Origin of the sequence: Desulfogranum marinum, from assembly GCF_016918565.1 — a bacterium.
Lineage (GTDB): Bacteria > Desulfobacterota > Desulfobulbia > Desulfobulbales > Desulfobulbaceae > Desulfogranum > Desulfogranum marinum.
In genome coordinates, this window is sequence record NZ_JAFFQD010000024.1 from 1 (window position 1) to 84,781 (window position 84,781).

General features: G+C 46.2%; 73 protein-coding genes, 4 tRNA genes, 1 other RNA gene and 3 pseudogenes. 49 read left to right on the forward strand and 32 right to left on the reverse strand.

Going from position 1 to position 84,781, the window contains the following annotated elements:
• Nucleotides 1–379: 379 nt before the first annotated feature.
• The 3 genes from JWH17_RS13620 to malQ form a co-directional block, all read right to left on the reverse strand.
• A tRNA-Glu gene (locus JWH17_RS13620) sits at nt 380–455 on the reverse strand.
• Between the two features lie 73 nt (nt 456–528).
• Complete coding sequence (locus JWH17_RS13625; RefSeq protein ID WP_205223179.1) at nt 529–1,098, reverse strand: flavodoxin family protein; 570 nt, start codon at nt 1,096–1,098, stop codon at nt 529–531.
• Nucleotides 1,095–2,660, reverse strand: coding sequence for a 4-alpha-glucanotransferase (gene malQ, locus JWH17_RS13630; protein ID WP_205223180.1), 1,566 nt, complete (start codon nt 2,658–2,660; stop codon nt 1,095–1,097). Before malQ ends, JWH17_RS13625 begins: the two co-directional genes overlap by 4 nt.
• 282 nt (nt 2,661–2,942) lie before the next feature.
• Here malQ and JWH17_RS24380 point away from each other — a divergent pair, with 282 nt between their 5' ends.
• The 9 genes from JWH17_RS24380 to JWH17_RS13675 all read left to right on the forward strand — a co-directional run bounded on the left by JWH17_RS24380 (nt 2,943) and on the right by JWH17_RS13675 (nt 11,602).
• The gene (locus JWH17_RS24380; protein ID WP_205223181.1) at nt 2,943–4,262 is read left to right on the forward strand and encodes a sigma-70 family RNA polymerase sigma factor; all 1,320 of its coding nucleotides are present in this window, start codon (nt 2,943–2,945) and stop codon (nt 4,260–4,262) included.
• A gap of 96 nt (nt 4,263–4,358) precedes the next feature.
• Entirely contained in the window at nt 4,359–5,453 is a 1,095-nt protein-coding gene (gene mqnE / locus JWH17_RS13640) for an aminofutalosine synthase MqnE (RefSeq protein WP_205223182.1), read from the forward strand.
• A 12-nt stretch (nt 5,454–5,465) separates the two neighbouring features.
• Nucleotides 5,466–6,527: a cyclic dehypoxanthinyl futalosine synthase gene (gene mqnC / locus JWH17_RS13645; RefSeq protein ID WP_205223183.1), complete on the forward strand. Its 1,062-nt coding sequence runs from the start codon at nt 5,466–5,468 to the stop codon at nt 6,525–6,527.
• A gap of 6 nt (nt 6,528–6,533) precedes the next feature.
• Complete coding sequence (locus JWH17_RS13650) at nt 6,534–7,775, forward strand: amidohydrolase family protein (protein WP_205223184.1); 1,242 nt, start codon at nt 6,534–6,536, stop codon at nt 7,773–7,775.
• Nucleotides 7,775–8,599: a menaquinone biosynthetic enzyme MqnA/MqnD family protein gene (locus JWH17_RS13655; protein ID WP_205223185.1), complete on the forward strand. Its 825-nt coding sequence runs from the start codon at nt 7,775–7,777 to the stop codon at nt 8,597–8,599. The genes JWH17_RS13650 and JWH17_RS13655 overlap by 1 nt, the downstream gene beginning before the upstream one ends.
• A gap of 25 nt (nt 8,600–8,624) precedes the next feature.
• The gene (gene ubiE / locus JWH17_RS13660; protein WP_205223186.1) at nt 8,625–9,344 is read left to right on the forward strand and encodes a bifunctional demethylmenaquinone methyltransferase/2-methoxy-6-polyprenyl-1,4-benzoquinol methylase UbiE; all 720 of its coding nucleotides are present in this window, start codon (nt 8,625–8,627) and stop codon (nt 9,342–9,344) included.
• Between the two features lies 1 nt (nt 9,345).
• Nucleotides 9,346–9,912 (forward strand): UbiX family flavin prenyltransferase, encoded by a 567-nt coding sequence (locus JWH17_RS13665; protein ID WP_205223187.1) that lies wholly within the window; start codon nt 9,346–9,348, stop codon nt 9,910–9,912.
• A complete protein-coding gene (locus JWH17_RS13670; protein WP_205223188.1) occupies nt 9,912–10,769 on the forward strand; it encodes a UbiA-like polyprenyltransferase in 858 nt (285 codons plus the stop codon). Before JWH17_RS13665 ends, JWH17_RS13670 begins: the two co-directional genes overlap by 1 nt.
• A complete protein-coding gene (locus tag JWH17_RS13675; protein ID WP_205223189.1) occupies nt 10,742–11,602 on the forward strand; it encodes a DUF3108 domain-containing protein in 861 nt (286 codons plus the stop codon). The genes JWH17_RS13670 and JWH17_RS13675 overlap by 28 nt, the downstream gene beginning before the upstream one ends.
• Nucleotides 11,603–11,632: 30 nt before the next feature.
• Here the strand turns inward: JWH17_RS13675 and JWH17_RS13680 are convergent, their stop codons facing one another.
• Both JWH17_RS13680 and JWH17_RS13685 read right to left on the reverse strand, forming a co-directional pair.
• Complete coding sequence (locus JWH17_RS13680) at nt 11,633–12,034, reverse strand: Hsp20/alpha crystallin family protein (RefSeq protein ID WP_205223190.1); 402 nt, start codon at nt 12,032–12,034, stop codon at nt 11,633–11,635.
• A gap of 10 nt (nt 12,035–12,044) precedes the next feature.
• Nucleotides 12,045–12,506: an Hsp20/alpha crystallin family protein gene (locus JWH17_RS13685; protein ID WP_205223191.1), complete on the reverse strand. Its 462-nt coding sequence runs from the start codon at nt 12,504–12,506 to the stop codon at nt 12,045–12,047.
• Nucleotides 12,507–12,938: 432 nt separating this feature from the next.
• Between JWH17_RS13685 and JWH17_RS13690 the strand changes: the two genes are divergently transcribed.
• Nucleotides 12,939–13,829, forward strand: a complete 891-nt coding sequence (locus JWH17_RS13690) for a phosphoribosylaminoimidazolesuccinocarboxamide synthase (protein WP_205223192.1) — start codon at nt 12,939–12,941, stop codon at nt 13,827–13,829.
• Nucleotides 13,830–13,873: 44 nt separating this feature from the next.
• Here the strand turns inward: JWH17_RS13690 and JWH17_RS13695 are convergent, their stop codons facing one another.
• The 8 genes from JWH17_RS13695 to JWH17_RS13730 all read right to left on the reverse strand — a co-directional run bounded on the left by JWH17_RS13695 (nt 13,874) and on the right by JWH17_RS13730 (nt 19,448).
• Nucleotides 13,874–14,098 (reverse strand): RNA-binding S4 domain-containing protein, encoded by a 225-nt coding sequence (locus JWH17_RS13695; RefSeq protein ID WP_205223193.1) that lies wholly within the window; start codon nt 14,096–14,098, stop codon nt 13,874–13,876.
• 76 nt (nt 14,099–14,174) lie between these two features.
• Nucleotides 14,175–14,672 (reverse strand): deoxycytidylate deaminase, encoded by a 498-nt coding sequence (locus tag JWH17_RS13700; RefSeq protein WP_205223194.1) that lies wholly within the window; start codon nt 14,670–14,672, stop codon nt 14,175–14,177.
• Nucleotides 14,665–15,528 (reverse strand): alpha/beta hydrolase, encoded by an 864-nt coding sequence (locus tag JWH17_RS13705; protein WP_332468415.1) that lies wholly within the window; start codon nt 15,526–15,528, stop codon nt 14,665–14,667. Before JWH17_RS13705 ends, JWH17_RS13700 begins: the two co-directional genes overlap by 8 nt.
• A 207-nt stretch (nt 15,529–15,735) precedes the next feature.
• Nucleotides 15,736–16,479: a TerC family protein gene (locus tag JWH17_RS13710; RefSeq protein ID WP_205223195.1), complete on the reverse strand. Its 744-nt coding sequence runs from the start codon at nt 16,477–16,479 to the stop codon at nt 15,736–15,738.
• A gap of 254 nt (nt 16,480–16,733) precedes the next feature.
• Entirely contained in the window at nt 16,734–16,967 is a 234-nt protein-coding gene (locus JWH17_RS13715; RefSeq protein WP_205223196.1) for an RND transporter, read from the reverse strand.
• An 8-nt stretch (nt 16,968–16,975) separates the two neighbouring features.
• Nucleotides 16,976–17,815, reverse strand: coding sequence for a pyruvate, phosphate dikinase/phosphoenolpyruvate synthase regulator (ppsR, locus tag JWH17_RS13720; RefSeq protein WP_205223197.1), 840 nt, complete (start codon nt 17,813–17,815; stop codon nt 16,976–16,978).
• A gap of 16 nt (nt 17,816–17,831) precedes the next feature.
• Entirely contained in the window at nt 17,832–18,098 is a 267-nt protein-coding gene (locus tag JWH17_RS13725; protein ID WP_205223198.1) for a hypothetical protein, read from the reverse strand.
• Nucleotides 18,099–18,332: 234 nt separating this feature from the next.
• Nucleotides 18,333–19,448: an NAD(P)/FAD-dependent oxidoreductase gene (locus tag JWH17_RS13730; RefSeq protein WP_205223199.1), complete on the reverse strand. Its 1,116-nt coding sequence runs from the start codon at nt 19,446–19,448 to the stop codon at nt 18,333–18,335.
• A gap of 179 nt (nt 19,449–19,627) precedes the next feature.
• Between JWH17_RS13730 and pepN the strand changes: the two genes are divergently transcribed.
• From pepN to JWH17_RS13745, 3 genes are read left to right on the forward strand one after another with little or no spacing between them, the layout of a single operon-like run.
• Nucleotides 19,628–22,270 (forward strand): aminopeptidase N, encoded by a 2,643-nt coding sequence (gene pepN, locus JWH17_RS13735; protein WP_205223200.1) that lies wholly within the window; start codon nt 19,628–19,630, stop codon nt 22,268–22,270.
• Between the two features lie 18 nt (nt 22,271–22,288).
• Nucleotides 22,289–22,834, forward strand: a complete 546-nt coding sequence (locus JWH17_RS13740) for an acyltransferase (RefSeq protein WP_205223201.1) — start codon at nt 22,289–22,291, stop codon at nt 22,832–22,834.
• 46 nt (nt 22,835–22,880) lie between these two features.
• Entirely contained in the window at nt 22,881–23,540 is a 660-nt protein-coding gene (locus tag JWH17_RS13745) for an alpha/beta hydrolase (protein WP_205223202.1), read from the forward strand.
• An 84-nt stretch (nt 23,541–23,624) separates the two neighbouring features.
• On the opposite strand, the gene JWH17_RS13750 is transcribed toward JWH17_RS13745, so the two are convergent.
• The 7 genes from JWH17_RS13750 to JWH17_RS13780 form a co-directional block, all read right to left on the reverse strand.
• On the reverse strand, nt 23,625–24,074 hold the full coding sequence (locus JWH17_RS13750) for a phosphate-starvation-inducible PsiE family protein (RefSeq protein ID WP_205223203.1): 450 nt from the start codon (nt 24,072–24,074) through the stop codon (nt 23,625–23,627).
• A gap of 4 nt (nt 24,075–24,078) precedes the next feature.
• On the reverse strand, nt 24,079–25,017 hold the full coding sequence (locus tag JWH17_RS13755; RefSeq protein WP_205223204.1) for a universal stress protein: 939 nt from the start codon (nt 25,015–25,017) through the stop codon (nt 24,079–24,081).
• 725 nt (nt 25,018–25,742) lie between these two features.
• A complete protein-coding gene (locus tag JWH17_RS13760; protein WP_205223205.1) occupies nt 25,743–27,242 on the reverse strand; it encodes a tripartite tricarboxylate transporter permease in 1,500 nt (499 codons plus the stop codon).
• 96 nt (nt 27,243–27,338) lie between these two features.
• Nucleotides 27,339–27,752, reverse strand: coding sequence for a tripartite tricarboxylate transporter TctB family protein (locus tag JWH17_RS13765; RefSeq protein WP_205223206.1), 414 nt, complete (start codon nt 27,750–27,752; stop codon nt 27,339–27,341).
• A 23-nt stretch (nt 27,753–27,775) separates the two neighbouring features.
• Nucleotides 27,776–28,732, reverse strand: a complete 957-nt coding sequence (locus JWH17_RS13770; protein ID WP_205223207.1) for a tripartite tricarboxylate transporter substrate binding protein — start codon at nt 28,730–28,732, stop codon at nt 27,776–27,778.
• Between the two features lie 55 nt (nt 28,733–28,787).
• The gene (locus JWH17_RS13775; RefSeq protein WP_205223208.1) at nt 28,788–30,227 is read right to left on the reverse strand and encodes an aryl-sulfate sulfotransferase; all 1,440 of its coding nucleotides are present in this window, start codon (nt 30,225–30,227) and stop codon (nt 28,788–28,790) included.
• 30 nt (nt 30,228–30,257) lie between these two features.
• Entirely contained in the window at nt 30,258–30,986 is a 729-nt protein-coding gene (locus tag JWH17_RS13780) for a FadR/GntR family transcriptional regulator (protein WP_205223209.1), read from the reverse strand.
• Between the two features lie 295 nt (nt 30,987–31,281).
• Between JWH17_RS13780 and JWH17_RS13785 the strand changes: the two genes are divergently transcribed.
• The 3 genes from JWH17_RS13785 (at nt 31,282) to JWH17_RS13795 (ending at nt 35,073) form a co-directional block, all read left to right on the forward strand.
• The gene (locus tag JWH17_RS13785) at nt 31,282–32,070 is read left to right on the forward strand and encodes a TIGR00266 family protein (RefSeq protein ID WP_205223210.1); all 789 of its coding nucleotides are present in this window, start codon (nt 31,282–31,284) and stop codon (nt 32,068–32,070) included.
• A 391-nt stretch (nt 32,071–32,461) separates the two neighbouring features.
• Entirely contained in the window at nt 32,462–32,929 is a 468-nt protein-coding gene (locus JWH17_RS13790) for a (2Fe-2S)-binding protein (RefSeq protein WP_205223211.1), read from the forward strand.
• Nucleotides 32,926–35,073: a xanthine dehydrogenase family protein molybdopterin-binding subunit gene (locus JWH17_RS13795; protein ID WP_205223212.1), complete on the forward strand. Its 2,148-nt coding sequence runs from the start codon at nt 32,926–32,928 to the stop codon at nt 35,071–35,073. Before JWH17_RS13790 ends, JWH17_RS13795 begins: the two co-directional genes overlap by 4 nt.
• A 4-nt stretch (nt 35,074–35,077) precedes the next feature.
• Here the strand turns inward: JWH17_RS13795 and JWH17_RS24650 are convergent.
• Nucleotides 35,078–35,457, reverse strand: a pseudogene (locus tag JWH17_RS24650) (ATP-binding cassette domain-containing protein); the annotation flags it as partial.
• Nucleotides 35,458–35,603: 146 nt separating this feature from the next.
• On the opposite strand from JWH17_RS24650, the gene JWH17_RS13805 reads away from it, so the two are divergent.
• The 3 genes from JWH17_RS13805 to ptsG all read left to right on the forward strand — a co-directional run bounded on the left by JWH17_RS13805 (nt 35,604) and on the right by ptsG (nt 41,479).
• Entirely contained in the window at nt 35,604–36,884 is a 1,281-nt protein-coding gene (locus tag JWH17_RS13805) for a carbohydrate porin (protein ID WP_205223213.1), read from the forward strand.
• Between the two features lie 280 nt (nt 36,885–37,164).
• Nucleotides 37,165–39,690, forward strand: a complete 2,526-nt coding sequence (gene ptsP, locus JWH17_RS13810; protein WP_205223214.1) for a phosphoenolpyruvate--protein phosphotransferase — start codon at nt 37,165–37,167, stop codon at nt 39,688–39,690.
• Nucleotides 39,691–39,694: 4 nt separating this feature from the next.
• On the forward strand, nt 39,695–41,479 hold the full coding sequence (ptsG, locus tag JWH17_RS13815; RefSeq protein WP_205223215.1) for a PTS glucose transporter subunit IIBC: 1,785 nt from the start codon (nt 39,695–39,697) through the stop codon (nt 41,477–41,479).
• A 148-nt stretch (nt 41,480–41,627) separates the two neighbouring features.
• On the opposite strand, the pseudogene JWH17_RS13820 reads toward ptsG, so the two are convergent.
• Together JWH17_RS13820 and JWH17_RS24115 are read right to left on the reverse strand one after the other, a co-directional pair.
• Nucleotides 41,628–41,837 (reverse strand): annotated as a pseudogene (locus JWH17_RS13820) (putative transposase); the annotation flags it as partial.
• A gap of 34 nt (nt 41,838–41,871) precedes the next feature.
• Nucleotides 41,872–42,039 (reverse strand): annotated as a pseudogene (locus JWH17_RS24115) (putative transposase); the annotation flags it as partial.
• Nucleotides 42,040–42,717: 678 nt separating this feature from the next.
• Here JWH17_RS24115 and JWH17_RS13825 point away from each other — a divergent pair.
• Both JWH17_RS13825 and JWH17_RS13830 read left to right on the forward strand, forming a co-directional pair.
• A complete protein-coding gene (locus tag JWH17_RS13825; protein ID WP_232371095.1) occupies nt 42,718–43,680 on the forward strand; it encodes a TAXI family TRAP transporter solute-binding subunit in 963 nt (320 codons plus the stop codon).
• Between the two features lie 177 nt (nt 43,681–43,857).
• Nucleotides 43,858–45,582: a TRAP transporter permease gene (locus JWH17_RS13830; protein WP_205223218.1), complete on the forward strand. Its 1,725-nt coding sequence runs from the start codon at nt 43,858–43,860 to the stop codon at nt 45,580–45,582.
• A gap of 460 nt (nt 45,583–46,042) precedes the next feature.
• On the opposite strand, the gene JWH17_RS13835 is transcribed toward JWH17_RS13830, so the two are convergent.
• Nucleotides 46,043–46,312: a substrate-binding domain-containing protein gene (locus tag JWH17_RS13835; RefSeq protein ID WP_332468417.1), complete on the reverse strand. Its 270-nt coding sequence runs from the start codon at nt 46,310–46,312 to the stop codon at nt 46,043–46,045.
• Nucleotides 46,313–46,429: 117 nt separating this feature from the next.
• Here JWH17_RS13835 and JWH17_RS24655 point away from each other — a divergent pair, with 117 nt between their 5' ends.
• The 6 genes from JWH17_RS24655 to JWH17_RS13865 all read left to right on the forward strand — a co-directional run bounded on the left by JWH17_RS24655 (nt 46,430) and on the right by JWH17_RS13865 (nt 53,874).
• The gene (locus JWH17_RS24655; RefSeq protein ID WP_205223249.1) at nt 46,430–46,792 is read left to right on the forward strand and encodes a GNAT family N-acetyltransferase; all 363 of its coding nucleotides are present in this window, start codon (nt 46,430–46,432) and stop codon (nt 46,790–46,792) included.
• A 295-nt stretch (nt 46,793–47,087) separates the two neighbouring features.
• On the forward strand, nt 47,088–48,671 hold the full coding sequence (locus JWH17_RS13845) for an arylsulfatase (protein WP_205223220.1): 1,584 nt from the start codon (nt 47,088–47,090) through the stop codon (nt 48,669–48,671).
• Nucleotides 48,672–48,753: 82 nt separating this feature from the next.
• Nucleotides 48,754–49,737 carry an HAD family hydrolase gene (locus tag JWH17_RS13850; protein ID WP_205223221.1) on the forward strand — a complete coding sequence of 328 codons (984 nt, stop codon included), beginning with the start codon at nt 48,754–48,756 and terminating at the stop codon, nt 49,735–49,737.
• Nucleotides 49,738–49,739: 2 nt separating this feature from the next.
• The gene (locus JWH17_RS13855; RefSeq protein WP_205223222.1) at nt 49,740–51,023 is read left to right on the forward strand and encodes a cytochrome b N-terminal domain-containing protein; all 1,284 of its coding nucleotides are present in this window, start codon (nt 49,740–49,742) and stop codon (nt 51,021–51,023) included.
• Between the two features lie 21 nt (nt 51,024–51,044).
• A complete protein-coding gene (locus JWH17_RS13860; RefSeq protein WP_205223223.1) occupies nt 51,045–51,566 on the forward strand; it encodes a QcrA and Rieske domain-containing protein in 522 nt (173 codons plus the stop codon).
• A complete protein-coding gene (locus tag JWH17_RS13865; RefSeq protein ID WP_205223224.1) occupies nt 51,538–53,874 on the forward strand; it encodes a tetratricopeptide repeat protein in 2,337 nt (778 codons plus the stop codon). The genes JWH17_RS13860 and JWH17_RS13865 overlap by 29 nt, the downstream gene beginning before the upstream one ends.
• A gap of 186 nt (nt 53,875–54,060) precedes the next feature.
• Here the strand turns inward: JWH17_RS13865 and JWH17_RS13870 are convergent, their stop codons facing one another.
• From JWH17_RS13870 to JWH17_RS13890, 5 genes are read right to left on the reverse strand one after another with little or no spacing between them, the layout of a single operon-like run.
• On the reverse strand, nt 54,061–55,239 hold the full coding sequence (locus tag JWH17_RS13870; RefSeq protein ID WP_205223225.1) for a hypothetical protein: 1,179 nt from the start codon (nt 55,237–55,239) through the stop codon (nt 54,061–54,063).
• A complete protein-coding gene (locus tag JWH17_RS13875) occupies nt 55,220–55,444 on the reverse strand; it encodes a (2Fe-2S)-binding protein (protein WP_205223226.1) in 225 nt (74 codons plus the stop codon). The genes JWH17_RS13870 and JWH17_RS13875 overlap by 20 nt, the downstream gene beginning before the upstream one ends.
• Nucleotides 55,434–57,293: an excinuclease ABC subunit UvrC gene (gene uvrC, locus JWH17_RS13880; RefSeq protein ID WP_205223227.1), complete on the reverse strand. Its 1,860-nt coding sequence runs from the start codon at nt 57,291–57,293 to the stop codon at nt 55,434–55,436. The genes JWH17_RS13875 and uvrC overlap by 11 nt, the downstream gene beginning before the upstream one ends.
• A complete protein-coding gene (locus JWH17_RS13885) occupies nt 57,274–57,624 on the reverse strand; it encodes a DsrE family protein (protein ID WP_205223228.1) in 351 nt (116 codons plus the stop codon). Before JWH17_RS13885 ends, uvrC begins: the two co-directional genes overlap by 20 nt.
• Before the next feature lie 19 nt (nt 57,625–57,643).
• On the reverse strand, nt 57,644–59,263 hold the full coding sequence (locus JWH17_RS13890; RefSeq protein WP_205223229.1) for an ABC transporter ATP-binding protein: 1,620 nt from the start codon (nt 59,261–59,263) through the stop codon (nt 57,644–57,646).
• Between the two features lie 535 nt (nt 59,264–59,798).
• Here JWH17_RS13890 and JWH17_RS13895 point away from each other — a divergent pair.
• The 6 genes from JWH17_RS13895 (at nt 59,799) to nikR (ending at nt 65,231) form a co-directional block, all read left to right on the forward strand.
• On the forward strand, nt 59,799–60,590 hold the full coding sequence (locus JWH17_RS13895) for an amino acid ABC transporter permease (RefSeq protein ID WP_205223230.1): 792 nt from the start codon (nt 59,799–59,801) through the stop codon (nt 60,588–60,590).
• A 19-nt stretch (nt 60,591–60,609) separates the two neighbouring features.
• A complete protein-coding gene (locus JWH17_RS13900; protein WP_205223250.1) occupies nt 60,610–61,362 on the forward strand; it encodes an amino acid ABC transporter ATP-binding protein in 753 nt (250 codons plus the stop codon).
• 70 nt (nt 61,363–61,432) lie between these two features.
• Nucleotides 61,433–62,260 (forward strand): transporter substrate-binding domain-containing protein, encoded by an 828-nt coding sequence (locus tag JWH17_RS13905; protein WP_205223231.1) that lies wholly within the window; start codon nt 61,433–61,435, stop codon nt 62,258–62,260.
• Between the two features lie 33 nt (nt 62,261–62,293).
• Entirely contained in the window at nt 62,294–63,178 is an 885-nt protein-coding gene (locus JWH17_RS13910) for an amino acid ABC transporter permease (protein ID WP_205223232.1), read from the forward strand.
• Nucleotides 63,179–63,391: 213 nt separating this feature from the next.
• Entirely contained in the window at nt 63,392–64,810 is a 1,419-nt protein-coding gene (locus JWH17_RS13915; protein WP_205223233.1) for a beta-barrel assembly-enhancing protease, read from the forward strand.
• 10 nt (nt 64,811–64,820) lie between these two features.
• Entirely contained in the window at nt 64,821–65,231 is a 411-nt protein-coding gene (gene nikR, locus JWH17_RS13920; RefSeq protein ID WP_205223234.1) for a nickel-responsive transcriptional regulator NikR, read from the forward strand.
• A gap of 3 nt (nt 65,232–65,234) precedes the next feature.
• Here nikR and JWH17_RS13925 read toward each other — a convergent pair whose 3' ends face one another.
• On the reverse strand, nt 65,235–66,617 hold the full coding sequence (locus tag JWH17_RS13925; protein WP_205223235.1) for a sigma-54 interaction domain-containing protein: 1,383 nt from the start codon (nt 66,615–66,617) through the stop codon (nt 65,235–65,237).
• A gap of 90 nt (nt 66,618–66,707) precedes the next feature.
• On the opposite strand from JWH17_RS13925, the gene tadA reads away from it, so the two are divergent.
• From tadA to JWH17_RS13995, 14 genes are all read left to right on the forward strand, one after another.
• Nucleotides 66,708–67,211, forward strand: a complete 504-nt coding sequence (tadA, locus tag JWH17_RS13930) for a tRNA adenosine(34) deaminase TadA (RefSeq protein WP_232371096.1) — start codon at nt 66,708–66,710, stop codon at nt 67,209–67,211.
• Nucleotides 67,212–67,302: 91 nt separating this feature from the next.
• Nucleotides 67,303–67,388: transfer RNA gene (locus tag JWH17_RS13935), tRNA-Ser, on the forward strand.
• Nucleotides 67,389–67,638: 250 nt separating this feature from the next.
• Nucleotides 67,639–67,737: signal recognition particle sRNA small type (gene ffs, locus JWH17_RS13940), an RNA gene on the forward strand.
• A 48-nt stretch (nt 67,738–67,785) separates the two neighbouring features.
• Nucleotides 67,786–69,684 (forward strand): DNA polymerase III subunit gamma/tau, encoded by a 1,899-nt coding sequence (gene dnaX / locus JWH17_RS13945; protein ID WP_205223236.1) that lies wholly within the window; start codon nt 67,786–67,788, stop codon nt 69,682–69,684.
• 17 nt (nt 69,685–69,701) lie between these two features.
• A complete protein-coding gene (locus JWH17_RS13950) occupies nt 69,702–70,010 on the forward strand; it encodes a YbaB/EbfC family nucleoid-associated protein (RefSeq protein ID WP_205223237.1) in 309 nt (102 codons plus the stop codon).
• Nucleotides 70,011–70,020: 10 nt separating this feature from the next.
• Nucleotides 70,021–70,623 (forward strand): recombination mediator RecR, encoded by a 603-nt coding sequence (recR, locus tag JWH17_RS13955; RefSeq protein WP_205223238.1) that lies wholly within the window; start codon nt 70,021–70,023, stop codon nt 70,621–70,623.
• 204 nt (nt 70,624–70,827) lie between these two features.
• A tRNA-Val gene (locus JWH17_RS13960) sits at nt 70,828–70,902 on the forward strand.
• 72 nt (nt 70,903–70,974) lie between these two features.
• Nucleotides 70,975–72,900 (forward strand): threonine--tRNA ligase, encoded by a 1,926-nt coding sequence (gene thrS / locus JWH17_RS13965; protein ID WP_205223239.1) that lies wholly within the window; start codon nt 70,975–70,977, stop codon nt 72,898–72,900.
• A gap of 81 nt (nt 72,901–72,981) precedes the next feature.
• Complete coding sequence (gene infC / locus JWH17_RS13970) at nt 72,982–73,488, forward strand: translation initiation factor IF-3 (protein WP_319548317.1); 507 nt, start codon at nt 72,982–72,984, stop codon at nt 73,486–73,488.
• Between the two features lie 93 nt (nt 73,489–73,581).
• The gene (rpmI, locus tag JWH17_RS13975; protein WP_205223240.1) at nt 73,582–73,779 is read left to right on the forward strand and encodes a 50S ribosomal protein L35; all 198 of its coding nucleotides are present in this window, start codon (nt 73,582–73,584) and stop codon (nt 73,777–73,779) included.
• A gap of 73 nt (nt 73,780–73,852) precedes the next feature.
• Nucleotides 73,853–74,209, forward strand: coding sequence for a 50S ribosomal protein L20 (gene rplT, locus JWH17_RS13980; RefSeq protein WP_205223241.1), 357 nt, complete (start codon nt 73,853–73,855; stop codon nt 74,207–74,209).
• An 862-nt stretch (nt 74,210–75,071) separates the two neighbouring features.
• Nucleotides 75,072–75,362, forward strand: coding sequence for an integration host factor subunit alpha (locus tag JWH17_RS13985; protein WP_205223242.1), 291 nt, complete (start codon nt 75,072–75,074; stop codon nt 75,360–75,362).
• Nucleotides 75,363–75,501: 139 nt separating this feature from the next.
• On the forward strand, nt 75,502–75,891 hold the full coding sequence (locus tag JWH17_RS13990; RefSeq protein WP_205223243.1) for a MerR family transcriptional regulator: 390 nt from the start codon (nt 75,502–75,504) through the stop codon (nt 75,889–75,891).
• 62 nt (nt 75,892–75,953) lie between these two features.
• A tRNA-Pro gene (locus tag JWH17_RS13995) sits at nt 75,954–76,030 on the forward strand.
• A 127-nt stretch (nt 76,031–76,157) separates the two neighbouring features.
• On the opposite strand, the gene JWH17_RS14000 is transcribed toward JWH17_RS13995, so the two are convergent.
• Nucleotides 76,158–79,550 (reverse strand): FG-GAP-like repeat-containing protein, encoded by a 3,393-nt coding sequence (locus JWH17_RS14000; RefSeq protein ID WP_205223244.1) that lies wholly within the window; start codon nt 79,548–79,550, stop codon nt 76,158–76,160.
• Between the two features lie 250 nt (nt 79,551–79,800).
• Nucleotides 79,801–83,139 carry a PKD domain-containing protein gene (locus tag JWH17_RS14005; RefSeq protein ID WP_205223245.1) on the reverse strand — a complete coding sequence of 1,113 codons (3,339 nt, stop codon included), beginning with the start codon at nt 83,137–83,139 and terminating at the stop codon, nt 79,801–79,803.
• Between the two features lie 142 nt (nt 83,140–83,281).
• Between JWH17_RS14005 and JWH17_RS14010 the strand changes: the two genes are divergently transcribed.
• Nucleotides 83,282–83,419, forward strand: a complete 138-nt coding sequence (locus tag JWH17_RS14010; protein WP_205223246.1) for a hypothetical protein — start codon at nt 83,282–83,284, stop codon at nt 83,417–83,419.
• Nucleotides 83,420–84,027: 608 nt separating this feature from the next.
• Complete coding sequence (locus tag JWH17_RS14015) at nt 84,028–84,222, forward strand: hypothetical protein (protein ID WP_205223247.1); 195 nt, start codon at nt 84,028–84,030, stop codon at nt 84,220–84,222.
• Nucleotides 84,223–84,781 lie beyond the last annotated feature (559 nt).

Genomic DNA, 84,781 nt, shown 5'->3' on the forward strand with positions numbered 1-84,781 from the left:
AAAACCGGGTAACATTGGTGTTGGATTTACTTTATTCTTCATGGTTAAAAATAACATTTTTAACCAATAATATCAGTCCGGTTTGCACTAAAAAAACGCCTTAAACTAGCGCCATTCGGGACAGACCCCAATTTTTCCCTGGCATTATCGGTTTTGAGAAGCGACTATTTTTTTGTAATTCACTCGTTGTTCGATAGCAGGTAACCCACCATTACTCAACGATTTTTTTATTCTGTATCGTTCAGGTTGTATGTTGGGAAATAAGAATTATAAAAAAGCGGTTTGTGCTCAAGGGGTTCAAGAGCAGAGGGGTGTGATAGGGGAGGGAGATTGCAGCAATAAAAAAAGGAGAAAGCAAACTGCTTTCTCCTTTTATATATGGTGACCCCAAGGGGACTCGAACCCCTGTTGCCGGCGTGAGAGGCCGGAGTCCTAGGCCACTAGACGATGGGGCCGTCGTGGTCTGAGTTGCGGCTCTTTTATAGGACTTTCAGGTTTTTGTCAAGCTGATTTAAAGGAAAAGAAACTTTATTCTACGCAAAGTTGTCTGCCCAATTCTACCGCTTGCACCAGCTTTTCTTTTTGTTCGTTGATTGCACCTTCGTTGTCTGCACCTTTTACCAAGATGCCGCCGTTGTAGGTGAAGTCCATGGCATCATAGGCGTAGCGGATGGTGAGTTGGACGCCATCAAAGAGTTTGTAGCCGCCGGTCGCGCCCACGCTAACGAAATAGCCCTTTTTGTTGGTACGGTCATCGCTCGTTTGGCCGAGAAGGTATTTGCGGCTATAGAAGACCTGGCATCGATCTATAAAAGCCTTGGCCTGAGCGGTGATGGAATAAAAATAAATGGGCGAGCCGATAACTATTCGCTGGGCATTGGCAATTTTCAGGTAAAGCTCCTGCATGTCGTCGTCGAAGATGCATTCCCCAGTTTGTTCGCAATGACCGCACCCCGTACATGGGTGAATGTCGAGGAGGGGCAGGTCGATTCTCTCTGCTACCTGACCGCTTTGAACGATACCTTGGTGAACTGCATCGAGCAGAATGCTGGTATTGCCTTTTTCTCTAGGGCTGCCGTTTAGAAGAAGAATGTTCATGTTTGCTCCACTTTTTGTTCTGTAGCAACCATCCGGCCGAAAGTGATGGTATGTTCTTTTAACCAATCCGCAAGCTCCTGGGTGATAAACCTGGAAGCGCAGCGCCACTGCCAGTTGCCTTCGATGGTACCAGGAGTGTTTACCCGGCAGTCGTTACCAAATCCCAAAAGATCCTGCATGGGGACTATCGCAACATTGGCAACAGAAGAGTGGGCCATGTAAAGCAGGTCTTTATGGAATACGCCCGCCTCCATATCACTTTGGTTAGCATAGCGCTTGGCCCTTTGTTTGTCTTCAACAGGAACGGTTGGGTTCAGGTACCAGCCGACAGCCGTGTCATTATCGTGGGTCCCGGTGTAGACAACGGTGTTGTTGTCGTAGTTTTGTGGGAGGTAGGTGTTGTCGGTGTCACCGTCAAAGGCAAACATAAGTATGCGCATTCCGGGAAAACCGAGATCTGTTCGGAGTTTTTCCACGGCTGGGGTAATGATGCCAAGGTCTTCGGCGATGATGGGCAGTTTACCTATTTTTTTCTCCATATCTTTGAAAAAGGGGAGCCCTGGGCCTTTGATCCATTTTCCGTTGATGGCTGTTTCTTCTTCCGCAGGGATGGACCAGTACGATTCAAATCCTCGAAAGTGGTCAATTCGGAGCACATCCGTCAGTAAAAAATTGTGACGAAATCTGGCTGCCCACCAATCCCATAATGTGGATTTGGTTTTTTGGTTGGTTGTTTGCCATCGATATAATGGATTTCCCCAGTGCTGCCCTGTGTCGCTAAAATAATCCGGAGGTACTCCTGCTACGCTAGTCGGTTGAGAGGTGCGAGGGTCCAGCTGGAAGATGGTTTGGTTGGCCCATACGTCGGCACTGTCAGCAGCCACGTAAATAGGTAGGTCACCTATAAGACGAACGTCGCGTTGGCGTGCATATTTACGTAATTTTTCCCACTGACGAAAAAAAAGGTATTGTTCAAAGATATGGTAGGAGAGGGAAGAAGCGTATTCCCGGCGGATATTTCCCAGCGTTTCCGGGTCTCGTTTTTTTATGGTCTCCGGCCACTGGAACCATGGCGCATTGGCGTAGCGTTTTTTTAATACCTGGAAAAGGCTGTAATCTTTTACCCATGGATGACGGCTGGAAAAATCATCAAGTGTATCTTGCCGGTTATTAGTGATAAATCGTTGCCACGCCTTGTGCAGTAAAGATTGTTTGAGTTGTAATGCCTTGGGGTAGTCGACAATGTACTCCGAAGTGTCTATAGTCTCATTGTCGTGATTTTCCAGTAGTCCGTCGGCGAGCAGTGCATCAGTGCTGATAAAGAGCGGGTTGCCTGCAAAAGCTGAAGGGCTCATGTATGGTGAGTTGGCAAAGGCTGGTTCTGTAGGCCCGGAGGGGAGGATCTGCCAGTATCGCTGACCGGCCTGGTGGAGGAAATCGATAAAGTGCATTGCCGGCTTTCCAATATCGCCTATTGCGTGAGGGCCGGGAAGGGAAAAAATCGGCAGCAGAACGCCGCTTGATCGTTGTGTTAAAATATCAATGGTGTTTGTGTCGGCCATGTGTTTTTCCTGTGAAAGACTATTTGCTTAAAGTCCATACCATTAAAACCAATATAAGATAAAACTCTAGAAAATGAACAGAATGCTTATGAAAAATTAGATTGAGGTATGCAGAATAGTTTATCCTGTGGATTCTTCTTCTGCATCTATAAAAGTTGAAAAAATGCGGATCTGTGAACTCTGGACTTGAAATTTAAGCAGTAACGCATTAGATTGTCGTCTTCTTTGTGCTTTGTTTAAGCTAATCAATTTATATATATCCGTTGAGGGAGGAGAAGGCAGGTGCTTGCAGGTATCAAAAATGACCTTCTTGAAGCTGGTAAGGTTGAGGGCTGTATTACTTTTCAGCGGCTCAACAAATTACTTCCTGAAAAAATAAAAGATCCGGATGCCATTGAAGAGTTATTCGATTTTCTTGGGGAAAACAATATAGAAATTGTTACCCAGGAAGAATCCGGGAAAAGAAAAACCCTTTCCGGTGAAGAATGGACCGGTAAAAAAAATACAGATGAAGACTCATCCAGTGATTCTTTGCCGGACAGCGAAGAACATGAGTCTGAAGAAACAACCACAACTTACCTCCGGGAGATGGGACAGTTTGATTTACTGACCCCGGAAGAAGAAGCAAAATATTCCAAAACCATTCGCGAGGGGTTTGATGCAATTATTGCTGCTATTCGAGCCGATGAAACCGGCATCAAGGAGATTGAGATGCTGGTTGAGCGTATCGATCTCTGGCAGCGAAGGGATCCGACTTTAAAACCAAAAAAACAGCAGCTTAATTATATGCGGCACTGTGTAAACATGGCCAGTCGCAATAATCAGGATGTGCGCGATCTGTTTGACCTCAATACAAAACTTGAGGCATACAACCGGTCCATCGAAGTAGCCAAGGACTGCATGATTCGGGCAAACCTGCGGCTTGTTGTTTCCATTGCCAAACGGTATATGCACCAAGGACTCACCCTTGCTGATCTTATTCAGGAAGGGAACCTTGGCTTGATGCGGGCTGTGTTTCGCTTTGATTACAAGAAAGGGAACAAGTTTTCCACCTATGCCTCCTGGTGGATTCGGCAGGCGATTACCCGAGCAATATTGGACAAGACCCGTACTATTCGCCTCCCTGTTCACTTTCTTGAACTGCGAAGTCAGTTTTTTAAGGCGTTTTACTCGCTTTTAAAAGAGTTGGGACGAGAGCCTACTCCAGTTGAAATCTCCAAGATGACAGACTTGCCAATGGATAAAATCCTGGCAATTCTAGAGGCATCAAGGGAACCTATTTCGCTGGAGACACCTGTTGGAGACGATGATTCCACCTTAGGTGATTTTCTTGAAAATCAGGAGTCGGAATCACCTTATGATGCCGTTCAGAACAGAGAACTTGCGCATCGGGTTACCGAGGTGTTGTCAACCCTGACTGAGCGGGAAGAAAAAATTATAAGGCTTCGGTTCGGAATTGGTGAAAAAGCAGAATATACCCTGGAAGAGATTGGGAAACGTTTCAATGTCTCCAGGGAAAGAATTCGTCAGATTGAGAAAAAAGCGCTGAACAGGCTTCGACATTCCAGCCGGAGGGATAAGTTACGCTATTTCCTTGATTAAGCGAAAAAATATTATTTTTTTAATAGAGCCCCTTGCTATCAAGGGGCTTATTTTTTTGTGAACAATTTGGAGATGGTTTGCCATCGGGAAAAGCAAATGGACAACTATATTGAACAAGCGGGGTTTGGTAAAATTTTGGAGAAAGTCCGTAACCAGGAGCGTTTAACCCTGGAGGACGGGCAGCAACTTTATAACAGTTCGGATATCCTTGCTCTTGGCTACCTCGCAAATATTGTTCGAGAAAGAGTCAACAAAAACGACGCTTTTTTCATCTATAATCAGCATGTTAATTACTCAAATATCTGTACAAATCTGTGTAAGTTCTGCGCGTTTGGTCGAGAGAAAGGCCACGAGCTGGCCTATGAGATGACCGTTGCAGATGTGAAGGAAAAGGTCAGGGAACGGCTGGACGAGCCAATCACCGAAATTCATATGGTGGGTGGTATCCACCCTGAACTCCCTTTTTCTTATTATGTAGATAGTTTAAAGGCTATCAAGGAAGTCCGGCCGGACGTACATATTCAAGCCTTTACCTGTGTTGAAATCCATCATCTGGCAACCCTGGCTGGTAAATCAGTAGGTGATACGCTGGAGGTTTTGAAAGAAGCCGGACTTGGCTCCCTGCCCGGTGGTGGCGCTGAGGTTTTCAGCCCCAGAATTCGTAACTTGACCTGTGAGCGTAAACTGCCTGGAGATCAATGGTTGGAGGTTGCCCGTACTGCCCATCAACACGGCCTGCGTACTAATGCAACCATGCTTTACGGACATGTCGAGACCATAGAGGAACGTCTTGAACATCTCGATGCCTTACGCAAACTGCAGGATGAAACCGGCGGCTTTCTCGCATTTATCCCCCTTGCTTTTCATCCCAAAAATACCGCAATGTCAGATCTCAGTAATACCACGGGGATGAATGACCTGAAAAACATTGCTGTCAGCCGCCTGATGCTTGATAACTTTCCTCACATCAAGGCCTACTGGGTTATGATTGGACCCAAAACAGCCCAGGTTGCCCTTTCTTTTGGTGCCGATGATATGGACGGTACTGTCAAGGAAGAGGTGATTACACATATGGCAGGAGCTGAAACCGCACAGGCTCTTGGTCACAAGACCCTTATTCGTCTTATCAAAGAAGCTGGTCGCACTCCTATTGAACGGGATACGTTGTATAACGTATTGGCAACGTTTTAAGTGTGGTGTGCTATGTTACAAGAAATTATTTCAAAAGTAGAGCAGGGCGACCGAATCAGCGACGATGCGTATCGTTTTCTTGAACAAGAAGCTGATCTTCATCAGCTTGGCTTTCTGGCCAACAGTATCAGGAAAAGGCTGCATCCCGAACCGGTTGTCAGCTATGTAATTGATCGAAACATCAATTATACCGATATTTGTGTTTCCGCCTGCAAATTTTGCGCTTTTTTCAAAGCACCGGAAGAGGAGGGCGGCCAACTGCTCTCTTCTGATGAACTTATTGCCAAGATAAAGGAAACACAAGCTCTTGGGGGTACCCAGATTTTGCTCCAAGGGGGACTGCATCCCGACAAACCGCTTGAGTACTATGAGGACATGCTGCGCACCATGAAGCTGACCGGTATTCATATTCATGGTTTTTCGCCTCCGGAAATATATCATTTTGCCCAGCTTTCAGGGCTTTCCACCAAGCAGGTTCTCAGACGACTGATTGATGCCGGCCTTGATTCGATCCCTGGCGGCGGGGCGGAAATATTAACCAACAGGGTTCGTGAAGAACTTGCCCCTAAAAAGTGCAATGCAGATCAGTGGATCCAGGTGATGGAGGAGGCCCATTATCTTGGGCTGCGCACCACGGCGACCATGATGTTTGGTCATATTGAAACCGCTGATGAGCGCCTTGAGCACCTGCGGAGGCTTCGCACCCTGCAGGATAGCACTGGTGGATTTACAGCTTTTATTCCCTGGTCTTTTCAGCCTGATAACACCGCACTTGCCGCAGCCAGAAAAATTGAAAAGGTATCTTCCTTTACCTATCTGCGAATGCTTGCCTTGAGCCGCATTTACCTGGATAATTTTGCTAATGTGCAGGCATCATGGGTTACCCAGGGACCAAAAATAGCTCAACTGTCTCTCTTTTTTGGTGCCAACGACTTCGGTTCAACCATGATAGAGGAAAACGTGGTCGCGGCAGCAGGAGTGAAGTTCAGGCTGTCTGAGAAGGAGATCAGGCATCTGGTTACTGATGCCGGGTTTACGCCGCAACAGCGTTTGATGGATTATACTTTTGTCTGATTTTTCGTGAACGATTCCGTCCACATTCACGCAGCCCCCTGGGTGGTGCCGGTTGATCAGCCTCCAATTGCCGGAGGAGGCGTAGCTCTACACCACAACCGAATTGTCGCGGTTAATACCGTGGCTCACCTGGTGGCTGCCTATCCTGATGCTGTTCTTGTCGAACATCCCGATGCAGTTCTGACCCCGCCACTGGTTAATGCGCATATCCATCTTGAGTTGTCCCATCTTGAACAGCTTGGTAAAGGAGATCCGCCGGACCAGTTCACCGGTTGGATTCTGGCTCTGCTCGCACTAAGGGATGCGCTCGGTGCGACCGGCGATGAGGTTGCAGATGCCGCCCGCAAGATTGTGGAGCAGCAGTATGCAGAAGGCGTCAGTGTTATTGCCGACATCGGCAACACCTCTGTCGGCCAGGAGCTGATGCCGCATTTTGCCGGGAACCTGCTCGCCTTTAAAGAATACCTAGGTTTCAGCAACCACAGACTAGGTGACAACCTGGCACGTTTAGGTGCTGAATCCCCAGATATCCTGTGCGCAGCCCATGCGATCTACTCCACGCATAAGCAGTTATTGCAGCAATTAAAACGCAGGGCTAATCAAAACAGAGCCGTTCTCCCTATCCACGTTGCCGAAACAATGGCAGAGATCCAGATGATAAACCAGGGCAGTGGAGAAATGGTTGATTTTCTGGTGAAGCGTGGTTTCTGGGAAAAAGATTTTTTAAACGAAGTCAATGCCTGCAGCGGGGGAACCATTACGTATCTTTCCCAGATAGGTTTGCTTGATGAGCGTACTCTTTGCGTGCATGCCGTGCATGCAAGTGATGAGGAAGTGACAATGCTTGCTAAGAGCGGGGCAAAGGTGTGCCTCTGTCCTGGAAGTAATCGGTTTCTCAAGGTCGGCAAGGCGCCGGTAAAACGTTACCTGGAGGCAGGGATATTGCCTGCTTTGGGCACCGACAGCCTGGCAAGCAACCCTGAAGTTTCTATCTGGAGGGAGATGCAGTTGCTGCATCTGGATTACCCGGAACTCAACGATGCCGAAATTTTTGCCATGGCAACAAAGGGTGGCGCAGAGGCGCTTGCAATCAGTGACCAGGGTACCTTGACTGCAGGCATGAAGGCGGATGTACTGGCAGTCGCCCTACCAGAGAACATGGTCGATGCTGCAGATGTCCTTCGCTATCTGGTAAGCGCTGGAAGCAGGGTGAAACCTGCACGAATACAACATACTTGGAGTTTATAATGGCCCTTATTGGCATGGTTAACTACATCAATACTGCTCCTATCTATGAAATATGGAAGGAAACCCCATATCCTGAGTCGTGGCAGATTGTTGAAGGCCAGCCCAGTGAACTGAATGCCCTGCTGGAAGCCGGTCAGATAGATATGGGGTTTGTCTCGTCGTATGAATATGCGGCACGTCCTGAAAATTATCAAATACTGGCTGACCTCTCCATCAGTGCCACCGGTCCTGTTGGCAGTGTCTATCTTTTTTCCTTGGTGCCTCCTGGCCAGCTGGCTGGAAAAAAAATCGTTATGACCGGTCAATCAGGAACTTCCGTTCGTCTCGCCAAGATTGTTCTTGAAGAATTTTACGAAGTACATCCAATCTATACAACCGGCAATGCCATCACCGTAACCAACAGTGAAGATGATATCTCTGCAGTGCTTGCCATTGGTGACGATGCTCTGCGTTTGCGTTTTGAAAACAGGTACCCTGTGCAACTGGACTTGTCTGATGAGTGGTTTCGGAAAACAGGGCTCCCTTTTGTCTTTTCGGTCTGTGCCATTCGACAGGAGTACCTGGACCGGGAACCTGAGGAGGCTCGGGCAATCAGAGAAACTTTTGTAGATTGCCGGATAAGGGGAGTAGAGAAAATGGCTGAAATTTGTGATAGGGTAGCCAGACGTATTCCCATGGATTGCGAAATGTGCTCAAGTTATCTCAATGGAATACAACACGACCTTTCTGTAACCAAAAGGCAAGGCTTGGAGTTGTTCTTCACCTATTTGATGAAAAGAAATGAGGCTTCGCCTGCTGCGCTGCCTCTCAAAATATTTCGCTGATACAATAGTTTGGTTCGATAATTTTATGCAGAATATAGAAGCCCCTGAGGCGAAGAAAAAATTTGTAAGGGAAAAATTTTCCTCCATCAGCAAAAAGTACGACTTGCTTAATTCCCTGCTGTCTTTTCAGATAGACAGGTATTGGCGATGGAAGACGACCAGGCTGCTTCGTGAATTTCCCGATGGCGCTGTGCTTGATCTCTGCGCCGGCACCCTGCCCTTGTCATTGGAACTGGCTCGACAGGCCTCTGCCAGACAGGTCGTTTCCATAGATTTCTGTGAGGATATGCTGAGTGCCGGGAAAAAAGCACTGCCGCGAGATCAGCGCAAAGATCGCATCACCCCGGTTTGTGGCGATGGCGAAGAAATACCTGCGGCAACTAATTCTTTTTGGGGCTGCACCGTAGCTTTTGGGGTGCGCAATCTTGCCCAGACCCTGAAAGGACTGAAAGAAATGCACCGGGTTCTTAAGCCTTCTGGAAAACTCCTTATCCTTGAGTTTTCCAGGCCCACCAATCCCATTGTAAAACCGGTGTATACCTTTTATCTCAATAAAGTTTTGCCTGCCGTAGCCGGGCTTGTTTCCGGCGACAAAGAAGCGTACGAATATCTAGCTTCATCCATTGCTGCTTTTTACGAGCCAGAGGAGCTTTTATCCATGATGCGTGAAGCAGGATTTACCGAGGTACAGCGCAAGCCACTTACTTTTGGCATCGTATCAATATATATCGGAATAAAGAGCTGATATGACTGTCAAACGTGTACTTTTAGGGGTGACCGGTGCGACAGGGATGTTGTATGTGCCGAGTCTGCTCGAACAACTGCACAGGCAGAAAATAGAGGTCCACAGTGTTATTTCTACTTCCGGGGCACAGGTGCTGCGCTATGAACTGGGTATTGACAAGATTGACTTGCCCTATGTGAGTCAATGGTTTGCTGAAGATAACTTTGCAGCTAAACCGGCTTCCGGATCCGCCCGTTATGATGCAATGGTCGTTTTGCCTTGTACCATGGGGACCCTTGCGGCCATTGCCAGCGGTTATTCCGGTAATCTTATTCACCGTGCTGCTGATGTGACGCTTAAGGAAAGACGTCCGCTTATTCTGGCTGTTCGAGAAACGCCGCTCAACCGAACCCACCTGAAAAATATGCTCACCGTCCACGATGCAGGTGCAGCGCTTTGTCCGCCTATGCCTGCTTTCTACAATAAGCCCCGTGACTTTGATGCAATGGCAAGAAATTACACAGGTCGGATATGTGACTTGCTTGGTCTCACCGATAATGCAGGTGAGAGGTGGAAAGGAGAAGAGTGATGCTGAAAAAGTTGCACACGTTGCTTGAAATGATCAAGTTCAAGTACACTGTTTTTGCCATGCCTTTTGCTCTGATTGGAGCCTTTTTGGCAGGGCGAGGGGTTCCAGGAGTATGGACTTTTTTCTGGATTATCATAGCAATGGTGGGAGCGCGAACCTGCGCCATGGGGTTTAACCGGATCGCTGACCGTAAGTTTGATGCTGCAAATCCACGAACAGCCTCTCGGGCGATACCTGCCGGCGAGGTGTCACTTTTTGAATCTTGGTTACTGGTGATTGTTTCTGGAGGCGTTTTCTTTTTTTCTTGTGCCATGCTCAATACAACCGCGCTGTTGATATCACCGGTTGCACTGGGACTGACTCTCTTTTATTCGCTGACCAAGCGTTTCACATGGCTTTGTCATGTTGTCCTTGGTGTGGCTCAGGCCTTTGCCCCTCTAGGGGGGTGGGTAGCTGTCTCTGGAACGCTTAGCGGATATCCTTGGGTGCTTTCGCTCGGGGTGCTGTTTTGGGTGGCCGGTTTTGACTGTATCTATGCCTGTCTTGATGCTGAATTCGATAAATCTGCAGGACTTCACTCCATGCCTTCTATCTTAGGCCGCGAAAGAAGTTTTCGTATAGCCGTTCTGTTTCATGCGCTGGCCTTTGTCCTCTTTACCTTGACAGGAGTGCTCACAGACCTCAACTTGTTCTATTACATAGGCATCATTATTACTGGGGGAGCTTTGTTTTATCAGCACTTGATAGTGACTCCTACTGATTTATCCCGTATTAAGATGTCGTTTTTTTCAATGAACGGATTTATTTCACTGACTCTCTTTGTGGCTACATGGCTTTCTCTCGCTACATCTGGTTAACAGGTTTTTATATCCATTTCTTCCTTTTCATCGCCTGTTTTGCCGGTTGGGCTGGAAAAGATGCGGCTGCGGAGAACAATATTGTTGAAACGCAAATGGAACACCTGCGACCTGATGTACTGGCAAACATGTTTGATGGGGAAGAGCAGATGCACTTCAGTATCTCCTGGAGTGGTGGCCCCAAGATAGGTGATCTTTACCTGTCAGTGAAAAAACAAGCAGAGACGGATGAGTATGTTATTCGTGTCCGGGTGACTGATTATGGCTTGTTTAAGCTGTTTTACCCGGTGGACGATACCTTTACGACCTATGTAAAGGGTGATTTGAAACTGCCGGTACGCTATGAGGTCCTCCAGAAAGAGGGCAGGGGAAGCGAAACCAAACGCTTGACTCACTATGATCAGCAAGCACTGCAGGTCACCTATCGTAAGAATCAACAACCAACAGAAGTGTTTCCCATCCTCGGCACCGTGTACAATGAGTTTTCCGCTTTCTTCATCACCCGAGCCCTCAGACTGATGAAAGGTACCGACAGAATCATCCCTGCCTTTGTTGATAAAAAAAGGCATGAGGTTGCAGTTCAGCTGCTGAGCAGGGAGCCTCGTAAATCAATTTTTGGCGAAGTGCCGACCCTCAAGGTCAAGCCGGTAATGAGTTTTAAAGGGTTATACGATAAAGATGGCGACACTGTCTTCTGGTTGACAGACGACGAGTGCCGCATACCGGTAGAGATAGAATCTAAAATACTGATAGGGTTTCTCAGTGCTGAACTGGTAGAGTACAGCAGTACTTCTTGCCCCGTTGGCTCAGCAAAAGAAGCCGCTACTAAGTAGCGGTCCTCAGTATTGCTTATAGAAAAAGAATTATCCCATTTTTACTTCTATTTTTTTGGGTTGCACAGGAACCTGTTTGGGTAACATTACTTTCAGTACCCCGCCTGCAAGGGAAGCTTCAATCTTTTCCCTGTCAATGGTTTCGGCAACGGTAAATTTTCGCATGTAGTGTCCACTCTCATATTCTTCAAGTATCACTCTGCCTACCGGCTGCTGATCAGTCATCTTTCCGTGGATGGTTAATATATTGTCGTCCAAGGAGATCTCGACATTTTCCTGGGATACTCCTGGAACATCGGCAATGACGATTACCGCCTCCGGCGTCTCGAATATATCTACTAACGGCGAGAAATAGTTCTCAGCTTTTGTTGCTTCTTCAGTGCTGGCAGCATGAGGGGTTTTGGGTTGTGCCTTGAGATCCTGATTGCTCATCTTGACCTCCTTATTCTGATAGAATCTGTATTTTTCTAGGGGTTGCCTTGGCCGCTTTAGGCAGGGTGATTGTCAATATGCCGTCAATCAAACGGGCAGAGAGGTTGTCCAGGTCTATTTTGACCGGTAGTGCTACCGCTCTGCTAAAGGTTCCTGATTCAATCTCCCTGCGGTGGTAGGAGACTGGTGTGTCTTTGGCGACAGCGTTTTCCCTTTTGCCTTTAAGCGTTAGTGTTTCGCCTTCCACTGAAATGTCGAGGTCTTGATTGGAAACGCCTGGTATTTCAGCAGTGACTATGAGTCTGTCATCCTGCTCATAGATATTTAAAGCCGGAAAAACATTTGATCTCTCCTGCTGCCGGCCACGGTCTCCGTAATTTTTTGACAATTCATCCAAACCTTGTCGGATACGTTCAAATTCAGCCCAGGGATTTCTGAATGGTGCCCTTTCGGCAAAGCGTATAATCGGCATTTGTGCCTCCTTTTAGTGGCATTGGTTTTTCTTTTAATGATTAAAATAAGTTGCTATGTTTCCTTGTCAAGCAGACTCTAAAAAAGGTGTAACTATTCAGCAGCACCCCACGGAGTCTGCGCTTACCTCTCTCCACGATCTGCCCGCCCAGCATACTGATGTATCGAAGTCGGAGCTTATCTGCTAATCGGTCAGCTTGTGAACATTTGGAGCACTGCTGAACAGTTACAGTTCGGGGTAGAGTTACAGTTTTTAGCTCTTCGCTGAATAGTTACAAAAAGGTTTTTTATAAAAAACGTCATTAGCTCGATATCTTACATGGCACCAAGTGCATCATTTTGCTTGTGGTTCCATTAATACTATTTCTTTTTTTCAAATCAGTATTATTAATTTCATTTCTTTCAAATTAAATACTATTGTAGGAGTATTTCCATGAGTAACGCTGTCATAACCACCGACTGTCCTGAATTGAAATTGCTTTCCCGAGGCAAAGTCAGGGATATGTACGAAATCCCTGGCCATCCTGATAAGCTGTTGATGGTCGCTACCGACAGAATTTCCGCCTATGATGTGATTATGGATGATCCCATTGCAGGCAAAGGCAAGGTGTTGACCCAGATATCTCTGTTCTGGTTCAACCTGCTCGGCGATATCGTCCCCAATCATCTGATTTCTGCAGATGTGGATCAGTTCCCCGCTGTTTGTCACCAATATCGCGATCAGTTAGAAGGACGTTCCATGCTGGTGAAGCGAAGCAAGGTGCTTCCCATTGAATGCATCGTTCGGGGATATCTCTCCGGCTCTTTTTGGAAGGCCTATCAGAAAGATACTACGGTCTGTGGCTTTGCTTTACCTGAGGGAATGGTTGAATCGGGTAAATTCCCTCAGCCGCTGTTTACACCCTCTACAAAGGCGGAGCAGGGATTACATGATGAGAACATATCTTTGGAAAAAATGGAGGAAATTGTCGGTAAGGATATCGCTGATAAAATGGCTGCTATCAGTACCCAGCTCTATGAGAAGGCTGCCGATTATGCCAAGACCAAGGGTATTATCATTGCTGATACAAAATTTGAACTGGGGATGGTTGGGGACGAGCTTATCTTAATTGATGAGGTGTTGACTCCGGATTCCTCACGTTTCTGGCCGCTTGACGAATACCAGGAAGGCAAGGCACAGCCAAGTTTTGATAAACAGTTTTTACGGGATTACCTCTCCAGCCTGGATTGGGATAAACAACCGCCTGCTCCTAAACTGCCGGCTGAAATCCTGCAGAAAACCGAGGCACGCTATTTGGAAGCCCAACGGAAACTCACTGCTTAAACAGGAGTATTCTTACATCCTCTGCCTTTCTCCGGCAGAGGATGTTACTCTGTTACTTCTAACGTTACGCCATTGAATGTAACTTTGTCGCCGACAACGATTTTGTTTCTTTTCCTTGTCTCTGTCGTACCGTTTACCTGGACCATTCCTTCACTGATTACAAATTTTGCCTCACCGCCGCTTGCGGTAAGATTTTCCCGTTTAAGCAGTTTGTAGAGTTCAATAAACGGGGTGGATATGGAGGTTTGGTAATATTCGATGTTAGTCATGCTATCCTTTTGGGGAAAGGAAAAGAAAAAGAGGGCATTGCCAGGATGAATCGGTCTTTTTTCAATGCCGAATACATTACTTTTGGTCCTGAAAGTTCAGAAGGATGGAATTTCGCTCAGGAACAAAAGGCCGGTAATGAGTGTTGGATTTCTCAAGCATTATTTTAGATGCCCTGACCGATTCGGTATCTTTGTACTTATCCGACATATATATGATTTCACGAATACCCGCTTGAATGATGACTTTTGTGCATTCATTGCAGGGAAACAGGGCAACATATATACGGCAATCACGCAGGTCGAAGGTGATGGAGTTGAGGACTGCATTAAGTTCAGCATGACAGACATAAGGGTATTTGGTATCGAGCAAATCACCCTCTCTGGCCCAGGGAAGATCATCATCCGAGCAACCCCAGGGAAATCCGTTATACCCCACACCGACAATTTTATTTTGCGGGTTGGCTACGCAGGCCCCAACCTGAGTGCTGGGATCTTTGGAGCGCAAACCTGATAACAGGGCTACTGCCATGAAATATTCATCCCACGACAGGTAGTCTTTTCTTTTTTCAGTCATTTTGTTGTGCTGCCTGCTGTGCTTTAAACGCTTTTCTTCTTTCCCGCCAATCAGGCACGGCATCAGTGACTTTATCGATAAATTTTTTGATTGTCTGGAAGTAGATTACACCACCGACGGCGATCAGGGAGTTATGGTCTGCACCAGGGACAACCTGAAGTTCTTTAGTTTTGGCGCCGCACATGGAATGTAGTTTTTCTGCTTGCCACATCGGGAGCAGTTGGTCAATCTGACCATGGAGCATGAAGGTTGGTTTTGTAAACTGTTCTATCTTGCCCGCATTGTCAAAAGTCTGTCCTTCATGGAGGCCAAATGCTTCAAGGTCGATGCCCAGTACTTTTGCCAACGGCAGCGTGAGGGCAAAACCAGAATCTATGATCAGGCCGGTAAGGTCGTCGGCTCGGTTAACTGCAATATCTATGGCGCAAGCACTACCCAGCGAGCGGCCCATGACAAATATATCACCGGTATACCCGTTATCAATAAACCAGGAACGGAGTTGGTCAAAGCACTGGTTGCTGTCTTCCAGGAAAGTGCTGAGCAATGGGGTGCCTTCGCTCCACCCGTATCCTCTATAGTCGGCAATAGCAAAGTTGATACCCTGTTGTTGGTACATAGGACCTATTTCATCATAGTCCGGAACGACTTCACCATTGCCATGAAAGAAAATAATGATGGGAGCCTCTTTAGAGACGGTAAAAATGCGGCATCCGATTCGCAGACCATCACCAACGGTTGCATCCATATCCACCGCATCTTTGGGCGGCGTGTTTTGTGGGGTAGTGCGTGGATGGAAGAGTAATTGTAAAATTTGTGGGGTATCCATCAGGGTTGCTATATCGGTTGTGTCTGGCACAGTTTTCTCCATTGTTGTATTCTGATTTTTCCATCCGGCAAGTAAAAAACTTGCAATAAGCAGCAAGCAGAGCATCGTTTTTCTGCCGGCAAGCAACGGGCAAGAAATTTTTGCCTCTGTCTTGGTACAAGTGGCACCTAGCATAATTGATCAAACGAAAATGGTCAATTTCGACCGCTATGATTCTAGACGATTTCCAGGCAGAATTTAGTCTAATGCCTGTTTGCGCAGTTTAATCGGTTTAATTTGTTTTTTTCGCATTCGCATGTTGAGCATTTCCACCCCCACTGAAAAGGCCATGGCAAAATAGATATACCCCTTGGGCACGTGGACATCAAAACCTTCTACAATCAGGGTAACGCCTACCAAAAGGAGAAAGGAAAGAGCCAGAATCTTTATGGTAGGGTGGGCGTCGACAAAGTCGCCTATGCTTTTGGCGGAAAACAGCATAACCCCCACCGCAACCACGATAGCAATAGCCATGATTGAAATATGATCTGCCAGGCCGACTGCAGTGATCACCGAATCGAGAGAAAAGACGATATCAAGCAGGGCAATCTGCACCAGCATGCTGCCTAGAGTGGCCTTGGCTGATACATGGCTGTGTTCTTCGCCTCCCTCAAGACTGGTGTGAATCTCATGGGTTGCTTTAAAGAGAAGAAACAGGCCACCACCCACCAAGATGATATCCCGACCGGAGATGGTTTGTTCAAAAATAGTGAACCATGGTGTGGTAAGGCCCATAACCCAAGCGATTGACAAAAGAAGTATCAGTCTGGTCAACATGGCAAGCAGGAGCCCTGTCTGCCGGGCAAATTTTCGCTGGTGTTCGGGCAGTTTGTTTACCAGAATGGTAATAAATATGATGTTATCAATACCCAGGACTATTTCCAATAATGTCAGGGTCGCCAATGCGACCCATGCTTCGGGGCTGGTTAACCATATAAACATTTATTATTCCGTACGTTAAAGAGGGTTGAGAGGTGCCTGACTTGTAACTACTCACCGGGTTGATAGCTCGTTGATCTGTTATACATTGATGGTGTCGTAAAAAGTCCGATCTACGGTGTTGCAGGTTTTGCTCGAGGCTTTGACATACCATATGTATAGCCAAAGCCTCGAGCGAAAAACTGCGCCTTGTATATCGGACTTTTGTACTTAGCCAACTTTAGTGAGTGATGGACTTTTTACGAGTCCATCACACCTTAGCTTTTGCGTTTTTTGGTTGCTATCATGGAATAGGTTTTCACGACAAGCAGCACCAGTGGGGCACTATGGAAAAACAGGTCAAAAATATCAATTGGTCTTTTCAGGGTACCCTGAATAAGCATCCGTATTTTTTCAACCAAATGCGGCTCAGGCGAAAAGGGTGCCAGGCCAATCATTATGCACAACAGCAGCAATACGGGAAAAGGCACCTTTTGTATCCATTGCCTCATTTGTCATTTTATCCCAGTGGTTTGAGCCGGGATCCTCGTTGGTGATTTTTTTTCATGCCTACATGCTGCACTGCCTGTACTGCGAGCTCTTCTATTGAACGACCTTCGACATTGACAACCTTAATGCCATGTCGCGTAAATAATTGACGCGCTTGTTGCAGTTCTTTAGTGCAGTTTTGCAGACTGGCGTAGGATGATCCAGGATATCTTTTCTCTCTTATATCATGAAGATACCTGGGCGAAGATGTTAACCCGATAACCCGTTTTCGATTTCGGACCAGATCCTTTGGCAATTCATGATCGTTCAGGTGATCTGCGGTCAGAGGAAAGTTTGCCGCTTTTAATTCCATGTGGGTGGCAATATAAATGCTCACTGGAGTTTTCCCTGTTCGGGAAACACCGACAAGGATAATTTCTGCCTTGTCATATTCTTTGGTTTTGGTGCCGTCGTCATGGTCCAGGGAGAAATGGATGGCATCTACCCTCTTATTCATCCTGGAAATGGTAAAATGCCTTGAATATCCAGGTTCTCTTCTTGCTTTGGTTTGGAGGATGTCTTCTAGTCGCTCCAGGGTCTGTAAAAAGATATCAAAGTAAATGAGCCGGTTATCATTAAACACGTCTCTTGTTGCCTGGTCCATGATGGTGCAGAAAACAAGTGGTTTCTCCCCTTTGGACTGGTCCAGGATTCTTTGCAGAATTTGTTTGGCCTGCTCGACAGTCTGGATGAAAGGGATACGCTCTTCGCGGAAGCGAATATCTCTAAATTGTGCCAGCAGGGCCCTGCCCATGTCTTCGGCAAGAATTGCTGTGGAACCGGATATGTAGAAGACGTTTCTTGTTTCCATATAGTTTACATATACCCTATTGCTGGGTTCGTTTATGACAAAATAAGCAGCGATATTTTGGTGGGTGATCGTCCGGTAGCGGTGCGACACCATCACTTGAGTGACATTGGTCGCACTGTTTTTCTGCTGCCTTCTTTTTCATGTGCATGAATTGTTGGTGATCATCATCATGAGGCAGAGGTGAGGTGGTTTCAGGAGGCGCAATATAGAGGAAGGTGAAAATGACCCCGCAAACCACGAGAAAGAGGATATTGTAAAAAATGTTTTTCTTTTTGGTGTTCATTACTTAGTGGGAAACTCCTTGACCGAGAAGGTCGCTGAGTGCGCATCCATAAATGATATTTAGGCCTGATAGCGGCGTTATGCGAGAAAATTTATCCTCGGAGGCAAGCGTAGACTCCGATATCAATCATATGCCTGTGGTAAATTTTTTCGCATGCCTCGGAGTCTGCCGCTTACCTGCTATTAAACCAAAATCCTCATTTATTGATAGACACTCGTTAATAGATTGCACACATCAGTCTGCCATTTCAAGCATGCGAAAATCAAGTATTTTTACCCGTAACAACAAAACCAGCAGGTTCATGAGCAGGCTGCATAATGCCGGGGCGCGCTGTGCATAGTGAATTATTTTATGATGTCTTTGTTGTTTTTTGACCATCCTGGCAAGTTCATGGGCCGGATAGTTGGGGTCAAGAATTTTTTGCGCGACAACCTGGCCGGAAACGATGGCAGGGTATATACCTTCTCCGGTGAGCCCTGAAGCTAATCCGGCCGCCTCGCCGACAAGCCAGCTGTTGCCGAAAGCATAACCCTGGTAATCGAAATTGACGATTCCGGCCCGTATTTGATCTGCAGGGACGGTTATTCCTCGTGACCGGGCCCAAATAATAAGGTTCTGCTTCAGCTGTTTTGTTGAAATTGCTGTTTTAGGGGCATAAGCGCCAATCGATATGTTTTCTTTGTGAGGAAATATCCACGCGTAACCATAATGAAAAAGATGGGGTAGCAAGTGCCACTCCATATTGTCTCGCTGAATAGGCAGGATACAGTTTAGCCCCACACCTGATAGGGTGTTTTTCAGATTCAGGTAACGGCGAACGAGAGAGTTGGCACCATCTGCTCCAACCAGTTGCTTATATTCAATGTTTTTTATCTCGGTGCCTTGGCGAACAACGACTTGTCTATTTTTAATTTTTAGGGCGTGGGTGTCTGTAAATATTTTTACACCTGCTTCCTGTGCTTTAGCTGCCATCCATTGGCCTGTTTTTTCTCTGTTAACAGTAGCTACCACCGGCTGCTTTTCCGCAACCAGTACATGCTGTTGTCTGGTGTAGATGTGCTGTACGGGAAAAGACTTTTCAATCAATGTGTCCGGTACATGCTGCAGAAGACCACTCCAGGTTATGCCGCCGGCGCATACTTTGGGACCAATAGCAGGCTTTCGTTCGATTAAAAGCACCTGTTTTCCGTTTTCTGCGAGCATGCGAGCACAAGCGAGTCCGCCGGGTCCGCCGCCTATGATAAGGATATCTGTTTGTTCTTCCTGGGTCAGTGCCATAAAATTATTGTCGAAGAGGGTGTTGGATGTAGCGATAAGAGATGAAGGTGATAATTTAAGCGTGAGGAACATACGCTCCATAACCCAACGGCAGCAGTTTTATTATGCTCAATTGATGATATGGTATTGATACCAGATAGTTCCCTACTAATCATTGCCTTTTTATGAAAAAGTGATCATCATCTATCGATAATAATTTATAATTTTGGCCGAATAGTTACGATACTTTTTTTAATATACAGGATGTTTTTATGACAATCGCTCAAAAAGAAATTTTTCTCAAAGATTACACCGTACCACCGCATCTGCTTGACGAGGTGCATCTCCGGTTCGAACTTGATCCTCAGCAGACCAGGGTACACTCCACGTTGATCTGCCGACCTAATTCTGATGCAAACCAGCCGTTGCGACTCAACGGCGAGCACTTGACACTTGAAAAAGTAGTGCTGGAAGGGAGTGCATTAAAGGAAGGGGAATATACCTTTAGCGACGGGATATTGGAGATTTGTGAGGTGCCGGACAAGGTCTTCACTATTGAAATTACCACCCTTATCAATCCTTCTGCCAACACCGCTCTTGAAGGGTTGTATCTTTCTTCCGGGAATTACTGTACCCAGTGCGAGGCAGAAGGATTTCGACGGATTACCTGTTTTCCCGATCGTCCCGACGTGATGAGCGTGTTTACCACAACCATTGTTGCAGATAAAACGACCTGCCCTGTGTTGCTGTCTAACGGGAACCTGATTGAATCGGGCACCCTTGAGGACGGCCGACATTTTGCTACCTGGAACGACCCTTTTAAAAAACCATCGTATCTTTTTGCTCTGGTAGCCGGCAACCTGGTCAGCATTGATGATGAATTTACAACTGTGAGCGGACGTACAATAGAATTACGTATTTTTGTTGAAGAGAAAAATAAGGAAAAATGCGCTCATGCAATGGCGTCGCTGAAAAAGTCCATGCAGTGGGATGAGCAGGTCTTTGGTCGAGAATACGATCTTGATACCTTCATGATTGTTGCGGTGGATGATTTCAATATGGGAGCCATGGAAAATAAAGGCTTGAACGTCTTTAACTCCAAGTATGTTTTGGCTACTCCCGAAACAGCGACCGATAATGACTTTGATGGTATTGAAGGGGTTATCGGCCACGAATATTTTCATAACTGGACCGGCAACAGAATTACCTGCAGGGACTGGTTTCAATTAAGCCTTAAGGAAGGGCTGACGGTTTTCAGGGATCAGGAGTTTTCTTCAGACATGGGTTCACGGGCAGTCAAGCGGATTCAGGATGTTAATATCATCCGTTCTCTCCAGTTCAGGGAAGATGGCGGCCCCATGGCTCATCCGGTGAGACCGGCTTCTTTTGTGGAGATTAATAATTTTTATACCCTCACTGTGTATAACAAAGGCGCAGAAGTTATCCGCATGATGCATACTTTACTCGGTGCCCAGGGGTTTAGAAAGGGTATGGATCTCTATTTTGAACGCCACGATGGACAAGCCGTAACCTGTGATGATTTTGTGCAGGCCATGGAAGATGCCAATAGCTTTGATCTCGGTCAGTTTAAAAACTGGTATAGCCAGGCTGGTACTCCCAAGCTGGAGGTTACCACTTCCTTTGATGACGCGAAAAAACAATTTACAGTCCATGTGGAACAGTCCTGTCCTCCTACTCCGGAAGCTACAGAGAAAAAACCTTTTTTCATGCCGCTATGTATCGGACTGCTTGATAAGCAGGGGAAGGTACTCACTCCGCAGGCAGCGTCCGGTGAATTGGCCGATGAAGCTGGAACCGTTGTGCTGCCGCTGTCCAAGGAAAAACAGGATTTAGTTTTTACTGGCCTGGAGCAGGAACCTGTGCTCTCTTTTTTACGGAATTTTTCAGCTCCGGTACTGGTTGATTTTCAACGCTCGCCCAAGGAGCTGGCCTTTCTCATGGCCCATGATCCTGATCCTTTTAATCGTTGGGATGCTGCCCAGGAACTCAGTCTTGCTTGTATTTTGGAGCAGATTGACGAGTATAGTCCGGAAAAAAAGGTAAGCGTCGCTCCGATACTTATCGAAGGGATAAAGGCACTCTTGGAAGATACCGTAAGTGATCCAGCCTTGCTTGCTATGGCCTTGATTTTGCCGTCAGAAAATTGGATCAGCCAGCAACTGGAGGTCGTTGATCCGGTGATTGTCTTTAGTGTGCGTAACCAATTTCGGGAGCAGGTTGCCAGGGAACTCGCGCCGCTGTTTGAAAAACGATATAAATCCTTGCAAACAGATAACCCGTATCAATATGAGACCCGGCAGGTTGGCGAAAGAGCCTTGAAAAATTGTTGTCTCGGTTATCTCCTGGCAAACAAGACGGATGGCACCATCAATACTGGGCTGGAGCAGTATAACACAAGTGATAATATGACCGATACCATGGCAGCCCTGCAAAGCGTGGTTAATGCTGACCGGGAGCAGGGAGATACGCTGTTGGCCGATTTTTATAACAAATGGCATCAGGATCCCCTGGTCATGGATAAGTGGCTCATCCTGCAGGCGACCTGCATTTTACCGGGAACACTGGAGCGTGTTCGTAACCTGATGGAACATGAAGTATTCAGCCTCAAGAATCCTAACAAGGTGCGCTCATTGATAGGAGCCTTTTGTAGTGCCAACCACGCCCAATTTCACGCTGCAGACGGCAAAGGTTATGCTTTTCTTGGTGATATAATCCTTACTCTCGACCCATTAAACCCGCAGATTGCCGCCCGGTTGGCGACTCCTTTGACCCAGTGGCGTCGATATGATGTGGCCAGGCAGGAGTTGATCAAACAACAACTCAAGCGCCTGCAGGATACACCGACCTTGTCAGGAGATGTGGGAGAGATTGTCAATCGTTCTCTGCAGCAATAATTGGGACACTCGTTCATAATGGAGTATCGTTCTACCACCCTTACCAAACAGCAATTGGACAAAGCTCTGCAGGTGGCTGTCAGGCTTCCTCACAAGCATATTCATGCCGGCAGATTGATTTTCACGCCCGAGGTCTTTCAATCTCCGGAAAGAGAGACCAATGTGATGATCAGCCGTTTTGCTCTGTTGGATTGTACCGGCTCCATCCAGATGGGGGCATGGTCCAATATCGGGGCCAGAGTAAGGGTGTACACGCATGACCACATCCATCTGGGTAAAAGACCTTTATTGGAATTAGAAGAGGAGCATGGCGTCATCTGGCAGGACAAGAAAATAGGCAGTGACGTCTGGATTCATGATGGGTCTATAATTCTCTACCAAGTGACCCATATACCAGATGGGGTGGTAGTAGGGGCTGGATCTGTTTTAACAAAAAATCCTCAGCCTTGGGAGATCTGGGCAGGTAATCCAGCTCGAAAAGTGGGCGAGCGGCGAGATGCAGCCGATATGGAACTGCAGCGCTTGCTTAATCAACGAAAATATCGCTTGGAAGACGATGCATAATCATCCACGTGACACCTTTAGATATATATTCAAGGAGAATTACACCATGTCCCTCTTACCAGCCATAGAGCAAACTACCGATCCTAACCCTGATGCAGCAATTATATGGCTGCACGGTCTTGGTGCTGATGGTAATGATTTCGCGCCAATTGTCCCGGAATTGCGTCTTCCTCCGGAATTGAAAATTAAATTTATTTTTCCCCATGCGCCAAAGATTCCAGTAACCGTCAATGGCGGATATGTGATGCCTGCCTGGTTTGACATTTTTGAGATGGATATCAACAGGAAAGTCGATACGACGCAGTTGATGGCCTCTGCCGAAAAGGTAAGAGGTTTTGTTGACGCCGAAATTGAGCGGGGAATTGCCAGTGAGCGGATTTTGTTGGCTGGGTTTTCCCAGGGGGGAGCGGTTGCTTATCAGTTGGCCTTGACCTACCCGGAACCACTGGGCGGTCTGTTGGCAATGTCCACCTATTTTGCCACCAGTGAGACTATTGAGCGAAATCAGGCAAACGCAAATATTCCCATCGAGATTCAGCATGGTACCCTGGATCCAGTGGTCCCTGAGCCTTTGGGCATAAAGGCGGCGGAAGAACTCACTGCTCTAGGCTACAAGGTCCAGTATAGAACCTACCCGATGGAGCATAATGTTTGTCCGCAGCAGATCGGTCATATCTCAGCCTGGCTGCAGGGGCGGCTGGGGTAATAAAAGCACTGCTTATGTGGCTGGTCAACTTCACCCCGGCAGAGGCCCGGTCCTGGTTGTCTTCGCTGTATAGTTACGTTTTTTTCACGATTCCTGGTGACTGGAATCAGGTATTTTATGGACAACGTAGTACGTTATTCCAGTTGCAAGCAATACCGCTGCCGTGCCCAATACATACATAGGTGACAACTCGTCAAAATCTAAAATAATGACTTTTCTGGCAATAGCCATGAGTGCGGTAGCAAGGACAATTTTTACATGTATAACGTTATCCCTTAGGTAGAGAATGATATTTTGGAAAATTTCTATGGCGATTAAGACGACCATGAATGCTCCGAAAGTTGCTAAAATGTCACTTATACTTAACACAAAGGCAGGGGGAGCAATGATTTTTTGATAAATCATCCATGCCACATCAATCACGCCTAAAAAGATGATAATTGTCATTAAAAAGCTGAGTGCTTTCAGGCATAAATGAATGATCTTTTTTAATGCCCAAAGGACACGGTCATCTTTTCTGTGGAGATCTTTCATGTTTTCACTCCGTGACAGGTGAGATGAAGCCGTCAGGTTTGACTGCTAAAACACTACATTTTGTTTCCGTCAATATCTTTTCCGCACTGTTTCCTATTAAGAGGCCGGGTATACCTGAGCGGGCGATACTCCCCATAATAAGTACATCTATCTCCAGTGAATCCATTACGTACTGGATCACCTTGCTGACTTCCCCTTCTTCCAGGTGCACATGACCGGGGGGGCCGGCTACGCCGGCTTCGGCTAAAGTTTTTTGAAACGTTTCTTCAAGAGTAGTAGCAAGGTCTTGTTTCATTTGCACAAGCTCTTGCTCCGCTACATTAAAACGGGGGCTCCTGAGCATCACCTCGTGTGGGAGTTCCCAGGCATGAAGGTAGTGAGCTTCTCCACTTTCACGTTGCGCAAGAGAGCTTGTCAGTTCAATGATTTTTTTATTAAGCTGTTTTGTTTCATTTTCATTGGAGTTTACATCGATCGCCCCGAGCACCTTCTTAAAATCAGTCGATTGACTGCCATCAATTATCCATACCGGGCAAGGGCATTTCCGAAAAAGGCGCATAGCCAAGGCATCTTCATCTTCAGCTGTGGTGCGTTTTTTTATGACCAGGTCATGCTTATCTTGTAAAACTTTTTGGATAATTGAAACAAAATCTTTACCGTGTAAAAAACAACTCTCCACTTCAAGACCTTTCCATCTATCGGTTGAGAGGAGCTCTTGAATTGCACTCATCTTTTGAGAGGTTAACTGGTCTTCAAGTTTTTCAAATTTTGCGGACAAAAGTTTATTGAATTGTTCAAGCAATGGATGCTCATCAGATATTCCAGCTAAGGTGACCCGGGCATTATTGAGTTTGGCTAAGTTTGCCACTTTATCCGAAACATTCGCTTCCTCGGGTGATGGTTCAGTGTCTACGACATAAAGAATATTTTTAAAACGTTTCATGCTCTCGCCTCGTCATGGTTCGGATGTTTGTGCAACGTGTCAAATTAATAATATTTATAATCTTTCTTCGGTTAATTTGCACTAAAAGCAGCGGCAAAATAAAAAGATACAGTAGGAGGGTACGGCTCTGAGTGCAGTAGATCCTTGTCGTATCATAGTGATAGCATTAAGACGGCTGGGTAGCCGTATCCTCCTCTGTGGCTTGTTTGCAGGTGTTTATAATTGCTCCAATCAATAAATGATTTTTTAAAAGTGTCTTGTAAAATGCGTTTTTTCAATCAAAATCAGGCCTGCTCCGGCGCCGATCGATATTAAGGATATTTTGAAAAGATGCTCTTGATTGGAGATAAACTACTGATACTGTTGTTCTTGTACAAAGACAAATGACTGGGGCAGGCCGCAGTCCCCGTGTTATTTTATGGTTTGTAGAAAGTGAATGCGAATACCCTGTGGCAAGTCACCCAATCAAATAGTGATGCTCAGCGGGATTTTCGAAGGGAGCAGGGAGCTGTGCTGTATAGATCTTGTTCGATTTGAAATGTTGGTTTTCGTTTCGATATTGGCCAGATTCTTTTCAAATTTTGCCACACGCCGCCTTTCAGATTGTTTCGTCCGTCGGGCAAAGGAAGAGTGGTGAAAATGTCTTGATAGGCTTCAATTTTCAGCTCATAAATCTGCAGAGATAATTTAAGGGACTCAGCTGCTTTCCCTCGGTGGGAGATAAGTTATTCCGGCTTACCCTTGGATTTTAACCCAAACCATATAGCAGAAACTATTGCTAAAATAAATAAAAGTAAGGCTACCGGGTGGGATAGGAGAATAGTCAGATCGCCATCTATGATATTAAGGGACTGTGATAGAGATAGCTCAAACCGCTCACCAAGAAAAAAAGCTATCACAAACACTATCACTGAGTACCCGAAGGAACTCATCAGGTACCCCAGGAGGGCAAAAACAAACATCACCGCAACTCCAAACAGGCCACCCGTTGCGAGGTAGACCCCGGTCATGCAGAGTAAAAGGGCCGCTGGAAATATTATAGACTCAGGCGCTTGAATAACGCGGGCCCAGAGACGAAGCCCCAGTAAGCCTGAAACCAGGTTGAGGACATTTGCCATGAGAAGCGTGCCGAACAACCCATAAATTAGCTGCCCCTGTTCCTGAAAAAGAAGTGGTCCCGGTTGAATACCGTGGATCATCAATGCACTGATAATAAGGGCTGCAGCAAGATTACCAGGTATTCCTAAGGTGAGCAGTGGGATCAAATTCGCACCGGCGACAGCTGAGTTTGCAGATTCTGTTGCTGCTACACCATGTATGTTTCCTTTGCCAAAGCTCTTGGGATCTGCTGAAGCCTGCTTTGCTGTTGCATAGCTCAAAAAAGAAGCTGCAGATGAATCAAGGCCGGGAATAGCTCCAAGTATGGTTCCTATAACCGACCCTCTGAGTATTGTATATTTACATGCCCAGAACTCTACAAAACTGACTCCTCGATCCGCTTTTTTTTGAGCTTTAGGAATAACAATGGCAGATTTGATCGTGCCCCGGATACGTGCCATTCTTCTCAGAATTTCGGCAACGGCCAACATGCCCAAAGCCATTGAGACCAAAGGAATGCCATCATATAATTCGAAATAACCAAAGATAAACCGTGGAGTACTGTTTTCCGGGTCAAGCCCCACCGTTGCGCAGAGCAGACCAAGCCCGGCAGATACTATTCCTTTGGCCATGGAATCACCCACCAGCCCGGCGATAATAGAAAAAGCGAAAACCATTAGGGCAAAAATTTCGATCGGTCCCATTTTCAAGGCAACCACAGCAATGAAGGGTGCCACGGTTATGAGAATAATATCACTAAAGGCATCACCGGTTACCGAAGAGTAAAGAGCTATTTTGGTCGCTTTTTCAGGTTTTCCTTTTTTAGTCATGGGATAGCCGTCTAACGTTGTGGCGGCTGCATCCGGTGTGCCTGGAGTATTCATGAGGATTGCTGGAATAGCACCGCCAACAAGCCCACCTTTACTGACCCCCATCAGAAAGCCGATAGCTGGTAATGGGTTCAACGTAAATGTGAACGGAATAGCAATGGCCATCGCCATCACTGGGCCAATTCCTGGTATGGCCCCAACGAGTTGGCCGACAATAATCCCGAACCAGACAAAAAACAGGTTATGCAGGGTGAGTGCGTCTGCAAAGCCTGTCAGAATAGTATGTGTATCAATCATCGAGCGTGTTCTTTGTCTTGGGTTAACCTAGCTGGTCAAGTTTGGACTACAAAATATTGCTTCTCTATTGTTTTTAACTGGTAAGTAGCGTGGAGGTCAGGGAAGAGGTCTTTTGAGCAGAAAGTCTATGCAGAACCAGATACATGCGGGCAACAGGGCGATTCCAGTAAAAAGCCATTTCCATCGTCGTTCTCCGATAACCCACATTAGCACCAGCATTAGTATAGGGGCGGCCATCATGTAATTAATTGTCATCATACATAGGCCGAGAATGCCGATACAAAAAAAGAGGAGGGCCCTGAGAGCTGAACTGAGCCTAAACTCTATCCTACCCCGCGGGCAAACAGCATGGAGGATACCCGAGAGGGTAATGATAACAGCAGCAATTGAGGGGAGGGTGGCAGGCTTTAACCACCCATAATCAACAGCTTCTGTCTGGTAGGGAATTACAAAAAAGAGCAAAGCAATTCCAAAAAGCGCAACAAAAATACCTGATATGCGATTGTGCATAAATACTACACCCTCTTGTGTTGCTACTGCGTCTTTGCCGCCTTAACAAGCGCTTTGATATCAACAGCTCCCTGGCTCATCATTGTGTATGTTCCTTCAGGACCAAGATTATACGCATTGGCCTGCATCGAATTCAAAAGGCTGTTCTTGACTGTTTCTGAATTAATCGCTTCATCGAACGCTTTTGCCAGGGTAGCTTTAACATTTTCAGGTAAGCCCTTTGGAGCTGCGATGTAGAAATAGGGCTCCAGGTACAGTTCAAAACCGTTTTCAATCAATGTTTTCGAATCAGGAGAGCAGGCTTGTCTGTCCTTACTCATTGAAGCGATCATTTTTAAATCACCGCTCTCAATATATTTAACATGTTCCCCGGCTGTGCAGGCAATATCGACATGACCGCCGAGAAGACTTTGCACCTGTTCCGCACCACTCTTATGCTTAACGAATTTGAATTTGACTCCTGCGTTTTTGGCGACAGGTTCCAGTACCAATTGCTGGGGTTTGGCATCAAATGCAACGGCAATCCCACCTTTTTGTTTTTTGCCGTAAGCAATGAGTTCTTCAAGGGTGTTGTACGGTGCATCAGCTTTTGCGACCATACCAATCTCTCCGCGCATGATGGTGGCGAGATAATCAAAGGTATCGATATTGAAAGGGATTTTATCGCCTCGGGAAGCCAGGTTAAGAAAAATAGGCATACTCACGCCAAGACCTAAGGTCTGGCCATCCGCCTTTTCTCGCATAAGTGAAGAGAACATGGCAATTCCTCCACCGCCAGGTTTGTTTTCTACCACTACATTCCATCCGGTATTCTCTTCAATTTTAGCGGCAACCAGCCGGCCCATGATATCTGTCGAGCCACCTGCACCAAAGCCGATCTGAAGCGTAATAGAACCCTTTGGGGACCACTCTTGACTGTGGCCCAGAGAGGGTAAAACCATAATGCACGCCAGCACAACAATAGAAAGTAACTGTTTCATCTATTTTCTCCTGAATTGTTCATTATCTGCAATTTGCCATAAGTAAGGCACAATACTAGTTGCCATCATCGGTGTCAGAGAGAACGCAGAGAGCCGAAGACGTCTGGTAGGGAACAACGCCTTCTACCACGCTCTCTGATCTAGCTCCTCTCGGGCTTGCCCCTTCTACCCTGAAGTCAACCACATCAATGGGCTTGATGTCGACTTGGAGGGGCACCTCAACCTGGGGGATATATCCGTAGGGGTAGCGATAGGCTCTATACACCATATTCATGTTGAAGTGCTTTCCCCAGTAGGGTGAGATATATTCCCATACAAGCTCATGGGTTGCCGTTATCTCGACAATTCGACCACCACTTCCTTCAGTGATAAGGGTGTTGCCATTGGGTAATCTTTGCGCAGCGCTTATAAAAGGACTATACAAGCGGTTGGAGTCGGTAGGATGTACCAGCCCAGCCTCATGTGGTGTGTATTGCCAAACAATTTTCAATGAAATTGGATCAAATTCAAGAACCCTGGAGTAATCTCGAAGAACATTCTTGGTGCCGGTGGGGCTAGCTGGATGACAGCCGCCATATCCGGCCCAGCCACCATTGTCATATACCAGAATATTGCCTTCCCCTGGAAGTCCTCTGGGAATCATATGAGCGTGATGCTGGCCGATTATCCACTCAAGTTCTTTTTCGGGAGTGTCGTCATAGTAGGGGCCGACCTTCCAGACAACGTCCCCTGTCTCCTTGCTGACAATGAAAATAATATTGGTTTCCCGGCCATCCACTATGATGTTGTCTGGATGAAAACGGGTGTCGCCGGCATCAAACCATTTATTAGGCCCCAGTAGCGACATGGAGTTGAGGTGCATCCAATCGCCCATGCCTCCCCCACACGGTCGCATATTCGGGTCTCGTGAAAGGGCATTGCGTGCATCTTCGCGAAAATCAAACTCATCGAAGTGATCACTACAGACCCATTCCCACAGGATTTCACCATCCCAGGAAACCTCATAGACAGTGTCATCAAGGAGATTTTTATCGCTGATAGCCTGGCACCTGGTATTTTTATGACCGAGCAACATGGTGTTGCCCTGCTCAGTCTGCGGTTCCATTCCCGGCACATAGTAGCCGACAGGGTTACCGTCGCGTTGGTAGTCATGGTGAACCCTGGCCATCCATTGCGGCTCCTCGCCGGGGTCCTCAATGAACTCATACTTGTTAAATTTCCAGACCACATTGCCATCCCAATCAACCTGGATGAGATCACGATAGTCCTGCATACCATAAAGGGTCGAACGTTCTCCGGTATGCCCCAGAACCTGTCCTCCGGGAAGGAGCTTGTTCGGAAATCCATGGAGACCACGCCATAATTTTACCTCACCCCCATTCATATCAACGACCAGAGCACCCAGCTCTTTGGCCTGAAATACTGTGTACCCATTATAGCACTTTGAAGAATTGTAAACAGTTGTTCCTGTTGGATATATGCTTGGATATGTCATTTCTGCCTGTTTCCTATGCCAGCCTGCTGATCAAGAGATCGTTTCACCATTTTTCCTTCTCTGCCTGATTATTTGCTCGAGCGCATCAAAGTGTTTTTTCATAACCAACTCTGCTTTTTCTCCATCGCGGGCCTTGATGTGCTCGTAGAATAATTCGTTAAATCGGATATCCTTCCTGGCTGTTTCCATGTCTGGTTCTTTGTCAAGAACCTGTTGAAAGACGTGGACAAGAGCGGCCATTAAGCTACTGATAAAGCGATTGTGGCAGGCATCGGCTATTAACTTATGAAAGCCTATAGCCTTTGTCTGGTTCGGTTCACCCTTTTCTATGGAGTGATGAATTGCCGCAATATACTCTTCCATGGCGACGAGATCATTTTCAGTCCTCCGTGCTGCAGCAAGCCTGGCAAGTCCTGGTTCAAGAATCTGTCTGAATTCGGCGAGATCAGTTACAGTCACTCCACCAAACAAAAAAGCGTTGGTGACAACGTTCACCATCTTCTCCACGCCAGGTTCAGCAATGAAGCTGCCGCCAAAAATCCCTCTTTTTTTGACAATCAGCCCTTCACTCTCCAGCTCATGTAAAGCCTCCCGGACTGATACCTTGCTTACCCTGTACTGCCTGGCAATTTCAACTTCAGGAGAGAGCTTGTCACCCGATTTATACACCCCGTCTAATACGGCCTGCTTTAAGTCACTTTTGATCCGGTCTGCAATTTTTTTCTTAGGCGACAACTTGGCCCTGGATGAAGAGGACACAACAAACTCCACAAAAATTAAAGTTAGTTCTTTAAAAGTTAGTTCTTTTACGCGGGTATACTTACAGACATTGTGTGTTTTGTCAAGAAAGCTGAGAGTAGGTGACATGCAGGGGGTGGCGGGATTACATGGATATGTATGAATTAACAGGAAGAGGCTAGCGGGCTTAATTGGCAAAACGGTTTCGGTTGCCGATAGTCCACTATATCACAGTGGATCAATTGACAAGTGTTACCCTCTTTTATATCATAGAAAGTACAAATAATTACTGCCTATTAAAGCAAGAGGAACAACCATGCGCAGTCATGAAATAGATTATGAAATCATTGGTAATGATATCCAGATAATTGAGGTGGAGCTTGATCCGGGGGAAACAGTCATCGCGGAAGCAGGCGCCATGAACTACATGGAAGACGGTATCGGTTTTGCAGCAAAAATGGGCGATGGGTCGGAGTCGGAAAGCGGGATTATGGGGCTGCTTAAAGGCGTCGGCAAACGAGTTCTCACCGGCGAATCCATTTTCATGACCCACTTTACAAATAATGGTGGTGGGAAGAAGCGGGTTGCTTTTGCAGCGCCTTACCCGGGGAAAATTATTCCCATTGATCTAGGCACCATTGAGGGTGGGGAACTCTTATGCCAGAAAGATGCGTTTTTGTGCGCTGCCCTTGGCACTGAGATCAGTATTGCGTTCAACCAGAAACTGGGGGCGGGGTTCTTTGGTGGTGAAGGCTTCATCCTTCAGAAGTTGGTAGGCGACGGTATGGCATTTATCCATGCCGGTGGCACCGTCGTGAAAAAAGAACTCCGAGGCGATAAATTACTAGTGGATACCGGTTGCCTGGTCGGTTTTTCAACCGGTATTGATTACAGTATTGAGCGAGCCGGCAACCTGAAATCAATGTTTTTCGGCGGTGAAGGGTTATTCCTTGCCACCTTACAGGGCCATGGAGCCGTGTGGTTACAAGGCCTGCCGTTTTCCAGAATGGCGGATCGTATCATCGCCAACGCACCATCGGCTGGTGGTGAAAGCAAGGGAGAAGGTTCAATGCTGGGCAACCTCGGCACGTTCTTTGAGAAATAAAGTACTGCTCTTGTCCGCCTTTGCCTGTTTTTGTCCTGTAGCAAGAGTACTTGATTTGGAAACCTCAAGTATCAGGTTAAGTTATCATCTGACAACTGACAGGTCAAACCTCTTATACTATCAGCTTTAGCCCGAATTTTTTATGAACATTATGAGGATCTGTACAATTGTAAACAATTTCAAAATGTTGAACATCAATAAATGAAGTTGTAAATTTTTACAATATTCACCAAAGGTGCCGGTAAACGGTATCAAAAATTTAGCAAGGAGTATGAGGGGGCAACTCTACCACGTCGGTTGGTCTGAATTACCATCTTGTTGAAATTATATTAACAGTGTTTCCAAGGTATAGCGATATAGATTGAAACTAAAATGCAGCTATGGAGGACATATGATTTCGTTACATGTAAATGGAGAGGTCAGTAAGGTTGATGTGGACCCCGATACCCCGTTGCTGTGGGTACTGCGTGATAACTTGGGGATTACAAGCGTCAAGTATACATGTGGGATTGCTGAGTGCGGTATCTGTACGGTGCTTTTAGATGGTGAGGCTGTCCGGTCCTGTTCAATCACTGTAGAGGAAGTCGTTGGGAGCAAAATTCTTACAATTGAAGGCATCGCTGATGATCATCCTGTCAAGATTGCATGGATTGAAAAGCAAGTGCCCCAATGTGGGTATTGTCAACCAGGTGTCATGCTGCAGACTGTTGACTTTCTCTCCAGGGTGCCTGATCCGTCTGGTGAGCAGATCAATGAAGCTCTAGATGATGTAATTTGCCGATGCGGCTCCCATCCGCGGATGAAGCAGGCAATAAAGCTTGCTGCAGGAATGACCTCAACTGCGGGTGTGAAATCATGACTATCGATATAACAAGAAGGACCTTTTTGCAGCAAAGCAGCCTTGTTATTGGTGTAACGTTACTCTCAAATTCTTTCGAGCTCTGCAATGTGTCTTTTGTTAGAGCAGGTTCAGAACTGACATTTAAACCTCATGCTTTTCTCGAAATCGCAAAAGATGACTCGATAATAATCTGGATGGGGCAGACCAATCTTGGTCAGGGGACGCATACCGGTATCCCTATGATTATCGCCGATGAACTGGATGCTGCATGGAAAAATATTGGAGTGAAAATGGCGCTTGCTGCAGAGCCGTTTAAAGACCCTCTGTGGCATGTCCAGTTAACCGGAGGTAGTACGAGCATTCGTCACCGCTGGGATATGCTACGCCAAGTAGGTGCAACAGCCCGTCAGATGCTTGTTGAGGCTGCAGCAGAGAAGTGGGGCGTTTCTGCGGAGAAATGCACGGCAAAAGAATCCAAAGTCTTTCACCCTGACGGACGCAGCTTCTCCTATGGAGAACTCGTAGAAACGGCAGGAAAAAGGAAAATTCCTGAAAATTCTCAGCTGAAAGATGCTGGAAAGTACAAAATAATAGGTACATCCAAGCAGCGACTAGATATACCGGATAAGGTAAAGGGGAAAACCGTTTACGGTATCGATTTTACCTTGCCTGAAATGTGCATAGCAGTGGTAGCTCGTCCTATTGCTTACGGTGCAAGCCCCCAATCCTACAATGAACAGGCTGCCATGGCTGTCAAGGGGGTGGTTAAGGTCGTCCCCATTGATGATAAGATTGCGGTATGCGCAGAAACGACCTATGCGGCTATGCAGGGGCGAGATGCTCTCAATATTAAGTGGTCGGAAGGCTCCCATCCAGATTTGAATGATGAATACCTGGATGCCTTGTTTGTAAAACATCTTGAGCAACCTGGTGCGGTTGGCAAAGAAAGCGGAGATGCTGAAGAAGCTTTTGCTCAAGCTCACAAAACTGTAGAAGAATCCTATAAGCTACCGTATATCTCACACGCTCAGGTTGAACCAATAAACTGCACAGCTCATGTGGAAAAAGAGCGTTGTCGGCTATGGGTGCCAACGCAAGGGCAAACAGTTGCCCAGATGACAGCCTCCAAGATTACCGGGCTGCCACCTGAAAAAGTAGAGGTGATGACCACTTTTGCTGGTGGTGGTTTTGGTTTGCGTGGGGAACCTGATCCGGTTGTTGATTCGGTAATACTTTCTCAGGCTTTAGGCAGGCCTGTGAAAGTAATCTGGAGTCGTGAAGACGACTTTGCCAATGACTATTTTCGCCCAGGCAGTCAATGTCGAATAAAAGCTGGGCTCGATAAAGAGGGCAGGGTAGTCGCATGGATACATAAAGTTGCCGCCCCTTCAGTTATGTCCAGGGTGATGCCCCAATACGTAGAGGATGGAATAGATCCTGATGCCATTAGTGGCATCAGGGATATGCCATATTCTATCCCTAATCAGCTTGTAAACTATGTCATGTTGCAAGGGGTGCCTATACCTGTCGGTTGGTGGAGGTCTGTAGGGTATTCTGTCAATGTATTCACAGTAGAATCTTTTATAGATGAGCTGGCCCATAAATCTGGAAAAGATCCGCTCCAATTTCGCCTGGAGCACATGGAGAAAGGTTCTCGCCCTTATAAGTTGTTGTCACTTCTCGCTGAAAAAGGTGCATGGAACAGTCCGGTTACCCAAGGAAGGGCAAGAGGTGTGGCCCTGACATTCTGTTTTGAGTCTATTGTTGCCCATATAGCTGAAGTTTCTGTGGACAATCGAGGAAAAATAGCGGTCCATAAAGTGATATGTGCTGTGGACTGTGGAACAGCCGTTTATCCTGATGCAATTAAAGCTCAGGCTGAAGCCGGAGTAGTTATGGGGTTAAGCCTGGCCTTTCATGAAGAGGTTCATTTTGATAATGGCGGGGTCAAGACAGCAAATTATGATGAATACCCTGTGCTGACCATGTCCGAGGTACCTGAAATTGAGGTACATATAGCAAGCAACAACCTGAAGGCAGGAGGCATTGGTGAACCAGTGCTACCCTCGGTAGCCCCGGCAGTTTCCAATGCTGTGTTTAAAGCAACCGGTGTGCGACTAAGAGAATTGCCGTTTAAGACTGAATTGTTGGTTAGTGGCTGATCGAACCGAGAGTCATGGCTTCGACTTGATCATGGGTGACATACAAGGTTGTTTTGCCCAGTTTTCTTTGTAACAGGGAGATTTCAGCCATGATCTGCGCACGCTGTTTCGCGTCAAGGTTTGACAAGGGTTCGTTCAAAAGAAAAACCGTTGGATTCCTTACAAGGGCCCGTCCCATGGCGACACGTTGCCGTTGATCAGGATTTTTCCATCGGTCACATTTTCAAGTCCGACCAGTAAGCGGAGTGCTGTTGACTTGCCGTACCCTGATGGTGCAATCAGGACGACAAGTTCTCCATCGCTTATTTTCAGTTCGAAATCTTTGAGCGCCAGGGTGTCGTCGGGATACCTCTTTGTTACCTTTTGAAAATCTAGCGTAGCCACAGTCAGCCTTTTATTTTTTACCTCAAAATGTTTTTGCGTTGAATATGTACCCTGCAGGCAATAATGATATTTAAAGGTAGATTCTAGAAAGGAACGATATTCGGCGACTCACATTTTTGGGACTTTTCATCCAAAGGGAGGTCAGAATGCGGAATCTTTGTTCGAGCTGCCAAATCTGTTTTGCTTTACTTTTCTTATTCGCACCCACTGTTCATGGTGGTGAACTTTATTCAACCCAACAATACCTGACTGGTGACTGGGGCGGGAAACGGACTAAACTCAATGAGGCAGGGGTCCATATCGGTCTCAGTTACACGGCTGAGCCTGCCGCTTCTGTTTCCGGAGGCTTTGAGCAGGAGAGCACCTACCTGCATAACATCAATGCCGAGCTCAAGCTGGATCTCACCAAATTAATCAGTCTGCCCAAGACCCGATTCCTGGCAAAATACTCAAGCAGGAGTGGGGATAACCTGTCTGAAGATTATGTAGTTCCGGCTGCAACTGAAGATGGGCGGTACATCTACGGCGAATATTACAACAAAAGCCAGGAGGCTTTTGGCGGTCAGACCACTAAGCTTGTCAATTTTCAATTCACAACCCAGTTTACCGAGGACCTGTCTCTGGATTACGGGCGACTGGTGATGAATGATCTTTTCCTCCGTTCGGATCTGTACTGCAATTTCATGAACAACGCGATATGCGGTAGCCCCAAAGGGGTCTTCACCCCGTATTCTCTCAACGCCTACCCAGATGCCACCGCAGGTGTTCATGCCGGTTATAAGATTGGAGAAAAGGTGCAGATAAAGGCCGGTGTGTTTGACGGAGGCTGGACTGAGCAGGACAAGAACGGCTGGGACTGGACCCTGGGCGAAAATGGGATGGCCATAGCTGCTGAACTCCAGTTTTATTTTCATCGAGATGCTCAAGCAGGGGTCGACGATGTCGTCAAGATAGGGTTGAATCATCATACCGGTGATTTTCAGGCCTTTGATTCCGATGAAATTTTTGAAGGACAGACATCTTTCTGGGTACTTAGCGACTGGATGCTCTACCGCGAGGAAAGTGCTGATGACCAGGGCCTTGCGGCTTTCGGGTCAATAGTTTTGAACACGGATGATGAAATATCAGCGCTTCCGATGAGTATTAGTGCCGGCTGTATCTATAGGGGGTTGATTCCGACCAGGGACAGGGACAAGCTAGGGTTAATGCTCACCTACGCTGAACACTCGGATTTCAATACCTATACACATGATTTCGTTGGTGAAAAGGAAAGAGGCAACGAGACCCTTGTGGAACTTACCTATAATATGGTTCTCGGGTATGGCCTGGAACTGATGCCTTCTATCCAATATATTTTGAATCCCAATGGTTCCAAAGATTTTTCCAATGTGACTGTGCTGGGCCTTAAACTCAATGTCAACCTCTAGCCCGGATTTCTCATCAGTGAAGTTTTTCGCAGATCGAGGCGCAGGACATGCAGCAGGTAAGCGTAGACTCCGATAGTAAGCTACCGCAAATGGCCTGCAACAAAGAGTCTGCGGAAAAATCCGCTGACCCGGAGGGTGAGTTTTTTGATTATCGACGAAAAAAACAGTCTGTTTATTTAGCGCTACCGTATTTTCTATAAATATCAAAAAGTTAAGTCGAAGATCAGAAAACTCATGAGAAATCCGGGCTGATATCCTCAACCTTTAAAGGAAGAGAAACATGGATAAAGTCATTGTAAAATCACCATTATCTGGAGTGATATACCCGATCGAGCAGGTTCCCGACCCGGTATTTTCGCAGAAAATGGTTGGAGACGGAATATCGATTGACCCTGTCAACAACGTCCTGGTCGCCCCCTTTGACGGCACGGTCACTCAAGTGCACAGTGCCTGTCATGCGGTCACTATAACCCACCAGACCGGCCTGGAGGTAATGATGCATATCGGTATCGATACCGTTGCCTTGAAGGGTAAGGGCTTTACTGCTCATGTCAAAGAGGGACAAGAGGTAAAGCAGGGGGATGAGTTGATCTCGATAGACATGGATCTTGTGGCGACCAGCGCCAAAAGCCTTCTTACCCAGGTTATTCTCACAAACGGTGAGCTTGTGGCCGATGTCGTTAAGGCAAATGGTCTGGCTGAGCATGCTGTTACCGATCTGATGACGGTGACCCTGAAGAGAGATACAGGCGATGGAGAAAAAGAGTCCGGCCTGGAGGTGCTGTCAGAGGCATTGGTTGTACCAAACCCAACCGGTCTCCATGCCCGGCCAGCAGCGGTGCTTGCCGCTCTGGCCAAAAAGTTTGATGCCAGAATCGAGTTGATAAAAGGAGAGGAGCGTGTCAATGCCAAGTCCGTAGTTGGCATCATGAAACTGAACGTCGCCCATCTCGACAAAATCCAGCTAAGAGCTATTGGCCCAGACTCGGAGTCTGCCGTGGCAGAGATATTGCCACAGATCGCAGGTGGCCTTGGCGATGAGGGGACAACTCCCGTCTCCGTACCTGCATCCACGGAACTATCTGAAGACCAGACCATGGTAACAGGGCCCAAAAGCGGTGATCCGAATCTCTTGCTCGGTGTTGCAGCAGCACCTGGGATTGCTGTGGGTAAAGCTGTCAGGGTGCGTGAAGAGGTCTTTGATTTTGAGGAAGAGGCCGATGATGCCCATCACGAAAATGTCCGTCTTGACAACGCAATAGAAGAGGCGAAAAACTATCTTGAGGCGCTACAAATAAACCTGCATAAGCAATCAGATGGGGCCAAGGCAGCAATCTTTGCTGCCCATCGGGAGATACTTGATGATCCGGACCTGCTGGATATCGCGAGGAGCCTGACAGCAAAGGGAAAAAGCGCGGAGTATGCCTGGCAGAATGCGTATACCACTCTTGCTGACCAGCTGGCCGTATTGCAAAACGAGATCCTTGCCGGCAGGGCGAATGATCTTCGTGATGTGGGAAAAAGGGTGTTGCGGATACTAACCGGTAAAGAGCCTGAAGAGTTGCAGCTGCCTGATGTGGCCATACTGGTAGCCGAAGAACTGACCCCATCGTTTACCGCTACCATAGACACAACAAAGGTCAAGGGGTTCTGCACGACCACTGGAGGTGCAACTTCGCATGTCGCCATCCTGGCCCGGTCCCTTGATATAGCAGCCGTGGCCGGGATCGAGGCCGAGGCACTTGAGATACAAGACGGGACCCCGCTCATTCTCAATGGCGGTAAAGGAACGCTGAGGATCAACCCTTCAGATGAGTTGATCCGGCAAACCCTTGAAGAACAGGCGGCTATGCAGGAGCAGAAGGAAAAGGATCTTGCGGCGGCAGGTGAAGCGGCAGTCACCACCGATGGGAAGAGGATGGAGGTTGTCGCCAATATCGGTGGGGTTGAAGAGGCGAGGGAATCGATAACCCTTGGCGGGGAAGGGGTCGGACTTCTCCGCTCGGAGTTTTTATTTCTTAAGAGAACCACTGCACCGACCGAGGACGAGCAGTATGAGGTGTATCGGGATGTCCTGCTTGCTCTTGAAGGTCGCCCCCTTATTGTTCGGACCCTGGATGTGGGCGGCGACAAGCCACTTCCATACCTGCCCATGCCGGTTGAGGAAAACCCTTTTCTCGGGCAACGAGGTATCCGTATCGGACTGGAGCGGCCTGAAATTTTCCGGGTCCAGGCCCGGGCAATCCTGCGAGCCGGAGCGTATGGCAAGATACGGATCATGTTTCCGATGATTGCAACCATACAAGAGTTTCGCGAAGCCAGGCAGATGTTGGAGGTAGAGCGGGAAAAACTCGGAGTCGCGCCAATCGAGGTCGGCATCATGGTCGAAGTTCCGTCCACCGCTGTGATGGCTGAACAGTTTGCAAAAGAGGTTGATTTCTTTTCGGTCGGTACCAATGACCTGACCCAGTACTGTCTGGCCATGGATCGGGGACATCCTAAACTTGCATCCAAGGTGGATGGTATGGACCCATCTGTCCTTAGAATGATCCGGCAGGCGGCAGAAGGGGCTCATAGTCAGGGGAAGTGGATTGGAGTCTGCGGTGGCCTGGCCTCTGATCCCGATGCCGTACCAATACTTATCGGACTGGGGGTTGATGAACTTTCAGTATCCGTACCCGCCCTGCCTTCAATCAAGGCGGAAGTTCGAAACTGGTCGGAGAGCGATTGTCGTAAGTTGGCTGAGGATGGTATTCACTGTGTTTCCAGTTCAGAGGTGCGCGAACTGGTAGGAAATGCGAGGTGATGGCATGATAAAGAGTATGTGGAATCAGGCGTTCGCTTTTCTGCAGAAAATAGGAAAATCACTTATGCTGCCGGTTGCCATTTTACCGGCAGCCGGTATCCTTCTTGGCGTGGGGAGCGCTGAATTTTCAATCTTTCCTGAAATTGTCAACTCCATGATGGCAGCCGCCGGGGGTGCAATTTTCGGCAACCTGGCCCTTTTGTTTGCTATTGGCGTTGCCCTGGGATTGACAAAGAATGATGGTGTGTCCGCATTATCGGCTGCGGTTGGGTATGCGGTGATGGTTGCGACAATGGGGGTAGCCGCAGGTCTACTTGGGTTGGAGACGCGATCCGTACTCGGTATGGACTCCATTGATACCGGTGTATTTGGTGGGATATTGGTTGGTGGCCTGGCTGCTTTTCTGTTCAATAAATACTATCGTATATCCCTCCCTTCATATCTTGGCTTTTTTGCCGGCAAACGATTTGTGCCGATTGCCACCTCCTTTGCAGCCATATTGCTTGGCGTTGTGCTCAGCTTTATCTGGCCCCCTGTTCAACATGGCATTGATGCGTTTTCCGAGTTTGCCTCGACCGGTAATACCACCCTGGCAGTTGGGATCTACGGGTTCGTGGAGCGGCTGCTGATTCCCTTTGGGTTACATCATATCTGGAATGTTCCTTTTTTCTTTGAACTGGGGAGTTTCACCACTCCGGACGGAGAGGTCGTACGGGGAGTTCTGAATCGATTTTTTGCAGGGGATCGTCAGGCAGGAATCTTGGCTGGTGGTTTTGTGTTCAAGATGTTTGGTCTGCCTGCTGCAGCACTTGCCATATATCACACGGCAAAATCTGAAAACAAGGTAAAGACAGGGAGTATTATGCTGTCAGCCGCTCTTACCTCCTTTCTCACGGGTATCACCGAGCCCCTTGAGTTTGCTTTCATGTTTCTTGCACCGCTGCTTTATCTGTTTCATGCGGTACTGGTCTCAGTTGCTTTTGTCGTGACCTACCTGCTGGATGTGCGCATGGGATATTCATTTTCCCATGGTCTGATTGACTATCTTTTGTTTTATGCCATCAATATAAAGCCCTGGATGATCCTTATCCTGGGACCGATTTTCGGCGGTATCTATTATGTGGTATTTAGGCTGGCCATCACCATGTTGGATCTGAAAACACCGGGAAGGGAAGACGCCGAGGCCGATGCGGATGAGGCGCGAAATGTAGCCGCAGATACTATGGCAAAGCAGCTGGTCCTCGCCTTTGGCGGTAAATCGAATATTGTTAGTCTTGATGCCTGTATCACCAGACTGCGGGTGGAAGTAAACGATATCACCAAGTCCAACCCGGATAAGTTAAAAGCACTTGGAGCAGCAGGGGTTGTCACTGTAGGAACAGGCCTCCAGGCTATTTTTGGGACCAGGTCGGAAAACCTGATGACCGATATGCTACTGTATCTTGAGACAGCAGGTGATGATGCCGAGCTGACAGACCAAGAAATGCCCTCTGAAATCTCCTACAAGGAGGATGCGGTCCGACCTAAACTGCGAGATCAAAATGCGCCGCAGAAAGTTGCCGAGTGGCTGAGTGCCCTCGGCGGAGTGGAAAATGTAGGAATGGTTGAAGCCTGTGCGCAGACAAGGCTGAGAATACGTATCAAGGATTTCACCAAAGTCAATCAACAAGCCCTGTTGCAAAAAGGGGTCGAGGCGATTGTTCCCATTGATGATACTCTCGTTCATCTGCTGACTGGGTTGAATGCAGACCAGTATGCAGCGGAGATGGGCGCTCAGGTAGCTGGGTAATAGGAATTTGTCATCAGTAGAGTCTTGCACAGGCGGGAGGTGAGCATGGAGGTTACCCCAAACCTGCCTGTGACAGGACGTTTGTTAATTTAATAGCAGGAATTCTTTTTCTGGTAGTTCAAATTGACCAGCCAAAGGCTTGGGCTGTTTACAGTTCTACTTTGTCCTGAACAATGCTTATTCGTACTGGTGAGTACTTGCCCACAAGATCACCACCGGGCATAGTTACGGTCTGTTCGGTGAAGCTTGCTTCCGGCCAATCAATGTCTGGATGTTTATGATATGTCATGCAGCCAATCCGGTGATTTTCCCACATCCTATAGAAAAAAGCAGGGCTGTATCCTTCCCGATCAAAAACTAAAAAAAAGACAGAGAAACGGTTTGTTGTCTAATTATTCTGCGGTTGGCTGGTTGGGGATATCTTTTAACAGGCGAGGTACAATGTCTTTTTCCAGGGTTTTTGTCAGGCCTGGATCTATGGCTTTTTCTACCATGAAAAATGAGCGTCCAGTGGCATCGTTCACCCAATAGTCACTGGTGCCGCACAGGCACAACCGTTCACGTGAGACATATCAACTTGCCGACAACTCCCTGCCAATACAAGTTGTGCACTATTAAAGCGAAACATTCGCTGATCATTGGCTGGGTGAGTGTAGATATGTACACCACCATGTAATAGGTCCAGCTGTCATCTTCGCTCACGACACTGATCAGATGATTAATTGCAGTTGCGCCGGGAGATATAAATGGTCATGTTTGCTGAGCAATGGGGTGAAAAAGAGCTATAGCGTCAAATCAAGAGGTCTAAACTTTCAATTGGGCTAAATGTGTAGAAAGAGCAAGAAACACATCTTTGCCGGACCAATAGATGCCACAAAGACTATTGACCTGAAATATTTTCGACTATTTTTTGTCCCCTCTTGAGACATTTCTTGGCTGCTACTCGTAATATATTTTCCACTTAGCAGCTTGTTCAAATCCTCCAAGCCTCTTTCCTGCTCACACTTCGCTAATTCCCAAGTACAAATTATCCCTTGTTGAGGATTGGTGGTAATCAAATATTTATTTGAAATAACAACTAAAAGAAGATAGATTGTAAAGAGTTGATGATTGATTGGAAGAAGAATTTGTAAGAGTTAGGATTTGTTTACAAAATAATGCCCTATCGCTTATTATCAGTGACAAATGTCACAGTTAAGCCTCACTCTCAACAACCCAAAGCTAGGAGGATGTCACAAATGAAACAGATCGTTAAAATTTCAACCCTGCTTATCGTAACAACCCTCGTCTTCACTATGCCCGCAATGGCCAAGCTTTACGTCTTTGGTGGCGGCCCAGCCGGTGGTACCTTTCAGACCGTCGCCAACGCTGTTCAGGTTTACGGGCCGATTAAAGATCTGGCCAAAGATGGAGTCACCATCAAAACCCAGTCGTCAGGTGGCTCGATCGCCAATTTGCGTAACGTCGACAAAGGCAAAGTTGCCTTCGGCACTGTCTACTCCGGCCATGTTTACCTTGGCGCTAACGGCCTGCTGAAGAACGACACGAAAAAATACCAAAATGTTCAGGCTGTTGCTTTCCTTTATGGTGCTCCGGCACAACTGGTGGTCAAAAAAGGATCCGGTATCAAGTCAACCAAGGATCTGGTCGGCAAAAAGGTCGGCGTCGGTAACGCTGGTTCTGGAGCCTTCGCCAACTGCGAGCTCTTCTTCACCCACATGGGCGTATGGGACAAGGTTGAGCGCAACGCCATGGGCTACAACGATGCTGCTGCCGCTTTCGGCAATAACCAACTTGATGCTTTCTGGCTGTTCACCGCTTTTCCATCCGGCGCTATCATTATGGCTGCCCAGACCAACGACATCGAGTTGATTGATCTTGGTGCCGATGCCACTGCTTCCGGTTTCTATGACAAGTATCCCTACTTCGGCAAAATTAAAGTGCCGGCTGGCACCTACAAAGGTATTGAAGCCGACGTACCATCCTTCCAGGACTCGGCTCTTTGGGTTGCCAACAAAGACGTTCCAGAAGACGTCGTTTACAACATGCTCAAAGCAATCTTCACCGACGAAGGCCTGGCACACATGGTCGCTCAGAAGAAAACCTTCAAGGCCATGGCCGTTAAAAAAGGTGCTGACGGCATCGTTACTCCGATGCATCCAGGTGCTACCAAGTTCTGGAAAGAAAAAGGCGTGCTCTAATATCGCTGTCTGAGAACAATGTACTCGGGGCAGGGGATCCCCCTCTGCCCCGAAGTTTGCAAACAGTGTAAATTGAGAATATTGGGAACAGGCAGCAGCGAATAATTCGCCCCGATTTTATCCCCGGCTTCGTGTTCCCCATAGTATCGTCAACCTTTAATGATCCAGAGGTGTTCTGTGTATCAAAAGCTAAAACGATTTGAACAAATTATATTTGATATCTGCGCCATGGGGCTGCTGCTGTTCTATTCATACGCCGCCATCATCACACCGGCAGCTACCCAGTATCACCGCGGCATCTATGTCATCATTACTTATATCTTGGTTTTTTTGAGCTACCGCTCGAAAAACATCTTACTGCGGGTGCTCGATTACATTTTGATGGTTGCCTCGATCATCTCGATAAGCTACTGGATCGCCAATTTTGAGGTTATCAATTACCGGACAGGCGCCGAAACCCAACTCGACACCATCATGGCGGTCATCGGCGTGGTTATCAGCGTTGAACTGGCCCGGCGGGTGGTCGGCAACGTCTTTGTCGTTATCGGCTCTTTGATGCTTGCCTACGGCGTCTACGGCGCCCATGTGCCGGACCTGTTTGCCCATGCCGGGGCAACATTCCCGGAACTTTGCATCGAAATTTTCTACCGCAGCGACGGCATCTTCGGCATCATGGCCAACGTTCTCGCAACTTACATTCTGCTGTTTGTACTTTTCGGCGCATTTCTGGAGAAGTGTGGCGCACAGAGATTTTTTATTGATTTTCCTCTAGCAGCAGTCGGTCACAAAATCGGCGGCCCAGGCAAGGTAGCAGTCATAGCTTCCGGCCTGTTCGGTTCGATCTCCGGTAGCGCCATCGCCAATACTGTCTCAACCGGAGCCTTCACCATCCCGATGATGAAAAAAGCAGGTTTCAAACCGCATATTGCCGGAGGTATCGAACCGGCAGCATCGATCGGCGGGATGTTCATGCCACCGATCATGGGTGCGGGCGGTTTCATCATGGCCGAATTGACCGGGGAGCCCTATTCGCGGATCATGCTGGTCGCTCTATTTCCTGCCATCATGTACTTTTTCAGCGTCTTCGTCATGGTCCATTACGAGGCCAAAAAGGACAACATCGTCGGTGAAAAGTCCGAACATAGCGCCATGGGAATCCTCAAGGCAGAGTGGTATTACACGTTGCCACTGGTCGTTATCACCATCTTCATGCTCTACGGCTATTCGCCAGGCTACTCTGCTATTATCGGTCTGATCACCTGCATCATCGTCTCCTGGTTCCGCACTGAAACACGCATCGGCCCGAAGCAATTTCTCGAAGCAGCACGTGAGGGTGCCGAAAGTAGTCTTAAGATCGGTGCAACTGTGGGTGTTATAGGAATTATTATCGGCGTTCTGACCTATAGCGGTCTGGTGCTGACCTTCGCTGATATCGTTATCGAAATGGCTGGCGGTTCGCTGGTCCTGACCATCCTGCTGATTGCCTTGGCTTCGCTGGTTCTGGGAATGGGTGTGCCGGTCACCGCCGCCTACCTGATTACGGCTGTGGTCGCGGTTCCGGCCCTTACTCACCTGGGTGTAAACGAACTAGCCGCGCACATGATCGTTTACTGGTTGTCTCAGGATTCCAATATTACACCGCCAGTCTGTATCGCCGCCTTTGCTGGCGCAACCATTGCCAAGGCAAATATGTGGAAGACAGCTTTTTCTGCCTTCAAGTTTGCCAAATTCCTCTACCTTGGTCCCTTTCTGTTTGGCTATGTCCCAGGGTTTTCCCTCAACGGCACGACAATGGATATCGTCAAGGCCTTCATCTTGATTATCATCGGAACCTACTTCTATTCCTGGTTCCTCAGTGGCATCTGGATCCGCTGGTTTATACCGAACAAAAAGGCGGCATAAACCAGCAGTTGAAAACATCTACGCCCCATTTTCGGTTAGATATTTGCCACGTAGCTCAGAGACCGGTAATTTTATCGAATGTGGTGGTTGAAAAGGAGGAAGTATGCTGGCAGAGGCATTAACCTTCGACTCCTTAAATAGATTAAACTTAGAAAGCGATAAGTATCTGTAATTAATTAAATAATATTTAAAATTGTAGTGTCGTGCGCATGACTTTATAGGGTAACCCCGAAAAAGGCGTACACATGATTCGATACAGGAGCAGCAAGCAGCTCACGCTCGACGGATTTCACCGTGCCATTTGGCGGCAAGCTGAATCCTGACAACAGGTGGGTGAAGGGGGGCGAAATTATTCCCTGGGATGACCTTGCCGTCGGTTATTATAAGACCATGGATGATTGATGTGGTAGGAATTTGTAAAATTGTACGTTTGCCAAAACCTGTTTCCTCGAATGCTAAGTTATTGTTGGGTGCTTTCTCCTTCAATAAGCCTAAAACCAAGATCAATTATATTTGACTCTAACTTTTCCCCGTTAATTCTTTTCAATGCAGATTCTGCTGCAATTTTCCCGATTTTTCTTCTTGGCGAGTGAGTGGTCGTCAGCCTGGGAGACGTTAACCGACCGGTGACGAGGTTGTTAAAACCGGTTACTGCTTTATCTTCAGGCACTTGCACTCCCAATCGATTGAAAGTTAAGAGCATTGCCGATGCAAAAGTATCATTATGAATATACCGTCATTGTCTGTCTCTGAAATCCCAGAATCCTCCTAAAAACCATCTAGTAGTTGAAGAACTACGCTTGAGTGGAGGACTTATACTGTCACTGGTGGCAAACCTTGGGACCAGATAGTTGGCCATATTGCTTTTTCACCGATAAAAATCAACAATCAAGATTCTAAATGGGTTGGATTAGCACCGATTAGCGTTGACCCAAAACATCAAAATAATGGCATTGGAAATAAACTCATAAACGAGGGGTTAGACCGGGTACGTATGTTAAACTATGCCGGGGTTGTTGTCTTGAGTGACATGGATTGTTTCGAGCGATTCGGTTTCAATAATAAACCAAATTTAGAAATTCACGAAGAGCCACATAAAGACACTTATGCCGTTTCACTCAATGCGATGCCACCAGAAGGAAAGATCTCTGTTCATTCGGCATTTTCACGCCGTGCATGGGGGTACTCTTTATCATCAACCTATAATTAGTTGAAATAGCTACTATTCCCTTAGGCCTCACATTATAGTGTGCCTAAAGGAGTGTGCATTTTGTAAACGAATTAGTGCCTTGAGAAATAGAGAGTTAGGTGTTGAGCAAAATGAAAACTCTCTTTTAATGGTGCCTGTTCCCTCTTTGCTTTTTCTCTGGCGTTAGTACACAATACGCTTTACCTTACTTACTAACGGTTTGTTGTTTTTTGGTAATTACTAAAAAAATGACAGAGCCAACCGCCAGTCATTTTTTAAGAGTTTACACCACTATTAAAGCTACACGGAGGGTTAGATGGAATCTAAAAAGAGAGTGTATTCTTTTTTTGCAGTAACCGCAGCCGTCGTCCTAGCTGTTGGTGTTGCACAGGCAGAGGCGTCCCCAAAACCTAATATTCTGGTCATCTGGGGAGATGACATCGGAATATCTAATGTTAGTGCGTATACAAAAGGTGTTATGGGATACCGCACCCCAAACATTGATCGAATTGCAGATGAAGGCATGATCTTTACTGACTATTATGGTGAGCAAAGTTGTACTGCAGGTCGCTCCTCCTTCATTATGGGGCAATCAGTTTTCAGGACCGGGCTCTCTAAGGTTGGACTGCCGGGTGCTGAAGAAGGAATGCAGGCAGAAGACCCCACCATTGCTACGGTGTTGAAGGCTCAAGGATATGCTACTGGTCAGTTCGGAAAAAACCATTTGGGTGACAGGGATGAGCATTTGCCTACCATGCATGGTTTTGATGAATTTTTTGGCAATCTGTATCACCTGAACGCCGAAGAAGAACCGGAAAATGAAGATTATCCACGTGATCTAAAGCTAGCAAGTGGCAAAACCTTTCTTGAGACTTTCGGGCCACGCGGTGTGATCCACTCCTGGGCTCAGCCGGATGGTACTCAGAAAATAGAAGACACTGGCCCGCTTACTAAAAAGAGAATGGAAACGGTGGATGATGAGACCTCTGAACGCGCTCTTGAATTTATGGAAGAGCAAGTTAAGGCCGGCAAGCCGTTTTTTGTCTGGTGGAACGGAACACGGATGCATTTCCGTACTCATGTTAAAGAGGAATTGCGCGGTATTTCCGGTCAGGATGAATATTCCGACGGCATGGTCGAACATGACATGCATGTCGGCAAATTCCTTGAAAAACTTGATCAGCTTGGTATTGCAGAAAATACCATTGTTTTCTACTCAACTGACAATGGCGTACACATGAATACCTGGCCGGATGCCGGCATGACCCCATTTCGAGGAGAGAAAAACACAAACTGGGAAGGTGCTTGGCGTGTTCCAGCAATGGTTCGCTGGCCTGGTAAAATTGAACCACTCAGTGTGAATAACGAGATCGTCCATCATATGGACTGGTTGCCAACTTTTGCTGCCATTGCCGGTGATAAGACGGTAAAAGAAGATTTAATACAAGGTACAAAGCTCGGTGACAAAGATTATAAAGTGCACCTAGATGGATACAACCTGCTACCAATGCTGACTGGTAAAACTGATGAAAGTCCCCGCAAAGAGGTTTTTTATTTTTCTGATGACGGTGACCTGACTGCTCTTCGCTATGATGATTGGAAGCTCCTCTTCATGGAACAAAAGGCAGTTGGCACTTTCCGTGTTTGGATGGAGCCATTTGTTCCTTTGCGTGTGCCGTTGATTTTCAACCTCCGCCGCGATCCTTACGAACGGGCTAGTTTAACCTCCAACACCTATTATGACTGGCTATTAGACCGGGCTTACCTGCTTGTCCCTGCCCAGACCTATGTTGGCCAATTCTTGAGTACATTTCAAGAATTTCCACCTCGTCAAGAGGCGGCAAGCTTCAGTCTGGATAAAGTAATGGAAAAGCTCACTGCAAATGGTGGGGCGCAATAAGAGATTTTATTGCGATCAAAAATAGTGGAAAACGGTAACTGACAGTTGTTAGTTGCCGTTTTTTTTTCTGCCTGGAGGACTTATGAAACCATTGATTACTATAGTACTTTATGCACTTATCACTGCCAATCTGGCGTATGGGAATGAAGCGCTTCGCTCCTGGAATGATACTCATTCCAAACAACAAATTATTTCATTTGTTGAAGCTGTAACCATTAAAGAAAGCAAAGATTTTGTTCCGATTCCAGAACGAATCGCTGTTTTTGATAATGATGGAACTCTCTGGGTTGAGCAGCCGGCGTACACTCAGCTTATTTTTGCGATGGATCGTGTAAAGGAAATGGCTGGTGAACATCCTCACTGGAAAAATACGCATCCCTTCAAGGCTGTTTTAGAAGATGACCATCAGGCCCTTGTAGATTCAGGCGCGAAGGGAATTATGCAACTGGTCATGGCAACCCACAGCGGGATGAATACTGAAGAATTCAGCAGCGCGGTCGAGACATGGGTTAAAAAAACAAAAGATTCACGCTTTGGTCAAAAGTACCCCGACCTGGTCTACCAACCCATGTTAGAACTCCTGGAGTATTTACGAGATAACGGATTTAAAATCTATATTGTTTCAGGCGGTGGTGTGGAGTTTATGCGTACTTTTGCTGAAAAGGTGTATGGAATCCCACCGGAACAGGTGATTGGTTCATCCGTGAAAACGCAATTTGAAATAGTGAATGGAGTACCACAACTAAAGAGGCTCCCGGAAATTTTCCATTTTGATGATAAGGAAGGTAAACCCATCGCAATTCAGACCTTTATTGGCCGTAGACCCATACTCGCCTTTGGCAACTCAGATGGTGATCTCCAGATGCTCCAATGGACCGCTGCAGGCAAACACAAAAGTTTTTGTGGTTTGGTACACCATACCGACGCAGAGCGTGAATACGCTTATGACCGCGAGAGTCATGTTGGCAAGCTCGATAAGGCATGGAAAGAAGCGGATGAAAAAGGTTGGGTTCTGGTGGATATGAAAAAAGAGTGGAAGCACGTTTTCTCATTTGATAAACAGTAAGAATGGCTAAGTCTACTGAAAATAGATCTTTAACGTTCTCTTCTTTCGTTTTTCATCTCCATCCTCCGAAGGTTCACGCTGAGACTCTACGCTTTACGCTGAGCTTCGGCCTCGGTGGTATGGCAGCTACTCTGGTAGTACTGCTTTTGGTCACAGGGTTACTGCAGTTGCTGAGTTACTCTCCCCAGATTGATCAAGCCTACTTGTCCATACAGCAAATGTATCAGCCAGGTGGGCTTGGCGGATTTATCCGTAATTGCCATTATTGGGCAGGGAACTTGCTCGTTGTCATAACCTTTTTCCACTTTCTACGAGTGTTTCTGACCACGGCTTTTACCGGGCCGCGTCGGTATAACTGGATAGTGGGGCTCGCGCTGTTTCTCCTGGTCGTGTTTGCTAACTTCACCGGCTACCTGATGCCGTGGGACCAGTTAGCCTATTGGGCGGTAACTATTTTCACCAGCATGCTTTCGTATATACCTGTGATTGGCAGTGAACTGATGACTTTACTTCGTGGAGGGCAAGAGGTTGGCTCTGAGACGCTGGCAACTTTTTATGCCATTCACACAGGAATTATTCCAGTGCTAATGGTTGTGTTGCTGCTATACCATTTCTGGATGGTCAGAAAAGCAGGTGGCCTTATTAAGCAGGAAAATACCAGAGGAGTAGCGCCCGCACGCATTGCCACCCATCCTCATTTGGTTGCCAGGGAAGTAGCTGTAGTGTGCCTCATCCTTTCAATAATTCTATTGTTTTCAGCCGTTATAGATGCCCCGCTTGGAGCGGAGGCAAACCCGGGGCAAAGCCCCAATCCTGCCAAGGCTGCCTGGTATTTCATGGGGCTTCAGGAACTTTTGCTTCATTTGTATCCATCCTTTGCTATTTGCGTGGTTCCATTACTTGTTTTGTTTTTCTTTATTCGTCTCCCTTTTGGGGTAAAGGAAACTCCTGCCAAAGGAGTATGGTTTGGAGGAAGAAAAGGAGCCTTAAACGCTGCAATAAGTGGCATTGCTGGTACTGGTCTGACATTTTTCACTGTGCTTATTGATGATACATTTCTGATTCGGAAAGGTAGTTCGCAACTCTCCTGGCTGTGGCGTGGACTTGTTCCCACCATTGGCTGCTGCCTTATCCTGGTACTCCTCTATTTCATTTTAGTTCGGATAAGGAAATGTTCTGCTGGAGAAGCACAGATTGGAGTTGTGAGTTGTTTTCTCTGTGGAGCAGCCTCCCTCACCGTGATCGGCATTTGGCTGCGAGGAGCTGAAATGGCGCTTGTCTGGTAATCAATACTCTGGCAAAACATTATGAAACTATCAAAAAAAACTACAGGTAGAAGCAAGAGTACTGGTACTGGTCGCAGAAACTTAATGGTTCGCTTTTGGCATGTTCTTGTTGCTTTAGCGAGTTTTGAGTTGCTATGGGTTGCAGGTTCCTTGCTAAAATCAAGGAGAGTTAACAGGGATAAGGCGCAAGGCAGCAGTCACCTCATTGCGGCAGGAAACGTTAACCAGTTTAAGCCTGGAGAAGTGAAAGGTATACCACAGGGCGGTTTTTATTTAGTTTGCCAAGAAGATGGGAGCTTTCTAGCTCTTTCAAAAACATGTACTCATCTTGGCTGTACCGTTCCCTGGAATAAGGAAAAACAGCAATTTACCTGCCCTTGCCACGGCTCGACCTTTGATTCCACAGGCCTGGTTATGGCAGCTCCGGCAACTCGTCCGCTTGACTACTATCCACTCAAGATTGAGAACGGTGAAATATGGGTTGATATTGCTGTGCCCGTAAAACGAGATGCCTTTGCATCTTTCCAGATTGGGCGTTCTTAAAATGGTTGCAGACAACCCCTCTCAAGCACCAGGGCAGCGGGAATCTCAAACAAGGATATGGCAAATCGTTGGCATGGTGGCTGCTCTGCTCTGCCTTATTTCCCCTTTTATCTACCTGCAGCGAAGTGAGTATTCAGTTAAACCTGTCATCAAGGGTGCCCCTTCATTTGTTGGGAGTGGGCAATGCAGGCCGTGTCATCAAGAGGCCTACGCAAAGTGGAAGGGCTCACACCACGACCTGGCCATGGATATTGCAAGCGAAGAGACGGTTCTTGGTGATTTTAACAATGTTCAGTTTGTTGATCCTTACTCAGGGGCTGCAAGCCGTTTTTTTCGCAAAAATGGTGACTTTTATGTGGAAACAGAAGGGCCGGGTGGAGCGGTAGGCGTTTTTAAGATAACTCATACCTTCGGTGTGTATCCGAATCAGCAATATCTTATCCCTTTTCCTGGTGGTCGGCTTCAATGTTTGAATGTTGGTTGGAATGCAAAGCAAAGCACATGGTACAGGCTTCCACCATACGAGGTTGATGGTCCTGATGACTGGCTGCACTGGACCAAAGGCGGACAAACCTGGAATGGAATGTGCGCGGAGTGTCATTCGACCAAACTTGAAAAAAGGTATGATAAAACCACAGACACTTATGATACCCGCTGGTTTGAAATTCATGTCGGGTGTGAAGCGTGCCATGGACCTGGGAGCAATCATGTAAGCTGGGCCAACAGGCCTGTATTGGCTCGTCCTCAGGTTGAAAATTATGATCTGCCTGTCAACACGGCCACCATAGATAATCAAAAACAAATCGCCATCTGCGCGCCCTGCCACTCCCGCAGGTATCAACTTGGAGACAACCTCCATGACGAGGGAGAAATACTGGATAAAATTGTACCCTCTTTGCTGATGGAAGGGCTGTATTATCCAGATGGCCAGATAAGCGAAGAAGTATATGTCTACGGTTCATTTGTTCAATCAAAAATGTACCAGCATGGTGTTCGCTGCAGTGATTGCCACGACATGCACAGCTTAAAGCTCCATAAAGAGGGAAATGATCTCTGCCTGCAATGCCACCGTGCCGGCAGCTACGATACCCCGTCCCATCATTTTCATAAACAAATCCATGAAGGAAAACCAAGCAAGGGCTATCTCTGCGTGAAGTGCCACATGCCGGGACGTGTTTATATGGGGGTTGATTACAGACCGGACCATAGCTTGAGAGTCCCCAGGCCCGATCTGAGTGAAAAAATCGATGTGCCTAACAGCTGTTCAACCTCTGACTGCCATCAGGATAAAGGGCTCGCCTGGGTGAACGACCAGTATACAAAGTGGTATGGTAAATCCAGGAAGCAACATTATGGTGAAATATTAGCTGCCGGTCGAAAACAGAACCCGGAGGCAATAGATGAACTTATTGGTGTGGCGGAAGATTCATTATTACCAGCAATTGTCAGGGCTACGGCTTTGGCTCTTTTAAGTCGTTATCCCCAGGAAAGAACGATTCCTGTTTATACCAGCGCACTGGAAGACGGTGATGCGTTGCTCAGGCACACAGCTCTTCGTAACGCGATCCACATTGATCCTGAGACCAGACTGCACTTGTTACAGGCAAAATTGTACGACCCTGTAAAGGCTGTCCGAATTGAAGCCGCAGCAGGCCTATCTGGTTTCCCGCTGGACGCAATCAATCCTCAACATCAAGAAAGGTTTCAGCAGATCCTGGCAGAGTATCGCACGGCAATGGAGTATAATAGTGATTTTGCACCACAACGGTATAATCTTGGCAATCTCGCTGCGGCCATTGGTAAGGGGGAGGAAGCAATCCAACTATACAGGGAGGCCCTGGCAATAGATGACCAGTTCTACCAAGCAAAAGTCAACTTGGCCATGCAGCTTAATCAACAAGGGGAAAACCTCAAGGCTGCCGATCTTTTTAAGCAGGTTCTTGAAGCGCAGCCTGATCTACACGAGATAGCCTACTCTTTAGGTTTACTCTTTGCAGAGATGGAGGAGTATGAGCAAGCAGCATATTGGCTTGGTCAAGCTGCCGATAACATGCCAAATCATAGCCGGGCCAGGTATAATCAAGCACTTGCATACTTGAAACTGGAGCAATGGGAGAATGGGGAAATGGCCTTGCTCAAAGCCCTTGAAAATAAGCCGGGGAACCGTGAGTATTTTTCCACGCTTGCTAACCTGTACTATAATTTTCGTCTCACAGATAAGGCCAGGATTCTTGCCGAAAAAACTTTGTTAACCCAGCCTGATCATGAGCTAGCGAAACAGCTACTAGAGGCCCTCTCCAGACAATAAATATTGTAAGTCTTGCGACCTTGGTTGACATGAAATGATAAATTCTTGGTCCAGGATCGCAGTTGACCATCTCTGTACTACTCTTAAAATGGAAAACCCTATCTCAAGTTAAAATTGCCAAGAGCAGTGTCGGATTTAATCACACAACCTTTTAACAACAGGCTGGTCAAGTGTGAATTAGTCCACCTAAAGTAATCCGGCAAGGTGGTTGGCAGCATTGTTCGCTCCGTTGAGATTAATCTGAAAAGAGGGCGAGTGTTGGTCCTGGCTCCGTTGCAGTTGTTGAATAAGGAGGGAATAGAGCTTGTCAGTCTGTAAATCGTTTTCTGACACAGAAGTCAGGAAGTCGTGAGTGAAGCGGGAAAGCTTGTAGAGGTGCTGCTGCTGTTCATCATCCTGCATGCCTCTTTCCAGAACGACCGTAGGTACCTTTGCATGCAGCACATCGGTGATGGAGTTGTAACCACCGTATATGAGTGCTACACGTGAACAGGCCAAAGCCTCATGGTAAGATGGGCCAAAGGGGTGAATGTTGCAGTTTGTAAGTTTGTTTATGTTTGATATGTAATTGTTTGTTTTGTCATTTATATATTCTTTTGGCAAGTAAAGCAGCCACTGGCCGTAGCTACTGTCTATTTGAGACAGCACCTCTCCCACCACTTTGAGCAATTGTTTTGAGCTTTCACCGAACCAGGGGATGGCAAGTGTTCCTGCATAGACGTTTGCCTTGATACCTGGAGCCGGTGCGCAAGCCTCCAGCTCTGCCATGCGCGATACATAGCCTGTCTCAAAAGGTCTGGTATCGAATATTGCTGCTAGTTTTTGGCAATGCTGAGGGCCAAGGACTTGGCTGTCTCCATACCACACAAGTGAATGGTAGTAGCGATTATACACTTCTGTAGCAAGCGGAGCCTGCACCTGGCGTACATTGCCGACCACACCTCGTACTCCAAGCACCCATCTGATATCATTAAGGGAAGAAGCCTTCAGTGCAGGCAGCAGCTCCTTGTGCTTGCCCAGTGGGGAATGATCCGCAACTACCAAACGGGGTTGATACAACGACAGCACCTGCTTGAGCATGGTTGCCCGCAGTTCACCGAGCTGATGGTCGGAAAAATTTGATTTACCGTTTATGCCTTTGGATTTACCGTCCTTTACCACGGTTTCGTACCCTGGTAGCTTGATCCAGTCTAGAGGTGCGTTGCCGCGGAGTTCCTGGGTATGAGGAGTGCCGGACACAAAAAGTACTTTCAGGTTGGGGTGTAGCCTTCGTAGAGCCATGCCAATGGCTATGCTTCTGCTGGCATGACCAATCCCTCTGCCGTCATGGCAGTATAAGAGTATGTCAAGGCGCGAGGAAGTCATCTGGCATGTCCTCACCCAAAAGTTCCGCTACTTTTCTTCCGCACCGTTTTCCACCGCAACTACCGTCACCTATGTTGGTGATGGCGGCGACCTCTGCAAAACTCGTAGCGCCGTTTTCTATAGCTTCAATCAGTGCAATCAGTTTGACGCCTTTGCAGATACAGCCGGGCTTAAGTCGGGCCATCATTTTTTCATCAGGTTTCATTTTCAGTCGCGTGGAGTTGGGTGAAAATGGCATGGGCTAGATCCGGACCAATGCCTGATACTGTTTCAAGCTCATTTTGATCAGCAGCCATAACACGTTTGACGCTGCCAAAATGTTTGATTAGATTTTTTCTCCGCTTTTCCCCGACACCTTGCAGGTCGTCGAGACGCGAACGGAGCGTTTCTTTATTGCGAAGTTTTCTGTGAAAAGTAATGCCAAAGCGATGCGATTCGTCACGGATGCGCATAAGATAGAGCAGGGCAGGATTGTTAGGGGGCAGTAAAATCGGGTTTTTACGGCCAGGGCGAAATAATTTTTCTCCCTCTTCTCCTTTTTCTTTGGCAATGGCCACCAGATCCACGGAATCAAGGAGGCCTTCCTGTCCCAGTACATCGCAGGCTTTTGCGAGTTGGCCTTTGCCGCCGTCTAAAAGCAGCATGTCCGGGAGTTTTCTTCTTTTGTCACTCGGTTCGAATCTTCGCTGCAGGACTTCTTCCATCATTGCGTAATCATCTGGCGTGTCCAGGTTGCGTATACGGTAGTGCCGAAAATTTTTGGTATCTTTTTCGCCGTCGGCAAAACAGACCAGGGATCCGACTGCCTGTTTTCCCTGGAGATTGGATATATCAAGGCACTCTATGGTTTGCGGTACATTTTTAAGATGCAGTTTCTTTTGCAGGTTTGCTGCAAGCGTATTCCAGGACTTTTCTTTTTGTGCCTGTTCGGAAAACAATTTTTCCGCATTGCTGGCCGCCATCTGCATGAGTTGCATTCGTTTGCCCCGCTGGGGAACATGTAGAGTAACCGCAGAACCGCGCAAATCAACAAGATGATCCTGGACCAGGTCTTTGTCTTCTATCTCAAAAGGAAGCAGTATTTCGCGCGGAGGTATTCTTTGCCGGGAGTAAAACTGGAGCATTGCCTCAGTCAAAATGCCTCTATCGTCACCAATAGGATCAGGGATGAAAAAAGTCTGTACTCCGGTAATGATGCCGGCGCGCACAAAAAGCAGAGCGAGTCCAACAGCAGCATTTTGTCTGTAAAAACCGTATATATCCTGGTCGATGTGATGGTCGGCAACAACTGCCTGGTGTTCAATAGTTCGTTGCAGGCCAAGGAGCTGATCCCGGAAAAAAGCCGCCTTTTCAAACTGCAGTTCCTTGGATGCCTCCTTCATTTGTTTTTGCAAATCTGCTGCAACATCATCAGCCTTGCCTTCGAGAATCTGCAATACCGCGGCCACAGACTGCATATATTGATCATGGGACACTTTGCCTGCACAGGGAGCCAGGCAACGGCCCATTTGAAAATTGAGACAGGCCCGTTCCCTTTCTCTGAACTTTTTACAGCGTCGTAAAGGAAAAAGGGTGTAGAGCAACTTTAAGGTGGATCGCATGGCCGAAGTTGCGGCATATGGCCCGAAATAGCGATTTCCGTCACGTAGTCTTTTACGGGTGATGTTGATCCGTGGCCAACGCTCACTCGTTGAGACCATGATTAGCGGATAGTTTTTGTCGTCGCGGAGGATGACATTATAGCGCGGCCGGTGCTTCTTTATCAGAGAAGCTTCCAGGATAAGTGCTTCTTTTTCGGTAGTGGTAAGTATGGTCTCTGCTCTTCGCACATGGGAGAGCATAACACCGGTTTTGGAATGGGGTGGGCCTGAAAAATGAGCATATTGTGAGAGCCTTTTACGTAGGTTTATAGCTTTGCCTACGTACAAGACCTCACTTTTACCAAGCATCTGGTACACGCCGGGTCCAGTGCTGACGGTTGCAAGAAAATCACTGGAAAGTGGTGCCTCTTTTTCCAGTGATTTTGTGGAATCATCAGGGTTTGATATAGGCATATCCTTCGTTCTGTAACTCAATAAGGGTAACAATGCCGGCAGGAACTATCTCGCAATCAGGGACCAGTTCTTCCGTCTGGATTTCAAAATTGGTCAGGGCAAGATTGCAGACTTTAAAGGCAACAGCCTTTTTTTGCAGTTCGATGATTTTGGTTGCATGGTTGACACAGTTTTTTTCTATAAGTGCATTTACCGCAGGCCCGTTAAATAGCATCACCAGATCGTGAGGCTGCCTCTGTATTGTTTTGAGCAGGTTTGTAACATTAATCAGTCCAATCTCGAGTGCTTTTTCATCATCCATGTCAATATGGAAAACAGCCTTATAAATCATGTTGCCTCCTTTGTGATTGTCAGTGAAATGCTGCTTTAAAAAGGGCTTGTGTATACGCATGTTGTGGCTTGGCAAAAACTGTCGCCGCACAACCGGCTTCAACGATTTTTCCGTTTTGCATGACTGCAATGTTATCTGCTATGGCGCGGATAGTCCGTAGGTCATGCGTTATAAAGACATAGGTCATACCGTACCGTGTCTGTAATTTTTGTAATAAATCTAAAATTTGATGCTGGATGGTCATATCCAGGGCGCTGGTCGGTTCGTCCAAAATAAGCAGCTTGGGGCGTAAAATCAATGCCCTGGCTATGGCTATTCTCTGTCGTTGGCCACCTGAGAACTCATGCGGGAAACGATCTGCCGCATCCGGATCAAGTTCCACATCGGTGAGGGCATCGTAGATCATCCGGCGGCGTTCTGCCCTGTTCTCGCCGATTTTGTGCACTCCTAGTCCTTCGCCGATGATCTGTTCAATTGACATACGAGGCGAGAGAGAGGAAAAAGGATCTTGAAAGACAATTTGCAAATCCTTACGATAAGGGCGGAAGCGGCGGTTGGAAAATGTAGCCAGATCAAGGATCCCGTTGCCCGTGTGATAGAGAACCTGACCGGAAAATTTATAGAGCCCGAGCAGGCACATGGCAAGGGTTGATTTTCCTGAACCGGATTCGCCGACAATGCCCAGTGTTTTTTTCTTTTCCAGGGAGATGTCCACATGGTCTACTGCTTTGACCACTGTTACTTTCGGTTTCATAAACCCAGCCCATCCTGATTTCATGGTAAAGGTGCAGGCAATGTCTTTGAGTTCCAACAGCGGGGGAGTTGCCGGTCGTTCTTTTGCGGTGGCGCTGGGGATGGAATTAAGCAGGTGGACGGTGTAGGGTTGCTTGGGATCCTTGAATATAGAGAGCGTTGTTCCCTGCTCAATAATTTTGCCTTGATGCATAATGGAAACAGTCTCTGCTCGTTGCTTAACCATGGTCAGGTCATGGGTGATAAGCAATACAGACATGCCATATTCCTGCTGGATATCTTGGATTAAATCGAGAATCTGTTCCTGAATGGTGATATCAAGGGCGGTGGTCGGTTCGTCTGCAATAAGCAGTTTCGGTCTGCATGCCAGTGCCATGGCAATCATCACCCTCTGTCGTTGACCGCCGGAGAGTTGGTGCGGATAAGAGGAAAAACGACTTTCAGGGTTTTTAATGCCGGTGCGGTCCAGCAAACTGATTGCATTTGCATAAGCCTGGGCTTTGGATTGCTTTTGGTGGAGCATCAACGGTTCGAGCAGCTGATTACCGATTGTGTAGACCGGGTTGAGAGAGGTCATTGGCTCCTGGAAGATCATGGCTATTTGGTTTCCGCGCAGGGTCCTGACTTCTTTTTTACTCAGAGCATCTATTCGTTTTCCATTAAAGGCAATACGGCCGCTGCCGGAAACATTGCTAACATCCTCAAGGAGACGGAGTACGGAAAGAGCGGTAACAGACTTACCTGAACCCGATTCGCCAACAAGGGCATGGATTTCCCCTTGAGCAATGTCAAACGAGACATTGCTCAGTGAAAATTGTTTCCCATGCATACCCGATGAGGCATCAAACTGAAGGGAGAGGTTCTGGATGGATAGCAGTGCTGTCATATAATAAAGAATTCGATATTGCTAACCCGGATTTCTCATTAGTTCAGGCGGCGTCAGGATCAAAGTTTTTGGCTGTGGATAGGTAAGCGAAGACTCTGATAGTTGACTATATTCATTGCCAAAACACTGAAGAACATGGCGCTGGATGGACTGACCTTTGGTGAACATTAAAAAAACAACGCTATGTGGGTTTGCATAACATACAGAAATTGTTGGTAATTTGAAAAAATTAAATAATGTTTATGAGAAATTCGGGCCAAAAGAAAGTTAGGTACTCTACATTAGAGCTAAGCAGAGGGCAACAGGAAGATACAGCTTTAATTTAACTCTTTTTTTGTTCAACGTCTTGAAAAGAACAAGAAAATTATTAGTATGCACACCAATGTGTCATTATCGGGTAGTCTTTAAAAAATTTTTACCGTGGTCGTAACTTTTCTCTTATCCCTCGGCATTTTTTGTATATTTCCGAAAATACGAATATGTACTAAATACATAATTTTGTTAAAAATAATTTGCGTATCTCTAACACATCTCTATGAAGCCTTCACGATCAAGAAAACAAATTTATCGTGACGTAATCGGCTTTCTTGCTATTGCCTGTTTGAGTGTATGGCTCGTCATGCGAGGCAGCGATAATATTGCTTATAGCTGGCATTGGAAACAGGTGCCCCGTTATCTCTTTCAAATTTATGATGGGGAATTTATAGCCGGTCCTCTTCTTCTGGGCCTGGGAGTAACCTTACAAATTACGGTGGTCAGCCTTTTTTTAGCAGGATTTTTCGGCCTTGTCACTGCACTGCTAAGGATGTCTGCCTCCCCTGTAGGGCGGCTGATAGCCTGGATATATTTGGAAGTTATCCGTAACACACCCCTGCTGGTGCAGATATTTTTTCTTTACTTTGTGATGGCACCGATCCTTGATATTGGCAGGTTTGCAACCGCGGTCCTTGCGTTGAGTCTTTTTGAAGGCGCGTACGCCTCGGAGATTATACGGGCAGGTATCACTTCTATTTCAAAGGGGCAGTGGGAAGCAGCCCATAGTCTGGGGTTGAGCCATTATGATACCTATCGCAGGGTCATCCTTCCCCAGGCAATAAGGAGAATCCTGCCCCCCTTGACCAGTCAGGCTATTTCGTTGATTAAGGATTCAGCATTGGTGAGTACCATAGCCGTATACGATCTGACCATGGAAGGGCGAACCATTATTGCCGAAACGTTTATGACCTTTGAAATCTGGTTTACAGTGGCGGCTATTTATCTGTTTATAACCTTGACACTCTCTGGTTTTGTATCATTTTTAGAAAAATATTTTCCGCAGCGTGCATAGGAGAGGGAACATGACACCCATGGTACATCCGGAAAGTGAACAATATATTATAATTGCCGAACATCTTAACAAAATTTATCCAGGTTCTATCAAGGCCCTTGATGACTTCACTGTCAAGGTAAAGAAGGGCGAAGTGGTAGTTGTCATAGGGCCGTCAGGTTCCGGGAAGTCGACCTTTTTGCGGTGTTTGAACGGGCTTGAAGAAGTCGATTCCGGTCAAATCATTGTTGATAATATTCCCTTGGATGATAATGAAAAACATCGTCTGGAGATCAGGAGGGAAGTGGGAATGGTGTTTCAAGCCTTTAACCTGTTCCCGCACATGACTGTCCTGGAAAACATAAACCTGGCACAGCAGCTGGTGCGCAAGGCGAGCAGGAAAGAAGCCACGGCCGTTACCCGCTCTTTGCTCGAAAAAGTAGGAGTGGCGAACAAGGCGGACAGTTATCCGGAAGCCCTTTCTGGTGGTCAGCAGCAAAGGGTTGCCATTGCCAGGGCACTGGCCTTGATGCCAAAAGTGATGCTTTTTGATGAGGCGACAAGTGCGTTGGACCCGGAAATGATCGGAGAGGTCCTGGATGTAATGCGTGATCTTGCTGCTGAGGGAATGACTATGGTGGTGGTGACTCATGAAATGGGTTTTGCCAGGGAAGTGAGCGACCGTGTAGTCTTCATGGAAGATGGGCGTATTGTTGAAGCAGGTGATACAGAGGCTTTTTTTTCTGCACCGCAACAGGAAAGAACCAATGATTTTTTGCGGCAAATTCTGTAAGCTGTTTTTGGACCAAGAGTAACTTGTTGGTAATACCACATTTTTTACTGCAATCTAAGGAGGCATAATTATGCAAAGCAAGGCTCGACTCGTCGTAATGGTTTTGTCCTTTTTCGTTATTGCTGCACTTGTCCAGCCGTGTATGGCAGGAGAACTGCACAATAAACTCGCTGCTGAAAGTACCATAGAGCAGATTGTCAAGCGTGGCACGATCAAGGTCGGTATGGATATTTTTGTTCCCTGGGCTATGAAAAATAAGAAAGGCGAACTCGTCGGTTTTGAAATAGATGTGGCTAAGCAACTCGCCGAAGACATGGGGATTAAGGTGGAATTTGTGCCCACAAAATGGTCAGGGATTATTCCTGCGCTGGCTGCTGGAAAATTTGATGTAATTATTGGCGGTATGACCGTGACCCCCAAACGGAACATGAAAATTAATTTCACCAGGCCTTATTATTATACCAGTCAGGGATTGCTGGCCAATCGTAAAATGACAGAGGGCTTTACCATTGAAGATTTCAATAGTCCTGAAGTCACTATTGCTGCCCGTCTTGGTTCCACCGGTGCTGTGGCTGCAAAAGCCAATTTCCCTAAGGCTAGATTGCGGCTGTTTGATGATGAACCAGCCGCTGTACAAGAAGTAAAAAATGGACGTGTTCACGCAATGGTAGGAGGACAACCACTACCTGCACACATCGCTTCTGAATCTCCAGATACTCTGAAAGCATTCGGCGAGCAACTGATGAAGGAGCCAATGTGCTTTGGTATTCGCAAAGGCGATGTGGACACCTTGAATTTTTTTAATAACTGGATCGAGATTGTCAGGGCGAAAGGCTGGATTGATGAGAAATACTCCTACTGGTTTGAGAGCACGCAGTGGAAAGATCAGCTGCAATAGCAGCATGATCGATTCTTTATATATTTTTTAAAAATGCTATCATCCCGTCATAAACTGAGTCTACTCGACTTTCTGCTCATTACCCTGCTGCTTGGTGCAGCAGGGTTTATTATTTTTAGGATAACTTTACGCCTTGATTATGATTGGAACTGGTCGATAATCCCCCAGTATCTCTTCCGGTATGATCAGGAACAGGGCCGGTGGGTAACCAATTATCTTGTCGAAGGTCTGCTGACAACGCTGCGACTCAGTCTTTGGAGCAGTGTGCTTGCATTTGCTCTTGGCTTGCTTATGGCACTTGCCCGTACCAGTTCAAGTCTTTTTTTACAGTTAATATCTCGCTGTTATATCGAACTGATGCGCAATTTACCGCCATTGGTTATTATATTTATTTTTTATTTTTTTCTTGCCGATCAATTTTTGCCCCTTTTGGGACTTGATGCTTTGCTCGCCAAAAGTTCACCTGGTTTGCAAAAGCTGGTCGCATTTTGTTTTTCGCCGGTGTCATCGTTGATCCCTTTTTTGTCGGCCCTTATAACGCTGGCTGTTTTTGAAAGCGCCTATGTGGCAGAAATTCTCAGGTCAGGGATAGAATCCATATCAAGGCATCAGTGGGAGGCAGCGCATGCACTGGGCCTGAAACGATGGCAGACCTTATATTATATTATTCTTCCCCAGGCTTTTCGGAGGGTGCTCCCCCCTCTGGCCGGGCAGATAATTTCGTTGATAAAAGATTCTGCTATTGTCTCTGTTATCTCTATCCAAGAACTGACCTATCAAGGGACGCAGCTAATGGCCTCAACCTATTTAACCATTGAAGTGTGGATTACCATTGCCTGTATGTATCTTTTGCTTACCTTTCCCTGTTCAACAGCCGTGAGCTGGTTGGAGAGACGAATGAGTCGAAATCAAGGGTGAGAACGCTATTGTTGCACTCTTTGCAAGGCTCCGTTATCCTATGTGTGTTTACTGGTAATGATAAGTAGCTCAGCACTGCCGCACTGTCAGACAGTAAATCAGGCTTTGGATTCAGCGCAGATGCGCTGCGCTTATCCAGCCTGCGTACTGGACGGTCGCCGGCTAGAATGTGGTGCAGTGAAGGTTATTTTTTTATTTTAGCTAGTTGAACATATGACAAAACATTTTTTTGTTCAGAAAATCCTGTCTTGTTTTCTTTGTATTACCCTGCTTACGCTGCCAACCCATGTGTCTTCCATGACCATTGGTGAAGAGCGTCGCATAGGGGAAAAACTGCTTTACTCTGTGCGTGGTGAGTTTACGGTCTTGGATGATCCTGATATTCATCAGTATATCAATCGGCTTGGGCAGAATGTGCTCAACATTGTTGGCCCGCAATTTTTTGACTATCATTTTTTCGTGGTGAAAAGCTCCCAATTTAACGCCTTTGCCGCACCTGCGGGGCTGGTTTTTTTCTATACCGGACTGATAAAAACCATGAAGAGCGAGGACGAATTAATGAGTGTCCTTGCCCATGAGATCGGCCATGTGGTTAGCAGGCATATTTCTCAACGGATAGATCAGAGTACCAAGGTCAGCGCAGCAACCCTGGCCTTGGGGATTGCAGGGTTGGCCCTGGGAGTGCCGGCCCTGTCACAGGGGATACTGGCAGGGTCGCTTGCTGCAGGGCAGGCTATCCAGCTTCAATACAGTAGAAATGATGAGGAACAGGCTGACCGCCTTTCCTTTGAATGGATGCACGAAATGCATCGAAACCCCAAGGCCATGGTTGGTATGCTGCGTACCATGAGGCGAATTGCACGCTATAGCTCGGGACAATATCCCCAGTACCTCTTGACCCATCCCGATCCTGAGGCCCGACTCGATTATGTTCAGTCTCTGGTTGAACTCGATGAGAGTCAGCAACAGCCGGCGTACTATGTTCCCACAGATAATTTTTCTTTTCTCCGCTTCAAATATCGGATATTGCAGGAGACCATGGATCCAGAAAAATTACGGGTTTTTTGTTCCAACGCCGCAGCTTCAGACAGTGATAAGGAGCAGGCAATAATGGCTCGCTTCGGGTTGGCCTTGGTGGAAGCCGATGAGCATAATATTGACCGGGCGCTCGAACTGCTGAACGAGGTGAAAAATAGGTATAAGGATAAATATGTTCTTGATATAGATGAGGCCGTTATCTATGCTGAAAGTCAGCAGTTTGACCGGGCAAAGGCGATACTGGACAAAATAGTGTATCGGCATCCAGGAGATATGTATGGGGTGAATCAGTTGGCTTTGGTTGAGTATAAGCTGGGTAATCTTAAAAAAGCTGAACAACTGTTTGCCAGGGTAGCCAAAGATCTCCCGCAAAATGCAGAGATTTATTATGAATTGGGCCGGTTAAGCGCTGATAAGGGAGAGCAGGGTGTCAGTAGGTTTTATCTTGGTAAATACTATCTGTTCAAGGGCAGGGTCAAAACTGCAAGGCAGTACTTGGAAAGTGTTTCTAAAGAGAAGGAACTCCCGGAAAAATTGCAAAATGAAGCCCTTGAAATTCTCGATAAACTCAAAAAATTAGAAAAAGAAAAGTAGACTTTAAATTATGCTGAAACGCTTCTCCATATCACTTGAAGAAGAATTGCTGGCCCGGTTTGATACATATATTGAGAACAGGGGCTATTCCAATCGTTCTGAGGCTATTCGGGATCTAATCCGTAAGACCCAGGTGAGCGAGGAGTGGGAAAAAGACAGCGAGGTGGTGGGGGTGGTTACACTTGTTTTCAACCACCATAAATCACAGTTGCAGGAGAAAATTACCGAACTGCAACATAATTATCATAACCTGATCACTTCAACGACCCATGTTCACATGGATCATCATAATTGTCTGGAAGTGACCATTGTTAAAGGAAAGGCTTCTACTGTTCAGGAGCTTGCTGCCCAGCTTATGGCACTGAGGGGAGTCAAAGACGGTAATTTGACTATGTCCAGTACCGGTGGCCATCTCACCTGACAATCACTGGGTTTCTTTATTCCTCCGCCAGTTGGGATGGGTTATGCCAAATTTTTTAACCTTGTAGTTGAGCGCTCTTGGGCTTATGCCGAGCACTTTGGCTGCGTTTTTTTGGACCCAGAGGTTTTCCTCCAAGGCATTGATAATGAGCTCCTTCTCCTGGACGATTAGTGGCTCATTCGATCTGACACGGGGCTTGTATTGGGTGGTATTTATGTCAGGCAAGTGAATCGCCTCTATGTGAATGGTATCACTTTCTTCCAAGATGATCGCCCTTTCGATGGTGTTGGCCAGTTGACGAATATTGCCGGGCCAGTGGTAGTGTTGGAGCAAATCGACTGTTTCTGCTGAAAATCCTTTTATAGTTCTTTTCAACGAAGTCGCAGCTTTTTCCAGCAGCTTTTCAGCTAGTGGTATGATGCAGAGCGGACGCTCGGAAAGTGTAGGCAGCGGAACAGGGAGTACATTGATTCGGTAAAAAAGATCTTCCCGGAATTTATTGTCATTTACCTGTTGCTGGAGATCTCTGTTGGTTGCCGCAATGACTCGTACGTCCACTTCAATGGTTTTGTTGCCTCCAACACGTTCAAATGTCTTTTCCTCGATAACCCGCAGCAGTTTAGATTGGATCTCAAGAGGAATTTCCCCGATTTCATCGAGAAATATGGTACCCTCGTCAGCCTGTTCGAAACGTCCGATTCGCTGTTTGTCCGCACCGGTGAACGCTCCCTTTTCATGGCCGAATAACTCGCTTTCCAGCAGAGTTTCAGGAATGTTGGCACAATTTATTTTTATAAAAGGGTGATGGCGTCGTGGAGAATTGTAATGGACGGTCCCTGATAAAAAGCTTTTACCTGTCCCTGTCGCGCCGGTTATGAGGATGGTTGAGTCTGAAGAGGCGAATTTTTTAAGACTGGTGATGACGTTTTTGAAACTTGGCGATTTTGCTATAATTGCATCGAAATCATAGATTATGTCTTGTCTTCTGCGTAAATAAGCAATTTCGCTATCTTTTGAATGGTCATTAAGAGCCTTTTTGACTACCAACTGCACTCTGGTTTTCGAAAAGGGAGGGGCTATAAAATCGTAGGCGCCTTCATCAATGGCTTTAAAAATAAAGTTTGTTTCGTCTAAAGGTGAAGTGATGATAATCGGCGTGTGAGGTGTTTGCGCCTTAGTATTTTTGAGCAACTCAAAAGTGGTACCATTAGACGGTTTTGTATTGATAAAAATGACGTCATACTTGTTTTTATTTATCGCTTGTTGAAAAGATTTGTGATCATACCGGAAGGTAAGATTTGAAGTGGGGGCTAACGCTTCTGTAAGAATGTCTTTACTTCCGGAATCTTCTTCGTATGCTAGAACGGAAACTTTGTGTTTTACCATGGCTGCTGCTCAAGGTCTGTTTCGAATTTGTATTTCAAATACCTTTTTGGTAATTATAATGGCTTTTACCCTGGAAAGTAAAGAGATGATTTGCAGGACGTCGACTTTTTCTCACTATCTTTTATTATGAAAAATGTGAATGTTGCTTTGGATGCGGCATTAATGGAGGCGGCTCTTGCCTGTGCAAAGGAGTCTGCAGCCATGGAAGAAGTGCCGGTGGGGGCTGTGTTGGCAGACAGTAATGGTAATATTATTGCTGCTTGCGGTAATAACTGCATTGCTGCCAATGATCCGACCGGCCATGCAGAAATACGAACCCTGCGGGAGGCGGCACGCAAGACTGGTAATTATAGATTTCCGGACACAACAATGTATGTCACCCTCGAACCTTGTGCCATGTGTGCTGCCGCAATGGTCCATGCCCGGGTGAAAAGAGTCGTTTTCGGCGCTGATGATCCAAAAACAGGAGCTGTGCACTCTAAATACCAAATCGGCACAGATGGTAAGTTAAATCACGTTTTTTTAGTGACATCCGGAGTGCTGAAAGAGGAGTGCAGCGTTCTTTTAAAAAAATTTTTTAAAAGGCGACGTTAATTTCTATTGTAAATTTTTTACACACAGTATACATACATGCACCCATCAACTCAATTTGCCCAGAGCAATATCAATGGCTCTGAAAAAATATGGAGAGGTGACCGAGTGGCTTAAGGTGCACGCCTGGAACGCGTGTGTACGCAAGTACCGTGAGTTCGAATCTCACCCTCTCCGCCATTTTGCAAAAAAGCCCTTCAGTTTTAACTCTGAAGGGCTTTTTGTTGTGTTGAGGAGGGGCAGGTATTACTCGCAATAATATGAAACGCAAAAAAATAAATTTGCTTGACGTTATTTTGTGTGGATAGTATATAGCCCAGACTCGAAGGGAAAGCAGGACGCACAATCTACAGCGTACGGAGTTTATCGTGCAGGCGTCTCAATTGCTTACTCGCTTACTCTTCGCCAGCCATATGATCGCAGCTTTGATAGCCGGGTCCTGTGCAACAAAGAATCACGAACCCCGTCAGGTCCGGGAGGAAGCAGCGGCAGTGAATCTCTTTGTGTGTTACAGGGGTGCCTGGCTATCATTTTTTTTAGAGTACGGATGTTGATCATATAATCCAGGAAAGTCGATTTGTCCTATCTTGTCTTAGCCAGAAAATTTCGTCCCCGGTTCTTTAGTGAGGTTGTAGGCCAAAAGCCAATAGTTCGCACTTTGCAAAATGCATTGCTGCAGGAAAGGGTCGCTCATGCCTTAATATTCAGTGGCGTGCGCGGAACCGGCAAGACAACGCTTGCACGCATCATGGCCAAGGCCCTGAACTGTGAAAACAGAAATGGAGCCGAACCCTGCAATACCTGTGCTTCCTGCCTGCAGATAACCGAAGGAAACAGCGTTGACCTGCAAGAAGTTGATGGGGCATCGAACAGAGGCATCCAGGAAATTCGCGAACTCAAAGATAAGATACGTTTTATGCCTACCAGCAGCAGGTATAAAATTATTATCATTGATGAAGTCCATATGCTGACTACTGAGGCCTTCAATGCGTTGCTGAAAACTCTGGAAGAGCCCCCCGAACATGTGTTCTTCATGTTCGCTACCACAGAATTACATAAAGTCCCGGTTACCATTCTTTCCCGTTGTCAACGGTACGAACTTAAACGAATTAGCCGCAAGGATCTTGCCGGTCATTTTGCAAATCTTGCCCAGCAGGAACAGGTACAAATAGAACCTACGGCCCTGGAGATGGTGGTAAGGGAGGCTGAGGGAAGTGTTCGCGACGGACTCAGCCTGTTGGATCAGATATTTTCTTATTGCGGCCGGGAAGTAAAGGTAGAAGATGTTGTAGACGTGCTTGGTCTCGTTAATAACCAGACCGTTGCAGACCTTGCTGATGCACTTTTGCAAAGAGATCTGAGTGCAGTGTACGTGCTTCTGGAAGATATCTATAATCAGGGAATGGATTTTAAACGGTTGAGCAATGAGCTGCTCTCTTGGTTCCGTAATCTTGTCATTTGTAAAATCAACCCCGGTGAAGAGTTCTTCGATCTTCCTGAAGATGATTTGTTGCGACTCCAGCAGAGTGTTAGCGGACAGAGCCTGGAAACCCTGACCGCAATATTTAATCTCCTGCTCGAAGGGCTTGAAAAAGCACATTTCTCTGCCTATTCGCGCCTTTCGCTTGAACTTACCTTTATTAAAATATTTCAAATAGGCAATATTGTTCCGGTTGGAGAGCTTATCACTCGGTTCGACAACCTGTTGGCAGAGGTTCCGGAAACTGTTATTGAGCAGTTTTCTCAAGTAACAACGCGTACCGTTCCCGTGTCACCGGTCAAGCAGGCTCAGCCTGTTCCAAGTGCCCCTGCGCCTGCCGGGGAAAAGCCAGTCTCTTCGCCTGTAGCCACTGTTGAGTTACAAGAGGCATCGCCGGTAAGTACTGCAGCGCAAGGGGCCCCTGTTGAAGTGACGCCGCCTAAAGCTAAATCAGCGGTTGCTGTGCAGAACAATGCCCCCATAGATTCGCAGCAGGCCGAAACACAGGGTGCAGCATCTTCTACAGTGGAGCAGATAGAGAAAAAAAAAGATATCCGTCGTGACTGGGATGGATTTATTGCCTATGTCCGTGAGCGGCAGCCATGGATGTCTGCCTCTTTGCAGCGTGCTTCTTCGGTAAAACAGGTCGGGGCAGAGCTGGTTATTCAATTTGACGACAGTATAGAGTGTAGTTTGCTGAGGCAGAAAAAATATATTCAGCCGCTCACAGAATTTTTTCTTGATTTTTTCCAAAAAAACCTCACTATTCGTTTTGATGTGCCGGAAGGCCAGGATTGCGAAATAGCTGCAGAGAACGGACAAAAACCGCATTTGGAGCGCAGGGCTCTTGCAAATGATCCGTTGGTACTTACAGCTGTCGAAATTTTTAATGGCCAGGTCGGTGACATTCGAATTGGACCACGATTTAGAAAAAAGAATGAACAGGAAAAAACGCCGGAGGCAATCAGCCCGGCGGACACGCATACAGAAGAGTAACGAGGGTATAATATATTATGAACATGGGCGATCTGATGAAGCAGGCTCAGCAGTTTCAAGCTAAGCTGAGCGATATTCAACAGGAATTAGGAAAAAAGACTGTAACAGGTAGCGCCGGCGCAGGAATGGTAACAGCTACCGTCAATGGCAATAGCGAATTGCTGGATCTCCATATAGAACCGGGAATCGTCAATGCAGACGATGTACAGATGCTGGAAGACCTTGTTACTGCCGCAGTCAATGATGGCCTGCAGAAGGCTAAAGAGGTAGGTAAAACGGAAATGGGGAAGTTAACCGGCGGCGTCAATATTCCTGGATTATTTTAGGTCAATTAAGATGCATATCGTGCCTCCGGCGCTGGAACGTTTGATCAAAGAACTTGGTTATTTCCCAGGGATAGGCGAGAAAACGGCAACCCGACTCGCTTTACACATTCTTCGTAAACCAGCAACAGATGCGAAGCGACTTGCCGAGGCCCTGGCCGAATTACATAACTCCATCCAGCTGTGCAGCGTTTGTTATACTTTCTCAGAGACAGACACGTGCGATGTGTGCAGTGATGTACGACGTAAAAGTGATGTGGTCTGTGTGGTGGAAGAGCCTGGAGATTTGCTGGCTATAGAAAAGACAGCTGTTTTTAAAGGCGTGTACCATATCCTACATGGAGCATTATCGCCGATGGATGGTATTGGACCCGATGAGCTCAAAATAAAAGAATTAGTTAAAAGAATCCAAACGGGTGGAATTAAAGAGGTGGTTCTTGCTACGAGTTCCACTGTACCTGGAGAGGCAACAGCCGCTTATCTTGCGAACCTGCTGCAAAAGAGCCCGGTTGCTACCAGTCGCCTTGCGTGTGGCATACCAATGGGGATGGATATTAAATACGCAGATATTCACACACTTGGCAGAGCAATAGAATCACGGCAATCTTTGGATTAAAGATGTCCCGGTTGAGAAGAATGTCGGGCAGGGTGCCTCATAATTGAGAGCAAACTGGAAAGATAACTTTTTTTAAGAGAAAAAAACAACATCTTTGGATCAATTTGCCATTTTCTCTTGACACTCTGGGTGATTGCAGGTATTTAATTACAGTTTTTCACATAAGGCTTTCCACCAAAGCCGCAGGTAAACATAATATGATGTAGGCGCGTAGCTCAGCGGGAGAGCGCTACCTTGACGTGGTAGAAGTCGGCGGTTCGACACCGCCCGCGCCTACCAGAATAATAAAGGCTAGGATGCAGGGGATAGTTTTGTCCCTTGATCATTAGCCTTTCCTATTTACAGGCAATAATGACACAGATAGCAGTCTCGGTTCAGGACGGAGAACAAAAGCAGTTTGCTTCAGGCATCACCATTGCTGAAGCTCTCAAGGACTTGGTTTCAAATAAGCAACGAAAACAAATTGTTGCATCTGTTTGCAATGGTCTCCCGTCCGACTTAGGCACTACGCTTACCACCGATTCTGTGCTCGAGCCTATTTTACTCGCATCAGAGCAAGGGCTGGATATACTTCGCCACTCCACTGCCCATATCATGGCGCTGGCCGTGAAAAATATCTATGGTAATGATGTGAAAGTTGCCATCGGGCCTGCGATAAGCGACGGCTTTTATTACGATTTTGACAAGAAAAAAGCTTTCTCTCCAGAAGATTTCGAAGCCATAGAAAACAAAATGGCTGAGATTGTCGCAGGGCGGCTACCCTTTGAAAGGCAGGAAGTGACAAAGGCCGAAGCTATAAAGCTTTTTGATGAGTTGGGTGAAAGCTATAAGGTGGAACTGCTTAATGATATGGAAGCGGATCCTGTTTCCATATACAAACAGGATGGATTTATAGATCTTTGTCGTGGACCACATATCCCTGATTCCTCCTGGCTGAAAGTGTTTAAATTGCTTCGGGTTGCCGGATCGTACTGGCGTGGTGATGAAAAAAAACAGATGCTCACCCGTATTTACGGGACAGCTTTTACCGATAAAAAAGATCTGAAGCGCTACCTTAACCAGCTGGAAGAAGCGAAAAAACGTGACCACCGCAAACTTGGCAAAGAACTGGGCTTGTTCACCATTCAGGATCAAATTGGGCCTGGTCTCATTTTATGGCAGCCTAAAGGTGCATTGCTGCGTAAATTAATAGAAGACTACTGGAAGGAAGAACATTACAAAAGCGGTTACGAACTGCTTTATACACCACACATTGCCCGGCAGGACTTGTGGAAAACTTCCGGACATCTCGATTTTTATGGTGAGAATATGTATTCTGCCATGGAAATTGATGAGGTGATGTACCAGCTGAAACCGATGAACTGTCCGTTTCATATAGGTGTGTACAACGCAACTAAACATAGCTATCGTGAATTTCCTATTCGTTGGTGTGAGCTCGGTACAGTATATAGATATGAGCGTACCGGTGCTCTCCACGGTTTAATGCGTGTTCGCGGATTCACTCAGGACGATGCGCATATATTTTGTCGACCTGACCAGCTCGAAGACGAAATTTTTAATATTATCGATTTAAATCTGCATATTCTCAAGACATTTGGTTTCGATGAATATGACGTGTATCTGTCTACCCGTCCAGAAAAGTATGTTGGTTCTGACGAACACTGGGAATTGTCAACAGATGCGCTGAAGCAGGCACTGGAAAAGAAGGGGCTTAACTATTCCATTGATCCAGGTGAAGGTGTTTTTTACGGTCCCAAAATAGACATCAAGATCAAGGATCAACTTGGACGTTCCTGGCAGTGCTCAACCATCCAGGTTGATTTTAACCTGCCCGAACGTTTCCAGATGACCTACACCGGCGAAGACGGTGCAGAACATCAGCCGATTATGATCCATCGTGCGCTGATGGGATCTTTAGAACGGTTTATAGGTATTCTTATCGAGCATTATGCTGGTGCCTTTCCGTTATGGATGGCTCCGGAGCAAGCCAGGATCATGAATATTACTGATGATCAGGGCGAATACTGCGAACGCGTCTTTAATCAGTTGCGAAAAGCGGGGATCCGTATTAGCAAAGACCTGCGTAATGAAAAACTTAATTATAAAATTCGCGAAGCACAGCTGAAAAAAATCTCCTATATGCTTATAGTTGGTGAGCGCGAAAAGGAAGAAGGCACTGTAACGGTAAGGATGCGAAATGGCAAAAATTTGCCACCTATGCGACCGGAACAGTTTGTCGAATTTATTGAAAAAGAATGCGAAGAGGTAACATCCTGAATACCTTGAGCATAGCAGAGTAAAACAACTGGAGGAACGGACATTAAAAAACGAGGCAGAAAACTTCCACAGCAGCAGGAAATCAAGGTCAAAACCAACGAAGATATTAATTATTCTCAGGTTCGCCTGGTTGATGCTGATGGTACGCAGCGCGGTGTTGTAAGTGCAAAAGAAGCTCTTGATATTGCATATGACCAGGGACTAGACTTGGTTGAAGTATCCGATAAAGCAGATCCCCCTGTCTGTCGGGTCATGAATTATGACAAATATCGTTACGAGTTGAAGAAGAAGCAGCAAGAAGCTAAGAAAAAGCAAACAGTTATCGAAACAAAAGAGATTAAGTTCAGGCCAAAGACGGAAACGCATGACCTTAATTTCAAAATTAAGAAAATCAAGCAATTCCTTGACGCAAAAAACAAAGTAAAGGTGACTATGCGGTTTCGTGGTAGAGAAATCGTGTACGCCCAGTCAATAGGACTTGCCGCTCTTAACAAGATAGCTGATTCTCTGCGAGAAGACTGCGTAATTCTTCAGGAACCAAAAATGGAAGGGCGACAACTCGTGATGTTTGTTGGTCCAAAAGCTTAACTTGTAGTATTGAACGTTGAACGGATAAGAAATATTCCTGAACTCGATCCGGCCAGGGGAGAGCAGGGAAGAGCAATATAAGGAGATTGAGTAATGCCAAAGATGAAGACAAACAGAGGTGCGGCTAAGCGTTTTCGTGCCACAGGATCCGGTAAAATTCGCCGTAGCAAAGCTTTTACCTCGCACATTCTGACCAAAAAATCAACCAAGCGTAAAAGAGGTTTGCGTCAAAGCGGGTTGATCGCAGAATGCGATACGAAAGCAATTAAGCGTATGTTGCCTTACATGTAGGCAATTACAGCCACAGCTTTCTGAAAGTTTAGATTAATAGATTTTTTTATAAGAGAACGTATTGGAGTAAAGTATGGCTCGTGTAACTCGCGGATTTAAAGCACGCCGCAGAAGAAATAAAGTTTTAAAGATGGCAAAAGGTTTTCGTGGTGGAAAGAGTCGTCTCTTTCGAACAGCTACTGAAGCTGTTGATCGCGCACTTTGCTATGCCTATCGTGACCGCCGTACCAAGAAAAGAGAATTCCGTAAACTTTGGATCACTCGCATCAGTGCTGCGGCCAAAGCCAATGGCACTAATTATTCTAAATTTGTCGGCGGAATGCATAAAAACGATATTGAGCTGGACAGGAAAGTACTTTCCAATTTGGCAATAGTCGATCCCAATGCATTTTCCGTAGTAGTTAAGGCTGCAGGGCAGGGTGCTGCCTGAGTTCAATTTATGGATAACGAGCTACGGCATCTACAAGCTGCAGCTCACAATGAATTGCAGCAGATTATATAATCCCAGGATCTCGTACTTTTTAAAAGGGTATCTTTGCAGAAAAGTTACTTGTGACTGGGATTAATTTTAATTACGTTTCTTTCTTCTCAATAGATAGTACTCGTTTATTAAATTTCTAATCCATCGGAACAACCAAAAAGCTAAATCATTTTGGGTCTTAGGGCCAAAACCAATGGTTTCCGTGTAGTAAAAGTGTTAGCCAAGGTTCTACGCGTCATAATGGTTGAGATGATATTTTTTTAACCTGCATGTCCTAATGCAGGTGCTGTCTCAAATATTCGCTTTTCCAAGAGCGTAAAACTCACAGCAGTAAAATACTCTGATATCGAATCCAAAAAAAGTCAGTGATACTATACTGAAATTAAATGTGCTGTGTTGATGCAGGATGTCCGTTTTTGATGTCAGCATTCTATCTCCTACCTTTGTGTTGAGAAATTCAATCCGTTTGCCGAGGCCCAAAAAGCCGGAACTCAAGATTTCCTTAAGTAATACTAAAAAAGCCTCGAAAAATTAGACACAGTCTTGTGGTATGTAGCTCTCACATTTTTCAATGCAATAGCTACTTCCGCAAATTTTACCGTATAAACAAAAAAATATTGAATCTGCAGAGCTGTTTGATGTATATCGTGACAAGCTCGGTAAAGATGGATATACAAGTGTGGTTTGAACAGGTATACTGTTTGAATTCCATCTAACGATTTCAACTACTACCAGTTGACCATGCACATCAATAGATTGTAAGAGCACGCATGCGTCAATTTAATGCACGCTATAGAGAAGGATCTGAAGCATGAAGAAAAAGAATGTCACCCGTAAAGAGTTAGCAATTTCTGTAAACGAAAAACTGGGGGTTTCGCAGCGAAATGCTGCCGAGATTGTCGATACTGTTTTTTCCACTATGAAAGACACCATGGTTGGTGGTGAATCTATTAAGCTTGTCCAGTTTGGTACTTTATCCGTTCGGAATAAGGCTCCTCGTCGTGGTCGTAACCCACGTACAGGCGAATCCATGATTATTACCAAACGGCAGATGGTTTCTTTTCGTCCGAGTAAACGCTTGCGGGAGCGGTTGAATAAATAATTGTGCTATTGTATAGTTATCACGCTTTAAAAAAACGATTGAGGAAGGATAACATCTAATGAAAATGGTTGCGGATATGATCTAGAAACACTGGTTTCTTGAGCATGCCCTCCATCAAGTTTCTTTACTTTATAGACCTGTGACTACCAGTTCACCCGATATCGAACGATTGCCGGATAAAAAATATTTCCGAATAGGGGAGGTTAGTTCCCTGTTAGGTGTAGACGCGCACGTTTTACGATACTGGGAAAAAGAATTTAAGATGGTCAAACCCTATCGCGGTAAATCCAAACAACGGCTTTACAGACGACAGGATGTTCAAACCCTGCTGAATATCCGACAATTGCTTCATCAGGAAGGGTATACCATCTCCGGTGCTCGTAAATTACTGGCAAAAAAGTCTATCAAATCAAGTAAAGAAAAGAAAATAAAGGTGACGCCTTCTCCAGCAATTGCAGACAATAGGTTGCAGTTGATTAAATCTGAGCTAAACTTTATTTTGGCTCAGCTTAATCAGCCAAGAAAATAACAGATAGCCCAACTAGAAGTTGACACAAGATGGCTGGAATGCTATCTATGAGCAGCGAATTTCGGAACGTAGCGCAGCCTGGTAGCGCACCTGAATGGGGTTCAGGGGGCCGGAGGTTCAAATCCTCTCGTTCCGACCAGTAAAAACGGGCACTTAGCATATCTTGCTAAGTGCCCGTTTTCCTTTTTGTAGTAATCTTTGTTTTTTGTAAATTGATTCTCCATAAGAAGTACAATCAGGTGGCGCATCGTTTACAGTGCCCTTCATCAGTCGTTGAGTTCCACCGTGATGATCTGGTTGGCCGTGCTGGTTGCCCCGGCATCATCGGTAACATTGAGGATAACGTTGTAGATGCCGTGTATGTCGTATGTATGGTTAGTATTTACGCCGCTGTCTGCACTTGTACCATCGCCAAAGTCCCATTCATACGACACTATAGAACCATCCTGGTCCTCTGATCCGGAAGCATCATAACTCACTGCCAGCGGGGGCAGGCCCGAAATTGGATCAGCGGTAAAACTGGCCATCGGCAGATTGTTAGAGTCTGAGGGGAGCTCGTAGGGAAGCTGATCGATAGGAGTTTGATTTCCACCGATAAAGACGAGATCGGTAGCATTCCCACTCGTCGACTGAACATCAAAATAAACAGTGGCACCAGCTGGGAACTCGAAATCAAGCCCGTCGTACCAGGGCCCCGACATTTGCATATCAAATATAATTGATTGAGGATCAGAGGTGTCCACATTGTCATTTGACTCAAATGTGACAGGCGTTACACTGCTAAACTTAATATCTGACTCGATGCTGCCAGTATATCTTTGCCACCCACTGAGTCCTGCTACCCCCCTCAAATGCCAAACATTTCCTTCTTTCCATAAAAAAATACCATCCTCAGTTGCTGGATCATAATTTGGTTCTCCCAGAATCTGATAAGGAAGCTGATTTACAGGACATCGCTTTCCACCTATAAATACAAGGTCAGTATTATTCTCACTTTTTGTTTGTACATCAAAATAGACGGTGGCCCCAGTAGGAAACTCGAAATCAAGCCCGTCGAAATTAGGCCCCGACATTTCCATGTCAAATATAATCTCATGAGAATTTGAGATGTCCAGATAATCATTTGTATCAAAGCTGACAGGAGTTACATTACTAAATTCCGTATCTGAAGCTATGCTGCCAATATACCTTTGCCACCCACTAAATCCTGCCACAGCCCTCAAGTGCCAGATATTTCCCTCTTGCCATAGAAAAATGCCATCTTCTGTTGCTGAATCATAATTCGGCTCTCCATAAGGAATACAAGTATTGGACTCTTTCACAGTAATGGTCACAGTTGCGGTACCAGTGCCGTCGTTGTCATCATCAACTGTATAAGTAAAGGTGTCCGTACCTGAAAAACCTACTGGTGGTGTGTAGGTGATAAAGTCATCACTTGGATCATCCGGCGAGGCGTTATCGTTGATACTCGTTATTCCGCCTTGGTCGGTTGGGTTCTGTACGGCAAAAATACTCAACGTATCACCGTTTGGATCGTAGTCATTAGCCAGGACGTCCACAGTCGTCGCTGTATCAATATCCGTTCTGGCACTATCAACAACCGCCATTGAGGGCTGAGGGGTACCCGAAGATTCCACAACCCGGATAATTTTATCGGCTGAAAGATTTTCTATTACCTGAACAATCCCACTTGGCCATTGTACTTCTAGGCGCTCTATGGCTGCATTTTGCCTCAGACCGAAATGGATGCGCTTATGATTTTGTGAAAATTTGTGCATACCACCACTTTGCTCACGCAACTGAGTCACATTCCCTGCGGTCAAAAGCAAGCGCGCACCAATACCGTCTCTATTGGATGTGGTACCGACTAAGTCGATTTCGATCCAGTGGTTACTGTTTCCGTTATTTTTAAAAAGTTGAATCGGACCTAAATGATCAAAAGGTGATGGATACATCCCATTGGTGAGGAACAAGTCGAGAAAACCATCACGATTATAGTCTGCAGTGACTACATGATCCCCGGCTCCTAGAGTAGTGCCGGCCGCACCTCCAGCGTTAGTAACTTCTGTAAAGACACCTGTTCCATCATTCTCCAACAGAATGTTAGGTGTATTCATGACCTTTAAAGAGTTCACTACATAAAGATCTATATCCATATCATTGTCAAAATCACCAGCAACAACACTCCTTCCTGCTAAATGTTGATTAATTCCAGAATATTGCGCCAATTGCTTTTCTAGATTGGCTCCGTTGTGAATATAGAGGGTGTCTATAGGCGGTGCAAACATAGTAAGATTCAGGGGGGTAAATTCAGTAATGGGACTATCGGTTTCGACGATAAATTTACACGAAAATGTTTCGTCAAGAGATTGAGAAGATACAATCTGCCATTGATTCAATTCGGAATCAAAGCCGACATAAACACCAGCATCGATGCCAGGTTCATGGGGATAAATGCCATACACCCTGGAATCGTCAGACGAAAGCTCTAAATAGACCGGAATTCGAGGCGCGATGCCCCATATTCTAGGGTCATCGGGAGATATATAGGATGCAAAAGTTTCACGAGATAATCCGGAAGAACCGATATAGAAAGGATGATCTGCAGACGAAAGCTGTACAGAAAAAAGAATTGTCACCTTACCATCGGATTTAAATGTTACTCCTTTCTCACACTCACAGCTACTGCTTACAATATTCGCTGCAAGTTTAGTGGATGTTACCTGTGCGACCTGTTCGCCTCCTCCTCCTCGCACCCAATATAGATCTGGAAAAAGATCACCATTGAAATCTGCGAAAGCAGCGTCAGCTGCATATCCTGAGTCAGGTGGGAATATTTCATCTCGATGCTCAGTAAAAGGAAGTGTTGTCATGCTATACACATAACTGGGAAATCGTGGGCCACCATCATAGGTAATGATATCCAAAATTCCATCGCCAGTAAGATCGGACAACATGCTAAAAACAGCATCATGATCCTCAAAGCCTACCAGGAGACTTACATTTTCAAAAAAACTAGTTTCTGTATTCTGCTGAAATAGGGCCGCATACCCTGCCCCTCCACGTGAGAGACTATTTAGATACACATCTAAAATTCCATCATTATCAAAGTCCATCCACAATGGTATTCGCCCTCGACTTTCAGTGTATGCAATACCGTATTCGCGAGCGCTTTCATAAAGGATACCATTATCGTTTATATAAAAACGGTTGGCGACCCCCTGGGTACAGCTAACCACCACATCTTGATCTCCATCGTTGTCATAATCGGCCCACCCAGCTCCGTGTGTGTCGGCATATGGCCATGGCACTTGATCCCAAATACTACCAGAAAGCTGTTCAAATGTGCCATCCTGTTTATTAAGATAGAGGCTCGGTACTTTTGATTCATGATTGGTAACAAAAATATCTGGCCAACCATCCCCATCATAGTCCGCCCATTGTGCACCCCAAGTGGGGCCGGTATACGTTAGACCGGCTTCTTCTGTACTCTCTGTAAAGCTTATCTCAGTTCTTGCAAGAGTAGGTAGAGTTGCTGACAATAGTGTGATAATGGAAAACACCACGAGAAGTGGATGGCACTTATAAATAAAATTTTTCAGAAGTAAGAATAAAAAAGTCTCAACCTCTTCCTGAGGAAAATTTACCTTTAAAATCATTATGTCATCCCTCAAATGGCTACTAACTTTAGTCCGGATTTCGTTTGCCCCTTGCACAATGAAACCTGCTCTCACAAAAGCTACAGATTATAGAAATGTGGTACGCCGATGTCTGTACCATCACCGTCGCCACATGCACGTGAAGAATCAAATTATTATGGCCCTCTGATCAGGAAGTATCAAAATTCACTGCTGGCGGTCTCTCTTCAAAAACTTAATCAATTGCGAATCTACTCTCACTGGCGGTGTGTCAGGGAAGTAGATAAGGAAGCAGGTCGATGGGACATTGATTTCCACCTATAAATACAAGATCGTCAGCATTCCCACTCGTTACCTGGACATCAAAATAGACAGTGGCACCGGCTGGAACCTCGAAATCAATCCCGTCGTACCAGGGCTCCGACATTTGCATATCAAATATAATCTCTTGAGAGTCAGAGGTATCCAGATTGTCGTTGGGTTCCAAACTGACAGGCGTGACACTGTCAAAATCCATATCTGAAACTATGCTGCCAGTATATCTTTGCCACCCACTGAGTCCTGCTACAGCCCTCAAGTGCCAGACATTTCCTTCTTGCCACAGAAAAATGCCATCCTCTGCTGCTGGATCGTAACTCGGCTCTCCATACGGGTTGCACATGTTCGATGATCCAACCGTTATATTCTGGTTGGCTGTGTCGGTGAAACCGTCATCATCGGTAACAGTAAGGATAACGTTGTAGATGCCAGGTGAGTTGTATGTATGGCTGGTTGTTACGCCGCTGCCTGTACCATCGCCAAAGTCCCATGCATACGATACGATCAAACCATCGTCGGATGACCCGGAAGCATCAAAGTTCACGTCCAGCGGCTCCTCACCAGACGTGGGGTCGGCTGTGAAACTGGCCACTGGCAGGGTGTTAGAGGCTGAGGGGAGTTGATAGGGGAGCTGAGCGATGGGACATTGATTTCCACCTATAAATACAAGATTGTCAGCATTCCCACTCGTTACCTGGACATCAACATAGACAGTGGCACCGGCTGGGACCTCGAAATCAATCCCGTCATACCAGGGCTCCGACATTTGCATATCAAATATAATCTCTTGAGGGTCAGAGGTGTCCAGATTGTCGTTGGGTTCTAAATTGACAGGAGTGACACTGTCAAAATCCATATCTGAAACTATGCTGCCAGTATATCTTTGCCACCCACTGAGTCCTGCTACAGCCCGCAAGTGCCAGACATTTCCTTCTTGCCACAGAAAAATGCCATCCTCTGCTGCTGGATCGTAACTCGGCTCTCCATACGGGTTGCACATGTTCGATGATCCAACCGTTATATTCTGGTTGGCCGTGTCGGTGAAACCATCATCATCTGTAACAGTAAGGGTGACGTTGTAGATACCAGGTAAGTTGTATGTATGGCTCGGTGTTATACCGCTGCCTGTGCCATCGCCAAAGTCCCATGCATACGATACGATCGAACCATCGTCATATGACCAGGAAGCATCAAAGTTCACGTCCAGCGGCTCCTCACCAGACGTAGGATCGGCTGTAAAACTGGCCACTGGCGGTTGAGAGCCACTCGAAGATTCCACAACCCGGAGGATTTGATCAGCTGAGATATTTTCCAGGACCTGCACAATCCCGCTTGGCCAATAAACTTCTAAGCGCTGTATGGTAATATTTTGGCCAAGACCGAAGTGGATGCGCGTGTGATTTTGTGAATCCCTGTGCATACCAGCATTTTGCTCACGCAACTGAGTCAGCCCCCCAGCGGTTACCAACACACTTGCACCAATGCCGTCTCTATTGGAAAGTGTGCCTTCCAAGTCAATTTCAATCCAGTGATTATTGTTTCCGTTATTTTTAAAAAGTTGAATAGGCCCCAAGTGATCAAAAGGCGGTGGATACCTCCCATTAGTGACGAACAAATCCAGAAAACCATCACGGTTATAGTCAGCAGTGACTACATGATCCCCAATTCCTAACGAGGTCCCAGCAGCTCCTCCTGCATCAAGGACTTCAGTGAAATAACCCGCTCCGTTATTCTCATAGAGAATATTAGGTGTGTTTTCAACGAGTAAAGCATTTACCACATAAATATCCTGATCCATATCATTATCAAAATCAGCGATAACAACGCTTCTTCCGGCTAAATGCTTGTTGATTCCGCTTTGTGAGGTTCTATTCTCCAGCTGTACTCCATTGTGGATATAGAGTGCGTCTACAGCCGGATCAAAGGTATTGAGATTCAAATGCGTCACATTAGTTATTTGACTCCCATCAGTTTGTGCGATGAATCTACATTGAAAGCTTTCGTCTGTAGGCACTGAAGATACGATTGTCCATTCATTTGTATTTCTATTAAAGCCGATATAAACGCCATCATCAACGCCCGGATTATAAGAGGGCATGCCAACCACCCTGTCATCGTTAGGCGATAGTTCCAGATATACCGGGATTCGAGGTGCGAATCCCCATATTCGAGGGTCATCGGGATCGAGTGTTACTTCAAAATTTGCAGCAAGAAGTCCTGAAGAACCAATACGTATGGGATGGTCTGCATAGCTAAGCCTTAATGAAAATAAAAGGGTCAGATTGCCAGTGGTTTGGAATGTTATTCCTTTCTGACACCCACATCGCTCGGTCATAATAGCTGCGGCTACCCTGGTTGATGTTACTTGTTCGACTTGATCTCCTCCACCACTTTTTGGGGTATAGAGATCTGGAAGCAGGTCACCGTTGACATCTGCAAAGGCTGCGTCCATACCATATCCAGTGTCCAGTGAAAATATTTGATCCCGAACGTTCGTAAAAGGTAAGGTTGTTATGTCGAAGACATGGGTAGGAAATGGTGCGGAATCATCAGTACTTATTACATCCAAAATACCATCACCCGTAATATCTGACATCACGGAATAGGTAACATTTTGTTCCTCAAATCCTACGAGGGAATTTACGTTTTCAAACCCGGTCGCGTTTTGTTGAAAAAAGGCAGCATACCCTTCGCCTCCCATTGAGTACCCATTTACAAAAATATCCAAAAAACCATCATTATCGAAATCAAGCCAAAGTGGCATACGCCCTCGATTTAAAATATATGAGATGCCGTATGCATCAGCACTTTCGTAAAGGCCTCCATTATCGTTTATGTAAAAATGGTTGTAGTGGTTCCAGGTACCGGCACTGATATATACATCCTGGTCTCCATCGTTGTCAAAATCTGCCCACCCGGCGCCATGAGTGTCACAAGGATATGCCGGTTTATCCCAAATACTATCGGGAAGCTGTTCAAATGTTCCATCCTGCTTATTCAGGTAGAGGCTTGGCACTTTTGATTCATGATTGGTAACAAAAATATCAGGCCAACCATCCCCATCATAGTCCGCCCATTGTGCGCCCCAAGTGGGGCCGGTATACGTTAGACCGGCTTCTTCTGTACTCTCTGTAAAGCTTATCTCAGCCCGTGCAAGAGTTGTTAGGGTTGCCGATACAATGAATATAAAAAAAACGATGAGAAACTGATTGTGGTTATAAACAGTATTCTTAAGAAATAAGAGCAAGGATGTATCAAACCTTTGTTGGAAATAACTTATTTTCGATATCATTGTTTTCTCCCCACTTATGACTACTGCTTTTTGCCTTAATTGTTGATAGTTAGGTTTAAATATTCACCAGGGAAAAGCGTACCTCGTCTGGTAAAATGTCATTATTTTAATTAAAAAAATCGTAAATATTGAGCAGTATCATATGGAGTCTGGGCTTCCCTCTGCGCACGATCAGGTAGAAGAACTTGTCAGTACTCTGGCTATCCAGCCTGTACGCATCTGGAGCACTGCAGATCAGACACGGCTCGAGGTTAAGACAAGGTTATTTGCTATTCGCTAAATGGATACAAGAAGTCAATACCCGGCAGCATGCTCTCTTCGGTTATTTTTAAGAGTATTCTTTTGCAAAACAGAATTGCAAATGTTGTTCCATTTAACCTAAACGGTTTCTCCTTTGATTTATGTATGCGACAGGAAGGATTATGAGCGTAATTGGTGAGGGAGGAAAGGGATATATTGGCGTTGCTGGTGCATATGAACCATAAATGGTGGTTCATATGCACCAGCAACCAGAGATAGCCTTTTTATCTGGAACGAAACCTGAACGTCCAGACGATAAAAGATGGCTCATTGCAAAGCTGGGATGAGTTTGATGCTCTGGAAGTTAGCTACTTCCTGGACACAAATTCCAAGGCATTTAGTCAATTTTATATCTCATTGGCTATAACAATAATAACCTTCTAGGCGCGGGGTAATGATAGAAAATAAGCGAAATACATTACTTGGCCAGAATGAATAAATATTGATGTGAGTAATGGAAATTTAATTACATCCACTGTGATATGTAAAGAGTTCGGCTTATCTGCCAACAAGATAAATTTTATCCTGACTGAAATTGGGTGGATTTACAAAGATATTAAAGGATGGTTGACAAGCCCTTAGGGTGTTATGCAGGGAGAAGAACAAGATGAAAATAAAAAGTCCGGTGTTTCATATGTCTGGTGGCCATCTTCAATAATTGAATCGAAGGTACTGCTGAACTTAATTAACCAGATAAAGGGCAATGTTGAATCAGTAGATTCAAAAGGGCTAAATTTTGAACGGGAGAGCCAGGGGTTTAGGGAAAAGTACATTGCCAAATGAAGATCAACAGATGGTCACTATGTGCGATCGAAAGCTGAAATCTTAATCGATAATTGGCTACAATAATATGGCTGAAATTGTACACGCCTATGAACGGAAGTTGCCTATAGATGTATATTCATATTTTTCCCTGCCTACTGGAAAAATGTATAGAATATTGGGGGATTGAAAATGACAAACGATATTTGGAAAGAAAGGCTATTAAGAAAGAAATATACAAAAAATATAGATTCAATCATTTTGATGAGTGTTGCGAAGTAGGTCAATTTTGCCTACCTCGGTTAATTATGTGATGATAGATTTTGAGAAAGTGCAACCAAAGAACCTTGAAATCCTAAAGGAGCATCCAGTTAAGGGTTTCTCGAATAATTACTACAGCAAAACAAGCGCAAATAGTGTTTTAACTGTCTGAAATATTGATATTATGTTATGCTTTTCCATCATCTTCTAAGCCGTTTTTTACTTGATGGAGCCGATATGTTTCAGCCAGGATTCTTCGACCTTGATAATCGGATGCGTAAAATCGACAGCAACGGTGACCCTCTTACCAAAATTAATC

What these genes read in the sequence shown, in the direction of transcription:
- JWH17_RS13770 (WP_205223207.1), bottom strand. Translation starts at nt 28,732, where the DNA reads ATGAAACAGTTACTTTCTATTGTTGTGCTGGCGTGCATTATGGTTTTA.
- JWH17_RS13850 (WP_205223221.1), top strand. Translation starts at nt 48,754, where the DNA reads ATGAAACCATTGATTACTATAGTACTTTATGCACTTATCACTGCCAAT.
- JWH17_RS13950 (WP_205223237.1), top strand. Translation starts at nt 69,702, where the DNA reads ATGAACATGGGCGATCTGATGAAGCAGGCTCAGCAGTTTCAAGCTAAG.
- JWH17_RS13725 (WP_205223198.1), bottom strand. Translation starts at nt 18,098, where the DNA reads ATGAACACCAAAAAGAAAAACATTTTTTACAATATCCTCTTTCTCGTG.
- JWH17_RS13905 (WP_205223231.1), top strand. Translation starts at nt 61,433, where the DNA reads ATGCAAAGCAAGGCTCGACTCGTCGTAATGGTTTTGTCCTTTTTCGTT.
- JWH17_RS13730 (WP_205223199.1), bottom strand. Translation starts at nt 19,448, where the DNA reads ATGTTCCTCACGCTTAAATTATCACCTTCATCTCTTATCGCTACATCC.
- JWH17_RS13785 (WP_205223210.1), top strand. Translation starts at nt 31,282, where the DNA reads ATGCGCAGTCATGAAATAGATTATGAAATCATTGGTAATGATATCCAG.
- JWH17_RS13700 (WP_205223194.1), bottom strand. Translation starts at nt 14,672, where the DNA reads ATGACTGAAAAAAGAAAAGACTACCTGTCGTGGGATGAATATTTCATG.
- JWH17_RS13750 (WP_205223203.1), bottom strand. Translation starts at nt 24,074, where the DNA reads ATGAAAGATCTCCACAGAAAAGATGACCGTGTCCTTTGGGCATTAAAA.
- JWH17_RS13890 (WP_205223229.1), bottom strand. Translation starts at nt 59,263, where the DNA reads ATGACAGCACTGCTATCCATCCAGAACCTCTCCCTTCAGTTTGATGCC.
- JWH17_RS13760 (WP_205223205.1), bottom strand. Translation starts at nt 27,242, where the DNA reads ATGATTGATACACATACTATTCTGACAGGCTTTGCAGACGCACTCACC.
- JWH17_RS13925 (WP_205223235.1), bottom strand. Translation starts at nt 66,617, where the DNA reads ATGGTAAAACACAAAGTTTCCGTTCTAGCATACGAAGAAGATTCCGGA.
- JWH17_RS14010 (WP_205223246.1), top strand. Translation starts at nt 83,282, where the DNA reads ATGGAGTCTGGGCTTCCCTCTGCGCACGATCAGGTAGAAGAACTTGTC.
- JWH17_RS13680 (WP_205223190.1), bottom strand. Translation starts at nt 12,034, where the DNA reads ATGAGCAATCAGGATCTCAAGGCACAACCCAAAACCCCTCATGCTGCC.
- ptsG (WP_205223215.1), top strand. Translation starts at nt 39,695, where the DNA reads ATGATAAAGAGTATGTGGAATCAGGCGTTCGCTTTTCTGCAGAAAATA.
- JWH17_RS13985 (WP_205223242.1), top strand. Translation starts at nt 75,072, where the DNA reads ATGAAGAAAAAGAATGTCACCCGTAAAGAGTTAGCAATTTCTGTAAAC.
- JWH17_RS13690 (WP_205223192.1), top strand. Translation starts at nt 12,939, where the DNA reads ATGAGTAACGCTGTCATAACCACCGACTGTCCTGAATTGAAATTGCTT.
- JWH17_RS13790 (WP_205223211.1), top strand. Translation starts at nt 32,462, where the DNA reads ATGATTTCGTTACATGTAAATGGAGAGGTCAGTAAGGTTGATGTGGAC.
- recR (WP_205223238.1), top strand. Translation starts at nt 70,021, where the DNA reads ATGCATATCGTGCCTCCGGCGCTGGAACGTTTGATCAAAGAACTTGGT.
- JWH17_RS13625 (WP_205223179.1), bottom strand. Translation starts at nt 1,098, where the DNA reads ATGAACATTCTTCTTCTAAACGGCAGCCCTAGAGAAAAAGGCAATACC.
- rplT (WP_205223241.1), top strand. Translation starts at nt 73,853, where the DNA reads ATGGCTCGTGTAACTCGCGGATTTAAAGCACGCCGCAGAAGAAATAAA.
- JWH17_RS13795 (WP_205223212.1), top strand. Translation starts at nt 32,926, where the DNA reads ATGACTATCGATATAACAAGAAGGACCTTTTTGCAGCAAAGCAGCCTT.
- JWH17_RS13675 (WP_205223189.1), top strand. Translation starts at nt 10,742, where the DNA reads ATGGCTTTCTCTCGCTACATCTGGTTAACAGGTTTTTATATCCATTTC.
- malQ (WP_205223180.1), bottom strand. Translation starts at nt 2,660, where the DNA reads ATGGCCGACACAAACACCATTGATATTTTAACACAACGATCAAGCGGC.
- JWH17_RS13900 (WP_205223250.1), top strand. Translation starts at nt 60,610, where the DNA reads ATGGTACATCCGGAAAGTGAACAATATATTATAATTGCCGAACATCTT.
- JWH17_RS13805 (WP_205223213.1), top strand. Translation starts at nt 35,604, where the DNA reads ATGCGGAATCTTTGTTCGAGCTGCCAAATCTGTTTTGCTTTACTTTTC.
- thrS (WP_205223239.1), top strand. Translation starts at nt 70,975, where the DNA reads ATGACACAGATAGCAGTCTCGGTTCAGGACGGAGAACAAAAGCAGTTT.
- JWH17_RS13755 (WP_205223204.1), bottom strand. Translation starts at nt 25,017, where the DNA reads ATGAAACGTTTTAAAAATATTCTTTATGTCGTAGACACTGAACCATCA.
- JWH17_RS14015 (WP_205223247.1), top strand. Translation starts at nt 84,028, where the DNA reads ATGCAGGGAGAAGAACAAGATGAAAATAAAAAGTCCGGTGTTTCATAT.
- JWH17_RS13695 (WP_205223193.1), bottom strand. Translation starts at nt 14,098, where the DNA reads ATGACTAACATCGAATATTACCAAACCTCCATATCCACCCCGTTTATT.
- pepN (WP_205223200.1), top strand. Translation starts at nt 19,628, where the DNA reads ATGACAATCGCTCAAAAAGAAATTTTTCTCAAAGATTACACCGTACCA.
- JWH17_RS13825 (WP_232371095.1), top strand. Translation starts at nt 42,718, where the DNA reads ATGAAACAGATCGTTAAAATTTCAACCCTGCTTATCGTAACAACCCTC.
- JWH17_RS13775 (WP_205223208.1), bottom strand. Translation starts at nt 30,227, where the DNA reads ATGACATATCCAAGCATATATCCAACAGGAACAACTGTTTACAATTCT.
- JWH17_RS13710 (WP_205223195.1), bottom strand. Translation starts at nt 16,479, where the DNA reads ATGTTTATATGGTTAACCAGCCCCGAAGCATGGGTCGCATTGGCGACC.
- uvrC (WP_205223227.1), bottom strand. Translation starts at nt 57,293, where the DNA reads ATGCCTATATCAAACCCTGATGATTCCACAAAATCACTGGAAAAAGAG.
- JWH17_RS13855 (WP_205223222.1), top strand. Translation starts at nt 49,740, where the DNA reads ATGGCTAAGTCTACTGAAAATAGATCTTTAACGTTCTCTTCTTTCGTT.
- rpmI (WP_205223240.1), top strand. Translation starts at nt 73,582, where the DNA reads ATGCCAAAGATGAAGACAAACAGAGGTGCGGCTAAGCGTTTTCGTGCC.
- JWH17_RS13910 (WP_205223232.1), top strand. Translation starts at nt 62,294, where the DNA reads ATGCTATCATCCCGTCATAAACTGAGTCTACTCGACTTTCTGCTCATT.
- JWH17_RS13670 (WP_205223188.1), top strand. Translation starts at nt 9,912, where the DNA reads ATGCTGAAAAAGTTGCACACGTTGCTTGAAATGATCAAGTTCAAGTAC.
- JWH17_RS13665 (WP_205223187.1), top strand. Translation starts at nt 9,346, where the DNA reads ATGACTGTCAAACGTGTACTTTTAGGGGTGACCGGTGCGACAGGGATG.
- JWH17_RS13655 (WP_205223185.1), top strand. Translation starts at nt 7,775, where the DNA reads ATGGCCCTTATTGGCATGGTTAACTACATCAATACTGCTCCTATCTAT.
- JWH17_RS13875 (WP_205223226.1), bottom strand. Translation starts at nt 55,444, where the DNA reads ATGAAACCTGATGAAAAAATGATGGCCCGACTTAAGCCCGGCTGTATC.
- JWH17_RS13845 (WP_205223220.1), top strand. Translation starts at nt 47,088, where the DNA reads ATGGAATCTAAAAAGAGAGTGTATTCTTTTTTTGCAGTAACCGCAGCC.
- ubiE (WP_205223186.1), top strand. Translation starts at nt 8,625, where the DNA reads ATGCAGAATATAGAAGCCCCTGAGGCGAAGAAAAAATTTGTAAGGGAA.
- ptsP (WP_205223214.1), top strand. Translation starts at nt 37,165, where the DNA reads ATGGATAAAGTCATTGTAAAATCACCATTATCTGGAGTGATATACCCG.
- JWH17_RS13765 (WP_205223206.1), bottom strand. Translation starts at nt 27,752, where the DNA reads ATGCACAATCGCATATCAGGTATTTTTGTTGCGCTTTTTGGAATTGCT.
- JWH17_RS13870 (WP_205223225.1), bottom strand. Translation starts at nt 55,239, where the DNA reads ATGACTTCCTCGCGCCTTGACATACTCTTATACTGCCATGACGGCAGA.
- JWH17_RS13685 (WP_205223191.1), bottom strand. Translation starts at nt 12,506, where the DNA reads ATGCCGATTATACGCTTTGCCGAAAGGGCACCATTCAGAAATCCCTGG.
- nikR (WP_205223234.1), top strand. Translation starts at nt 64,821, where the DNA reads ATGCTGAAACGCTTCTCCATATCACTTGAAGAAGAATTGCTGGCCCGG.
- JWH17_RS13740 (WP_205223201.1), top strand. Translation starts at nt 22,289, where the DNA reads ATGGAGTATCGTTCTACCACCCTTACCAAACAGCAATTGGACAAAGCT.
- JWH17_RS13895 (WP_205223230.1), top strand. Translation starts at nt 59,799, where the DNA reads ATGAAGCCTTCACGATCAAGAAAACAAATTTATCGTGACGTAATCGGC.
- JWH17_RS13745 (WP_205223202.1), top strand. Translation starts at nt 22,881, where the DNA reads ATGTCCCTCTTACCAGCCATAGAGCAAACTACCGATCCTAACCCTGAT.
- JWH17_RS13860 (WP_205223223.1), top strand. Translation starts at nt 51,045, where the DNA reads ATGAAACTATCAAAAAAAACTACAGGTAGAAGCAAGAGTACTGGTACT.
- mqnE (WP_205223182.1), top strand. Translation starts at nt 4,359, where the DNA reads ATGGACAACTATATTGAACAAGCGGGGTTTGGTAAAATTTTGGAGAAA.
- JWH17_RS14000 (WP_205223244.1), bottom strand. Translation starts at nt 79,550, where the DNA reads ATGATTTTAAAGGTAAATTTTCCTCAGGAAGAGGTTGAGACTTTTTTA.
- JWH17_RS13915 (WP_205223233.1), top strand. Translation starts at nt 63,392, where the DNA reads ATGACAAAACATTTTTTTGTTCAGAAAATCCTGTCTTGTTTTCTTTGT.
- ppsR (WP_205223197.1), bottom strand. Translation starts at nt 17,815, where the DNA reads ATGGAAACAAGAAACGTCTTCTACATATCCGGTTCCACAGCAATTCTT.
- JWH17_RS13715 (WP_205223196.1), bottom strand. Translation starts at nt 16,967, where the DNA reads ATGAGGCAATGGATACAAAAGGTGCCTTTTCCCGTATTGCTGCTGTTG.
- JWH17_RS13885 (WP_205223228.1), bottom strand. Translation starts at nt 57,624, where the DNA reads ATGATTTATAAGGCTGTTTTCCATATTGACATGGATGATGAAAAAGCA.
- JWH17_RS14005 (WP_205223245.1), bottom strand. Translation starts at nt 83,139, where the DNA reads ATGATATCGAAAATAAGTTATTTCCAACAAAGGTTTGATACATCCTTG.
- mqnC (WP_205223183.1), top strand. Translation starts at nt 5,466, where the DNA reads ATGTTACAAGAAATTATTTCAAAAGTAGAGCAGGGCGACCGAATCAGC.